Annotated in this window: 90 protein-coding genes, 2 tRNA genes, 5 pseudogenes and 1 riboswitch; of the genes and pseudogenes, 55 read left to right on the forward strand and 42 right to left on the reverse strand. The window is 70.4% G+C overall.

Annotated elements, in window-relative coordinates; all coding sequences use genetic code 11:
- From ACFVWD_RS25960 to ACFVWD_RS25990, 7 genes are all read right to left on the reverse strand, one after another.
- Positions 1-548: flavin reductase family protein (locus ACFVWD_RS25960; RefSeq protein WP_389599392.1), on the reverse strand; the 548-nt coding region annotated here is incomplete at its 3' end.
- Entirely contained in the window at positions 541-1,023 is a 483-nt protein-coding gene (locus ACFVWD_RS25965; protein WP_389599394.1) for a type II toxin-antitoxin system RatA family toxin, read from the reverse strand. The genes ACFVWD_RS25965 and ACFVWD_RS25960, both read right to left, overlap by 8 nt.
- Before the next feature lie 50 nt (positions 1,024-1,073).
- Positions 1,074-2,387, reverse strand: a complete 1,314-nt coding sequence (locus tag ACFVWD_RS25970; protein ID WP_389599396.1) for an aspartate aminotransferase family protein — start codon at positions 2,385-2,387, stop codon at positions 1,074-1,076.
- Positions 2,384-3,538, reverse strand: a complete 1,155-nt coding sequence (locus tag ACFVWD_RS25975) for an SDR family oxidoreductase (protein WP_389599397.1) — start codon at positions 3,536-3,538, stop codon at positions 2,384-2,386. Before ACFVWD_RS25975 ends, ACFVWD_RS25970 begins: the two co-directional genes overlap by 4 nt.
- A gap of 206 nt (positions 3,539-3,744) precedes the next feature.
- A complete protein-coding gene (locus ACFVWD_RS25980; protein WP_389599399.1) occupies positions 3,745-4,878 on the reverse strand; it encodes an acyl-CoA dehydrogenase in 1,134 nt (377 codons plus the stop codon).
- A gap of 108 nt (positions 4,879-4,986) precedes the next feature.
- Entirely contained in the window at positions 4,987-5,718 is a 732-nt protein-coding gene (locus tag ACFVWD_RS25985) for a hypothetical protein (RefSeq protein ID WP_389599401.1), read from the reverse strand.
- Between the two features lie 227 nt (positions 5,719-5,945).
- On the reverse strand, positions 5,946-6,767 hold the full coding sequence (locus ACFVWD_RS25990; RefSeq protein WP_389599403.1) for an SAM-dependent methyltransferase: 822 nt from the start codon (positions 6,765-6,767) through the stop codon (positions 5,946-5,948).
- A gap of 174 nt (positions 6,768-6,941) precedes the next feature.
- Between ACFVWD_RS25990 and ACFVWD_RS25995 the strand changes: the two genes are divergently transcribed.
- Positions 6,942-7,715 carry a sulfite exporter TauE/SafE family protein gene (locus ACFVWD_RS25995; protein WP_389599405.1) on the forward strand — a complete coding sequence of 258 codons (774 nt, stop codon included), beginning with the start codon at positions 6,942-6,944 and terminating at the stop codon, positions 7,713-7,715.
- Positions 7,716-7,736: 21 nt separating this feature from the next.
- The gene (locus ACFVWD_RS26000) at positions 7,737-8,483 is read left to right on the forward strand and encodes a cobalt-precorrin-6A reductase (RefSeq protein ID WP_389599407.1); all 747 of its coding nucleotides are present in this window, start codon (positions 7,737-7,739) and stop codon (positions 8,481-8,483) included.
- A 76-nt stretch (positions 8,484-8,559) separates the two neighbouring features.
- Here the strand turns inward: ACFVWD_RS26000 and cobF are convergent, their stop codons facing one another.
- Both cobF and ACFVWD_RS26010 read right to left on the reverse strand, forming a co-directional pair.
- Positions 8,560-9,330 carry a precorrin-6A synthase (deacetylating) gene (cobF, locus tag ACFVWD_RS26005; protein WP_389599409.1) on the reverse strand — a complete coding sequence of 257 codons (771 nt, stop codon included), beginning with the start codon at positions 9,328-9,330 and terminating at the stop codon, positions 8,560-8,562.
- A 91-nt stretch (positions 9,331-9,421) separates the two neighbouring features.
- Complete coding sequence (locus ACFVWD_RS26010) at positions 9,422-9,949, reverse strand: DUF309 domain-containing protein (protein WP_389599410.1); 528 nt, start codon at positions 9,947-9,949, stop codon at positions 9,422-9,424.
- A gap of 100 nt (positions 9,950-10,049) precedes the next feature.
- Between ACFVWD_RS26010 and ACFVWD_RS26015 the strand changes: the two genes are divergently transcribed.
- A tRNA-Pro gene (locus ACFVWD_RS26015) sits at positions 10,050-10,123 on the forward strand.
- Positions 10,124-10,200: 77 nt separating this feature from the next.
- Here ACFVWD_RS26015 and ACFVWD_RS26020 read toward each other — a convergent pair.
- Positions 10,201-10,893 carry a class I SAM-dependent methyltransferase gene (locus tag ACFVWD_RS26020; protein ID WP_389599412.1) on the reverse strand — a complete coding sequence of 231 codons (693 nt, stop codon included), beginning with the start codon at positions 10,891-10,893 and terminating at the stop codon, positions 10,201-10,203.
- Between the two features lie 239 nt (positions 10,894-11,132).
- On the opposite strand from ACFVWD_RS26020, the gene ACFVWD_RS26025 reads away from it, so the two are divergent.
- From ACFVWD_RS26025 to thiD, 6 genes are all read left to right on the forward strand, one after another.
- Positions 11,133-11,480 carry an SH3 domain-containing protein gene (locus ACFVWD_RS26025; protein WP_389599414.1) on the forward strand — a complete coding sequence of 116 codons (348 nt, stop codon included), beginning with the start codon at positions 11,133-11,135 and terminating at the stop codon, positions 11,478-11,480.
- Between the two features lie 550 nt (positions 11,481-12,030).
- Positions 12,031-13,257 carry an alanine racemase gene (locus ACFVWD_RS26030; protein ID WP_389599415.1) on the forward strand — a complete coding sequence of 409 codons (1,227 nt, stop codon included), beginning with the start codon at positions 12,031-12,033 and terminating at the stop codon, positions 13,255-13,257.
- A gap of 16 nt (positions 13,258-13,273) precedes the next feature.
- The gene (locus ACFVWD_RS26035) at positions 13,274-14,173 is read left to right on the forward strand and encodes an intradiol ring-cleavage dioxygenase (protein WP_389599417.1); all 900 of its coding nucleotides are present in this window, start codon (positions 13,274-13,276) and stop codon (positions 14,171-14,173) included.
- A gap of 14 nt (positions 14,174-14,187) precedes the next feature.
- The gene (locus ACFVWD_RS26040; RefSeq protein ID WP_389599526.1) at positions 14,188-15,270 is read left to right on the forward strand and encodes a maleylacetate reductase; all 1,083 of its coding nucleotides are present in this window, start codon (positions 14,188-14,190) and stop codon (positions 15,268-15,270) included.
- Between the two features lie 65 nt (positions 15,271-15,335).
- A riboswitch (TPP riboswitch) is annotated at positions 15,336-15,430 on the forward strand.
- On the forward strand, positions 15,420-16,823 hold the full coding sequence (locus tag ACFVWD_RS26045; RefSeq protein ID WP_389599419.1) for a purine-cytosine permease family protein: 1,404 nt from the start codon (positions 15,420-15,422) through the stop codon (positions 16,821-16,823). (Overlaps the previous riboswitch by 11 nt.)
- Before the next feature lie 43 nt (positions 16,824-16,866).
- Positions 16,867-17,673: a bifunctional hydroxymethylpyrimidine kinase/phosphomethylpyrimidine kinase gene (gene thiD / locus ACFVWD_RS26050; RefSeq protein ID WP_389599421.1), complete on the forward strand. Its 807-nt coding sequence runs from the start codon at positions 16,867-16,869 to the stop codon at positions 17,671-17,673.
- 67 nt (positions 17,674-17,740) lie between these two features.
- Here thiD and ACFVWD_RS26055 read toward each other — a convergent pair whose 3' ends face one another.
- The gene (locus ACFVWD_RS26055; protein ID WP_389599422.1) at positions 17,741-18,604 is read right to left on the reverse strand and encodes an NAD(P)H-binding protein; all 864 of its coding nucleotides are present in this window, start codon (positions 18,602-18,604) and stop codon (positions 17,741-17,743) included.
- Between the two features lie 89 nt (positions 18,605-18,693).
- On the opposite strand from ACFVWD_RS26055, the gene ACFVWD_RS26060 reads away from it, so the two are divergent.
- Positions 18,694-19,401 carry a TetR/AcrR family transcriptional regulator gene (locus ACFVWD_RS26060; RefSeq protein ID WP_389599424.1) on the forward strand — a complete coding sequence of 236 codons (708 nt, stop codon included), beginning with the start codon at positions 18,694-18,696 and terminating at the stop codon, positions 19,399-19,401.
- A gap of 151 nt (positions 19,402-19,552) precedes the next feature.
- Positions 19,553-19,885, forward strand: a complete 333-nt coding sequence (locus ACFVWD_RS26065; RefSeq protein ID WP_389599426.1) for an SCO0607 family lipoprotein — start codon at positions 19,553-19,555, stop codon at positions 19,883-19,885.
- 34 nt (positions 19,886-19,919) lie between these two features.
- Here ACFVWD_RS26065 and ACFVWD_RS26070 read toward each other — a convergent pair whose 3' ends face one another.
- Entirely contained in the window at positions 19,920-20,246 is a 327-nt protein-coding gene (locus tag ACFVWD_RS26070; RefSeq protein WP_389599427.1) for a hypothetical protein, read from the reverse strand.
- 180 nt (positions 20,247-20,426) lie between these two features.
- Between ACFVWD_RS26070 and ACFVWD_RS26075 the strand changes: the two genes are divergently transcribed.
- The 7 genes from ACFVWD_RS26075 (at position 20,427) to ACFVWD_RS26105 (ending at position 26,327) form a co-directional block, all read left to right on the forward strand.
- Complete coding sequence (locus ACFVWD_RS26075; protein WP_180362196.1) at positions 20,427-20,651, forward strand: hypothetical protein; 225 nt, start codon at positions 20,427-20,429, stop codon at positions 20,649-20,651.
- Positions 20,652-20,813: 162 nt separating this feature from the next.
- Positions 20,814-21,086, forward strand: coding sequence for a hypothetical protein (locus ACFVWD_RS26080; RefSeq protein ID WP_384912671.1), 273 nt, complete (start codon positions 20,814-20,816; stop codon positions 21,084-21,086).
- Between the two features lie 434 nt (positions 21,087-21,520).
- Positions 21,521-22,288 (forward strand): NPP1 family protein, encoded by a 768-nt coding sequence (locus ACFVWD_RS26085; RefSeq protein ID WP_389599429.1) that lies wholly within the window; start codon positions 21,521-21,523, stop codon positions 22,286-22,288.
- 195 nt (positions 22,289-22,483) lie between these two features.
- Complete coding sequence (locus tag ACFVWD_RS26090; protein WP_389599528.1) at positions 22,484-23,950, forward strand: hypothetical protein; 1,467 nt, start codon at positions 22,484-22,486, stop codon at positions 23,948-23,950.
- 136 nt (positions 23,951-24,086) lie between these two features.
- A tRNA-Pro gene (locus ACFVWD_RS26095) sits at positions 24,087-24,160 on the forward strand.
- Between the two features lie 287 nt (positions 24,161-24,447).
- Positions 24,448-25,803 carry an NAD(P)/FAD-dependent oxidoreductase gene (locus tag ACFVWD_RS26100; protein WP_389599431.1) on the forward strand — a complete coding sequence of 452 codons (1,356 nt, stop codon included), beginning with the start codon at positions 24,448-24,450 and terminating at the stop codon, positions 25,801-25,803.
- A 179-nt stretch (positions 25,804-25,982) separates the two neighbouring features.
- A complete protein-coding gene (locus tag ACFVWD_RS26105; RefSeq protein ID WP_389599432.1) occupies positions 25,983-26,327 on the forward strand; it encodes a hypothetical protein in 345 nt (114 codons plus the stop codon).
- Positions 26,328-26,410: 83 nt separating this feature from the next.
- Here the strand turns inward: ACFVWD_RS26105 and ACFVWD_RS26110 are convergent, their stop codons facing one another.
- Positions 26,411-27,010, reverse strand: coding sequence for a hypothetical protein (locus tag ACFVWD_RS26110; RefSeq protein WP_389599434.1), 600 nt, complete (start codon positions 27,008-27,010; stop codon positions 26,411-26,413).
- A gap of 402 nt (positions 27,011-27,412) precedes the next feature.
- Between ACFVWD_RS26110 and ACFVWD_RS26115 the strand changes: the two genes are divergently transcribed.
- Positions 27,413-28,348: an RNA polymerase sigma-70 factor gene (locus ACFVWD_RS26115; protein WP_389599436.1), complete on the forward strand. Its 936-nt coding sequence runs from the start codon at positions 27,413-27,415 to the stop codon at positions 28,346-28,348.
- Between the two features lie 18 nt (positions 28,349-28,366).
- Here ACFVWD_RS26115 and ACFVWD_RS26120 read toward each other — a convergent pair whose 3' ends face one another.
- Positions 28,367-29,119, reverse strand: coding sequence for an RNA polymerase subunit sigma (locus ACFVWD_RS26120; RefSeq protein WP_389599437.1), 753 nt, complete (start codon positions 29,117-29,119; stop codon positions 28,367-28,369).
- Between the two features lie 311 nt (positions 29,120-29,430).
- Here ACFVWD_RS26120 and ACFVWD_RS26125 point away from each other — a divergent pair, with 311 nt between their 5' ends.
- The 3 genes and pseudogenes from ACFVWD_RS26125 to ACFVWD_RS26135 all read left to right on the forward strand — a co-directional run bounded on the left by ACFVWD_RS26125 (position 29,431) and on the right by ACFVWD_RS26135 (position 32,174).
- Entirely contained in the window at positions 29,431-31,056 is a 1,626-nt protein-coding gene (locus ACFVWD_RS26125; protein ID WP_389599530.1) for a cytochrome bc complex cytochrome b subunit, read from the forward strand.
- Positions 31,057-31,145: 89 nt separating this feature from the next.
- Positions 31,146-31,909: pseudogene (locus ACFVWD_RS26130) on the forward strand (alpha/beta hydrolase); the annotation flags it as partial.
- A 61-nt stretch (positions 31,910-31,970) separates the two neighbouring features.
- A complete protein-coding gene (locus ACFVWD_RS26135; protein WP_389599540.1) occupies positions 31,971-32,174 on the forward strand; it encodes a hypothetical protein in 204 nt (67 codons plus the stop codon).
- 76 nt (positions 32,175-32,250) lie between these two features.
- Here ACFVWD_RS26135 and ACFVWD_RS26140 read toward each other — a convergent pair.
- Positions 32,251-32,439, reverse strand: a pseudogene (locus ACFVWD_RS26140) (hypothetical protein); the annotation flags it as partial.
- A 221-nt stretch (positions 32,440-32,660) separates the two neighbouring features.
- Between ACFVWD_RS26140 and ACFVWD_RS26145 the strand changes: the two are divergent.
- Complete coding sequence (locus tag ACFVWD_RS26145) at positions 32,661-32,912, forward strand: sigma factor (protein WP_389599439.1); 252 nt, start codon at positions 32,661-32,663, stop codon at positions 32,910-32,912.
- A 204-nt stretch (positions 32,913-33,116) separates the two neighbouring features.
- Here the strand turns inward: ACFVWD_RS26145 and ACFVWD_RS26150 are convergent, their stop codons facing one another.
- From ACFVWD_RS26150 to ACFVWD_RS26175, 6 genes are all read right to left on the reverse strand, one after another.
- Positions 33,117-33,287 (reverse strand): hypothetical protein, encoded by a 171-nt coding sequence (locus ACFVWD_RS26150; RefSeq protein ID WP_389599441.1) that lies wholly within the window; start codon positions 33,285-33,287, stop codon positions 33,117-33,119.
- A complete protein-coding gene (locus ACFVWD_RS26155; RefSeq protein ID WP_389599443.1) occupies positions 33,284-33,787 on the reverse strand; it encodes a YceI family protein in 504 nt (167 codons plus the stop codon). The genes ACFVWD_RS26150 and ACFVWD_RS26155 overlap by 4 nt, the downstream gene beginning before the upstream one ends.
- A 127-nt stretch (positions 33,788-33,914) precedes the next feature.
- Positions 33,915-34,661 (reverse strand): SDR family oxidoreductase, encoded by a 747-nt coding sequence (locus tag ACFVWD_RS26160; RefSeq protein WP_389599445.1) that lies wholly within the window; start codon positions 34,659-34,661, stop codon positions 33,915-33,917.
- Positions 34,662-34,846: 185 nt separating this feature from the next.
- Positions 34,847-36,547: an FAD-dependent oxidoreductase gene (locus ACFVWD_RS26165; RefSeq protein ID WP_389599532.1), complete on the reverse strand. Its 1,701-nt coding sequence runs from the start codon at positions 36,545-36,547 to the stop codon at positions 34,847-34,849.
- Positions 36,548-36,806: 259 nt separating this feature from the next.
- Positions 36,807-37,304, reverse strand: a complete 498-nt coding sequence (locus tag ACFVWD_RS26170) for an Ohr family peroxiredoxin (RefSeq protein WP_389599447.1) — start codon at positions 37,302-37,304, stop codon at positions 36,807-36,809.
- Positions 37,305-37,490: 186 nt separating this feature from the next.
- Complete coding sequence (locus tag ACFVWD_RS26175; protein ID WP_389599534.1) at positions 37,491-38,387, reverse strand: RNA polymerase sigma-70 factor; 897 nt, start codon at positions 38,385-38,387, stop codon at positions 37,491-37,493.
- An 875-nt stretch (positions 38,388-39,262) separates the two neighbouring features.
- On the opposite strand from ACFVWD_RS26175, the gene ACFVWD_RS26180 reads away from it, so the two are divergent.
- Together ACFVWD_RS26180 and ACFVWD_RS26185 are read left to right on the forward strand one after the other, a co-directional pair.
- Positions 39,263-39,634, forward strand: coding sequence for a cupin domain-containing protein (locus ACFVWD_RS26180; protein WP_389599535.1), 372 nt, complete (start codon positions 39,263-39,265; stop codon positions 39,632-39,634).
- A 224-nt stretch (positions 39,635-39,858) separates the two neighbouring features.
- Entirely contained in the window at positions 39,859-40,254 is a 396-nt protein-coding gene (locus ACFVWD_RS26185; protein WP_389599449.1) for a DUF5134 domain-containing protein, read from the forward strand.
- A 162-nt stretch (positions 40,255-40,416) separates the two neighbouring features.
- On the opposite strand, the gene ACFVWD_RS26190 is transcribed toward ACFVWD_RS26185, so the two are convergent.
- The 5 genes from ACFVWD_RS26190 to ACFVWD_RS26210 form a co-directional block, all read right to left on the reverse strand.
- A complete protein-coding gene (locus ACFVWD_RS26190; RefSeq protein ID WP_389599451.1) occupies positions 40,417-40,572 on the reverse strand; it encodes a hypothetical protein in 156 nt (51 codons plus the stop codon).
- Between the two features lie 2 nt (positions 40,573-40,574).
- Positions 40,575-41,285: a PIG-L deacetylase family protein gene (locus ACFVWD_RS26195; RefSeq protein ID WP_389599537.1), complete on the reverse strand. Its 711-nt coding sequence runs from the start codon at positions 41,283-41,285 to the stop codon at positions 40,575-40,577.
- 466 nt (positions 41,286-41,751) lie between these two features.
- Positions 41,752-42,225, reverse strand: a complete 474-nt coding sequence (locus ACFVWD_RS26200; protein WP_389599453.1) for a carboxymuconolactone decarboxylase family protein — start codon at positions 42,223-42,225, stop codon at positions 41,752-41,754.
- Between the two features lie 230 nt (positions 42,226-42,455).
- Positions 42,456-42,980, reverse strand: coding sequence for an XRE family transcriptional regulator (locus tag ACFVWD_RS26205; RefSeq protein ID WP_389599455.1), 525 nt, complete (start codon positions 42,978-42,980; stop codon positions 42,456-42,458).
- Positions 42,914-43,618: a hypothetical protein gene (locus ACFVWD_RS26210; RefSeq protein WP_389599457.1), complete on the reverse strand. Its 705-nt coding sequence runs from the start codon at positions 43,616-43,618 to the stop codon at positions 42,914-42,916. Before ACFVWD_RS26210 ends, ACFVWD_RS26205 begins: the two co-directional genes overlap by 67 nt.
- Before the next feature lie 225 nt (positions 43,619-43,843).
- Here ACFVWD_RS26210 and ACFVWD_RS26215 point away from each other — a divergent pair, with 225 nt between their 5' ends.
- On the forward strand, positions 43,844-44,344 hold the full coding sequence (locus ACFVWD_RS26215) for an SRPBCC family protein (RefSeq protein ID WP_389599459.1): 501 nt from the start codon (positions 43,844-43,846) through the stop codon (positions 44,342-44,344).
- 77 nt (positions 44,345-44,421) lie between these two features.
- Here ACFVWD_RS26215 and ACFVWD_RS26220 read toward each other — a convergent pair whose 3' ends face one another.
- Positions 44,422-46,071: an FAD-dependent oxidoreductase gene (locus ACFVWD_RS26220; RefSeq protein WP_389599461.1), complete on the reverse strand. Its 1,650-nt coding sequence runs from the start codon at positions 46,069-46,071 to the stop codon at positions 44,422-44,424.
- Between the two features lie 253 nt (positions 46,072-46,324).
- On the opposite strand from ACFVWD_RS26220, the gene ACFVWD_RS26225 reads away from it, so the two are divergent.
- From ACFVWD_RS26225 to ACFVWD_RS26255, 7 genes are all read left to right on the forward strand, one after another.
- Entirely contained in the window at positions 46,325-47,446 is a 1,122-nt protein-coding gene (locus ACFVWD_RS26225) for a SchA/CurD-like domain-containing protein (protein WP_389599463.1), read from the forward strand.
- 69 nt (positions 47,447-47,515) lie between these two features.
- Positions 47,516-47,998: a cupin domain-containing protein gene (locus ACFVWD_RS26230; protein ID WP_389599465.1), complete on the forward strand. Its 483-nt coding sequence runs from the start codon at positions 47,516-47,518 to the stop codon at positions 47,996-47,998.
- Positions 47,995-49,263, forward strand: a complete 1,269-nt coding sequence (locus tag ACFVWD_RS26235; RefSeq protein WP_075030274.1) for a beta-ketoacyl synthase — start codon at positions 47,995-47,997, stop codon at positions 49,261-49,263. The genes ACFVWD_RS26230 and ACFVWD_RS26235 overlap by 4 nt, the downstream gene beginning before the upstream one ends.
- On the forward strand, positions 49,260-50,516 hold the full coding sequence (locus ACFVWD_RS26240) for a ketosynthase chain-length factor (protein ID WP_389599467.1): 1,257 nt from the start codon (positions 49,260-49,262) through the stop codon (positions 50,514-50,516). Before ACFVWD_RS26235 ends, ACFVWD_RS26240 begins: the two co-directional genes overlap by 4 nt.
- 26 nt (positions 50,517-50,542) lie before the next feature.
- The gene (locus ACFVWD_RS26245) at positions 50,543-50,803 is read left to right on the forward strand and encodes a phosphopantetheine-binding protein (RefSeq protein WP_060895970.1); all 261 of its coding nucleotides are present in this window, start codon (positions 50,543-50,545) and stop codon (positions 50,801-50,803) included.
- Between the two features lie 2 nt (positions 50,804-50,805).
- Entirely contained in the window at positions 50,806-51,282 is a 477-nt protein-coding gene (locus ACFVWD_RS26250) for an SRPBCC family protein (RefSeq protein WP_389599469.1), read from the forward strand.
- A 26-nt stretch (positions 51,283-51,308) separates the two neighbouring features.
- Complete coding sequence (locus ACFVWD_RS26255) at positions 51,309-51,641, forward strand: TcmI family type II polyketide cyclase (RefSeq protein WP_054232638.1); 333 nt, start codon at positions 51,309-51,311, stop codon at positions 51,639-51,641.
- A gap of 95 nt (positions 51,642-51,736) precedes the next feature.
- On the opposite strand, the gene ACFVWD_RS26260 is transcribed toward ACFVWD_RS26255, so the two are convergent.
- The 3 genes from ACFVWD_RS26260 to ACFVWD_RS26270 all read right to left on the reverse strand — a co-directional run bounded on the left by ACFVWD_RS26260 (position 51,737) and on the right by ACFVWD_RS26270 (position 56,303).
- The gene (locus ACFVWD_RS26260; RefSeq protein ID WP_389599471.1) at positions 51,737-52,792 is read right to left on the reverse strand and encodes a methyltransferase; all 1,056 of its coding nucleotides are present in this window, start codon (positions 52,790-52,792) and stop codon (positions 51,737-51,739) included.
- 42 nt (positions 52,793-52,834) lie between these two features.
- On the reverse strand, positions 52,835-53,896 hold the full coding sequence (locus ACFVWD_RS26265) for a nitrous oxide reductase family maturation protein NosD (RefSeq protein ID WP_389599473.1): 1,062 nt from the start codon (positions 53,894-53,896) through the stop codon (positions 52,835-52,837).
- Positions 53,897-54,083: 187 nt separating this feature from the next.
- Positions 54,084-56,303: an NADP-dependent isocitrate dehydrogenase gene (locus ACFVWD_RS26270; RefSeq protein ID WP_389599474.1), complete on the reverse strand. Its 2,220-nt coding sequence runs from the start codon at positions 56,301-56,303 to the stop codon at positions 54,084-54,086.
- Between the two features lie 195 nt (positions 56,304-56,498).
- Here ACFVWD_RS26270 and ACFVWD_RS26275 point away from each other — a divergent pair.
- A pseudogene (locus ACFVWD_RS26275) lies at positions 56,499-57,029 on the forward strand (hypothetical protein); the annotation flags it as partial.
- Positions 57,030-57,227: 198 nt separating this feature from the next.
- On the opposite strand, the gene ACFVWD_RS26280 reads toward ACFVWD_RS26275, so the two are convergent.
- The 3 genes from ACFVWD_RS26280 to ACFVWD_RS26290 all read right to left on the reverse strand — a co-directional run bounded on the left by ACFVWD_RS26280 (position 57,228) and on the right by ACFVWD_RS26290 (position 60,495).
- Entirely contained in the window at positions 57,228-58,313 is a 1,086-nt protein-coding gene (locus ACFVWD_RS26280) for a mechanosensitive ion channel family protein (RefSeq protein ID WP_389599476.1), read from the reverse strand.
- Between the two features lie 339 nt (positions 58,314-58,652).
- A complete protein-coding gene (locus ACFVWD_RS26285; protein WP_389599478.1) occupies positions 58,653-59,417 on the reverse strand; it encodes a crotonase/enoyl-CoA hydratase family protein in 765 nt (254 codons plus the stop codon).
- 94 nt (positions 59,418-59,511) lie between these two features.
- On the reverse strand, positions 59,512-60,495 hold the full coding sequence (locus ACFVWD_RS26290) for a YbhN family protein (RefSeq protein ID WP_389599480.1): 984 nt from the start codon (positions 60,493-60,495) through the stop codon (positions 59,512-59,514).
- 264 nt (positions 60,496-60,759) lie between these two features.
- Here ACFVWD_RS26290 and ACFVWD_RS26295 point away from each other — a divergent pair, with 264 nt between their 5' ends.
- Positions 60,760-62,751 (forward strand): ABC transporter ATP-binding protein, encoded by a 1,992-nt coding sequence (locus ACFVWD_RS26295; RefSeq protein WP_389599538.1) that lies wholly within the window; start codon positions 60,760-60,762, stop codon positions 62,749-62,751.
- Positions 62,752-62,815: 64 nt separating this feature from the next.
- On the opposite strand, the gene ACFVWD_RS26300 is transcribed toward ACFVWD_RS26295, so the two are convergent.
- The gene (locus ACFVWD_RS26300) at positions 62,816-65,266 is read right to left on the reverse strand and encodes an MMPL family transporter (RefSeq protein ID WP_389599482.1); all 2,451 of its coding nucleotides are present in this window, start codon (positions 65,264-65,266) and stop codon (positions 62,816-62,818) included.
- Positions 65,267-65,367: 101 nt separating this feature from the next.
- On the opposite strand from ACFVWD_RS26300, the gene ACFVWD_RS26305 reads away from it, so the two are divergent.
- Positions 65,368-66,003 carry a TetR/AcrR family transcriptional regulator gene (locus ACFVWD_RS26305; protein WP_389599484.1) on the forward strand — a complete coding sequence of 212 codons (636 nt, stop codon included), beginning with the start codon at positions 65,368-65,370 and terminating at the stop codon, positions 66,001-66,003.
- A 152-nt stretch (positions 66,004-66,155) separates the two neighbouring features.
- Here ACFVWD_RS26305 and ACFVWD_RS26310 read toward each other — a convergent pair whose 3' ends face one another.
- On the reverse strand, positions 66,156-67,112 hold the full coding sequence (locus ACFVWD_RS26310; RefSeq protein ID WP_389599486.1) for a LysR family transcriptional regulator: 957 nt from the start codon (positions 67,110-67,112) through the stop codon (positions 66,156-66,158).
- A 116-nt stretch (positions 67,113-67,228) separates the two neighbouring features.
- On the opposite strand from ACFVWD_RS26310, the gene ACFVWD_RS26315 reads away from it, so the two are divergent.
- From ACFVWD_RS26315 to ACFVWD_RS26355, 9 genes are all read left to right on the forward strand, one after another.
- On the forward strand, positions 67,229-68,101 hold the full coding sequence (locus ACFVWD_RS26315) for a xanthine dehydrogenase family protein subunit M (protein WP_060897855.1): 873 nt from the start codon (positions 67,229-67,231) through the stop codon (positions 68,099-68,101).
- A 1-nt stretch (position 68,102) separates the two neighbouring features.
- On the forward strand, positions 68,103-68,630 hold the full coding sequence (locus ACFVWD_RS26320) for a (2Fe-2S)-binding protein (protein ID WP_389599488.1): 528 nt from the start codon (positions 68,103-68,105) through the stop codon (positions 68,628-68,630).
- Positions 68,627-70,999, forward strand: a complete 2,373-nt coding sequence (locus ACFVWD_RS26325) for an aerobic carbon-monoxide dehydrogenase large subunit (RefSeq protein ID WP_389599490.1) — start codon at positions 68,627-68,629, stop codon at positions 70,997-70,999. The genes ACFVWD_RS26320 and ACFVWD_RS26325 overlap by 4 nt, the downstream gene beginning before the upstream one ends.
- A 10-nt stretch (positions 71,000-71,009) precedes the next feature.
- Positions 71,010-71,936 (forward strand): XdhC family protein, encoded by a 927-nt coding sequence (locus ACFVWD_RS26330; RefSeq protein ID WP_389599492.1) that lies wholly within the window; start codon positions 71,010-71,012, stop codon positions 71,934-71,936.
- Entirely contained in the window at positions 71,929-72,837 is a 909-nt protein-coding gene (locus ACFVWD_RS26335; protein WP_389599494.1) for an AAA family ATPase, read from the forward strand. Before ACFVWD_RS26330 ends, ACFVWD_RS26335 begins: the two co-directional genes overlap by 8 nt.
- Positions 72,830-73,978 (forward strand): VWA domain-containing protein, encoded by a 1,149-nt coding sequence (locus ACFVWD_RS26340; protein WP_389599495.1) that lies wholly within the window; start codon positions 72,830-72,832, stop codon positions 73,976-73,978. The genes ACFVWD_RS26335 and ACFVWD_RS26340 overlap by 8 nt, the downstream gene beginning before the upstream one ends.
- 244 nt (positions 73,979-74,222) lie before the next feature.
- Entirely contained in the window at positions 74,223-74,642 is a 420-nt protein-coding gene (gene panD, locus ACFVWD_RS26345) for an aspartate 1-decarboxylase (protein WP_067360967.1), read from the forward strand.
- A 60-nt stretch (positions 74,643-74,702) separates the two neighbouring features.
- A complete protein-coding gene (locus ACFVWD_RS26350; protein WP_389599497.1) occupies positions 74,703-75,047 on the forward strand; it encodes a GNAT family N-acetyltransferase in 345 nt (114 codons plus the stop codon).
- A complete protein-coding gene (locus ACFVWD_RS26355; RefSeq protein WP_389599499.1) occupies positions 75,047-75,694 on the forward strand; it encodes an aspartate/glutamate racemase family protein in 648 nt (215 codons plus the stop codon). The genes ACFVWD_RS26350 and ACFVWD_RS26355 overlap by 1 nt, the downstream gene beginning before the upstream one ends.
- A 619-nt stretch (positions 75,695-76,313) precedes the next feature.
- On the opposite strand, the gene gndA is transcribed toward ACFVWD_RS26355, so the two are convergent.
- Complete coding sequence (gndA, locus tag ACFVWD_RS26360; protein WP_389599501.1) at positions 76,314-77,753, reverse strand: NADP-dependent phosphogluconate dehydrogenase; 1,440 nt, start codon at positions 77,751-77,753, stop codon at positions 76,314-76,316.
- Between the two features lie 376 nt (positions 77,754-78,129).
- On the opposite strand from gndA, the pseudogene ACFVWD_RS26365 reads away from it, so the two are divergent.
- Together ACFVWD_RS26365 and ACFVWD_RS26370 are read left to right on the forward strand one after the other, a co-directional pair.
- Positions 78,130-78,336 (forward strand): annotated as a pseudogene (locus tag ACFVWD_RS26365) (transglycosylase family protein); the annotation flags it as partial.
- 174 nt (positions 78,337-78,510) lie between these two features.
- A pseudogene (locus tag ACFVWD_RS26370) lies at positions 78,511-79,260 on the forward strand (peptidoglycan DD-metalloendopeptidase family protein); the annotation flags it as partial.
- On the opposite strand, the gene ACFVWD_RS26375 reads toward ACFVWD_RS26370, so the two are convergent.
- Complete coding sequence (locus ACFVWD_RS26375) at positions 79,250-80,650, reverse strand: DMT family transporter (protein WP_389599503.1); 1,401 nt, start codon at positions 80,648-80,650, stop codon at positions 79,250-79,252. The pseudogene ACFVWD_RS26370 and the gene ACFVWD_RS26375 overlap by 11 nt on opposite strands.
- Before the next feature lie 228 nt (positions 80,651-80,878).
- Between ACFVWD_RS26375 and ACFVWD_RS26380 the strand changes: the two genes are divergently transcribed.
- The 6 genes from ACFVWD_RS26380 to ACFVWD_RS26405 all read left to right on the forward strand — a co-directional run bounded on the left by ACFVWD_RS26380 (position 80,879) and on the right by ACFVWD_RS26405 (position 90,257).
- A complete protein-coding gene (locus ACFVWD_RS26380; RefSeq protein ID WP_389599504.1) occupies positions 80,879-81,622 on the forward strand; it encodes a (2Fe-2S)-binding protein in 744 nt (247 codons plus the stop codon).
- An 81-nt stretch (positions 81,623-81,703) separates the two neighbouring features.
- On the forward strand, positions 81,704-82,855 hold the full coding sequence (gene glgA / locus ACFVWD_RS26385) for a glycogen synthase (RefSeq protein ID WP_389599506.1): 1,152 nt from the start codon (positions 81,704-81,706) through the stop codon (positions 82,853-82,855).
- Positions 82,856-82,936: 81 nt separating this feature from the next.
- Positions 82,937-84,157: a glucose-1-phosphate adenylyltransferase gene (gene glgC / locus ACFVWD_RS26390; protein ID WP_389599508.1), complete on the forward strand. Its 1,221-nt coding sequence runs from the start codon at positions 82,937-82,939 to the stop codon at positions 84,155-84,157.
- Positions 84,158-84,408: 251 nt separating this feature from the next.
- The gene (locus ACFVWD_RS26395) at positions 84,409-87,015 is read left to right on the forward strand and encodes a PA14 domain-containing protein (RefSeq protein WP_389599510.1); all 2,607 of its coding nucleotides are present in this window, start codon (positions 84,409-84,411) and stop codon (positions 87,013-87,015) included.
- 262 nt (positions 87,016-87,277) lie between these two features.
- Positions 87,278-88,609, forward strand: coding sequence for a wax ester/triacylglycerol synthase family O-acyltransferase (locus tag ACFVWD_RS26400; protein ID WP_389599512.1), 1,332 nt, complete (start codon positions 87,278-87,280; stop codon positions 88,607-88,609).
- 124 nt (positions 88,610-88,733) lie between these two features.
- Complete coding sequence (locus ACFVWD_RS26405) at positions 88,734-90,257, forward strand: SDR family NAD(P)-dependent oxidoreductase (protein WP_389599514.1); 1,524 nt, start codon at positions 88,734-88,736, stop codon at positions 90,255-90,257.
- A gap of 8 nt (positions 90,258-90,265) precedes the next feature.
- Here ACFVWD_RS26405 and ACFVWD_RS26410 read toward each other — a convergent pair whose 3' ends face one another.
- The 4 genes from ACFVWD_RS26410 to ACFVWD_RS26425 form a co-directional block, all read right to left on the reverse strand.
- The gene (locus ACFVWD_RS26410; protein WP_389599516.1) at positions 90,266-91,879 is read right to left on the reverse strand and encodes a serine hydrolase; all 1,614 of its coding nucleotides are present in this window, start codon (positions 91,877-91,879) and stop codon (positions 90,266-90,268) included.
- Between the two features lie 118 nt (positions 91,880-91,997).
- Entirely contained in the window at positions 91,998-92,798 is an 801-nt protein-coding gene (locus tag ACFVWD_RS26415) for an SDR family oxidoreductase (protein ID WP_389599518.1), read from the reverse strand.
- 25 nt (positions 92,799-92,823) lie between these two features.
- Positions 92,824-93,279: an HD domain-containing protein gene (locus tag ACFVWD_RS26420; RefSeq protein WP_168498482.1), complete on the reverse strand. Its 456-nt coding sequence runs from the start codon at positions 93,277-93,279 to the stop codon at positions 92,824-92,826.
- Positions 93,280-93,384: 105 nt separating this feature from the next.
- Complete coding sequence (locus ACFVWD_RS26425; RefSeq protein ID WP_389599520.1) at positions 93,385-94,629, reverse strand: permease; 1,245 nt, start codon at positions 94,627-94,629, stop codon at positions 93,385-93,387.
- Positions 94,630-95,196: 567 nt separating this feature from the next.
- On the opposite strand from ACFVWD_RS26425, the gene ACFVWD_RS26430 reads away from it, so the two are divergent.
- Complete coding sequence (locus ACFVWD_RS26430; RefSeq protein WP_165853954.1) at positions 95,197-95,370, forward strand: hypothetical protein; 174 nt, start codon at positions 95,197-95,199, stop codon at positions 95,368-95,370.
- 58 nt (positions 95,371-95,428) lie between these two features.
- A complete protein-coding gene (locus tag ACFVWD_RS26435; protein WP_389599522.1) occupies positions 95,429-95,911 on the forward strand; it encodes a GNAT family N-acetyltransferase in 483 nt (160 codons plus the stop codon).
- Between the two features lie 37 nt (positions 95,912-95,948).
- Here ACFVWD_RS26435 and ACFVWD_RS26440 read toward each other — a convergent pair.
- Positions 95,949-96,424 (reverse strand): integrase core domain-containing protein (locus tag ACFVWD_RS26440; protein ID WP_389599524.1); only part of this gene is annotated, 476 nt, incomplete at its 5' end.

A 96,424-nucleotide genomic window follows, 5' to 3' on the forward strand; every position in this document is an offset into this window, starting at 1 on the left:
GCGTGGAACGCTCGGTCGTGCCAGAGCAGCGGCCGTCCGCCGTTCACCTCCACCGCCATCACCCGTCCGACGACGGCGTGGTGATCTCCGTACGGTCGTACGTCCTCGACCAGGCACACCGACCACGCGAGCGCGTCGACGAGCACCGGCAGGCCGAGCACCCGGCGCACCGGGCTGCCGTCGAACCGCCTGGCGGGCGGCACGGAGGAGTCGGCGAAGAGTTCGGCGACCGATCTCTGATGATCCGTCAACACGTTTACGGCGAAGGCACCTTGCTCCCGCAGGGCGGTCAGTGTGCGGGAACTGCCGCGCAGACACGCGAGGACCAGTGGCGGCCGCGCCGACAGGGAGGTCAGCGCGGAGACCGTCATCCCGGTCGGGCCCGCCCCGTCCAGCGCGGTGACGACCGTGACGCCGGCCGTCAGCTTGGCGTAGAGACCGAGACAGCGGACCGTGTCGGGACCGGGCTCGTCCCGCAGGGTGTCCCAGCCCGCGGCGGACGGGCCGTCGGGACGGGGCTGGCGGGGGACGAGGGTGAGGTCAGCCATGCGCGGGGGCGACGCTGTCGGCGAGTTGGGCCGGGGTGGGCGTGACCCTGCCGAGCAGCCCGCGCAGGATGCGCTCGATGTTGCTGCGCAGTGTCGAGTCGGCGACCGGGTCGAGGAGTTCCGCCAGCGTGGGGATACCCAGGTCGAAGACGGCGTCGAAGGTCACCGCCGTACCGTCCTCGCCGGACGCGCACCGCCAGGTGCCCTCGAACAGCTCGAAGTCGCCTGTGATCTGGGTGAAACCGATGGTCCGCGTCTTCGGGAAGAACGCGTCCCGTTCCGACCAGCGCATCAGACCGTTCCTGAAGCGCACGGTCCAGTCCGACACCACCGTGCCGTCGTCATGGGGCGGATGGACCACGACCTCGCGGACGGTCTCGGTGACTTCGGGATACCGGCGGAAATCACGGATCCGCTGGTAGGCGGTCTCGGGGTCGACGTCGTGGGCGGTCAGCCGTACGGTCACGTGACGCATGGGAGGTGGTGCCTTTCCACGGTAGGGACGGGTCGGCGGTAGCGGACGGGTCAGCCGATGTGGGTCGCGACGACGCGCAGCGCCTCGGTCAGGGCGCTGAGGAACAGCCGTACCTCCTCCTCGCCGACGATCGCGGGCGGTGTCAGCCGCAGCACCCGGGTGGCGTTGAGGGAGTGGTTCACCAGGACGCCGCGCCCGACCAGTTCGAGGATCAGTTCACCCACGGCCTGTTCCTCGGTGAACTCCAGGCCGATCAGCAGACCCCGGCCGCGGACCTCGCGCACCAGGCCGCCGGTGTACGGGGCACAGGCGGCCCGGACGCCCGCGAGCAGTCGCTCGCCCAGGGCCTTGGCACGCGGGACGACGTCCTCCCGGTCCAGGGCCTCGACCGCGGCGAGCGCGGCGGCGCAGGCGATCGGGGAGGCCGCGAAGGTGGAGGTGTGCAGATAGGGGTCGCGGGAGAACGGCCCGTAGGCCGCCGCGGTCGCGACCATCGCCGCGACGGGCACGACACCGCCGCTGAGTCCCTTGCCGACGAGCAGTACGTCGGGCTGTGGGGGCAGGCCACCCTCGGCGTCCATGCCCCACCACGAGCCCAGCCGGCCCAGGCCCGTCTGGATCTCGTCGATGATCAGGAAGGCCCCGTACGTCCGGCACAGCCGGCTCACCTCCGCCAGATGGCCCGGCGGTGGAATGCGTACGCCGCCCTCGCCCTGCACCGGCTCGACGATCACGCAGGCCCGGCGGCCGAGTTCGGCGAGCGTGGCTTCCAGCGCGGCCGTGTCCCCGTACGGGATCGCCGTGCTGTCCGGCAGCAGCGGCTGGAACGGCTGCTGGTACTTCGGGTTGGCGGTGGCGGTCAGCGCGCCCAGGGTCTTGCCGTGGTAGCCGCCGACGGTGGAGACAAGGGCGGTGTGGCCGTGCGCCCGGGCCAGTTTCAGACCGGCCTCGGTGGCCTCCGCGCCGGAGTTCACGAAGTGGACGTGGTCGAGGCCCGGTGGGGTCCGTGCGGCCAGTGCCTCGGCGGCGAGGGCCGCGACGGGCTCCAGGAAGACCCGCCCGGCCAGTGGATGGGTGTCCACCTGGCGGTGCACGGCCGCGGTCACGTGGGGGTGCCGGTGCCCGAGGATGAAGACCCCGTACCCGCCGAAGTCGAGGTAGCGGCGGCCGTCCTCGGTGAACACCCACGCGCCGTCGGACGCCGTCTCCAGCATGCCGCCGAGCACCGTGCCGAGGACCGAGCGGCCGGAGGAGAGATGCTCGCGGTAGAGCCGGGCGATGTGCGCGCGGTCCGTGGCGGGGTCGGCGGCCGGTGCCACGGATCCGGCGGCGGGCGCCACGACGGGGGCGGGGGCCGCCGTCATGACGCCAGTTCCTGCGTGTGGGTGGCCTGCGAGGGCTGGGACCTCGCCGCCGTGTCCTGGGCGGGCCCCGGACGCAGGCGGGTGCGCATGCCGCCGCGCCCGGTGGACCAGGCGGCCAGGTTGCGGACCAGCGCCCGCCGGAGGTCGTCCTTCGACAGGGCCGTGCCGCAGTGCGGCGACCCGAGGGACGATTCGAAGGGGAGGGCCCGCTGGAAGACGAGCAGCAGTTCCGCGTACGTCTGGAAGCGGCGGCGCAGCGACTCCGGGAACGTGGGGCCCTCGATCAGCGGCAGGAGCAGCCGGTGCACCGACTCCAGCGGAATGAGCCGGGGCGGATGCGGACGCGGTCCCCACTGGTCGGCGAACTCCAGGCAGGTGTCCACCACTTCACGCTGGAGCAGCGCCTCGGTGCCGGCCGTCAGCCAGTACTCGCCGCCCGTGACACCGGCCCTCACCAGGTCACCCACCGCGCGCGCGACGATGTCCTGGGGCACCATGTCGATGCGCGCGTCCGGTGCTCCCGGCAGCACCGGCACTTGCCCCTTCACGATGGCGCCCAGTGCCCGCGTCAGCCCCTGCATCCCGGCGATCCGGCCGGTGACGGAGTCACCCATCACCACCGACGGGCGCATGATCACGCCCGGCACCGGGGCGTCGCGCACGACCTGTTCGGCCGCCGTCTTGGAGGCGAGGTACGCGGCGGCACCCGGGAAGCGCTCCTGCTCCTCCGGCGCCAGCGGGTTGGCGACGAAGGCGGTGCTCATGTGGAAGAACGGGGCCTCGGCGCGGGCGGCGAGGTCGAGCATCGCGATCGTGCCGTCGAGGTTGGCCCGCCGGATCTGGTCCGGCTCCGCCTTCCAGTTGGTGGCGGCGGCGGAGTGCACCACCAGGTCCACGTCGGCGATGAGCTGGGTGAAGTCCGCCTGGGCCAGGCCGAGTCCGGGTGCCAGCAGGTCGGCGCGGACCTCACGGACCCGGTGGTCGTTCACCGGCGTGCGATGGCGCAGGCAGACGATTCCGAAGTCCGGCGACAGCTCCTCGATCAGGGCTCTGCCGAGTACCCCGGCGCCACCGGTGAGCAGAATTGTGGGGCGTTTCGCGGGCGGTTGCGGACTGGTCGGAGCGCTGGGCCGGGGCCGGGACAGAGGCATGGCGGTGATCCCCTCGGTCGAGTGAGCGTAGGTCCTGCCGGACGGACGGGCGGGTGTCCGGGCGGGTGGGTGTTCGGGTGCTGGGGTTTTGCGCGCGCCGGGCGCCTATGAGCTCGGTTCTTGTTGTTCGGCGGCGACTGCGGGCTGTTCGTGGCTGATCGCGCCGTTCTCCGCGCCCCTGTGGGGAGCTCCTGGCGGGGCCGGGATCAGGCGATGGTCAGCGGCTCGTCGGCGAGGTACGCGGACAGCGGGCCGGTCATCCGCGAGCGCGACGGCGGGTGCAGGGCGAGGCCGTTGGAGCAGGCGGCGAGGTATCCGACCTCGTCCGAGGTCATGAAGTTGAGCCCGCCGAGCAGTTCGACGGACCGGGGCACGATCCGGGCGAGGGCGTCCTGCACGGTGTAGCGCGCGTAGAGCGAGTCGGCGAGCGCGGACTCGTCGGGCGTGCCCTCGTCCACCCGGCGGGCGAGGCCCTCGACCGTCGCCGTCGCGCCCTCGATCTCCACCAGCAGCCGGACCCGTTCGGCGTCGGGCACCCGGTCGTTGAGCAGCACCCGCTCGACGAGGGCGCTCGCGGCGCCGAGGTAGCTGCCGGTCATCAGCAGCTCGAACCAGACCAGGCCGGCGGTCTGCACCTCGTCGAGACGGGCCCCGGCCGGCGAGGCCGTGCGCACCAGGAGTTCCTTCGGGACCAGTACGTTGTCCAACGTCACCTGGTCGCTCTCGGCGCCCGCCAGGAAGGTGCTCGACCAGAAGCCGCTGACGCTCAGCCCCTCGCTCTCGGCGGGAACCAGCGCCACGGCCAGCTCCTCTCCTTCGCCCTCCTCGCACGGCACCATCACGCTGGCGGTGAGCAGATCCATGGAACGGGCGAGGCTGCACGGGCGCTTCACGCCGGTGATGCGCACCCCTTCGGGCATCACGGTGGCGGACATGGAGGGCGACAGGATGCCGGTGCCGCTGCGTCCTTCGGCGAAGCCGGACGCCATCAGCCGGTTCTCGGACGCGACGCCCTGCACGAGCATCCACTCCAGCCCCTCGCCGGAGTCGCTCAGCCCGACCAGCGTGGCCATCGAGAAGTGGTGCATCGTCGTCGCCACCGCGAGCGAGGGCGAACGGCTGCCCAGCGCGCGCTGCACCCGCAGGGTCTCCAACGCGGTGGCACCCCGGCCCTGGAAGGCGGTCGGGGCCAGCAGACCCGGCCCGCCCGCCTCCCTGAACAACCCGATGCCGGGGCTCTTGGGCCCCTCCAGTGTCATCAGCGGTACGGCCCTCAGACTCTCGTCGAGGCCGGGCAGCAGTTTGGCGAGGGCCGCGCGCTCACGCTCCAGGAATCTCATGTCGTCCCCTGCTCCTTGATCCTCAGGTGTCGCCGGCAGCGTCGTTTCTGTTTACGCGCGAACCGGCGGAACCCCTCGGGGCAAAAAGGATGTTGGGGCGTTCCAGGGTCAGTGGTTCGGCTGCCGGGCCGGGTCCCGTACCACGACGAGGCGGGTGGGTCTGGCCTGGGTCAGTTCCACCCAGCGGGCGAGTTCCTGCTCGTGCGAACCGCTGCGCGTCGCCCGCGCCACGACGGTCGCCGCCGCGTCGTCGGGGTGGCCGTCGCGGGTCAGGAGACTGAGCGGCCAGGCGGGTTCGGAGGGCTCCAGACCGTCGAACGGGTGCCAGTCCCAAGGCGCGTCGAACCGCCAGGCGCGCCCCGCGGCGTCCGCGACCTCGTCACCCGCCACGAGGCAGGCGTACGGGCGCAGCAGCAGGTCGAGGGCGATCGGGATCCCGTCGTCGGGGGCGATCCCGTAGCCCTGCCACTCCAGGTCGGGATCGTGCGACTGTCCCGCGCGCAGCACCATCACCTGCGTTCCGGGACGGGGGAGACGTCCTGTCTCCAGCGGTGGATCCATCCGTTCGACGCTCATCACATGCACCACCGTGGGAGGGATGCCGACCTTGCACACCGCGCCGACCTTGAGGTGCCGGGGCGGCGGCTCGGTGCGGAACAGCTCCAAGTCCCAGTCGTACGAGGCCGGATCGCCTGCCAGGGCCACCTGGCCGTTCCACTCGATCCAGTCGCACTCCGGGTCCACCTCCCACCACGGCCACTCGACGACCACTTCCCGTCGGGTGAGACGGGTGACCCGTGCGTCGGTGTACGGGCACGAGACCAACAGGACATCCCCCACACGGTGATCCGCTCCCACAGCCCGCCTCCCGCTTCCCCGGTCGCCACCGCCCGCACGGTACAAGCTCAAGGTCATCGCCGGTCCACCGGGATCCGTGATCCTCGTCGAACTGTCCGTTCACCAGGGAGGCTTGCACGATGGCCGGCCTTGTTCAGGGGGCAGTCGTCGACATCGGGCGCGGCGGTGGGAGCGCTCTGGGCCGGGAGCGGGGCGGGTGTGCGGGTTCCTCAGGAACGGGGGGACTTGAAACCGACCGCGCCGTACAGCGGGACGGGCGCGTCGTCGATCTCGTCCTCGTCCAGCGCGAGCTCGGGATGCCACTTCGACACCGACACCACCCCGGGGTCGGCGAGGTCGAGTCCCCGGAAGAAGCGGCCGACCTCGGTGTGCGAGCGGGCCACGAGGGTCACGCCGCCCGCCGCGTACGCCGCGATACCGGTCGCGACCGTCACGGGGTCGTAGTCGCCGGTCAACGCGGACAGGACCAGACAACTGCCCGGCGCCAGCGCGTCGACCAGGGTGTCCACCAGGTCGTACGCGCCGTCCTCCTCGGCGATGAAGTGCATCAGAGCGATCAGCGACAGCGCGACGGGCCGGTCGAAGTCGAGGACCTGGGCGGCCTGTTCGAGTATCTTCCCCGGTTCCCGGGCATCGGCCTGGATGTACTCCGTCACACCCTCGGGGGTACCGCGCAGCAGGGCCTCGGCGTGGGCGAGGACGATCGGGTCGTTGTCGACGTAGACGACCCGCGCGTCCGGGACGGCGGCCTGGGCGATCTGGTGGAGATTCGGCTCCGTGGGGATGCCGGTGCCGATGTCGAGGAACTGGCGGATGCCGGTCTCCCGGACCAGCCAGCGGGTGGCGCGCTGCATGAACCAGCGGTTGCCGCGGGCCGAGCGGGGAGCGCTCGGGTCCGTGGAAATGATCCGCCGCCCGAGCTCCTCGTCGACCGGGTAGTTGTCCTTGCCGCCGAGAAACCAGTCGTACATCCGTGCCGGGTGCGGCCTGCTGGTGTCGATCCGCTGGGCGGAAGGCCCGGTCGCGGTCATGCGGCACTCCTCTGCTCACGGTCGTGTTGATGTTCGAGCAGTCTGCCACGGGAGTTGGACCGGGCGAGGGCATTCTCCGAGGCCCCGACCCACGGGTCCACCCGCCGCCGCAGGGGTCACCTGGCGAGACGGTCCTTACGTCAGGACATGCGTGCGCCTAGCATCGGTTCCCGCATGAACACGATGACGCTCTGGCACATATCCATCTGGGAGTTCGCCGCGCTCGCCGCCGCGGCCCTGCTCGTCGGCTTCTCGAAGACCGCCGTGAGCGGCGCCAACACGGTCAGCCTGGCGATCTTCGCCGCCGTGCTGCCCGCCCGCGCCTCGACCGGCGTACTCCTGCCGCTCCTCATCGTCGGGGACGTGCTCGCCGTGCTCACCTACCGGCGGCACGCCCACTGGCCCACGCTGTGGCGGCTGTTCCCGGCGGTCGCCGCGGGCGTCGTGTTCGGCACGCTGTTCCTGGTGTGGGCCGACGACGGGATGGTACGGACCTCGATCGGCGCGATCCTGCTGCTGATGGCGGCGGTGACGATGTGGCGCCGCCGGGCCGCCGCCCAGGCCGAGGAACCCGACCCGGTCTCGACCCGGGCCGGCCGGGTCAAGGCCCGCTCGTACGGCGTCCTCGGCGGCTTCACCACGATGGTCGCCAACGCGGGCGGCCCGGTGATGTCGATGTACCTCCTGTCGGCCGGCTTCCGCAAACTCGGCTTCCTGGGCACCTCGGCCTTCTTCTTCCTGATCGTGAACGTCTCCAAGGTGCCCTTCAGCGTGGGCCTCGGGCTCATCGACTGGCATTCGCTGCTCCTGGACGCGGCACTCGCGATCTTCGTCGTGCCGGGGGCGTGCCTCGGTAAATGGGCCGTGCACCGCATCAACCAGATCCTGTTCGAGCGGCTGGTCATCGCGGCGACGGTGGTGGGCGGGGTGCAGCTCCTGCTGCGCTGACCACCTCGTAGGCTCGACGCCATGGCCCCCCATGTTTTGGTCCTCGGCGGCACCACCGAGGCACGCCGACTCGCCGCCGAACTGGCGGCGCGCCCCGGTGTCCGAGTGACGACGTCCCTGGCGGGGCGCGTCTCCCGGCCGGGGACGCTCGACGGGGACGTCCGCGTCGGGGGCTTCGGAGGGGCGGACGGGCTGGCGCGGTGGCTGCGCGAGCACCGCGTGGACGCGGTGGTCGACGCCACCCACCCCTTCGCCGCCGGCATCACGGCGAACGCGGCGCGTGCCGCCGCGGCCACGGGAATCCCGGCCGTGGTGCTGCGCCGCCCCGGCTGGACCCCCGGCCCCGGCGACCGCTGGCACTGGGCCGGCTCCCTCCCCGAAGCCGCCGCACTCCTCCCGTCCCTGGGCCGCCGTGTCTTCCTCACCACGGGCCGCCTGGGACTGGCGGCCTTCGCCCACCTCTGCGAGCTCCACTTCCTCGTCCGTACGGTGGAGCCCCCCGAGCCGCCGATGCCCCAGGACATGGAAGTGCTGCTCACCCGGGGACCCTTCACACCGGACGACGAGAAGACCCTGCTGCGCGCACACCGCGTCGACGTGCTGGTGACCAAGGACAGCGGAGGTGAGGCGACAGCCGCCAAACTGACCGCCGCACGCGACCTCGCCCTCCCCGTGGTCGTCGTACGCCGCCCCCCGCTCCCTGCGGACGTGACCGCCGTGCCGGACGTGCCGTCGGCCCTGGCCCGGCTGGATCTCGGCCCTCGATGACGGAGGGGCCGGTCAGCTCGCCCCGCTGGACTCCAGTTCCCGGGTTCGGGTGGGGCGCACCGCTCGGCCGATCCCGCTACCCGCGCGGATGTCTGCGCAGCAGATACGTGTCCATGATCCAGCCCTTGCGCTCCCGAGCCTCGGCCCGCAGCCGCTCGATGCGCGGGGCCGTCTCGGCTATCGGACCGGAGGCCAGGATCTCGTCGGGTGTACCGATGTAGGCGCCCCAGTAGATGTCGATGTCCTCGTCGGCGTACTGCCGGAAGGTCTGATGGGCGTCGAGCATCACGACCACGTCGTCGACACCCTCGGGGAAGCCCTCCGCGAGCCGCCGCCCCGTGGTGATCTGGACGGGACGGGCCACCCGGTTCAGCCCGGTGCGATGACGGGCGACCAGCGCGGAGACGCTGCTGATGCCGGGCACGACCTCGTACGTGAACGCCACCGCGCCCCGCTCCAGGATCTCCTCCAGGATCCCGAGCGTGCTGTCGTACAGCGCGGGATCCCCCCACACCAGGAACGCGCCGCTCTCGCCCTCGCCCAGCTGCTCCGCGATCAGCCGCTGGTAGATGTCGGCGCGGGCACTGCGCCAGTCCCCGACGGCGGGGGAGTAGGCGGAGCCCCCGGCGGCCCGGTCACGGTCCGGGTCGCGCGCCTCGACCAGGCGGTAGGACCCCTCCGGTATGTGTGCGTCGAGGATGTCACGGCGCAGCTGGACGAGGTCCGACTTCACCTCGCCCTTGTCCAGGATGAAGAACACGTCCGTGCTCCTCAGCGCCTTGACCGCCTGCAAGGTGAGCTGGTCGGGGTCGCCCGCGCCGATGCCGATGACATGAATCTTTCGCACACCCCGAGTCTGCCGCACGCCACTGACAGCGGACGCACCGCACCCGGGTGACGCCGCACGCACCGCGCGCCTGTCGGCGCCACCGCACCCGTCAGTCCCGGCGCCCCCGCAGCCGGGGCGCCCACGCCACCGCGCTGATCGCGGCACCCTCACGCTCCACGACCGCCGCCAGCTCCCGTGCCCAGGAGGCCAGTTCGGCGAGGTCCAGCTCATGCGGACGGTCCCGGCCGTCCGCCCCCGCCGCCCACTCCTCGACCGCCCCGGCCCCACGCCGCAGCAGCCGGGCACCGCCCGTCGTGTTCCCACGGGCCGCGTGCGTGAGCCCCACCGCGAGCTGTGCCAGCCCCCGCCAGAGCGCGCGCTCACCCTCAGGGCCCGACTTCCAGGCGTCCTCGAAGACCTCGTGCGCGTGGAACGGCTTCCCCGCGTCCAGCAGTGCCTGCGCCTCGGCGACCGTCTCCTCGGGGCCGCGGACGACTCCCTCCGGCTGCCGCTCCACGCCGTCGGCGCCGTACGGCAGCGGCCGTCCCAGTCCGTCCCGCGGCCGGGCGTTGCGCGCCCGCCCCGTCGTGTCCCGATCCCGCCCGTCGCCCCGCCGACCTCCGGATGTTGCGTTCATGCCCCGATTGTCGCGCGCCCCGCGCCCCCTTCGGAGCAGCCCCCGACGTGGGGTAAAGTTCTGTTCGCACGATCACGCGGAACACCGCGGGTGAACGCACCGGGACGTGGCGCAGCTTGGTAGCGCACTTGACTGGGGGTCAAGGGGTCGCAGGTTCAAATCCTGTCGTCCCGACTTTTGAAGTCGCGGGTAAGAGGCTGTATCGGACATTTCGATACAGCCTCTTCCTCGTTTCCGGGGCCGGCCGGGGCTCAGCGGTAGTACGAGGCGACGGCCGGCTGACCGGTGTAGTTCGGGCCGGCGTGCGGGTCGGCGCCGAGGTAGGCGAAGGGCAGGGTGACGGGGCGGCCGCCCCGCAGGCTGAGGCGGTGGTGGCGGGCCGAGTACTGGAAGCCGGCGGCCCGCAGTGCCGCCAGGACCGGGCGGGACGCGTCGCTGCCGTCCGGGCGCCGCAGCGTCGAGGGATCGAGATGGGCGACCAGCAGACCCGTGCCGGTGAGCCAGGAGGCGGCCCGCTCCAGCAGGGCGAGCCGGTCGCCGATGTAGTGCAGTCCGTGGACGCAGGTGATGAGGTCGTAGCGGCGGCCCGGTGACCACCGGCCGAGATCCGCGGTGACGAGTTCGAGGCCGTCGGGCAGCGCCGTCCGCAGCAGCGGGCCGACCAGGTCCACGCCCGTGATGACGGCCTGGGGCAGTCGCCGCGCCGCCTCGCGGAGGGCGAGTCCCTCTCCGCTGCACAGGTCCAGCCAGGACGGGGCGGGTCCGTGGTCGTTCAGGAACTCGGCGGGGGAGAAGCCGAGTTCGCGGGCGTAGCTGTTGACGCCCGCCAGGACGCGTTCGCGGTTCATGGTGCTGTTGGCCACCACGGCATGGCCGGTCAGCTCGTCGTCCTTGACCAGCCCGGGTGGCCGTTGGGTTGTTGTCGGCGAAGTACCGTCGATCATCGCCCCATTGTGCGACAGGGCCGACGCGCCGCGGGGCCGCGCGGACGGACACACCGGCTTCGAACCGCGGGCCACCCTCGCGTACCGGCCTGTCGTGGCCGGACGTTTCGAGCGTCGTCGAAAGAAGTTCCGCCCCCGGGCGTCGACCCGGCAGGGTGGGCCCGGGTGTGACCGGGCGGGCCGCACGGCCCGGCCCGGGAACACGCCCGGACTCCACCAGGGGGAAGGACCACATGACCATGAGGATGAGGACCAAGGCGTTCGCCACGGCGGGCGTCGGCGCGCTGGCCACCGGACTGCTGCTGACCGGCGCGGCCGGGGCGCAGGCCGCGGCGGCTGGGCTGCCGTACGCCGTCACGCCGTATGTGAACGTCAACGTCCGCTCCGGACCCACGACCACCACCGACATCACCGGGCACGTCGCCGCCGGGCAGCCGCGCGGCGCCTCCTGCTGGACCCACGGCGAGACCATCCGCGACAACGGCTACGTCAACGACGTCTGGGTGCGACTGGCCGAGGGCTATGTGAGCGCCGTCTACCTCAAGGGCGACCAGTACGGCGGCCTCCCGGCCTCCGCCACCTGCTGACCGACCCACACGCGGTGCCCGACCCCGACCCGGGGTCGGGCACCGCGCCGCGTTCAGGAACCATCAGCCGGCCCCCGCACCGCCGGCCAGGTTCAGGATCCGCCGGGTCCGGGTGACGGGCCGCCACACCGCCGACCGCTCGAGGTGCCGAAGGATCTCCCACCGGGTAGAGATCGTGAGGGGCCTCGGGTATGGAGTCGCGGATCAGCATGATGGTGGGATGCCACAGGGCGCGGGCCCTGCGAGCGGAGGCGTCGGCGTGCCGGAGCACGGCGCCGCCGGTCTCCCGGTTCCCCGCCGCCGCGCCGAACCGGACGCTCGGTCGGTACCCCCACGGTGCCCCGCCGGAGCCGACCGACCCCGCACGGAGAGCGCGTCGATCCGGCCCGGCACGGGGAGCGCGTCGATCCGGCCCGGTCGATTTCGGCGGCTGCCGTGGCACGTGTCATGTCCCCGACCGTCCGCGTCCCCTGGGCCGCTGCTCCGGTCCCCGTCCGCCGCCCTCGTCGCGTGCCGACGGTATCCTGCGCCATACGACCCGGAGTGCCCCATGAACACACCCTCACTCGCGGTGCGCGACCGCATCCTGACCCTGCCGCCCACGGAACTTCCCGCCTACGTATACGACTTGGCGGCACTGCGCGCACACGCCGCGTCGGTGCGGGCCGCGCTGCCCGAGCGCGTCGAGCTGTACTACGCGACCCAGGCCAACCGGGAACCGGAGATCCTGACCGCGCTCGCCCCGTATGTCGACGGCTACAAGGTCTCCACCGACAGCGAACTGGCCCACGTCACCCGGGCGGCGCCGGACCACCCACTGGCCTTCGGCGGCCAGGACAAGACCCCGACGGAGCTCCTGGACGCGCTGGAGCAGGGCGTGACACGCTTCCTCGTGGAGAGCGAGTACGAGCTGTACATGCTGGCCGGGCTGGCCCAGCGGCACGCTCCGGACGGCCGGGTGGCGGTCCTGCCGCGCTTCAACCTCCCGGTGGCCGACCACCTGTTCGCCGACGGCGGCCGCAGGGCCTCCGGCCTCGACCCGGAACAGGCGGACACGATCGTCGGCCTGCTCACCGACGGCAGCTACCCGAACCTCGAACTGCGCGGCGTCTACGCCCACTTGGCCAACGGCCTGCACGCCCCCGAACACCTCGCGGTGGCCGAGAGCGTCGTCGCCTGGACCGGTGAACTCGCCGCGCGGCACGGATTGCGCCTCCCCGAGGTGAACGTCGGGGGCGGCATGGCGGTGGACTACGAGCACCCCGAACGCCGTTTCGACTGGCAGTCGTACGGCGAGGGACTCGCCCGACTCGTCGCCGCGCACCCGGAACTGACCCTGAGTATCGAGCCCGGTCGCGCGCTGACCGCGTACTGCGGCTGGTACGCGAGCGAGGTGCTGGACGTCGAGCACGGCGCACACGAGGACTTCGCCGTCGTCCGCGGTGGCGCGGTGAACCTGCGCACGTCGGCGTCCAGGAGGCCCGACCAGCCGTGGCCCGACCAGCCCTGGTCCGTACTCGAAGTGGACGGGTGGCCCTACTCCTGGCCGCGGCCCGTCGTGCGCCGTGAACGGGTCACGCTCACCGGCCAGTTGAGCACCTCCAGGGACGTCCTGGTCCGGGACGTCCGGGCGCCTGGGCTGCGGGCCGGCGACCGTGTGGTGTTCTCCCTCGCGGGCGCCTACACCTCGTCCGTGCCCCACCGGGCGTTCGCCAGGTTTCCCGAGCCCGGCTTTCACTTCGTGGACCCGGGCACCGACGGCGATCAGTCCCGATAACACCACGAGGAGCGGCATGACAGACGAACCGAACCGTTCGACGACGGCCGATGCCACGACCGACTTCACGCACGGCATCACCGACGCCGTCGTCGACAGCCTGCGGGGCACGGCCGATCCGCGTCTGCGTGAACTGCTCGGCGCGCTCACCCGTCATCTGCACGACTTCGTGCGCGAGACGGAGCCGACGATGGCGGAATGGGAACGCGCGATCGGATTCCTGACCGCGACCGGGCAGCAGTGCACCGACACCCGCCAGGAGTTCATCCTGCTGTCGGACGTGCTCGGCGTCTCGATGCTCGTGGAGACGCTGGACGGCCGCCGCGACCCGGGTGCCACCGAGTCGACGGTCCTCGGCCCGTTCCACCTGACCAGATCGCCGATCCGCGCACTCGGCGCGAACCTCGACCTGGTGGGCAGGGGCGAACCGTGCGTGGTCAGCGGCCGGGTACTGGGCAAGGGCGGCACCCCGCTGCCGGGCGCGGTCCTCGACGTGTGGCAGGCCGACTCCGAGGGCTACTACGACGTACAGCAGCCGGACGTCCAGCCGGCCGGCAACGGGCGGGGCCTGTTCACGGCCGACGCCGAGGGCCGCTTCTGGTTCCGCACCTGTGTACCGAGCCCGTACCCGATCCCCACCGACGGCCCGGTCGGTGAACTGCTGCGCGCCACGGCCCGGCACCCCTACCGCCCCGCCCACATCCACTTCATCGCCTCGGCCGAGGGCCACGCCCCGGTCACCACGCACATCTTCGTCGCGGGCAGCGACTACCTCGACTCCGACGCGGTGTTCGCGGTCAAGAAGAGCCTGGTCCAGGACTTCACGGAGACCGACGACCCGTCCCTGGCGGGGGAGTTCGGCGTCCCGAACCCCTTCCGCAACGCCCGCTTCGACCTCGTACTGGAACCGGAATGAGCACCATGACCGACATGAACACCCCGCTCGACTTCTCGTACGAGACCCAGCCGGCGCGGATCGTCTTCCGGCCCGGCGCCGCCGTCTCCGCCACCCCCGACGAGGCCGCCCGGCTCGGGCTGCGCAGGGTGCTGGTGGTCTGCGGCGGCAGGGGCGAGGACACGGCACGCGCGGTCGCGGACGCCCTGGGCGACGCCTGTGCGGGGCTGCACGCCGAGGCCCGGATGCACGTACCCGTCGAGGTCGCCGACCGGGCCGTCGAGGCGGCGCGCGCGGCCGGCGCCGACGGGTGTGTCGCGGTCGGCGGCGGTTCGGCGATCGGCCTCGGCAAGGCGATCGCGCTGCGCACCGGCCTGCCCCTGATCGCCGTGCCCTCCACCTACTCCGGCTCCGAGATGACCCCGGTCTGGGGACTCACCGAGCACGGCGCCAAGCGCACCGGACGCGACCCCGCCGTCCAGCCCCGCAGCGTCGTCTACGACCCCGAACTCACCCTCTCGCTCCCCGTCCCCCTCACCGTCACCAGCGGCGTCAACGCGCTCGCCCACGCCGTCGAGGCCCTCTACGCGCCCGACGCCTCGCCCCTCGTCTCGCTCATGGCCGAGGAGGGCGTACGGGCGATGACACAGGCCCTGCCGCTGGTGGCCGCCGCCCCCGGCGACCTCGACGCGCGCGGCCGGGCCCTGTACGGCGCCTGGCTCTGCGGCGCCTGTCTCGGCGCCACCACCATGGGCCTGCACCACAAGCTGTGCCACGTCCTCGGCGGCACCTTCGGCCTGCCGCACGCCGAGACGCACACGGTGGTCCTCCCGTACGCCCTCGCCTACAACGCGCCCGCCACGCCCCGGGCGATCACCGCGCTCTCCAGCGCCCTGGGCGGCACCGACGATGTCCCCCATGCCCTGCGGGCGCTGGCCGGGGACCTCGGCGCTCCCCGCAGCCTCGCCGAACTCGGCCTCAAGAAGACCGACCTGGCGGTGGCCGCCGAACAGGCCGTCGCACAGACGTATCCGAACCCGCGCGAGGTCACCGTGGACGGTGTGCTGGCGCTGCTGACGGCGGCGTACGAGGGCGGGGAGCCGAGCGTCGGCGAGTAGGCCGCGGTGCCGTGCGGACCCCTCCCCCTGGGGCATACCGTGCCCGCCGGGCTATCCTGACCGCCGAACCGGACACGGGGTGCCCCGCACGAGGGCTGAGATCACACCCGTCGAACCTGAACCAGTTAGGACTGGCGGAGGGATGTCTCATGTCGTTGCCGTATGCCCGTAACGCTCGCGGCGAGGTGGCCGTCGGAGGCCCGCAGGGCGTTTTCGACGGGCGGATGCCCTCCGCCCCGGGGGACCTGCACGTCGAGGCGCGTGGAATCGCCCCGGTCCCGGAGGACCACCGCTACGGCGGCCCCGGCCGTCTGTTCACCGTGTGGTTCGCCCCCAACCTGACCATGACCGGCGTGTTCACCGGCACCGTCGGCATCGCTCTCGGCCTGGACTTCTCCACCGCGCTCGCCGCCGTCGTGCTGGGCACCCTCCTGGGGGCGGTACCGACCGCGTACCTCGGCACCTGGGGGAGCCAGACCGGCGCCGGACAGCTGCCGCTCGCCCGCCTCGCGTTCGGCCGGGCCGTGGTCGTCCCCGGCGCCCTGCAGTGGCTGTCGTCCATCGCCTGGGACGCGCTGATCGGCCTCTTCGGCGGGGACGCGCTGGCCCAGCTGTGCGGCTGGCCGTTCTGGCTGGGTGTGCTCGTCATGATGGCGGCGCAGGGGGCGCTCGGCGTCCTCGGCTACGAGGCGATCCACCGGCTCCAGACCGTGATGACCTTCGCCCTCGCCGCCGCGTTCGTCGCCCTGACCGTGAAGCTCCTGAGCGGCGCCCACACCACCCCCGCCGCAACCGCCCACGGCGCCGACCGGGCCGGGGCCTTCGTTCTGACCTGCACCATCGCGCTCAGCCTTGCGCTGTCGTGGGCCCCGTACGCGAGCGACTTCAGCCGCTATCTGCCGCGCACGGCGTCCCGCCCGCGCATGTTCTGGTACACCCTGGCCGGCGTCAGCGTGTCCTTCGTGGCCGTCCAGGCGCTCGGACTGTGGGGCGCGGCCGTCTTCAACGACCAGACCGCCCGCGGCGTCGACACCCTGCTCGGCGGGGGCGCCCTCGGCGCGTTCGGGCTGCTCGCCGTGGCGCTCGCCGCGCTGAGCAGCAACGCCATGAACGACTACAGCGGCTCGCTCGCCCTGCAGACCATGGGCGTACGGCTGCCGCGTCCGGCCGCCGCCGCGCTGGCCGCCGTCCTGGGCTTCCCGCTCGTGCTGTGGATGCACGCCGCCGACACCACGGCCCGCTTCCAGAACGTCCTGCTGTTCGTCGGCTACTGGATTCCCGGGTTCGTCGCGATCGTCGTCGTCGACTGGCTCGCCCGGGCCAGGGCCCGCGGCGGCGCACCCGTCGACCTGGCCGCCGAGAGCGCCCGCCCGCGTCCGTGGTGGCCCGCGCTCGTGGCGTTCGGCGCCGCCTTCGCCGCCGCGGTGCCGTTCATGAGCACCAGCCTGTACGTCGGCCCCGTCGCGCATGCCCTGCACGGCGCCGACACCGCCTACGGGGTGGCGTTCGTCGCGGCCCTGCTCGTCTACGCCCCGCTGCGCCTGCGCCGCTGACCCCGCCCCCCTCTCACCCCCTTCGTACGGAGTGACACCCACCATGCCCGCGAACAAGCCGACCGCCCCGCCCCGCGTCCTGACCATCGCCGGATCGGACTCCGGGGGCGGTGCCGGCATCCAGGCCGACCTGAAGACCATGCTCGCGCTGGGCGCGCACGGGATGAGCGTGCTCACCGCCGTCACCGCGCAGAACTCCCTCGGCGTACAGGGAGCCTGGGAGCTTCCCGCCGAGGCGGTGCGCGCGCAGTACCGCAGCGTCGTGGACGACATCGGTGTGCAGGCCGTGAAGACCGGCATGCTCGCCTCGCCCTTGCTCGTCGAGACCGTCGCCGAACTGCTCTCGGACGTCGGCGCGCCCGTGGTGGTGGACCCGGTGAGCGTCTCCAAGCACGGCGACCGGCTGCTGGCGGACGACGCGCTGGACGCCGTACGGACCGCCCTGCTGCCGCTGGCGACGGTGGCCACCCCGAATCTCGACGAGACCGCCGAGCTGACCGGGATCAAGGCCACCGGTGAGCGGGACATGTCCCGGGCCGCGGAACAACTGCTGTCGTACGGGCCCCGCTGGGTCCTGGTGAAGGGCGGCCACCTGCCCGGCGAGGCCGTCGACCTGCTGACCGACGGCACCGAACAGCACTGGTTCCGGGCCCCGCGCCACGACAACCGCCATACGCACGGCACCGGTTGCACCCTGGCCTCGGCCATCGCGGTGGGGCTGGCGCAGGGGCGGGCGGTGCCGGAGGCGGTGCGGCTGGCGAAGGAGTACGTCACCGGCGCGATCGCCGCGGGATTCGCCCTGGGCTCGGGCCTCGGACCGGTCGACCACGGCTGGCGGACGCGCGCCTGAACGCCGCGGGTCCGTCCGCACGGCGGACGAGGCCGTCGTCCGCTGCGACCGACGGGGAACCCGGACGTCAGCCGGTCGGCGTGATCGTTGTCTTCAGGACGTCCGCCAAGGCCGTCGTGGGGCGGCCGAGCAGGCGGCCCAGCGTGGGGTCGGCCGGAGCGAACTGTCCCTGCCGGCTCGCGGCGAACAGGCCGAGGAGCAGGTCGGCGCCGGCCTCGGGCAGACCGCGGGCGAGCAGGCTCGCGCGGTAGTCGGCGTCGGAGACGACCACCCGGCGGACTTCGCGGCCCGTGAGCCGCGTGGCGATCGCCGCGATATCCGCCAGGTCGAGCGACTCGGGGCCGGTGAGCGCGGGTGTCGTCCCGTCGAGGCCCTCGCCGGTGAGCGCGAGTGCCGCCGCCTCGGCGAGGTCGGCGTGGGTGGTCCAGGCGACCGGTCCGTCCTCCGGCGCGGCCAGCTCGCCCGTCTCGAGCGCGTGGCCCAGCAGCATCACGGCTGAGGAGGCGTAGAAGCCGTTGCGCAGCGAGGCGAAGGGGACCCCGGACTCCCGGAGCGCCGCCTCGGTGGCGGCGTGGTCGCGCATCGGAGCGAAGGGGGAGGACGGGTCCGAGCCCATGTGGCTGGTGTAGAGGATGCGCTTGGCTCCGGCTGCCGCCGCGGCCTCGATGGCGGTGCGGTGGTGGTGGACGGCATCCACGCCGGTGCTGTCCGTCGACACGACGAGAACCTGCTGGGCGCCCTCGAAGGCGTCCGCGAGGCTCGCGGGGTCGCCGAAGTCGCCCTGGCGGACGCGCACGCCCTGGTCTTCGAGCTCTCGTGCCTTCTCCGGGGCGCGCACACTGACGCCGATCCGCTCGGAGGGGACGCGCTCCAGCAGCCGCTCGGTGATCAGCCGGCCGAGTCCGCCGTTGGCGCCGGTGATGATGATCATGACAACCTCTTCCCTGTTTCCATCGATAACGTAATGACGGTACCACTGGAAATTCTCATCGGTAACGGGATTCTGTTATCGTCGGAATCATGGAGAGTGAGGACGTCACCGCGGCGGACGGGCACCGTGAACGCATCGTCGCGGCCGCCGCCCGGCTGCTGGCCGAAGGCGGGCCGGACGCGGTCTCGACCCGGGCGGTGAGCGCCGCGGCGGGCGTGCAGCCGCCGACCATCTACCGGCTCTTCGGCGACAAAGAGGGCCTGCTCGACGCGGTCGTCGCCCACGGCTTCACCGCGTACCTGACCAGCAAGACCGCGCGGAAACCCACCGATGACCCGGTCGAGGACCTCCGCGCCGGCTGGGATCTGCACGTCGGCCTCGGTCTGGCCAACCCGGCGCTGTACACCCTGATGTACGGCCGGTACCGCCCCGGCACGCCCTCGCCTGCGGCGCTCGCCGCCTTCGGGGTCCTCGCCGAGCACATACGGCGCGTCGCCGAGGCGGGCCGACTGCGCGTCCCCGAGGTCCGCGCCGCGGACCTCGTCCACGCGGCCGGCTGCGGTACGACGCTCACGCTCATCGCCACCCCCGAAGACCGCCGCGACCCGGAGCTGTCCCGCACCGCCCGCGAGGCGGTCATCGCGGCGATCGCCACGGACGCCCCTGCCGCGCCCGCACCCGGGCCCGTCGCGGCCGCCGTCACCCTCCGGGCCGTACTCCCGCAGACCGACGCCCTGACGGCGCCGGAACGCGGCCTCATGGAGGAGTGGCTCAACCGAATCGCCGACCCGGACTGAGGGTGGCTCGGTCGGGCGGGGTCGGCCGCCCTCGTGCCTACGCGGAATCGGGTAGGACGGCCCACTGCATCCGAGTACGCGTACTCATGATCGATTTCCTTGCCTCGCGCAGGCTGGTCCCACAAGCCGTCCAAAGGGAGCCATCGTGCGTATGACAAGCCGCGTTCACCGCCCGTCGTCCGTGATCAGCAGTGGCCCGGCGCGGTCCGCCCTGGGCCTCGCGCTGGCCTGCGTGACCCTCGCGATGCTGACCGGCTGCTCCGCCGAGGACGCGAGTTGCGGTGGTGGTGAGTACCCGGTCATGGCGGTGGGCAGCACCGGCAGCACCTGCGTGTCCAACGGTGACGAGCCGCCGAAGGGGTACGTCCGCTATCCCGAAGGGAAAGTCCCCCAGCACGTCGGCGACAAGTGGGACACCTACTGGAGCACCCACACCATCGACGAGAACGGCAAGACCATCAAGGCTCCCGACGCCGGGGTGTGACCACCGGCTGCTCGGCGACGCCGGGCCGTTTCGGTCAGGACTTGGCCGTCCGGCGGTGCATGGGCGGTCGATCAATGACCTCGATGTACATGATCCGGCCGTCCACGACGTCCAGGATCAGCATGCCTTTCGAGGGCATGAGCGGTACACACCGATGGCCCGGGCCGAACGGCTGCCCCTGCCGATGTTCTGCCGTGCGGATGCTCTGGCAGAAGTCGTCACCGCAGTCGCACTCACCCACCAGGCGGACATCCCGCACGCAGATGGCCAGGTCCCGTTCCCCCTCCTCCTCCAGGAGGGTGGCCAGTTCGGCGACGAGGTCCGGGAAGACATCGCGAACGAGGGGGTGCTCCTGCTCCATGCGGGGAGGGTAGCCGCAGCGGTCAACCGGGCGCCGATCGGGGCCGTCCATCGCCGGACGTCACACGAGTGGCGGGTGGCCGTGCGCTGGAAATCGAACACGTGCTTGAATTCGGGTATGACGTACCCACACTTCCAGGGCCGGGATGCAGGCCGGGACCGGAGAGGCGAGGCTGGATCCATGTCCGAACCGTTGCCTGTCATCGTGGCCCCGCCGAGTGACACCGGTGGCCGCCGAGTCCGAGTGCACGGCGAGAACCTCGGGTTGGCCTACAACCTGGAGGACCTGTCCGAATTCCTGCGACGCGCGGGTCTTGACGTGGACCCCGTGACCGCGGCGGTGTCCCCCCTCATCGACTGGCGCGGTGTCGGCCCGGAGTACTGGGGGCCCGAGACCCGCAGATGAGGGCGCCCCTGTGGCCGCCCCGTGTGGCCGTTCCGTGTGGCCGCCCCGCGCGGACGGCCACACGTGCAGCCGTCGTACGTACGTCCGTCCGTCCGACGGTGCTGAGTGGTGCCGTCGATCGTGCGTCTTGTCGTGCCGATCGGTGACCGGTACAACGGGAGCGTGACCGACCCATTCGCGCCACCCCCCGAGGCGGGGTCCGCAATCGCTACGTCGGAGGGGCGGCGGTGGACCAAGGAGTCGGCCGGGGGCTTCTTCGCGGCCATCGCCGCCTTCGTGGTCGTGCAGGCGCTGGTCTTCGAACCCGTCAGCCGGTTGCTCCCCGACTACGCGCACCGTGTCACCGCTCTGGCGGGGATCCTGGCCGCGACGCTCGCCTACCCACTCGCCACCCGGTGGCTCAAACGCCTGCCCTCGTCGGCTCCGCCGAAGTGACGTCCGGGGCGTAGCCGTACCCTCGGGGCGCCATTGAGGAAGACCCGCCGGGCGGGGTGAAGACCCGCTGGGCGGGGTCGCTCACCGGGCCCAGGTCCCGTGCGGCAATCGCCGTGCGGTCGTCGCGCTGCCGTCGGTTAGCCTCGCCGTGCTCGCCGTGCTCGCCGTGCTCGCCGCACTCGCCGCACTCGCCGCACTCGCGAGACACCGCTTCCTCGCGCGCCCCTGCGCCGTGCGCCCTGTGCCCCGCGCCCCGGCGGCGGGGCGGGGCGCCGCCGCCAACTCCGCCTCCTTGTCAGTTGGTTGGCCTTTCATCACTCAGACACCCCCTGACGCTTGCGTTGTCGACGAGAGGGGGAATGGTGATCTGGGCATGCCAATCCGGCCGGGTGTGCCCGACCCACCCCCACATCGCGGTCGATCAGGAGGACGCAGTGCAGAGAAGCTCGCGCATCCGCAAGGTCTCGCTCATCCTCGGCAGTGCGGTCGCCCTGGTCGTCGCCTTCCCCGGCAGCGCCCTCGCCGCCCCGCCCCAGGCCCTGCCCGCCAACGCGGACGGACTGGAGCGGACGTTCCAGCCGGCCTTCGACTACGACACGGACGGCTGCTACCCCACCCCCGCCATCGGTCCCGACGGGACGATCAACCCCGGCCTCAATCCGTCCGGCGCCCTCAACGGCCAGTGCCACGACGCCTCGGACCTCGACAACACCAACGGCTACTCGCGCGAGAAGTGCAACAACGGCTGGTGCGCCATCATGTACGGCCTCTACTTCGAGAAGGACCAGGCCGTGCTCGGCAGCGGCCTCGGCGGGCACCGCAACGACTGGGAACACGTCGTGGTGTGGGTGCAGAACAACGAGGCCCAGTACGTCTCCACCTCCGCCCACGGCAACTTCAACATCTACGGCCGTGACCAGATCCGTTGGGACGGGACCCACCCCAAGGTCGTCTATCACAAGGACGGTCTGAGCACCCACTGCTTCCGCCCCGCGAACTCGAACGACGAACCGCCGGAGAACCACTACCACGCCTGGCAGTTCCCCGACCTGGTCGGCTGGAACGGCTACCCCGCCGGTCTGCGCGACAAGCTGAGCGCCTACGACTTCGGCAGTGCCGTCTTCGGCCTCAAGGACGGCAACTTCAACTACCACCTGGCGAAGGCGAAGCCGGCCGGTATCCCGTTCGACCCCAATGCATGATGCCTCGTCAATTGACGTGACACTCGGGTGAGTTGGTGAGGCTATTGGCCACTCTCGACGCGTGATCGTGGCGTACATCACCCTGGAGGGGGTGGAAACGTGAAGCAGGGCTCGACGTCTTCATGGCATGCTCACATCTAGTTACTCGCTGGTAATTCCATGCCACCCCCACCCCCCTCAGGACTGATCTTGCGCATCCGCAAGCGGCCCTTGCGCGCCCTCGTGCCCGCGCTCGCCGCCTCCGCCCTCTTCCTCGCCGCCGGCTGCTCCGCAGACCCCGGCCAGAGCTCCGCCGCCGAACGGACCCCGGACTCCGGCACATCCGCGACCGCGAACAGCGACCAACCGCTCGCCGTCGCCGCCGCCGCGGCGGCCACCTCGACCGCCGTCGCGCGCCCCGGTACGGCCGGCGGGAAGGCCCGCAAGACCTCGCTCAAGGTGAAGTCGTACGACAAGCACACCCGACGAGCCGTCATATCCACGGTCGGCAAGGGCACTTCGTCGCCGTCCCAGACCGGGACCCCGACCCCCACGGGCACCGCGACGCCGGGCCGCACCGCCGTCGGCGACGTCATCGCCAGTGCCCCCGCGCCCGGCGCCCCGGACGGACTCCTCGCCAAGGTCACCAAGGTGATCGGTGAGACGGCCGACGGCACCGAGGTCCAGACCGCGCCGACGACCCTGGACACGCTGCTGGGCGACGACGACGCGAAGGGCACCGTCCCGGTCGACCCGGCCTCCTTCGACGTCGAGCGGCTGCTGCCCGACGTGAAGGTCTCCTGGGCGAAGACGGGAGACATCCACTCCGGCCCCGAGGGGACGAAGGTCCCGCTCGGCAGCCTGCGGGTCGATGTCGCGACGAAGGTCGCCACGGCCGAGGGGGCACCGGCCTCGGCGGCCGCATCCGTCTCCGGCTTCGTCCAGGTCAAGCCCGAGGTGGACTTCTCCTACGGAGGCGGCAGCTCCACCGCGTCCACCGCGTCCACCGCCTCCACCGGTTCCTCCGGCTCCGCCGCTTCCGGACCGGGGGCGGCCTACCTCGGCGTCTCCGGCGACTGGACCTCGCAGTGGGCGCTCAAGGGGCGCGCTGCCGCCTCCGCCAAGCCCGTCCGGCTGCCGTTCGCGAAGCTGCACGCCGATCCCGTCCTCCAGGTCGGCCCCATTCCCGTCGTCGTGAACCTTGACCTGACCTGCTACTTCGAGATCAGCGGCGACGGCAACGTCACCGTCGACGTCGAACAGGACCTCAAGGGCGACTTCAAGGCGGGCGGCACCTTCGGCACGGCGGCGGGCTGGACACCGGTCAACGAGTCCCACATGGACAGCTCTCCGGTCCGTACGTCCGTCACGACCGCCGGAAGCGTGAAGGGGGCCCTCGGTGCACAGGCCACTGTCGGCCTGTACGGCACCGTGGGCGTCACCGCCGACCTGGCCCCCTACCTGCGCGGTGAGGCCGCGGGCACGGTCACCGCGACCACCCCGGTCGGCTCCGAGGCCAAGTCCGACGTCGCGGCGAGTGGTTCCTGGGCCCTCTACGGCGGCCTCGACCTGAGCGGCACCCTCCAGATCCAGCTGGCCATCTTCGGCACCCCCGTCATCCAGCACGCCATCCCCCTGGGCACACTGCACCGGGAGTGGAAGCTCGCCGACGGCAAGATGTAGGTCCGGCGAACGCGGCTCGCGCCGCGCCGTGACCAGCGCCCCCGCAGCCGCCGTACCTTCACGTGTGCGGGGGCGCCCCCTCACGTGCGGTAGGGTTTACCTGCACGATCACGCGGAACATCGCGGGTGAACGCACCGGGACGTGGCGCAGCTTGGTAGCGCACTTGACTGGGGGTCAAGGGGTCGCAGGTTCAAATCCTGTCGTCCCGACGGTGCGAAGGGTCTTCGCAGGCGAGAGTCTGCGGGGGCCCTTTTCGCGTGGAACTTTCCGGCTCCGGGGTTGAGCATGGGTAGCGGAGCCTGTCGACAGCGAGGCCCGTCCCGGCAAGGGACCCGCCGAGGACGCTGTGTCGCCTCAGGTGCGACCCTTCGGCGGACGGCCGGCACGCCCGTTTCGTCCTCGAATCAGATCCACGCGGGCTTTTCGCCACCGGCGTCTGTCACACGAGCCTGCCCCGCCCTGTCTATGTGGTGTCGACCAACAGGCAGAGGGAATCATGCGTGAGATTGTGATCATCGGTGGCGGCTACGCAGGCTTCTACACGGCATGGGGCCTGGAGAAGAGGTTGCGTGCGGGTGAGGCGCGGGTGACGGTTGTCGATCCCCGTCCCTACATGACCTATCAGCCCTTTCTGCCGGAGGTGGCGGCCGGATCGGTCGAAGCGCGTCATGCCGCAGTGTCATTGCGGCGGCATCTGCGCCACACCCGGCTGATCGCGGGGAGTGCGATCGAGATCCGTGACGCAGCCCGGAGGGTCGTCGTGCGACCGGTGAACGGAGTCGACCACGAACTGAGTTACGACATCCTCGTCGTCACCGCCGGCGCCGTGACCCGCACCTTCCCCATCCCCGGGATTGCACAGCAGGCGATCGGCCTGAAGCACGTGGAGGAGGCGGTGGCCATCCGTGATCGCCTCATCTCGGCATTCGATCAAGCAGCGTCACTGCAGCCCGGCGACGAGCGACGGAGGCTGCTCACCGTCACGTTCGTGGGCGGCGGGTTCTCCGGCGTCGAAGGCTTCGGTGAACTGCTGTCCCTGGCGACCGCGATGCTCAGGTCATATCCGGAGCTGAGCATGGACGACCTGTCCTTCCACCTGGTCGAGGCTCGCGGCCGCATCCTCCCCGAGGTGGGCGACAAGCCCGGCGCTTGGGTGGTGCGCTCCTTGGAAGGCCGTGGCGCGCACGTCCACCTGAACACACAACTCCTCTCCGCCACAGACGGGCACGTCGTGCTCTCCAACGGAGAGGAGTTCGACTCGGCGCTGATCGTCTGGGCTGCGGGCAACGCCTCGAACCCCATCGTGCACAACCACACCGATCTCCCGGTCGACGAGCGGGGCCTGCTCGTGGTCCGGCCCGACCTTCGAGTCGGCACCGACAGCGAGCCTGTGCCGGATGTGTGGGCGGCCGGTGACGACGCGGCCGTTCCCGATCTGGCTTCGCCCGTGCCGGAGGCTCGCACGGTACCGAACGCCCAGCATGCCGTGCGGCAGGGCAGGCTCCTTGCCAAGAACATCGCGGCCGACCTGCACGGGGGAAAAATCCGAAACTACCGCCACAGCAGTCTCGGAGTAGTGGCGACACTGGGGCTGGGGCAGGGCGTCTTCCAGTACAAGAGCTTTGTCATCAAGGGACTTCCGGCCTGGCTGATGCACCGGGGCTATCACGTCCTCGCCGTGCCTTCCTGGGAGCGCAAGATCCGGGTTCTCACGGTCTGGCTCACCGCTGCCGTGTTCGGCCGTGATCTTGTCTCTCTCGCCTCCGTGCAGCACCCCCGGGACGCGTTCGTCACGAGCGCGAATCCGGAGCGTTCCGGCGAGAGCCGGGCGAGTGACAACGCGGCTGCATGAGCGACGACAGGCCGGCGGCTTCACCGAACGCCGTCGGCTCCCGACGGCGGATGTCACAGACGGACGAGCTGTCCCGTCCATGGGAGGGGCCGCCGCCACAGAGGACCAGATCATCCGGGCTACCTGCCCGACTCGGTATCGCGGTGACTGGTCCTCTCAACCCTCTCTGGAGGTACACCATGGACGCGAGCAAGGAGGCCGTACGCGGCCTGAACGACATCGAAGACTTCCTGTACCGGGAGGCGCATCTCGAAGCGGCACATCGCCGCGTGGCGGATTTCACCGCGCGGACGGCGGGGCTGACCGATGGGCAGAAGCGGGATATCGAGCGGTGGTATCTCGAAGAGCAGAACTACGTTGCCGGCATGGTGACTGATCACATCGCCGCTCGCATCAGTGTGGTGGAAGGGCAACACCACCTCCGCTTCGGCCGATGGCTGCGGGGAACGCTGACAGCGATGGTCCTGATCACCGCGGCAATGATCACGGTGTGCGTCGCCGTGATCTTGGGGACGCCGGGCTGACCCACCGTGTGCTCAACTTGCTCGGCATGCGACACGACTCGACCAGCCACCGTCACCCTGCGCTCTGACCCGCGGGACACCGCTCAGGAACGCGGAGCGCGGTAGAGGCCTCGGCCGGTTCGCTGGACGCGGTGCGTGCCGACAAGGCGGTCGAGTGTGCTGCGGACCGCGTTGATGCTCCCGCTGTCGGCGTCACGGCCGAGAGCCGCGGCGACATCGCGGGCCCGCACGTCGCGGTCGCCGACTTCGGCGAAGTACTCCATGATCTGTTCGGTGAGCTTGCCGTACTGCTTCGGCCCCTCCGTGTCCGTGCCGGTATCGGCGGAAACGGGACGTTCCGCGGTCTTGCCGCTCCCGGCCTTCCGAGCTGTGGGTGCTGCGGAGGGGGTTGCGGCGTCCGCGGATTCGGGGGAGGCGGCGGCCGCCCGCGGGGCGGCCAGGGGCGCGGCCTGACCGTGCTCCGCGACCGCGGATCCGGTCGACCCCGCCGACGCTGCGGCAGCCGGGGAACGCAACAGCGACTCAAAGGCGCTGAGGGTCCGCCGCACCGAGCCGAGATGCGCCACGACCGCGGCCAACTCCCTTTCCAGCGCCTCCTTCTGAAGCTCCAGGCGGCCCAGTTCCGCTTGAAGGCCCTCAGCGGTGATCTCGATGTTGTGCGCCGCGTGGGTTACGGAGACCATGTGTTCCTCTCATCCTCAACCTTCGACATCATAGGCAGGCCCACAGGGCAAGCTCATCAGGCGTGTCCTGCCTTCCGCCGCACTGCGGCCGCGCTCTTCCCGTGGGAGTGATTCCAGTTCGTGGGCTTGATCACACGGTTGTGTCATGGGCCGCGAAAACACCGTGTGACCGCCCGAGACCAGCTCCTCCGGCATGAGCCGGCCGGTAATTCTCTGCCCATTCCTGTCACAGGGACGGGCTCACCCCGGTCTAAGAAGGAGATGTGATTGGAGCAGTCGTGACCTTCAGCGACCACATGACCCGCGGCGTCCGAACAAGCGGTGGAGCCGAGAGAGACCACGCGACAGCCACGTGGCCCCGAGGCTCGACAGCCGCAATCGGAGGAACGGAGACCGAGGATCATGCATGACGAGCCGTCCCCCACGGCAAGTGACCTTGACGAGGCTGTTTCGGTCTTTGTGCAGCACAGGGCACGTCTCTTCGGTATCGCCTACCGCGTACTCGGCAGCGCGGCCGAGGCGGAGGACGTGGTCCAGGAAGTGTGGCTGCGTTGGCAGAGGACCGAGCGCTCCGTGGTGGTCAGCCCGGTGGCCTTCCTGTCGAGCACCGCGACCCGACTGGCGATCAACGTCGCGCAATCGGCACGTGTGCGGCGGGAAACCTACATCGGACCGTGGCTGCCGGAGCCCATCGACACGAGCTCGGACCCGGAGGTGGGCGCGCAGCGCGCCGAGGCACTGGAACTGGCTTTGCTGCTGGTGTTGGAGAAGCTGAGCCCCACCGAGCGTGCCGCATACGTTCTGCGCGAGGCGTTCGACTACAGCTATCCCGAGATCGCTCACATGCTTCAGCTCAGCCTCGTCAATGCACGGAAGATCGTGAGCCGTGCTCGCAGGCATCTGTCGGACGAGCAGCGCGAGAGCGTGGACACGGTCGAGCACCGACGCCTTCTGAACGCCTTCGTCTCAGCGGCTCGAACGGGGGACGTGGCGTCACTGGAAGCCCTGCTCACCCCAGATGCCGTCAGTCTGTCGGACGGCAACGGTGTCCGGGGCGCCGCTCGTATTCCTGTGCTGGGCCGTACCCGCGTGGCCAATCTGTCGACCGCGTATCCGCGGTTCTGGGGGAGTGTGGACGTCGAGTTCGTCGCTGCCAACGGCCGTATGGGCGCGATGATCTACCGAGATGGCGAGCCCTCCACGTTCATGACCATAGCGGCCGAGAGGGAGGGCATCTACAGGGTGATGTGGGTGTTCAACCCGAAAAAGATCGCCGCGTACCTCAATTCACGGTCCCGCTCCACAACTGCCCTCAGGCCTGCGCCGGGTGGCGTGTGAGTGCGACAACCGCATGGCTCAAGGTTGGTTCCAGGAGCGTAGTTTGTCGGGGTTGAGGATGACCCACACCTGTATGACACGGTGGTCGGTGACGTCGAGGCTGATGACCGCGGCGACCTGACGGCCGTAACGGGCGACCAGACCGGTACGACCGTTGACGGACTGAGCCGTCAAAGCAGTACGCGGCCGGCGGGCCAGCAACGTCAGCAGACTGTGCGCCACCTGCCGGCTCCCCTGCACCGGCCTGCTCAACGCCCGCACCTTGCCCCCGCCGTCGAAGAACGCCGTGACGTCCTGACACAACAGCGACAACAAATGCCCGGCATCCCCGCCCAGGCAGGCCCGACCCACCGCGCGAACCAGGGCATCGTGCTCCCACGGCGCCACGGGATCCGAACGTCGCACCCGAAGACTGGCACGGGCCCGCTCGTCCGGCGACAGGCAACCCGGCGCATCCAGCGGAGCCCGGCTCACCTCCACTCCCACTCCCGCCTCAACCCCCTCGGGCCTCGCCTCGAAAGTGGTCGCACCAGACCGCTCGACCAGAGCGAGCCGGGTCAGGCAACTCCTGCCCGCACTCCGCGTAAGCCAGGACCGAGGCCGCGCGATCTCCCGGCGCGCCGCACCCGACAACCCGTACCACCGGCGGTAGACCTCATCGACCACACACTCCGCCTCATCGGCACTGCCCAACATCCAGCGAGCCACATCCAGCAGATACCGACGCTCGTCCAGCAACTCCACGATCGACACCACGTCAGCCTCGTCCATACGGCACCCTCCTCCCACACAGCCCCAGCCAAGCGAGCAACGATCCAGGCGACGTTCAGGAGGGCTTCAGCGACCGGCTGAGTCCTCGCGCGCGACACACTCCTTTCGTCGTCTCGACTCATTCCGATTGACCAGGCACACACGGGTCTTGTGACATGGCGCCCCTGCGGATCACGACCTGCGGTGACGCGCTGAACTCGGCGGCGTGTCACACACGCGCCGGTTGTCCGGTCTTATGTGACGGCGTCCGGTACCTCATCGACGAGGCCAAGGCCATCTGTGCGGACAGTTCAAGGAATGGTGGTGGGGGTGTGGGTGGCGCGAGTCAGGAAAACGAAGTACGACCACGGCATAAAGGCGAGCGGACAGCGGAATGGGCTGATGGGCGGCTGGGCCTCTACAGCCTGGTGAGGGCGAAGGCGCGAAGAGCGTTTCCGGACCACTGGTCGTTCATGCTGGGAGAGATCAGCCTCTACAGCTTCGTCATCATCATCGTCACTGGTGTATATCTGACGCTGTTCTTCCATCCGTCCATGAACGCGGTGGAGTACAACGGCAGCTACTCACCGCTGCGCGGTCAGATGGTGTCGGAGGCGTTCGATTCGACGATGCGCATCTCCTTCGATGTCCGTGGCGGCCTCCTGATTCGGCAGGCCCACCACTGGGCCGCGCTGGTCTTTGTCGCCGCCATGCTCGTCCACATGATGCGCGTGTTCTTCACAGGGGCCTTCCGTAAGCCTCGTGAACTCAACTGGATCTTCGGATTCCTGCTGTTGATCCTCGGGATGTTCGGTGGTCTGACGGGGTACGACCTTCCGGACGACCTGTTGTCAGGGACCGGACTCGCGGTCGTGAACGGAACGATCCTTTCCATCCCGATCGTCGGAACCTACCTTTCCCTGTTCCTCTTCGGAGGCGAGTTCCCGGGGGAGGATCTGGTGGCGCGCTTCAACACGATCCACGTTCTGCTCATACCCGCCCTCGTGGTGGGACTGCTTGCCGCTCACCTGATCCTGGCCCTCCACCACAGGCACACGCAGTATCCAGGTCCGGGGCGGAGCAACAAGAACGTCGTGGGTCTGCCGCTCAAGGTGCGTGCCGTGAAGTCCGCAGGATTCTTCTTCGTGGTCGCCGGCGTCATCTTCGCCATCGCAGCGGTCGCGCAGATCAACCCCGTCTGGCGGTACGGCCCCTACCGGGCCGACCAGGTTTCGGCCGGATCGCAGCCCGACTGGTACATGGGCGTTGCGGACGGACTGCTGAGGGTCATGCCCGGCTGGGAAATCACCTTCTGGGGCCACACCCTGGCTCTGGACAACCTGATCCCGCTGTCGGCGGGCGTTGGTCTCTTCCTCGCCATGGGCGTGTACCCGTTCGTCGAGGCCTGGGTGACCGGTGACGGCCGCGAGCAGCACCTTCTCGACAGACCGCGCAACCGCCCGGTGCGCACGGCACTTGGTGTCTCGTGGATCAGTTTCTATCTGGTGGCTTTGATCGGCGCCGCGAACGACATTATCGCCATCCGCTTCCATGTCTCGGTCGAATCAGTGACGTGGGCCGTGCGCGTCAGCCTTTTCATCGTGCCTCCCACGGTCTATGGCCTAACGAAGCGGTGGGCACTCGGCCTGCAGCGGCAAGACCGGGAGGAAGTGCTGCACGGCCGCGAGACCGGCATCATCAAGCGCTTGCCGAACGGCGCATTCATTGAAGTGCACGAGCCGCTCGGCCAAGACCGACTCCACGTTCTCACACAGCACCAGCAATACCAGGCGATCGGTCCCGATTCCGCGGCCAACGGGGAGGGCCCGGACGGCGGATTCCGCTTTGCGCGCCGCCTGCGTGCCGTGCTCAGCCGGAACTTCTACGGCGAGGGCACGCAGATCACCAAGCCGACCGGGCGTGAGTACCAGGAGATCACCAGCAGATACCGGCGCTGATGTGCGTACAGGTGTTGTCGTGGCCTCGCATCGCGACGAATACCACCGTGTGTGTCACAACCACGAAAGGTGTCTTGTCGTACAGGTGAAAGCAGGCAATGGACGAGAAGTGGATCACGGTGACTGCCGAGGTCGGCGATGTGCGGGTACGCATCGTCAAGCCCGTCGGCAGCCAGGGCACGCTGCCGGTCGTCCTCTACGTGCACGGCGGCGGTTGGGTCATCGGCGATGCAGGCACGCACGACCGCCTGGTGCGCGAGCCGGCCGTCGGGGCGAATGCCGCTGTGGTGTTCGTCGAGTACGACCGTTCGTCCGAGGCCCGGTACCCGGTCGCCATCGAGCAGGCGTACGCGACCGCTCGCTGGATCACCGCGAAGGTGCGGAGGAAGGTCTGGACGCCTCCCGTCCGGCCGTCGCGGGTGATTCCGTCGGTGGCAACATGACCGCGGCGCTGACCCTCATGGCCAAGCAGCGCGGTGACGTGACCTTCGTGCACCAGTCGCTGTACTACCCGGTCACGGACGCGGCCCAGGACACCGAGAGCTACCGGGAATTCGCGAATGGGCCCCGCTTCACGGCCAAGGCGATGGCCTGGTTCTGGGACTGCTGCACCACCGACCCCGTCCAGCGGGCGGAGGTCACCGCCTCGCCGCTGCGGGCGAGCCTGGAGGAGCTGCGGGGGCTGCCGCCCGCGCTCGTCATCGTCGACGAGAACGACGTGCTGCGGGACGAGGGTGAGGCGTATGCCCGCAAGCTGACCCAGGCCGGCGTTCCCACCACGAGTATCCGCATCAACGGCACCCTGCACGACTTCATGATGCTCAACCCCCTCCGGCCCGCGCGGTCCGAGTCCCGGTCTGAGCTGGAACGGCGTCGTCAAGAAGCTCGAGCGGGACGGCTGTCCCGTGGTGGCCGTGGCCAATCCGCTGCGTGGACTGAGCGGCGACGCCGCACACCTCAAGGACGGCGCCGACAACGTCAAGCCGCGGGCACAGAGGTTCATGGCCGAGCGAGCCAAGGCGCACACGGTGGAGGCCCGGGCCTCGCACGCCGTGAGCGTGTCCCGTCCCGACGACGTCGCCGACGTCATCGAGAAGACGGCACGGGCGGTCCGCTGACCGGCGTACCCATGGGCGGGGCGGACACCTGTGCCGCCCGACCTTCGCGGTCAGCGGCAACCGGACCTCGGCCCTGAGGCGCCTCGCCTCCGGCGTCCGCGAGCAGGCTCAAAGTGGCCAGGCCCACGAGGAACCGATCAGGCGCATCGCCGCTTTGCAGCCCGAACGCCGTGCGGAGGGCGCCGCGTTGAGGCTCGGGAAGACTGTCGACGTAGGCCGGCAAGGGCGCGCAGAGCTGATGGAGGCCCGCGTAGGAGAGCTCCATCGGCCAAGAGGTCGTCAAGGGTTCGGCACTCGTTTCGCCGCCCTGGCAATCTGGCCCTTGAACCGCTGCTTGCCATGCAGCCTCCCACTGTCAGGTACCCCCGAGCGGCGTGCCAGTCGATACGCGTCCGGATCGCTGCGGCCATGGGGGAGACCGAAACGAACCGGACCCATCGTGGTTCGCTTTCAAGACGACCGAAGCCACGCAGCGGAGGAGCCATCGTGAACACGCATCTGGTCGAAGCCGAGCGAGGTCGCGGGACGGCGGGCACGACAGCCACGTCGACGATGGGACTACAGGACGAGGCGACGTCGGTATTCATCCGTGCAGAGCCCGGACTGCTCAAGATCGCGTACCAGATACTCGGAAACGCGAGCGACGCCGAAGACGTCATCCAGGAGACATGGCTGCGGTGGCAGGGCACGGACCGCACGGTCGTGCTGCGCCCGTTGGCGCTGCTCAGGAACACATGAGCGTCGCCCATACGAGGCAGCAGGTGTCACGGGCCCATCGGCGTCTCGCCGGCAGCCGCCGCAGGCAGCCGGTGGACTCGGTCGCGTACCGGCGGCTCGTTCGGGCGTGCTGCGCGGCAGCCCGGTCCGGCGACCTCGGGCACTTGGAAAGGGTCCTGGCCACGGACGGCGGTCAGCCGTTGCCGTGCAGCGCGGCTCGGCAGCTCACGTAGGGGGATCCTGATACAGAGCGGTGGAGACGGCCTTCATCCGCTCCTTGAGAATCGCGAGTTCTTGGCGCAGCTCGTTGACACGAGTCTCCAGCTCTGTGGCTTCCGCGGCCAGCGACACGACAGCGGCCGCGATGTCGGTTCGGTTCTCGGTGGTGTGAGTCATCGGGTGTCCCTCTGCGGCTCTGGGCGGTGTCTGCCTGCTCCAGTCGGACAGCGGAGCCGTGGAGAGTCAGCTGCACCTTGTCGCTGATCAGGACCCCGCCTCCGGCCAGTGCCGTGCTCCGGTCCAGTCCCCAGTCGGAACGTCGCAACGGGGCGGAACTGGTCGTCGTCGGCGTCGCGGACTTCGGTGGAGCGGAAGCTCATGAGGGGGAAGGACGCCGAGTCGAGGAAATCCGGGCCGGTGACGTGGGCGTCCCGCTCCGGAGATCCCGTCTCGAGACTGCCGGCCTGGACGCTGAGGTAGGCCTCGGACCGGGTGGGACGGCGCCCATCGAGCTTGAGGAGCCCCTCGAAGGCAGTGAATTTGGCCCGCACGTCGGTAATCATGGCGTGCCGGACGGAGAAACCGATCGTGCTGTGGACCGGGGCGATGGTGTAGAGACCGGTCGGCTTTTCGTGGTGCGTGAGATCGGGAGCGGTGATTTCCCCGCGACTCAACATGGCGAGTCGGCTCCTTCATGTATGAGTCTCGGACCGGGGTTGATTCCGGCATACTGCGACCCGGCAATGGAATCCAGCCGGAGAAAAGAGATGGCCCCCGCCTGCTGACAGGGGCCACCTGCGGGACTTACTGCTGCTGTGCGAGCCAGTCCGTGAAATGGGTTTCGGCGATGTGCGCGTCAGGGCCCGGCAGAAGCGTGGTCTCCTTCAGCTCGACACCCCAGTACGTCGCGTGCGCGTCGGTGACCACCGCGCGGGGGTCGTTCTTGGCGGCGAGCCCTGTGCGGATGAACTCGTCGAGCTGGAACGCGTCAGGGCCCGCGACCTCCACCACGCCGTTGACCGGAGTGCCGACGGCGGTGCGGCCGACGGCAGCGGCCACGTCGCCGGAGTAGATGGGCTGGATCTTGCCGGGGGCAAGACGCACGGTGTCGCCGTCGGTGGCCGCGTCGGCGATCCCCTTCGCGAACTCGAAGAACTGGGTGGCGTGGACGATGGAGTAGGGGGTGCCGGACGCCTTGATCAGCTCCTCCTGGGCCTGCTTGGCGCGGAAGTAGCCGCTGTCCTGGAGACGCTCGGTGCCGACCACGGACAGCGCCACGTGGTGCTGTACGCCGGCGTCGGCCTCCGCCTTCAGGAGGTTGGTCGTGGAGGTGCGGAAGAAGTCCATGACGGCCTCGTCCTCGAAGGAGGGGGAGTTGGACACGTCGACGACGACCGAGGCGCCCTCCAAAACCTCGGCCAGACCCTCGCCCGTCAGGGTGTTGACACCGGTGTTGGGCGCGGCCGCGACCGCGTCGTGCCCGTGCTCGTCGAGTTTGCCGACCAGCTGCGAGCCGATGAGCCCGGTTCCACCGATCACTACGACCTTCATGACGGATCCTCTCGGAAGTTTCCCTGGTACGGCTCACACCCTGTGATGAGCTGCTCACCGGCACCCGAACAAATTTCGTCTGCACCAGAAGAGACAGGGCAGTGGCTCTGTTTGTGACAGCTGGTTCGGCGGAATCGAGAAGATTCCTCCCATCGGCCCTCAGCGGCCTGATGGGACGTGGCAGGTCATTCGGCAAGCTTTCCGTCGGTCGAGACCTCCTCCATCAGCGTGGAAATCTCGTCCGGAATGGCCGGAATGCTTTCGCGAGTGATGCCCGTTGTCGGGGACCACACGAGATTGACCTGCAGGGCGGGATCCAGTTCGGGGTAGTCGCTGCGGTTGTGACAGCCACGCGTCTCACGACGTTCCAGCGCCGCCTCGAGAGTGGCCCGGGCCGCCAGGGCGGCGGATTTGAGATCAAAGGTGTGCGCGAGGTCCTGATAGCCGGCGATGTCCGGGTGGACGCCGATGTCGTCCATCCTCTTCTCGATCGCCGAGAGCTCCGCCAGCCCCGCGCGCAGGCCCTCTTCGTCGCGTACGACTCCTGCGTGCTCGGTCATGGTGTTGCGGATGGCGCGCTGCAGAGCACGGACGTTCTCCGGCCCGTCGGCGGCGAGAAGGTCGTCGATCTCCGCGCGGGCCTCCGCGATGGCGGACGCCGACCGCGTCTGCGCGGTCAGCGACTGAGAGTAGGCGGCCGCCGCCCGGCCTGTGACGCGGCCGAAGACCAGCAGCTCGATGAGACTGTTCCCGCCGAGGCGGTTGGCGCCGTGCAGCCCGCTCGACGCCTCACCGATGGCGTACAGGCCACGCACATCGGTGCTGTGGTCCTCGGGACGCACCCATACCCCGCCCATCGAGTAGTGCGCGGTGGGTGCGATCTCGATCGGTTCGCGGGTGATGTCCAGCATCTGTAGATCCAGAAGCGTCTGGTAGACCCGGGGCAGCCGCGTCATGATCGTCTGCCGTGGCAGGTGAGAGACGTCGAGCCACACGCCTCCCTTGGGCGTGCCGCGCCCTTCCTTGATCTCCGTGTAGGAGGCCAGCGCCACGCGGTCGCGAGTGGACAGCTCCATCCGGACGGGGTCGTAACGGTTCATGAACCGTTCCCCGAGCGCGTTGCGCAGGATCCCGCCCTCACCCCGGGCAGCTTCGCTGACCAGGGTTCCGGCCGCGTTCTCCGGCTCGATGATCCCTGAAGGATGGAACTGCACCAGCTCGGCGTCGCGCAGGCGGGCCCCGGCCTCCACCGCCAGGCGGAAGGAGTCGCCCGTGTTCTCGTCACGCCGCGAGGAGGTACGCCGCCAGATACGCGTGTGGCCGCCCGCGGCAAGAATGACCGCGTCCGCGTGGATCAGGTAGCGCTTCCCGTTCGTGAGGTCGAACCCGTAGGCGCCGAAGACAGCGCCGTCGTGTACCAGGAGCCGGGTGATGTAGACGCCGTCGAGCACCGGAATGTCGAGCTGGTCCGCCCGCCTGATCAGCGTGCGCTGGATCTCCAGACCGGTGTAGTCACCGGCGAAGGCGGTCCGCCGGAACTTGTGCGCGCCGAAGAAGCGCTGGGAGATCCGGCCGTCCTCTTCCCGGGCGAAGGCCATGCCGTAGCGGTCCAGGTCGTCGATGCCTCGGGCGGCGCCCTGGGTGACGATCTCGACGGTGCGGGGGTCGGCCAGCAGATAGCTCTCCTTGAGAGTGTCGGCGGCGTGCTGCTGCCAGCTGTCCTCGGGATCCATGGTGGCCAGGGCCGCATTGATTCCCCCGGCGGCGAGCGCGGTATGGGCGTCCTCCTTGGGACGCTTGCCGACCGCCAGGACGTCGACGCCGGCCTCGGCCAGTTCGATCGCCGCTCGCAGCCCGGCTCCTCCGGTGCCGATCACCAGCACCATGGTGGCAAGACGTTGTTCGGTGATACCCACGGTTTACTCCGATCGCCAAGGTTGTCATTCACTAGGACCGGGCCGTCGAGGTATCTGTGACACGCGAAGATGACGTACGTCATTGCGGAGCCCACCGTCTGATCGTTCAGCCGCCACCGCAGCGTTCGCACAAGAAGGACATCGCCCTCTTCGGTGTTCGCAAAGAAGAGGCCGCCGACGTCGACCTGTGGTTTCCCTCCTGAGTCGCTCCACGCGGGCCGGCTCCAGGCTAGGAAGCCAGTGTGATGGTGGTCGGCGTTCCCTGCCGTGCCATCCTCGCGTAGGGGCACAGCGAATCCGCCTTCTCGAGAACTGGAGCGGCGACCTCGGGATCGACGTCCGGCCATGTGACCACCAGGTCGACATGCAGCACGTAGCCGCCGTCTTCCGGATCGCGCCCGAACGCCACGGTCGTCTCGACGGAGATCGGGGTGGGGTCGAGCGCGGCCTGTCGTGCCACGAGACCGATGGCGCCATGGAAGCAGGCCGCGAAGCCGGCGGCGAACAACTGCTCGGGATTCGTTCCTTGGCCGTCTCCGCCCAGTTCGGCAGGCATGCGCAGGTCGAGATCCAGGACTCCGTCGTCCGAGCGGGCCCTCCCGGAGGCTCGGCCATGAGCCACTGTCCCACCGCTCACCGTCACCGTCGTGGTGTAGATGGGCGCGAAGGAATCGCCCTCGAAGTCCTTGTCGGTGGACAGACCGGTCAACCGGAACTGGTCGTTCACCGCGCGACTCCGTCAGTGCTCCAGGGCACGGACGGGCGGGGAGAAACAACTGCGGCAAGCGTCATGTCTGTGATCCACCTTCGCGTCTCAGAGAATCCGAGATTCCGGACAACGAGTTGACCGACAAGCGACTCCTCTTGTGACGCCGGCGGGCAGCCCCGGCGCAGCACCGATCGCCGAGCTGCCTCAGCTGTCCAGCGAGGCCACGTAGGGTGCCAGTTTCGCCGGATTCAGGACCCACATGATGCGTTCGATGCCGCGCTCCGACACATCGACGCACAGCAGAGCCACGCTGTTTCCATCGGCCGAGACAAGGACGGCCGGCCTGCCGTTGGCCTCCACCCAGCGAACGTCCGTCCGAGGCCAGAAGCGAGGGGCGAAGGCGGCGAGATACCTGGAGACATGAGAGCGTCCTACGACCGGAATCCTGGATGCTCCGCGCATCCCTCCGCCGTCGCTGTAGCTGACCACGTCCTCGGTAAGAACGTCTTCGAGGACCGACAGGTTGCCGGTCTGCGCTGCGGTGAGGAACACCTCCAGCAGCCGCCGGTGAGCGGCAGGACTCACAGGCTCCCTGCGTTCCGCCGCCAGACGTTTCCGGGCACGGCTCACCAACTGGCGCGTATTGGCTTCGCTCGTCTCCAACATGTCCGCGATCCGCCTGTACGGGTAGTCGAAGGCTTCCCGCAGAACGTAGGCAGCCCGTTCCACAGGGTTCAATCTCTCCATGAGGTGAAGAACCGCCAGGTCGAGGGCCTCCGCTCGTTCCGCACCCAACTGCGGATCCACGCGTGTGTCGACCGGCTCCGGCAGCCACGGCCCGATGTACGCCTCACGTCGCTTCGGTGCCGACTGGGCCAGGTTGATCGCCAGACGGGAAGTGACCGTGGCCAGAAACGCGGTCGGCTCCACGATGTCGGCACGGTTGGTGTTCTGCCAGCGCAGCCACGCATCCTGGACGATGTCCTCGGCTTCCACGACACTCCCCAGCACGCGGTAGGCGATACCGAAGAGGTGGGGACGCGCCGCCATGAATTCCCTCGTTGCCTGGTCGAGAGAGTCTGCGTCATCCCCGGCGCGCATAGGTGTCCTCCAGAAGTGCAGCACCATGCTACAAGCTGCCGGAGCGGTGCGCGCTTCCTCTGGACGATCTTGAGGGTGGGGGAGGGGAGGGTGCCGACTGCGGACACGGGCGTGTCTCCGGTGCCGGCCGGCGAGAGGTGTGCGGGGCAGATGCCGGGCATCATGCGGAGGGGCGCACCGCCGGGCGAGCCACTCGGCGAAGGTTCCATGCCCCAGGTGGGCGTTCGAGTCCGGCAGCAGCGTCCGCTCCCCGAGCTCCGTCGCGAGGGAGCGTGCGCATGGGCGATCACCTCACGCATGTCTCCCCGCGCAGCCAGCAGCTTCGCGGTCAGCTCGTGTAGGTGGTACTCCTCCGGGCCGGCGACCTCGAGCACGCCGAACAGCGGTACTCCCACGGCGACATGAGCGAGCGCGGCGGCGACGTCGTCCGTCGACACAGGTCGCATCAGCACGGGCGCAACACGCACGCTCTCGCCGTACGTCGCCGATCGCGACATGTCCTCCACCGACTCGAAGAACGGTGTGGCCCGCACGATGGAGAAGGGGGTCGGCGAGGCCCTCCCCGGTCGTGACAGCGACTCACAACACCTGGGACAGCGTTGGTGCCGATGTTGTGACACCGCTCAGCGACCTCCGTCCGCCGAGCGGGCCTTCTGAGGGTCGGATACGGGCTCTCATGTCACAGATCCACCGTGCGTCTGGTCATCAGTGGGAAACGGCCATGGGACCTGGATGCGCGAACACGCGTCGGGCCGACGGTATGCCGATCCCATGGCGTGATGGATGCATGGAGGTGCAACACAGTGTCGAACCAGGACTCAGTGCACGGGACCGGCCGGCAGACACGGTCGGAGGGGTGGAAGACGGCGGTGACGATGCTCCAGGACGCCGCACCGATCTCCATCCCGGAGGGTGCCTCGGCGATGACCATTCACGTCGAGTGGGAGCCCGGAGACCCGGGAACTCCGCCGCACCGTCACTCGGGGCCGGCGTTCGGGTACGTCATCGAGGGCGCGGTCCGTTTCGAGCTCGAGGGCGAGCCCGAGCGTGTGGTCGAGGCCGGCGGGACGTTCTGGGAACCGGGTGGTGACGCGATCCATTACCAGGACGGCAACGCGCTGGCCGATGCGCGGACCCGGTTCGTCGTGACCATGATGTGCGCGCCGGGCAAGCCCATGCTCGAACTGGTCGATGAGGAGGAACTGGAGAAACGGGCCCACCTGCGGGCCCCGCGACCCGCCGACTGACCTGCCGCCTGCTCGCACAGGCCGGTTTGGAACGGAGCCCGTGCGCTCCTTGGGAGGGCGCGATCCGGCATGAGCGCCACTGATGTCGTGTGCTGCATGCTGACAGCGCTGTTCGCGGCCGGGGCCGTCCACGCGCTGAGGTGTGGCCTCCTTTCGCGGAGTTCCGGATGGCGCAGCCGAGGCGACCACGTTCTGTACACCGTCATGGCCCTGGCCAGGCGGTGATGCCGTGGAACGGGGGCGGCATGCTGCCGGAGGCGCAGACGACCTTCTTCGCAGCCGCCGCGCTGTGGTTCCCGCTGACCGCCGTCAGCCGTCACCGGCAGTTCGAACTGACTGATGTGGCACGGAGGTTGCCGTACGCGGCCGGCATGGCCGCAATGGCTTGGATGACGAACCTCGGTCACTCCACGGGGTCGATGGCCGGGGACGTGGTCACCGGATTACTCGCGCTGTACCTCCTCGCGTGCGCGCTGCGGTCGTTGACCCGGGACATCCCCATGCTGCGCAGAGCTTCGGGCACCGCGGACAGCACCACCGATATCAGGGCGCCTTACACCCACTTCTGGCACGGATCGATGGCCCTGGGCATGGTCATCATGCTGCTCATGCACCACTGACGGCGGTGTGACCGTCTGACAGCAACGTGTGCCACGGCGGGCACTCCGAACGGGGCAGCGATGTGTCTCGACGGAAGGGGCGGGCTGACTCCGATCAGCCCGCCCCTGTTCGTGTTGGACAGGATTGGTCACGGGACCGGGACCACCCACGACGACTTCCGGTTACTCGACGAAGTAGGAGTCGTGTTTGTCGAAGAACTTGGCACGCTCTTCATCGGTGGCATGGGCCATCTGCGACACCTCGTCCCTACCGGCTTCGCCGACATCGGGTGCGGTGTTCACACTCTCTTGGAGGCGCGGCAGGAGCCGTTCCGCCACGCTCAGCGGCTGAACAGTTCGAAGACGACGGCCGGCTTCCCGCCGAACCGCTCACTGTGCGCGCCGGTGCTGTCCATCAGGAAGCGGCGCGCGTACGTCTTGGGATCCTCGTCGCTCAATGCCTCGATGTACGTACGATGCTGAAGCAGCGACAGCACTGCCTGTTCGAGGCCTCGGTCCGCACGTACCGCGTGGGTGGGGTTCGGGGAGTTGGCGACGGCGACCCATCGCACGCCGTTCCAGGGCCGAAGCTCCTGCTCGGCCGGCTCCGGGAAGATCCAGCGGTTGCCCGCGTCCGCAGCCGCGTCGAGGACCGCGCGCCCGACGGCCACGTGATCCGGGGTGTTCCAGATACCCGAACCCCAGGTCGCATGATGGTTCAGAGTGATCAGCAACTCCGGCCGGTGACGGCGGATGGCGGCGGCTATGTCGCGGCGCAGGGAGACGCCGTACTCGATTGTGCCGTCCCGGTGGTCGAGGAACTCCACCGCGGAGACCCCGACGGCGGCGGCACCGGAACGCTGCTCCCCTTCCCTCAGCGGTCCGGCTTCGGCCGGTGCCAGCGTGTCGATGCCCGCTTCGCCGCGGGTGGCGAGGACAGAGGCGATCTCACGGCCGTCCTGGATCCAGGACGCGACAGCGGCCGAGCACCCGTACTCGAGATCATCAGGATGGGCCACCACGGCCAGTGCACGTTGCCAGTCGGCCGGCATCGGCTGCAGTTGCGCGAGAGGCGAATCGGTCACAGCGCCTGCTTTCATGCATTGTTCCCGTGGTCGTGCGAAACCGCGGCGCAATAGGTGGTTCCATCAGCCACCCATGGGCTCGCCAATGAGCCCGGTGACGGACCGTAGATGTTCCTCGCAGAGTCGCGAACGCCGGCGCCGCCCCGATCCCCGTCACGGCCGCGCACATCACCATGGCCCGGCTGAGTGAGGCGTCGAAGGCCGCACCTGAGCGATATGGGTCCGGCCCCGTGCCGACCAGCAGCGGTGGTGACGCCACGGCGATGAGCCCGGAGGCTCGGGCCGCCGCGTTGTAAAGTTCGGGTCCGCCGATGGCGTCCCGGGCTGCGGGGCGGTGAAGTCCTCCACCGGGCCTGCCATCGTGGGCGATGGCGGTCCGTCTCCGTGCCATGGGCCGGGGGCGCGGAGGCGGACCGCGCGGGCCGGGCGTCGGTCAGCCGAACTGTCCGGGCTGGTAGTCGCCGGCCGGCTGCTGGACGATGACATTCACACGGTTGTAGGCGTTGATGACGGCGATGAGTGACACCAGCGCGGCGAGCTGGTCCTCGTCGAAGTGCTTGGCGGCGTTCTCCCACGCCTCGTCCGTGACCCCACCGGACGCATCCGCGATGCGGGTGCCCTGTTCCGTCAGCTCCAGGGCGGCGCGCTCGGCGTCGGTGAACACCTTGGCCTCCCGCCAGGCCGCGACCAGGTTGAGGCGCTGCGGGGTCTCCCCGGCGTGCGTGGCGTCCTTGGTGTGCATGTCGGTGCAGAAACCACAGCCGTTGATCTGACTGGCGCGGATCTTCACCAGCTCCTGCGTCGCGGTCGGCAGTGTCGAGTCCGAAACCACCTTGTTGGCAGAGTTGAGGTGCTTGAGCACCTTCCCCGCGAGAGGGTGGCCGAAGAAGTTGAGACGCGATTCCACGGTGATCTCCTTGCAGTGTTGTGGATACACAACTATTGACCGGGGTGACCGACGACGTGTGACAGCGTCCCTGTGTGACCTGTGTCTCATCCGTTCGGTCGTGGATACCCTTCGTGCCAGGTGAAGCCAGGGAAATGGGTGTCAGTGGCCGCTCCGCCGCAGTGCACATGCCACTCTTGCGGGCGGCAGCACACCATTGTTGTGGCGCGGTGTGCAGGGGCGACGCAACCTCAGTGGCTCCGGTCGTCCCAACTCCCCACGACGGAGAGCAGTTGCAGGCGTGCATGGCTCTCCGAGCCCGGCGCCGCGGTGAACACCAGAAGCCGCTGTGACTGGTCGGGGTCGACGAGCGTCTGGCAGTGCAACTCCAAGGTGCCCAACTGCGGATGCTGGAGGCGTTTGGGCGCGCAGGAGGGCCCGAGAACCGGGTGCTCACGCCAGAGCGCCGCGAATTCTGGGCTGGCTGCCTGCAGCGCGTCGACGAGGTCGGCGGTGCGGGAGGCATGGCCGTCCCGTGCGTACGCGCCATGGAGATCTGCCACCAGCAGGCGGCTCTGCGAGGCGTGGTCGCTCTCGGGACGGAGCAGCCGGGAGGCGGGGTCGGTGAACCACCGGTAGTGCAGACTGCGGGTCCGTCCGGCGAAAGCACTCTCGTCGCCCAACAGCGCGACTGCCATGCTCGTCTGCTTCAGGGTCTCGCCCAGATGGTTGACCACCTGGGCGGGAGTGTCCTCAAGCCGGTCGAGGATGCGCATCGTTCCCGGGTTGATGTGATCGCCGCGCAGCACCCTTCGGGGAACGGCGTGGCCGGCCAGTTGGAAGAGATGATCCCGTTCCTCAGGGACAGACGCAGGCCGCGGGCGAGGGCGGCCAGCATCTGCTCCGACGCAACTCCCGTCAGCCCCGCGGACATCCGCCAGAGCCGGGCTGCGTCCGCCTCGCTCCGGGCCGACTTGTAGATCGCCAGCTCGATGGGACCGCCGGTGAACTGCCCCAGGCCGTCAGGGCCGTAGAGGAGCCCGCCTCGGGCCTGGGGGCTCGTGGCTGCGTACAGCGGCGGAAGCACCCCTGCGTCGGCGGAATGTAAGACCTTGCGCAGGTGGTACTCGGCGGTGTGCGCGCTGATGAACAGCCGTGCGCCGATGCCCCAGTTGGTGAAGCCGTTCAGGCCGCAGCCGTCCCGGTAGAGGGTCTGGGCCTCGTCGCCTTCGCGCACCTGCGCCTGTGCCAGAGCCGGCACGGCCAGCGCCCAGTTGGTCCCCACCGGCCGTGTGACGCCCGCCAGTTGCTCGAATGCCTGCTCGGCGAGTGCGCGCTCGCCGGTGTGCGTGGCCGCCTCGATCGCTTCGCGCTGAGGGGCGGGCAGGTGGGCGAGCCCATCATGTGCCCGCACAACTGCTGCAGGCCGGCACAGGCCAGCTCCCATCTCGGACTCCGAGGCAACGATGCGCTCTGCTGGATATATCGATGCCGAGTGCCTCATGCCATGCCTTTGGCCTCAGATCCTATCCAAGTTGCGGGGAGCGGCGCCGGGTGAGGGTGTGCGCTTCCGCGCGCCGTATGCCGTGGGTCTCCGCGCTCTCACGCCACCGCCGGGGGCGCCCGCACACTGCTGTTCATGGAACTGCACCGTTATCGGTTCAGAAGCGTGTGGGACTTCGCACGACCGCCGGACGAGGTGTTCGCGGTGCTGCGCGTGGTCGACGACTGGCCCCTGTGGTGGCCCGGAGTGCGGCGGGCGCGCCGTATCGATGAGCAGTCGGGGGCGTTCCTGTTGCGCTCGCTGCTGCCGTTCGACCTCCACCTCACCATCACCGGCGCGTTCGAGGACGCGGAGTCGAGGGTGCTGCGCGGAGTGGTCGGCGGGGACCTGGAGGGTGTGTCGGGGTGGAGTGTGCGCCCGCACCTGACCGGCAGCCGGGCCGTCCTCGAACAGGACATGGTGGCGCGCAAGGCACTCATCCGCCGACTGGAGGTGCCGTTTCGCCCGCTGTTCCGCGCCAACCACTATCTCCTGACGTACCGGGGACACCGTGGTCTGAAGGCATGGCTGGACGGCGGTCAGGAGGCTCGGCGGATACGCCAGGAGGACCGGCGGCCGGGTACCCGTTCCGAGTGAGACCCTCGGCTCACCCGGAAGGGGTACCGGCGCGCGCTGCGGACGCGGACGTCGGGATCACGGTGTGACCGGAGCCGTCAGCCCCGGTCCAGGATCGCCGCGAGGGCCTCCCGCAGTGCCGTTTCCGGGTTCGCCGACGGGCCCTCGGAGCGCCAGGCGACGAATCCGTCGGGGCGGACCAGCACCGCCCCGTCCTCGGTGACGCCGTGCACCTCCGCCCAGTCCGTGTCGCTCGCGGGGGAGAGCTCAGCGTCGGGGCCGCTGCCGATCCGGTACGCGTCGAGCGGGACGGACAGCCGCTGGGCGACGTCCTTCGCCGCGCTGTGCCACTTGTCCGACGAGGTCAGGAGCGCCATGGACCGCTCGTACAGGTCGAGGGTGGAGACCCGGGTGCCGGCGCGGTGCAGCCACATGTGCGGTGCCCGGCTGCCGGGCTCGCCCGTCAGGCGCAGGCCGTCGGGGACGATCGGCACCGACTGGTCGGCGCCCAGGACCGCGCCACGCGGATAGCGGTAGGCCAGCGCCACGTTGAGGATGCCGCCCTTCTTGCCGCCGGGGCCGGCGGCTCCCGGGGCGGGGATGTATCCGGGGTGGCTGTGCTCGACCGAACGGGACGAGGCGCGGGCGCTGGTCGCCTCCGCGACCGGGCGGCGCTCGGCGTCGTAGGACTTCAGCAGTCCGGGACCGGCCCAGCCGCCCAGCACGGCGGCCAGTTTCCAGGCGAGGTTGTGCGCGTCCTGGATACCGGTGTTGGAGCCGAACGCACCGGTGGGGGACATCTCGTGGGCCGAGTCGCCGGCCAGGAACACCCTGCCGTCCGAGTAGCGCTCGGCGACCCGCTCGGCGGCGTGCCAGGCGGCCCTGCCGGTGATCCGCACATCGAGATCGGGTACGCCCACGGCGCGTCGGATGTGGTCCGCGCACCGCTCGTCGGTGAACTCCTCCAGGGTCTCGCCGTGTTCGGGGTGCCAGGGCGCGTGGAAGACCCAGTGCTCCTTGTTGTCGACCGGCAGGAGCGCCCCGTCGGCCTCCGGGTTGGTCAGGTAGCAGACGATGAAGCGCCGGTCGCCGACGACGTCCGCGAGGCCCCGGGAGGTGAACGTGACGCTCACGTTGTGGAACAGGTCGCCCGGTCCGCCCTGCCCGATGGCGAGCCGCTCGCGGATCGGGCTGCGCGGGCCGTCCGCCGCGACCAGGTAGTCCGCGCGGACGGTGCTGTGCTCGCCCGTCTCCCGGCTCTTGAGCTGCGCGGTGATCCCTTGCGCGTCCTGCTCGAACGACAGCATCTCGGTGGAGAAGCGCAGGTCTCCGCCCAGCTCCCGGGCGCTCTTCAGGAGCACCGGCTCCAGGTCGTTCTGGCTGCACAGGCACCACGCGCCGGGGCTGAAGCGGGCGAGCCCGCCGCCCGGGTCGATCTCCTTGAACAGCCATTCACCGGCGTCGCCCACCAGCGTCGGGGTCTGCATGATGCCGTGGTTCTCCGCCAGGACCGAAGCGGCCTCCTCGATGCGCCGCTGCACTCCGGCCACCCGGAACAGCTCCATCGTGCGCACGTTGTTGCCGCGCCCACGCGGATGGATCGAGGTGCCCGAATGGCGTTCGACCAGCAGGTGCGGCACACCGAGCCGGCCCAGGAACAGCGAGGTGGACAGGCCCACCAGGGAGCCGCCGACGATGAGGACCGGCGTGTGCTGACCGACCTCGCCGGCCTCTTCCAATCGGTTCATTGATTGCCTCCAGCGTCACCCGCGAGGTGAGTCAGGGATGGGATGCCGGCCGCTTTGAACGGCCATCAGTTTCCATGCCCTGTGCGGAGAGGATCGCGCGCTCCGGGCACCCGGATGGCACACAGTTCACTCGTCCGCACCGGCGGGCTCGCGCGCCTCGGGGGTCGCGTCAACGATCGGCACATGGCGACCCCGGTCTTTGGGCACGGCGGTCGTTCCTGACCTTCCGTGAAGAAGAGAAGAGGTGTGCCGGATGACTACTTCGGGACGTATATCGCAATCGGCGTTCGACGGTTCCAGGCTTCGGGTGATCCTGCTGCTGGACCTGTACGAAGGCGCCCAGGAGCAGTTCCTCGACGCGTACGAGCACATGCGCAATCAGGTCGCGTCCGTCCCCGGACACCTCAGCGACCAGCTCTGCCAGTCGATCGAGAACCCCTCGCAGTGGCTCATCACCAGCGAATGGGAGAGCGCCCCGCCCTTCCTCGCCTGGGTGAACAGCGAGGAGCACGTCGAGACGGTCCGGCCGATGCACAACTGCGTCCGGGACACCCGCTCGATGCGCTACAGCATCCTTCGGGAGACCAGCCCCGCCCAGCCGCACGGCCAGAAGTCGGCCAAGGCGGATATGCAGGTCGAGGCCCGGGTGGGCGAAGGTGTGGCACGCCATGCACTCACCTTCACCGTCAAGCCGGGCACCGAGTCGAAGGTCGCGGAGATCCTCGCCGGATACGAGTCCCCCCAGGCCCAGGTCGACGACACCACGCGGCTGCGGCGCACCTCCCTCTTCATGCACGGCAACCGTGTCGTGCGTGCGGTGGAGGTGGAGGGCGACCTCATGGCGGCACTGCGTCACGTCGCCCGTCAGCCCGAGGTACGGGCGGTCGAGGAGGCCATCAACCCGTACCTGGAGCAGGACCGGGACCTGAGGGACCCCGACTCGGCGCGGGTCTTCTTCACCCGGGCCGCGCTGCCGTCCGTGCACCACGTGACGTCCGGCCGCAAGGCACCCGAGGACGTGCGCCGTCACGCGCTCTACTACCCGGCCAAGCCAGGCTGCGGGATGGAGCTTGCCAGGTTGCTCGCCCACCAGGACGAGGCCGCGGCGGAGGACCCGAAGAGCCCGGTGTACCGGAGCACGGTCTTCCAGCGCGACGACATCGTGGTGCGTCTCATCGACGTGACGGGCGAGCTGGACGTGGACCCCGTCGCCGCACTCGGAGTCAAGGGCGCGAAGAAGGCCGCGGAGCTGGAGCGTCTCCTCGACGGTGCCGCGATCGGCGTCGAGGGCTCCCTGGAGACGGAACGCAACATCAACCGCCTCCTGTCGCACGTCGACATGATGCCCGTCACCGACCGCTCGGCGGATTCCTGACAGAGGGCCGCGGCTCCGTCCGCGGCCCTCCCTCCCCGGACGTCACTGCCCCACCCGGAGGTATCAAGCATGTTCAAGAAGCATCCACGCATCGTGGACCTGAGCGAGACGGAACCCAACCGCAGGCGCGGAGGCGACATCCGGGCCATGCTCACGCCCGCCACCGCGGGGTCCACCAGCGGCTTCATGGGCCTGGCCCTCATCCAGCCCGGCGAGCGCATCGGTGAGCACTACCACCCGTACTCCGAGGAGTTCGTGTACGTCGTCAACGGCGCCCTCGAAGTGGACCTGGACGGCGACGCCTTCGCCCTGCGGCCCGATCAGGGTCTGCTGATCCCGATCAACATGCGGCACCGCTTCCGCAATGTCGGCGACACGGAAGCCCGCATGGTCTTCCACCTGGGCCCGCTCGCTCCGCGTCCGAGCCTCGGCCACGTCGACACGGAGGTGACCGACGACACCGCGCCCGGCCCCGAGTTCGCCACCGCCGGGGCGGACCTGTCCGCGCCGGACCACGGACAGCCGTCCGAGCGAAGTGGGGCCATAAAGTGACCCGGCGGGTGGCCGTCACCGGTATCGGTGTGGTCGCTCCGGGCGGCACCGGGGCGACGGCGTTCTGGGACCTCCTGTCCAACGGCCGCACCGCGACCCGTGGCATCTCGCTGTTCGACCCGGCGGGCCTGCGTTCCCGCATAGCCGCCGAATGCGACTTCGACCCGCTCGCGCACGGCCTCGACCCGGAGCTGAGCGAACACGCCGACCGGTACATCCAGTTCGCGGTGGTCGCGGCCGGGGAAGCCGTCCGTGACTCCGGACTCGACACCGGCAAGGAGGACCCCTGGAGGGTCGCGGTCTCCCTGGGCAGCGCTGTCGGCGGCACCACCCGCCTGGAACACGACTATGTCCAGGTCAGCGAAAGGGGCCGGCGGTGGGACGTGGACCACCGCGCGGCCGACCCGCAGCTGCACCTGGCGTTCTCGCCCAGCACGCTGGCCTCGGTCGTCGCCGAGGAGTTCGGTGCCCAGGGACCGGTGCAGACCGTCTCCACCGGCTGCACCTCCGGACTCGACGCGGTCGGCTACGCCTTCCACACCATTGAGGAGGGCCGGGCGGACGTCTGCATAGCCGGGGCGTCGGATTCTCCGATATCCCCGATCACCATGGCCTGCTTCGACGCCATCAAGGCCACCTCACCCGACAACGACGACCCCGAGCACGCCTCCCGGCCCTTCGACGCCCACCGCAACGGCTTCGTCATGGGCGAGGGCGGCGCGGTACTGGTCCTGGAGGAGTACGAGCACGCCCGAGCCCGCGGCGCGCACATCTACTGCGAGATAAGCGGCTACGCCACCTACGGCAACGCCTACCACATGACCGGTCTGACCAGTGAGGGGCTGGAGATGGCCCGGGCGATCGACACCACGCTCGACCAGGCCCGCCTCGACCCCACCCTGATCGACTACGTCAACGCGCACGGCTCGGGCACCCGACAGAACGACCGGCACGAGACCGCCGCGGTCAAGCGGTCCCTGGGCGAGCACGCCTACAAGACGCCCATGAGCTCCATCAAGTCCATGGTGGGCCACTCGCTGGGCGCGATCGGCGCGATAGAGGTCGTCGCATGCGTCCTCGCCCTGAAGCACCAAGTGGTGCCGCCCACGGCGAACTACGAAACTCCCGACCCCGAGTGCGACCTGGACTACGTGCCGCGCACCGCACGCCCGCGGAAGCTGAACAACGTGCTCTCCGTGGGCAGCGGATTCGGCGGATTCCAGTCCGCGGTGCTCCTGACCGGGCCGGGTGGGAGGAACCGATGACCACTCAGCGCACTCAGCGCCCCCGGCGCGCGGCCATCACCGGCATCGGTGTGATCGCGCCCAACGGACTGCGCGCCGACGCGTACTGGAAGTCCGTCAGAGAAGGCCTCGTCGTCCTGGGCCGGATATCCCGCGAGGGATGCGAGCACCTGCCGCTCCGTATCGCGGGCGAGGTCCGGGCCTTCGACGCCGCGGCCCTCATCGAGGAGCGGTTCCTCGTCCAGACGGACCGCTTCAGCCACTTCGCGATGGCAGCGACCGTGCTCGCCCTCGACGACGCCGGCCTCGGCCACGGTGACCCCGCGGACCCGTACGACATCGGCGTGATCACCGCCGCCGGATCAGGTGGCGGCGAGTTCGGACAGCGCGAGCTCCAGAAGCTGTGGGGCCAGGGATCCCGGTACGTGGGCCCGTACCAGTCCATCGCCTGGTTCTACGCCGCCAGCACCGGCCAGATCTCCATCCGGGGCGGCTTCAAGGGACCGTGTGGAGTGGTCGCGAGCGACGAGGCGGGTGGCCTGGACTCCATCGCGCTCGCCGCCCGGGGTGTACGGCGCGGCACCGGGGCGGTGGTCGTCGGATCCGCGGAGGCCCCCCTCGCCCCGTACTCGATGGTGTGCCAGCTCGGATATCCCGAGATCAGCACCGCCGAGGATCCCGGTCGGGCCTATCGGCCCTTCACCGCGGGAGCGTGCGGCTTCGCTCCCGCGGAGGGGGGAGCCATGCTCGTCGTGGAGGACGAGACCCGCGCCCGTGAGCGCGGGGCGGCCGTCCGGGCCATCGTGGCCGGCCATGGGGCCACGTTCACCGGAGCCTCCCGATGGGAGCGGTCCAGAGAGGGTCTCGCCCACGCGATCCGCGGCGCCCTCGACGAGGCCGGCTGCGCTCCCGAGGAGATCGACGTCGTGTTCGCCGACGCCCTGGGCGTTCCGGAGGCGGACCGCGCCGAAGCCCTGGCCATCGCCGACGCCCTCGGCAAGCACGGCACCCGGGTCCCCGTCACGGCGCCCAAGACGGGCATCGGGCGGGCCTACTGCGGGGCACCCGTACTGGACACCGCGGCCGCGGTGCTCGCCATGGAGAACGGCCAGGTACCCCCCACCCCCAACGTGTTCGACATCTGCCACGACCTCGACCTGGTGATGTCGAGCGCTCGTCCCACCGAGCTGCACACGGCCCTGGTCCTCAGCAGGGGACTGATGGGCTCCAACGCGGCGCTGGTAGTGCGCCGCGGCGGCGACTCCGCCCGATAGGACCGGGCGGGAAGGAGAACAGACCCATGATCACCACCGAAGTGACCCTCATCGAACTGGCCTCGCTGATGAAGAAGGCGGCCGGAGTCTCCGTCGACCCCAAGGACCTCGAGAAGTCGTCGGACTCCCCGTTCGGCACCCTCGGCCTCGACTCCCTCGGCCTGCTCGGCATCGTCGGTGAGCTGGAGAACCGGTACAGCCAGCCGCTGCCCCCCGACGCCGAGCGCTGCAAGACCCCCCGTGAGTTCCTCGACCTCGTCAACAACACCCTCAAGGCTGGAGCCTGAAAGTGGCAGGACACACCGAGAACAGCATCACCATCGACGCCCCTCTCGACCTCGTCTGGGACGTCACCAACGACATCGAGAACTGGCCGCAGCTCTTCAGCGAGTACGCGTCACTGGAGGTGCTCTCCCGCGACGGCGACACGACGAAGTTCCGCCTGACCATGCACCCGGACGAGAACGGCAAGGTCTGGAGCTGGGTCTCGGAGCGGACCGTGGACCGTGTCAGGCGGACGGTCCGAGCCCGCCGCGTCGAGACGGGCCCCTTCGACCACATGAACATCCGGTGGGAGTACGAGGAGACCCCCGAGGGCACCCACATGCACTGGGTGCAGGACTTCGCGATGAAGCCCGAGGCCCCGGTCGACGACGCCTGGATGACCGACAACATCAACCGCAACTCCCGCGTCCAGATGGAGCTCATCCGGGACCGGATCGAGAAGGTCGCCCGCGACCGTCAGAACGCGCCGCTGCCCGGCTGACAGCCGAAGCCCAGGAAGGACATCCGATGCACCACGCCCTCATCGTCGCGCGCATGGCGCCCGACTCGGCCCCGGCGATCGCCGATGTGTTCGCCGCCTCCGACCGCGGTGAACTCCCGCACCTGATCGGCGTCAAGCGGCGCAGCCTCTTCCAGTTCGGTGATGTGTACATGCACCTCATCGAAGCCGACAAGGACCCGGCGCCCGCCATCGCGAAGGTGGTCGGGCACCCCGAGTTCCGGAGCGTCAGCGAGCAGCTGTCGGCGTACGTCAGCGCGTACGACCCGCAGACGTGGCGCAGCCCCAAGGACGCCATGGCCCAGTGCTTCTACCGCTGGGAGCGGGACGCCGTCTCCTGAGGCGAACGCCCGGACACAACCCGAGGCCGCCGACCCCGCGATGAACGCGGAGCCGGCGGCCTCGGGTTTTTCCCGGTGCGCCGGGAAGGGCCGGATCAGCTGGGGATCGTGCACTCGAAGGCGTGCAGATACGCGTTGACCGGACGGAACTCGTCGATGACGAGCCCCGCGTCCGTCAGCCGGTCGACCATGCTCTGCCGGGTGTGCTTCGCACCGCCGACGTTGAGGAGCAGCAGCAGGTCCATGGCCGTGGTGAACCGCATCGACGGGGTGTCGTCGACGAGGTTCTCGATGACGACGACGCGGGCACCGGGCCGCGCCGCCTTGCGGACGTTGGCCAGCGCCCTGCGGGTGCTGTCGTCGTCCCACTCCAGGATGTTCTTGATGATGTACAGGTCCGCCTGGACCGGGATGTCCTCACGGCAGTCCCCGGCCACGACGCGCACCCGCTCGGCCAGCGAACCGCCGCCTCGCAGCCGGGGATCGGCGTTCTCCACCACTCCCGGCAGGTCGAGCAGTGTGCCGTGCATCCCGGGGTGCTTCTCCAGCAGGCTGACCAGGACCTGGCCCTGACCGCCGCCGATGTCCGCGACCGAGGACACGCCTCGCAGATCGAGAAGGTTCGCCACGTCCCGCGCCGACTGCTCGCTGGACGTCGTCATGGCCCGGTTGAACACATACGCCGACTCCGGGGCCTCTTCGTTGAGGTAGTCGAAGAACTCCCGCTCGTACACGTCCTCGAAGACGTTCCGGCCGGAGCGCACCGCCTCGTCGAGCTTCGGCCAGACGTTCCACGTCCACGGCTCGGTGCACCACAGGGCGATGTAGCGGAGGCTGTGCGGGTCGTCCTCGCGCAGCAGCCGGGACATCTCCGTGTGTGCGAAGGTGCCGTCCGGGAGCTCGGTGAAGACCCCCTGGCAGGACAGCGCGCGCAGCAGCCGCCGCAGGGTCTTCGGCTGGGCCTTCACCGTCGCCGCCAGGTCCTCCACGCGCAGGGGCGTGTCGCCCAGGGCGTCCGCCACGCCGAGGCGCGCGGCCGCGCGTACGGCGGCGGCGCACGCCGCTCCGAAGGCGAGTTCCCGCAGCCGCATGGACGGCGGCGGGGGAGCCGGATCGACCGTGGTCGGTGGAGCCGGATCAACAGTGGTCATGGTCGTGCCTCGCTTCTGGGGTCGTGCTGGTGGAGGGAGGGGTCAGCACAGTCCGGCGGGCTCGGAGTGTGCGCAGGTGTTGCCGTGGAAGGTGTTGCCCTTGCCCTTGACGCGGTCGCGGTTGGCGAGGTCGGCCTTGCCGTTGCGCTGCGCCACGTTGTCGCGGATCTCGTTGCGCTCGTTGACGGCGCCCACGAAGCTCTTGTAGAGCACGATGCCGCCGGACAGCGGGGAGGTGCCCACGTTGTCCTCGACCCTGTTCTCCGCCACCAGTGTCTTCTCGGCGCCGGTGAGGACGATCCCGGAGCCCTGCAGGAAGGGCAGACGGGGGGTCTTGGGGCAGTACTTGTTGTTGGCGTGGACGTAGTTGCGGACCACGCTCAGCGCCCCGACGCGCGGCTTGTTCTCGTCGCCCACGACGAACACCGCGGCGCAGTTGCCGGTCGCCTCGTTGTGATCGACGGTCAGGTTCCGCAGCCGTCGGACTGTGACGCCGATCCGGTTGCCGGTCAGAAGGTTGTGACTGACGACCGTCCCCAGGGTGTCCCGGGCGCCCTCCTCGGTTCTGACCGTGTTGGACAGGAACAGTCCGGCGTCGCCGTTGTTCCGGGCGAGGTTGTAGCGGAACACCCCGCGCACGGAGCGCTCCTGGGCGATGCCCCACTGGCCGTTCTTCTCGGCGACCACTCCCTGGACCGTCAGCCGGTCGGTGCCCGACGCCCACAGGCCCTGCTTGGCGAAGCCTCTGAGGGTCAGTGAGCTGACGGTGACGCCCTTGACGCGCTTTTTGTCCGTTCCGGTGACACAGATCCCGTTGCCGGCCTTGGCGCAGCTGTCGGAGGCCTTGCCCGGCACGATGATGGTGGAGCGCGCACCGTTGCCGCGCAGCGTCAGGTTCGACACCGTGACGCGGACGCTCTCGTGGTAGGTGCCGGGGGAGAGGACGACGGTGTCCCCCGGGTGTGCGGAATTCACGGCCGTCTGGATCGACCCGCCGGGTTTGACCAAGTGCACCGTCCGGTGCTCGGCCGAAGGGGCGGCACCCAGCACCGACGCCGTGACGGCTGCGGTGCAGGCGAGGTAGGCCATCTGTCGTTTCGTCATAGGCCGAAGCTAAGAGCGGGTGTTCCGGCCCGCCACCGCTGATCACCCAGGTGGACCGCCGATGTCACCTGCCTGCGCGCATAAGGGTGAGCCGTCGGAGGCAGCGGCGTCGGCGGACACGCGACCGCCCCGGCCGGAGAACCCGGCCGGGGCGGTGCGGTGGTGACGCGTGGGCGCCGACGGTGTGTCAGGCGAGGGTCGCGAGCGTCGCGTTCCAGGTGGCCGAGGGGCGCATGACGGTCGCGGCCTTGGCCGGGTCGGGCTGGTAGTAGCCGCCGATGTCGGCGGGCTTGCCCTGGACCGCGAGCAGCTCGTCGACGATCGTCCGCTCCTGCGCGCTCAGCGTCTCGGCGAGCGGGGCGAACGCCTTGGCGAGGTCCGCGTCGTCGGTCTGCTTGGCCAACTCCTGCGCCCAGTAAAGGCCCAGGTAGAAGTGGCTGCCGCGGTTGTCGATGCCGCCGACGCGACGGGTCGGCGACTTGTCCTCGTTGAGGAAGGTCGCCGTCGCGCGGTCGAGGGTGTCGGCGAGCACCTGGGCGCGCGCGTTGCCCGTGCTCTGCGCGAGGTGCTCGAAGCTGGCCGCGAGGGCGAAGAACTCGCCCAGGCTGTCCCAGCGCAGGTAGTTCTCCTTGACCAGCTGCTGGACGTGCTTCGGGGCGGAGCCGCCGGCACCCGTCTCGAAGAGGCCGCCGCCCGCCATCAGCGGAACCACCGAGAGCATCTTGGCGCTGGTGCCCAGCTCCAGGATCGGGAACAGGTCGGTCAGGTAGTCACGCAGGACGTTGCCGGTGACCGAGATGGTGTTCAGGCCCTTGCGGATGCGCTCCAGGGAGAACTTCGTCGCCTCGACCGGGGACAGGATCTTGATCTCCAGGCCCTCGGTGTCGTGCTCCGGCAGGTACGCGTTGACCTTCTCGATCAGCTGCGCGTCGTGGGCGCGGGTCTCGTCCAGCCAGAACACCGCCGGGTCGCCGGTGGCGCGGGCGCGGGTGACGGCCAGCTTCACCCAGTCCCTGATCGGGTCGTCCTTGGTCTGGCAGGCGCGGAAGATGTCGCCCGCGCCGACGACCTGCTCCAGGACCACGTTGCCGGCCTGGTCGACGAGGCGGACCGTGCCGGTGGTGGGGATCTCGAAGGTCTTGTCGTGGCTGCCGTACTCCTCGGCCTTCTGCGCCATCAGACCGACGTTCGGCACCGAGCCCATGGTGGACGGGTCGAAGGCGCCGTGGGCGCGGCAGTCGTCGAGGACGACCTGGTAGACGCCGGAGTAGCTGCTGTCCGGGAGGACGGCGAGGGTGTCGGCCTCCTGGCCGTCCGGGCCCCACATGTGGCCGGAGGTACGGATCATCGCCGGCATGGAGGCGTCGACGATCACGTCGGAGGGGACGTGCAGGTTGGTGATGCCCTTGTCCGAGTCGACCATCGCGAGGGCCGGGCCCTCGGCGAGCTCGGCGTCGAAGGACGCCTTGATCTCGGCGCCCTCGGGCAGCGCCTCGAGGCCCTTGAAGATGCCGCCCAGACCGTCGTTCGGGGTCAGACCGGCGGCGGCGAACGTCTCGCCGTACTTCGCGAACGTCTTGGGGAAGAAGGCGCGTACGACGTGGCCGAAGACGATCGGGTCGGAGACCTTCATCATCGTGGCCTTGAGGTGCACGGAGAACAGCACGTCCTCGGCCTTGGCCCGGGCGATCTGCGCCGTGAGGAACTCGCGCAGCGGCGCGACGTGCATGACGGACGCGTCGACGACCTCGCCCGCGAGGACGGGTACGGACTCGCGCAGCACCGTGGTGGAGCCGTCGTCGCCCGCCAGCTCGATGCGGAGCGAGCCCGCCTCGGAGATCACCGCGGACTTCTCGGTGGAGCGGAAGTCGTCGGCGCCCATGGTGGCGACGTTGGTCTTGGACTCGGGGGTCCAGGCGCCCATGCGGTGCGGGTGGGTCTTGGCGTAGTTCTTGACCGACGCGGGGGCGCGGCGGTCGGAGTTGCCCTCGCGCAGCACCGGGTTGACGGCGGAGCCCTTGACCTTGTCGTAACGGGCGCGGATGTCGCGCTCCTCGTCCGACTTCGGGTCGTCCGGGTAGGCCGGAAGCGCGTAGCCCTGCTCCTGGAGCTCGGCGACCGCGGCCTTCAGCTGCGGGATCGAGGCCGAGACGTTCGGCAGCTTGATGATGTTGGCCTCGGGCGTCTTGGCCAGGTCACCGAGCTCGGCGAGGGCGTCGGGAACGCGCTGGCCCTCCTCGAGGAACTCGGGGAAGAGCGCGAGGATGCGCCCGGCCAGCGAGATGTCACGGGTCTCCACAGTGACACCCGCCTGCGAGGCGTACGCCTGGACGACCGGCAGGAACGAATACGTCGCCAGGGCCGGGGCCTCGTCAGTGTGCGTGTAAATGATGGTCGAGTCAGTCACCGGGTGCTCCGCTCCACGTCTGCAACATTGCTCGACATCAAGATATCTCGTGAACGACCCCGGCTCGACAGGGGTCCGCCCGCCATCGCCGTGAACAAGAAATGGCGCGCCGCAGGCAACCGCCCTCGACGCTCTCGCACTCCTGCTGGACGCACGCCCACCTGACCACCTCGCCCTTGCGAACAAAAGCGAACCATGAGATATCGCACGAGAGTGACGGCCGCCGCGGCCGCGCTGATCGGCACGGCCGCGGCGCTCACCTGGGGGACCTCGGCGGCGAACGCCCAGACCCCCGGTCTTACGGGGTGGGGGCACCCCTGGTGCGGAGACCCTGCCCGCACGGCGATATTCGAACAGATAGACGAAAAACTGCACACCGGCTGGGTCGTCACCCCCGACGGATTCGCGGTCCGCGCCCAGCCGAACTCGGCCCACACCGTCTTCCCCTGCGACGACCACCCCACGGACAAGGCGGCCTTCGGCTTCCGCGTCACCGTCCCCAGTGGTCTGCGCGGCGTCGCGAACGGCACCCTGGTCCGCACCGAGAACCCGGACGGCGACCGGACCGCGTACACCTACCGTTCCCGCCACCCCATGGCCACGGAGCTGGTGCAGATCACGGTCGGTGACTACATGGTCAAGGACCGGCGGGGGCCGCACGGCCTGCCGTTGCGGGACGTCGTCCCGACCGCGCGGGCCGCCGCCCTCGAACCCACGCTCGCCCTGGGGCGTACGGCACGAAGACGCCCCGTATGCCGAACCACCCCGACTGGACGGTCGCCCCGGTGCCCCCGGGCCTGCTCGCGCCGCGCAACCGTGAGCACGGCCACTCCCGCGACTCGACCGCCACCCTCTGACGGCACACGGACCGGCTCTGACGGCACACGGACCAGGGAGGCGGGCGGGGCTCGCCCCAGCCCGGCTTTACCTCCCCGACGTGGCCTCGCGCTGGTGCGGGATGCCCGCCTCCAGCAGCTCGGCCCCGCCCGGCTGCAGCGCAACCGTCCGCGTGGGTGCCGGGATCCGGATGCCCTCGTCCCGGTACCGCTTGTGCAGGCGCTTGATGAACTCGTGCTTGATCCGGTACTGGTCGCTGAACTCCCCGACGCCGAGGATGACGCTGAAGCTGATGCGGGAGTCACCGAAGGTGTGGAAGCGGACGGCGGGCTCGTGGTCCGGGACGGCGCCGGTGATCTCGGCCATCGTCTCGGTGACGACCTCGGTGGTCACGCGCTCGACGTGCTCCAGGTCGCTGTCGTAGCCGACGCCGACCTGGACGATGAGGGTCATCTGCTGTTCGGGGCGGTTGAAGTTGGTCATGTTGGTGCCCGCGAGCTGGGCGTTGGGGATGATGACCAGGTTGTTGGAGAGCTGACGGACCGTCGTGTTCCGCCAGTTGATGTCCACGACGTAGCCCTCCTCGCCGCTGCTGAGGCGGATGTAGTCGCCGGGCTGGACCGTCTTCGAGGCAAGGATGTGGACGCCGGCGAAGAGGTTGGCGAGGGTGTCCTGAAGTGCGAGCGCCACCGCGAGACCGCCCACACCCAGGGCCGTGAGCAGCGGGGCTATGGAGATGCCCAGCGTCTGCAGCATGACGAGGAAGCCCATCGCCAGCACCACGACCCGGGTGATGTTGACGAAGATGGTGGCCGAACCAGCGACACCCGAGCGGGACTGGGCCAGCGACCGGACGAGGCCGGTGATGACCCGGGCCGCGGTCAGGGTCGCGACGAAGATGAGGACGACGGTCAGGACCCTGTTGACGTTGCGTCCGACCGGAGCCGTCAGCGGAAGCACCGCGCCCGCCGCCGAGACACCCGCGGCGATCGCTCCCCAGGGGACGAGCGTGCGCAGCGCGTCGACGATGAAGTCGTCACCGCTCCACCGGGTGCGCGAGGCGTGCTTGCCGAGCCAGCGCAGCAGTATGCGCAGCAGGAACGCGGCCAGCAGACCCGCCACCACGGGGATCCCGGCCATCATCAGGTCGTCCAGTGTGAGGGAGTGTTTCACCGGCCGCCTCCCGCGCGACGGAGGGGAAGGCCCGCGGGCCGGATGTGCTGTGTCGTCACTTGCCACCTGCTCGAATCCGGGAATGCACGATCACGCCCGGACGTGTGTTCGTCATCCGGGGAGATCTCTCATCCTGCCGTACTCGCGGGTGCGTCCGTTACCGGGCCCAAACGTCTCCGGCACACCTGCCGACCACACCTGCCGGCCTGTCACCAGGGTCTCGGCCGGGGCCGATTCGGTCGAGACGGACCCGGTCGAGACGGACCTGATCGAGACGGACCTGATCGAGACCGATCCGATCGAGCCGACGGGCCGCGACACAGCACAGGCCCCGGCCCGCTACCTCGCTGTGAACGAGCCGTGCCGCCCGGCTCCCGACGCGAAGCGGGCGGCGCCCTCCATGCCCTCGGCCAACACATCCATGCCGTAACGGAGTTCGACGCGCATGGCCGCCTCCTCGACCAGGCCCTCCTGGTCGAGGACCGACGCGCGGTCGCTGCGCAGACAGGACTGGGGGAAGTCGGCGATGGCCGCGGCGAGTTCCTCGGCCTCGGCCCGGGCGCGGCCGGTCGGGACGAGCCGGTTGGCGAGGCCCATCTCGTACGCCTCGGCGGCCGGGACCGCGCGGCCGGTGAGGATCATGTCCATCGCACGGCTGGCGCCGATGAGGCGGGGGAGCCGCACGGTGCCGCCGTCGATGAGCGGGACGCCCCAGCGGCGACAGAAGACGCCGAATACGGCGTCCTGCTCGGCGACCCGTAGATCGCACCAGAGCGCCAGTTCCAGGCCGCCCGCCACGGCATGCCCCGCGACCGCCGCGATGACCGGTTTGGACAGCCGCAGCCGGGTGGGACCCATCGGCCCGTCACCGTCCTGCGCGACCCTGTTGCCGTGCTCGGTGCCGATCGCCTTGAGGTCCGCGCCGGCGCAGAACGTGCCGCCCTCGCCCCAGAGCACCGCCACCCGGGCCGTCTCGTCCGCCTCGAACTCCCGGAAGGCGTCGGCGAGTTCGGCGGCGGTCGGCCCGTCCACGGCGTTGCGGGCGGCGGGGCGGGAGAGGACGACCGTGGTGACGTACCCCTGGCGTTCGATCCGGACCGACATCGTGCTGTCCCCTTCTCGCGGCCGTGTACGCCTTTTCCTGAGCGGCGTACGGGGAGGTTACTCCGGAGCTGCCGGCGGCGCGGATCCGTGCCGCTCAGATCACCTTCAGACGGACCAGCGCCCCCAGCGTCAGCGCCCCGGGCAGCAGCGGCACCCACACCGTGATGATCCGGTACGCCAGCACGACCGCCGTCGCCACGGCCACCGGGCCGCCCGCCGCCACCAGCGCGACGATCAGCGCGGCCTCCACCGAACCGATGCCGCCCGGCGTGGGCACCATCGCGACGGCCGCCGTCGCCGCCAGATACGCGAGCGCCATGTGCAGGGGCGGCACCGCCAGGTTCATCGCCTGACCGACCGCGGTCAGCCCGGCGGCCTGCAGCAGCGGGAAGGCGAGCGATCCGCCCCACAGGGCGAGCGCGCGTGCCGGACGGGAGTGTACGGAGCGGGCCTCGCCGAGCGCGGTGCGCAGGAACGAGAACACGGCCCTGCGCAGCCGTCGTACGAGAAGAAGCGTGGCCACCGCGGCCAGGAGGACCGCTCCCGCGGCGAGCAGCAAGGGGCCGGTCGCGCCTGAGGGGAGAAGGGATCCGATGTGCAGGGCTCCGGGGAACGCGATGAGCAGGCCCACCAGGAGGGTGAGCCGTGCGATCGACTCCGCGAGCATGTAGAGCGCGAGCGCGGCGGAGGAGCGGGCGAGCGGGACGCCGCACACGGTCATGAAGCGCAGATTGACCGCGCTGGCGCCGAGACCGGTCGGCAGCAGGTGGTTGGCCGCACCCGCGGCGAACTGGGTGGCGAGCAGCCGGCGCGCGGGCAGGCGCTGCACGACCGCGCCCTGCCGGGCGGAGGCCGCGGCGACCCAGGTCAGGCAGGTCGCGACGGCGGCGGCCAGCAGCCACGGCCACTCGGCCGAGCGCAGATGACCGAAGCCCTCCATGAGGACGGACCGATGCCGCGCCGCGACGACCAGGACGAGGGCGAGCGGGATCAGGCACAGGACCGACCTGAGCGGGAAGCGTCGGGATCCTTGGGGGAACCCCTGGGGAAGCTTCTGGGGAAGTCGAACCGCTGTCACATCGGGAGAGGTTCTCCACGCCGCGCCAACGGGGGGTTGCGGGCGCGCGTCCGGCGGCTGACGTGCCGGGCAAGGTGCGGGAGGGGGCGTCGCCGTCGTGGGTGCCGTCATGGATTCCTTACTGTGTTCTTCGCCGTGTTCCGCGCCGTGTTCCTCGGTGTGTTCCCGGGTGTGTTCCCGCGCGCTTTCCGTCGTGTGCGTGGACTTCGTCCAGGAAACATTGACCTCAACGATGCTTGAGGTCCTACGGTCACTCCCATGAGCATGGAGAGCACAGCCTGGACCCAGCTGTACAGCGTCATGAACGCGCAGCAGGAGCGCCGCCCCTTCGCCCGCGCGACCCTGCGTCGCATCGCCGCCTTCGCCCGTCCGCATCGCCGCCGTATCGGCCAGTTCGTGGTCCTCAGCGTGCTGACCGCGCTGCTGGCCGTCGCGACGCCGGTGCTCGCGGGGCGCGTCGTGGACGCCATCGTGTCCGGCGGCGACGAAGCCACCGTCATCCGCCTTGCCGTGCTCATCGCACTCATCGCGCTCGCCGAGGCGGCGCTCGGGCTCCTCGGCCGCTGGCTGTCGGCGACGCTCGGCGAGGGACTCATCCTCGATCTGCGGACGGCTGTGTTCGATCATGTGCAGCGCATGCCGGTCGCGTTCTTCACACGTACCCGTACGGGCGCGCTGGTCAGTCGACTCAACAACGACGTGATCGGCGCCCAACGCGCCTTCAGCAACACACTGTCGGGAGTCGTCAGCAATCTCGTCACCCTGCTGCTCACCCTCGCCGTCATGCTCACCCTGTCCTGGCAGATCACCCTGCTCGCGCTGGTGCTGCTGCCGGTGTTCGTGGTGCCCGCGCGGCGGACGGGCAGCCGGATGGCACGTCTGCAACGGGAGGCGGCGAACCTGAACGCGTCGATGGGCACCCGGATGACGGAGCGGTTCTCCGCGCCCGGCGCCACGCTCATCAAGCTCTTCGGACGGCCCGAGGACGAGTCCGCGGAGTTCGCGGCACGGGCCCGGCGGGTGCGGGACATCGGGGTGCGCACGGCGATGGCGCAGTCGGCGTTCATCACGGCCCTCACGCTGGTCTCCGCCCTGGCCCTCGCGCTCGTGTACGGGCTCGGCGGCTGGTTCGCGCTGCGCGGCAGCCTGGAGCCGGGCGCCGTCGTCTCACTGGCGCTGCTGCTGACCCGCCTGTACGCGCCGCTCACCTCGCTCGCCGGGGCGCGCGTCGAGGTGATGAGCGCCCTGGTGAGTTTCGAGCGCGTCTTCGAGGTGCTCGACCTCAAGCCGCTCATCGAGGAGAAACCGGAAGCGCGTACGGTCCCGGAAGGCCCGGCGGCCGTGGAGTTCGAGGACGTCCGCTTCGCCTACCCCTCCGCCGACAAGGTCTCCCTCGCCTCCCTGGAGGAGGTCGCCGCCCTCGACACCCGGGGCGGCGCCGAGGTCCTGCACGGCGTGTCCTTCCGCGCCGAGCCAGGCCAGACCGTCGCCCTCGTCGGCTCCTCCGGCGCCGGCAAGTCGACCATCGCCCAACTGCTGCCGCGCCTGTACGACACCGACGAGGGCACCGTCCGCATCGGCGGCGTCGACGTCCGCGACCTGAGCGCCGAGTCGATGCGCGAGACCCTCGGCATGGTCACCCAGGACGGTCACCTCTTCCACGACTCGGTACGCGCCAACCTGCTCCTGGCCCGTCCCTCCGCGACGGAGGACGACCTGTGGGACGTACTGCGCAGGTCCCGCCTCGAAGACCTCGTACGCTCCCTGCCCGACGGCCTCGACACCGTGGTCGGCGAGCGCGGCTACCGTCTCTCCGGCGGCGAGCGCCAGCGCATGACCATCGCCCGGCTGCTGCTCGCCCGCCAGCGTGTCGTCATCCTCGACGAGGCCACCGCCCATCTGGACAACACCTCGGAGGCGGCCGTCCAGGAGGCGCTCACCGAGGCGCTGGAAGGGCGTACGGCCGTGGTGATCGCGCACCGGCTGTCCACCGTGCGGACCGCCGACGTGATCCTCGTCGTGGAGGCCGGGCGGATCGTGGAGCGGGGCACGCACGAGGAGTTGCTCACGGCGGAGGGCCGGTACGCGGAGCTGTACCGCACCCAGTTCAAGAAGGACCGGGAAATCACGAAGGACCGGGAGGTCAGCGAGGACCGGGAGGTCAGCGAGGACCAGGAAGTCAGCGAGGACCGGGAAGTCAGCGAGGACCAGGACGGCGTGGCGGAGATCGTCGTCGCGGGGGAGGCGATCCCGTAGGACCGTCGGCCGACGCTCCGCCCCGCCGGATCACCGGATCCGGCGGGGCGGAGGTGAGGTGTCGTCAGTCGGCCGTCGACGGGGTGGCCGACGCCCTCGCGCCTTCGGCGTCGTCCACCCCGGTACGGGGCACGGGCGCGGTTTCCGGTAGGGCCGCGGCGTGCGCGTGGTCGAGCCGGTCGCCCTCGATGTCGAGGTCGGGAAGGCGGCGCTCCAGCCACTTCGGCAGCCACCAGGCCGCGTGCCGGGTCAGTGCCAGGACGGCCGGGACGAAGGTCATCCGGATGACGAACGCGTCGAGCAGGACACCGGCGGCGAGTGCGAAGGCGATCTGTTTGAGCATCGTGCTGTCGGAGGTGAGGAAGGCGGCGAAGACCGAGGTCATGATCAGGGCCGCGGCTGTCACGACGCGCCCGCTGTGCCGCGCGCCGCTGTGCACCGCGCCCAGCGGATTCCCGGTGCGGAGGTAGGACTCCCGCATTCTCGACACGAGGAAGACCTCGTAGTCCATCGCGAGGCCGAACAGCACGGCCAGCAGGATGATCGGCAGGAAGCTGCTGACCGGTCCGGTGGTGTCCACACCGATCAGGTTGCCGAGATGGCCCAGTTGGAAGACGCCGACCGCCGCGCCGAGGGTCGCCGCGATCGAGAGGAGGAAGCCCGCCGCGGCCTTGAGGGGCACCACCAGTGAGCGGAAGACCAGGAGCAGCAGGAGCAGCGACAGCCCGATCACGACGGCGGCGAAGGGGATCAGCGCCGAGTTCAGCTTCGCGGCGACGTCGACGCTCACGGCCGTGCTGCCGGTGACCTGGACGGTGGCGCCGGTGTCCCGCAGGATCGCGGCCCGGTCGTCGCGGATGGTGTTCACCAGGGTCTTGGTGGCCGGGTCGCTGGGCGCGCTGTCCGGTATCACCTGGATGAGCGCGGTGTGGGTGGCCGGGTTGGCCACGGGCTTGCCGACGGTGGCCACGTCGGGCAGCGCGCCGATGGTGGCGGCGACCCGCTGGGCGGCCGTGGTGGGGTCGGAGCTGTGGCTGGTGTCGGCCAGCACGAGGAGCGGGCCGTTGAAACCAGGCCCGAGCTTCTCGCCGACCCTGTCGAAGGCGATGCGCTGTGAGGAGGTGCTGGGCGCGGTGCCGTTGTCGGGCAGGGCGAGGCGCATGTCGTGGGCGGGCCAGGCCAGCGCGCCGAGGGAGGCCACCACCGCGACCAGGGTCAGCAGGGGACGGCGGGTGACCAGCCGGAACCAGCGCTCGGCGGCGTTGGCGGCCGTGTCCACGACGTGCTCGCCGGTACGGCTCAAGACGCGCTCACCGGTACGGCTCACGACGTTCTCGGCAGTACGGCTCACGACATTCTCACCACTACGGCTCACGACGTTCGCGCCGGAACCGCTCACGACGTTCTCCCCGGAACTGCTCACGACGTTCGCGCCGGTGGCGTCGACGGCGTTCTCGCCCACACCGCCGACGGCGCGCTCGCGGCGCATCGCGCGGGAGCCCGGCCTGGGCGTCAGGCGCGTACCGGCGAAGCCGAGGATCGCGGGCAGCAGTGTGATCGCGACCAGTACGGCGATCAGCACCGCACCAGCGGCCGCCAGCCCCATGGCCGTCAGATAGGGGATGCCCACCACGGTGAGGCCGGTCATCGCGATGACCACGGTCAGTCCGGCGAACACCACGGCGCTGCCCGCCGTGCCCACCGCCAGCGCGGCCGACTCCTCCGGCTCCATGCCGTGGGCGAGGTGGAACCGGTGACGGCTGACGATGAACAGGGCGTAGTCGATGCCGACCGCGAGCCCGATCATCAGGGCCAGGCTCTGCGCGGTCGAGGAGATCGAGACGGTCCCGGTGAGCGACAGCGCGCCGAAGATGGCCGTGGCGACGCCGAAGAGGGCCGTGACGACGGGGATTCCGGCGGTCAGCAGGGAGCCGAAGGTCAGAGTGAGGATGACCAGGGCGACGCCGATGCCGATGATGTCGCTGCTGTGGGACTCCGACGGGGCGTTGCCGAACGCGGAGCCGCCGACGTCGACCCGCATGCCCTGCTGGTTCGCCCCGGCCACGGCGGACTTGAGCGCGTCCAGCGCGTGCGGCTCCAACGCGCTCTGCGGGACCTCGTAGCGCACCTGTGCGACGGCGGTGGTGCCGTCGGCGGAGATGGTGTGAGCGTCGAACGGGCTCACCACCTTGGCGACTTGGGGCGAGGACCCGGCCGCGTCCAGAGCGGCCCGGATACGGGCGCTGTCGGCCGGGTCGGTCACCTTCTGGCCGTCCGTCGCGGTGAACACGATCTGTGCGCTCGTGCCGGAGAAGGTGGGGAAGTCGGTCTTCATCCGGTCCAGGGCCCGCTGGGACTCGGAGTCGGGGATCGAGAAGGTGTTGTCGAGCTTGCCGGTGCCACCGAAGGCCGTCATGCAGACCACGGCGGCCGCGACCAGCGCCAACCACAGGGCCAGCATGCGTCGTCGGCGGCGGAAGGCGAGGCGCCCGAGGCGGTGAAGGAAGGCGGGCATGGCGCTCCATGGTGAGAATGCGGTCCCAAAAACTGGCAGTCCTGCCACAATAACAAAGTGGCAGGACTGCCAAGTTTTCGCGGGGCTGGGATACTCGGGGTGTGGAGAGCGCGACAGAACCGGGACGCAGGGAACAGAACAAGCGGCGCACGCATGAGGCGCTGATCCACGCGGCGGCGCGGCTGTTCCAGGAAAACGGCTACGAGGCGACGACCGTGCGGGACATCGCCGCCGCCGCGGGCGTCGGGGAGCGGACCTTCTTCCGCTACTTCCCCTCCAAGGAGAGCCTGATCCTGCAGCACGTCCGGGACTTCATCCCGCTGTTGGAGGAGGCGATCAGGGCCCGCCCGCAGGGCGAATCTCCCCTCGCGGCCCTGCGCAACGCCGTCCTGGGGCTCGCCGCTCGCGATGACTGGGCCGCCGGGATCCTCCTCGCCGGACCGCAGCCCCTGTCGACCGCTCCGTCCGGGCGCGGCGAGCGCTTCCTCCTGTTCGACCTGGAGGAAGCCGTCGCATCGGCGTTCCTGGACCGTATGACGGTGGACGGTGCCGACCCGGCCGCGCCGGAGAACGTGCTGCGGGCGTCCGTCCTGGCCCGCGCGGGAGTGGGCGTGCTGCGTGCCCTGCGGCTCACCTACGCCCGCCTGCCGGAGGCGGCGCGCGACGAGATCGGCGTCCTCGACTTCGCCCACGCGGCCTTCGCGACGCTGACGGATGCGCAGGGGCGCACCTCGTAGGGCACGCAAGCAGGTGTGCCATGGGCTGTTCAGCGGGTGGAAGAACCAGGAACGGTGCTCTGAAGGTTCCCTCCCCGGGTGACCGGGTGAACCTCAACGCTCACCAAACACAAGCCGTGCACGCCGCTACGGTGATGGGGGAGCCTGCTCTCTCACGTGCCCCAGAGCGTGACGTACACCGGGGGCCGGAACCGGGAGGGCGGGACGCCGGCGCCGGGCGCGCGCATGATGCGGGTCGCTGCGGGCGTGTGCAGGAAGTGCAGGAACGCGTCGGTGGCCGGGGAACGACGCTCGGGCTGCAGGACGGTGGCGTGCCACGTGGCGTCCGACGGTGTGGCGGGGGTCTCCAGTATGCGCAGCTCGTCACGCCGGATGCGGGGCGACACCAGATGGGTCAACGCCGGTGCCACCCCCGCGCCCTCGGCGGCGGCCGCCCAGGTCGCGGCCTGGTTGGGGAACACCCGCACGTGTCCCTCGGCCACTCCGAGCCGACGCAGCAGCCGCCCGGAGTCCGCGTCCGGATCGGTCCCGGAGGAATCGACCAGCCACGACCACTGCGGCGGCGGACCGGGCGGCCTCGGCGACCCGGCGCCGATCACCACGACCAACCGGGTGCGGAACAGCGGCTCGCTGACCAGTTCGCCCCTGCGGGCGGCGTTAAGACACGGCCCGAGCGCGACGTCGGCCAGCCGGTTCTCCACCAACACACGTATCTCGTTGCCGGCGGCCACCCCGAACGAGGTCTCGGTCCTGCGCCCCGAGCGACAGGCGAAGGCCTCCACGAGCGACGGGAGCACGAACTCGGCCAGCGTGCTCGTGGCGACGACCCGCAGTTCGTCGGGCGCACCCCGGGCCGCCCGCACCGCAGCCTCGGCTTCAGCGCTCAGCGCGACCATCCGCGACGCGACCGGCAGCAGCCGCGCCCCGGCGGGCGTCAGACGCATCCCACCACCGCCGGTGCGCCGGATGAGTGGATCGCCGAAGTGGGTGCGCAGCGCGGCGAGCGCCTGTGACACCGCGGACTCGCTCACGTTCAGAGTCCGCGCCGCGGCGCCCACCGAACCGAGCCGGGCAACCAGCACGAAGGTGCTGAGCTGCGTAACGGTCACTATCCGATTTTCTCGCATTTAGGGCGATAAGTGAATGCTTATACAGCCATTGCGCGACCAGTGTGGAAGAGCGCAGCATCAATGCAGCAACGGGCACAGCGTGTGAGGAGGGCCCGATGCAGGTTCCGGCTGCATTCCAGTACGAGAGAGCCACCAGCCTCGAGCAGGCGATCGAGCTGCTCACACGGTATGGCCCCGAGGCCCGGGTCGTGGCGGGCGGACACAGTCTGCTGCCGATGATGAAGCTGCGGCTGGCCCAGCCCGAAGCCCTGATCGACATCAACGGCCTCGGCGAGCTGGCGTTGATCCGGGTGGACGGGCACGACCTGGCCGTCGGAGCGATGGTCCGCCACGCGGAGCTGCTCGCCTCGCCGGTTGTCGGCGAACACTTCCCCATCCTGAGGGACGCGGAGCGGGTCATCGCCGATCCGCTCGTCCGCAACCGGGGCACCGTGGGCGGCTCGCTGTGCCAGGCCGATCCGTCGGAGGACCTGTCCGCGGCGTTCTCGGCACTGCGGGCGACCCTGGTCGCCCAGGGCCCGGGAGGCAGGCGCACCATCGGGATCAGGGAGTTCTTCCTCGGGCCGTACGAGACCGCGCTGAACGAAGCGGAGCTCTTGGTGGAGATCCGAGTGCCCATCCGTTCGCACGCCAGCGCCTACCGCAAGGTCGAGCGCAGGGTGGGCGACTGGGCGGTCGTCGCCGCGGGAGCGGTGCTGGAGATCTCCGACGGGGTCATCACCGAGGCAGGGATCGGACTGACCGCGGTGGGTGCCCGACGGTTCGTGGCCGAGCAGGCGGAGGACTTCCTGCGCGGCGGACGGCCGGACGACGAGGGCTTCGCCGAGGCGGGCCGGATCGCCGCACAGGAGTGCAGGCCGACGGCCGACCAGCGCGGCCCGGTCGACTACAAGCGGCATCTGGCCGGGGAGCTCACCACGCGGGCGCTGCGCGCCGCCGCCGCGCGTGCCCAGGGGCAGGAGGCGTGACATGCGGATCACGGTGACCGTGAACGGCGAGCAGTACACGAGGGACGTGGAACCCAGGCTGCTGCTCGTGCACTTCCTGCGCGACGAACTCGGACTCACCGGCACCCACTGGGGCTGCGACACCTCCAACTGCGGGGTGTGCGCCGTCTGGCTGGACGGGACGCCGGTCAAGTCCTGCACCGTACTCGCGGTGATGGCCGACGGCCACGAGGTGGGGACCGTCGAGGGCCTGGCGCACGGGGCCGAACTCGACCCGGTGCAACAGGGATTCATCGCCTGCCACGGGCTGCAGTGCGGCTTCTGCACGCCGGGGATGATGATGACGGCACGCTGGCTGCTCGACCACAACGCGGATCCGTCGGAGGAGGACATCCGCGAGGCCATCTCCGGACAGATGTGCCGCTGCACCGGTTACGAGAACATCGTGCGCTCCATCCGCTGGGCCGCCGAGCACGGCGGCGGGACGCAGACTGCGGACGTGGCCGCGGACACCGAGCCGGCGCCCGGCCGCGAGGAGGTGCGGGCATGACGACCACCGAGGAACGGCCGGTCGGCTTCGGACGGATGCCCCGCAAGGAGGACGCGCGGTTCGTCCGCGGCCACGGGACCTACGTCGACGACGTACGGCTGCCCGGGATGCTGTACGGCGCGATCCTGCGCAGCCCACTGGCACACGCCCGGATCGTGTCCGTCGACACCAGCGCCGCCGAGGCACACCCGAAGGTCAAGGCCGTGATCACCGGGGAGACCCTGGCCGGTCTCGGGCTGGCCTGGATGCCCACGCTCTCGTACGACACGCAGGCGGTGCTCGCCACCGACAAGGTGCGCTTCCAGGGCCAGGAGGTCGCCTTCGTCGTAGCCGAGGACCGGTACGCCGCCCGGGACGCCCTCGAGCTGATCGACGTGGAGTACGAACCGCTGCCGCCGGTCGTCGACGCCCGCCGGGCGCTCGACCCGGACGCGCCGGTGATCCGCGACGACAAGGAGCATCAGAGCGACAACCACATCTTCGACTGGTCGGCGGGCGACAAGGAGCGAACCGACGAGGTCTTCGCGGCCGCCGACGTCGTGGTGGAGCAGGACATGCTCTACCCGCGGGTGCACCCGGCGCCGCTGGAGACCTGCGGCACCGTGGCCGACATGGACGCCATCACCGGGAAGCTGACGGTGTGGTCCACCACCCAGGCCCCGCACGCCCACCGCACGATCTACGCGATGGTGGCCGGCATCCCGGAGCACAAGATCCGGATCATCTCCCCGGACATCGGGGGCGGCTTCGGCAACAAGGTCGGCATCTACCCCGGTTACGTGTGCGCGGTCGTCGGCTCGATCGTCACCGGCAAGCCGGTGAAGTGGGTGGAGGACCGCTCGGAGAACCTGATGAGCACCTCCTTCGCCCGCGACTACCACATGCACGGCGAGATCGCGGCGACGAAGGACGGGAAGATCCTGGGCCTGCGCGTCCATGTCATCGCCGATCACGGCGCGTTCAACGCCACCGCACAGCCGACCCAGTTCCCGGCCGGCTTCTTCGGCGTCTTCACCGGCTCGTACGACCTGGCTGCCGCCCACTGCACCGTGACCGGCGTCTACACCGACAAGGCCCCCGGCGGCGTCGCCTACGCCTGCTCGTTCCGCGTCACCGAGGCCGTGTACCTGGTCGAGCGGATGGTCGACGTGCTCGCGGACAGGCTCGGCACGGACCCGGCCGCGCTGCGGATGCGCAACCTGCTGCGGCCGGGGCAGTTCCCGTACAAGACACAGACGGGGTGGGAGTACGACTCCGGCGACTACCCGCGCGCCCTACGGCTGGCCATGGACATCGCGCACTACGAGGACCTGCGCCGGGAGCAGGCCGAAAAGCGCGAGCGCGGCGAGCTGATGGGCATCGGGGTCAGCTTCTTCACCGAGGCCGTCGGCGCCGGTCCGCGGAGGCACATGGACATCCTCGGTCTTGGCATGGCCGACGGCGCCGAGCTGCGCGTGCACCCGACCGGCAAGGCCGTCCTGCGGATCTCCGTGCAGACCCAGGGGCAGGGCCACGAGACGACGTTCGCGCAGATCGTCGCCGAGGAACTGGGCATCCCGCCCGAGGACGTCGAGGTGGTGCACGGGGACACCGACCAGACCCCGTTCGGGCTCGGCACCTACGGATCCCGCTCGACGCCGGTGTCCGGCGCCGCGGCCGCGATGGTCGCCCGCAAGGTGCGCGAACGCGCGAAGATCGTCGCCTCCGCGATGCTCGAAGTGAGCCCGGACGACCTGGAGTGGGAGAAGGGCCGCTGGTATGTCACCGGCGACCCCGACCAAGGACGGACCATGGCCGAGATCGCGCTCGCCGCACACTCCAACCTGGAGCTGCCCGAGGGCGTCGAGGGCCACCTGGACGCGACGTGCGTCTACAACCCGCCGAACCTCACCTTCCCCTTCGGCGCATACATTTGCGTCGCCGACGTGGACGCGGACACCGGCCAGGTGAAGGTCCGCAGGTTCATCGCCGTGGACGACTGCGGCAACCGGATCAACCCCATGATCGTCGAGGGTCAGGTGCATGGCGGACTCGCCGACGGCCTCGGCATGGCGCTCATGCAGGTGATCGCCTTCGACGAGGACGGCAACTGTCTCGGCGGGTCGTTCATGGACTACCTCCTGCCCACCTCGGTCGAATGCCCGTCCTGGGAGCTCGGCGAGACCGTCACCCCTTGCCCCCATCACCCCATCGGAGCCAAGGGCGTCGGCGAGTCCGCCACGGTGGGCTCACCTGCCGCGGTGGTCAACGCCGTGGTCGACGCGCTGAAGCCGCTCGGCGTACGCCATGTCAACATGCCGCTGACGCCCGCCGCGGTGTGGCGGGCCGCCCAGGGCCGGCCGCTGCGCACCGACCTGGCGATCACCTGAGGTGCCGGCGATGACGAACACCGAACTGCTGAACCGCGCGGACGTGCTCCGGCACGGCCGTACCCCGTTCGTCCTGGCCACCGTCGTCCACGCGGAACGGCCCACGAGCGCCAGGCCCGGGGACAGCGCGCTGGTGCTGCCCGACGGCACCCTCGAGGGCTTCGTGGGCGGCACATGCGCCGAGACGACGGTGCAACTGCAGGGCCTGCGGGTGCTGGAGACCGGGGAGTCGCTGCTGCTGAGGATCACGCCCGCCGCGGACACCGGCACCGAAGGCGCGCAGGATCGTGTCGAAGGTCTGGTCACGGTGGCCAACCCCTGCCTGTCGGGCGGCACGCTCGACATCTTCCTGGAGGCCAACCTCCCCCCGGCGTTGGCCTACGTATACGGTCACGCCCCCATCGCCCGCGCCCTGCTCGACGTCGGTCGTGCGCTCGGCCTCGAGGCCCGGGCGGCCTCGCCCGGGGAGCCGCTGCCGCCCGATCTGGACGTCGTCGTCGTCGCCACCCACGGCCGCGACGAGGAGAAGGTACTGATCGAGGCCGCACGAGCCGGGGTCCCGTACATCGGGCTGGTGGCCAGTCCCAAGCGTGGCGCGGCGGTGCTCGCCGGGCTGGACATCACCGAGGAACGACGCGCGCGCATCCACACCCCGGCCGGCCTGGACATCGGCGCGCGGACCCCGGCGGAGATCGCGCTGTCGGTGTACGCCGAGATCATCGCACTGCGGCCGCAGGTGGCCCGAGCCGCACGCCCCGCGGCCGGGTCCGCCGCGCCGCAGGCCGTGGCCGAGAACGTGGATCCCGTGTGCGGCATGACCGTGGCGATCACGCCCGCCACCCTCTCACTCGACCGGGCCGCCGGCAGGGTGTACTTCTGCGGGCCGGGGTGCCAGCACGCCTTCGCCGACGACCCCTCCCGGTACGCGCATGCCTGACCTCGACGCCCTCGTACCCGATGTCGCCGCCCTGCGCTCGCGTCTGGACGCCGTCGGCTACCTGGCCGACGACGCCCTGGCCACGGCGCTGCTGCTGGCCGTGCGCATGCGGCAGCCGATCCTGCTGGAGGGCGAGCCCGGAGTCGGCAAGACCGAGGCGGCCCGCGCGCTCGCCGCCGTGCTCGACACCCTGCTGATCCGGCTGCAGTGCTATGAAGGACTGTCCTCGGCCGAGGCGCTCTACGAGTGGAACTATCCACGGCAACTACTGGCCATCCGGCTGGCCGAGTCCCGCGGGGAGCCCCTGCGGGACGCCGACCTGTTCACCGAGGACTATCTGCTGCCACGGCCGCTGCTCGCCGCGATATGCCATCCGGGGCCGCGCCCGGCGGTGTTGCTCATCGACGAGGTGGATCGCGCCGACGACGAGTTCGAGGCGTTCCTCCTGGAACTGCTCGCCGATGCCGCGGTCACCATCCCCGAGCTCGGCACCCGGACGGCTGTGGTGCCGCCGGTGGCCGTACTGACCTCCAACCGCACCCGGGATCTGCACGACGCCCTCAAACGCCGCTGCCTCTACCACTGGATCGACTACCCGGACACCGCACGCGTCGCCGCGATCATCCGCAGACGGCTACCGGAGTCGGCCCAGTGGCTGGCCACGCATGTGGCGCGCGGAGTGGCGCGCCTGCGTGCCCGGCAGGAGCTCACCAAGCCGCCCGGCATCGCCGAGGCGATCGACTGGGCCGGCGCGCTGCACGCGCTGGGGCTCACCGTTCTCGACGCCGACGCCGCCGACCGCACCCTGGGGGCGGTCCTCAAGTACGCCGAGGACCTGGAGGCCGTGCGCCGGGCCGGACTGGAGGAGCTGGTCGACGCCGAGGCCGGTTCCGATGCCTGACCTGCCGGAACTCGCCGCCTCGTTCAGCGCCGCCCTGCACGACGCGGGGATCGCGGTGGGCCCCGACCGTACCCGGAGCTTCGCTCGGGCGCTCACCCTGCTGGCACCGTCGACGACGCGCGAGCTGCGGCACTGCGCGCTCGCCACCCTGGTGTCCGACCCCGAGCAGATCGAACCGTTCGACGCGGTCTTCCGCGAGGTCTTCGGCGGCCCGGCCGACCGCGAAGCACAACGCGGGCAACCCGGCGACCCGGCCCGATCGCTCGGGGACACCGTTCCCGGCCGCGTCCCCGGCACTCGGAAGGTCACCGGGGACGGACGCGGCCGGGAGGCCGACGCACAGCCGCGGGAGGCTCCCGTACCCCTCGCGGCCAGTCCGCTCGACCGTCTCGCCGGCCGCGACTTCGCGGAGCTGTCCGCCGAGGAACTGGCGCGGCTCTCCGAAGTGATGCGCACCATGGTGCTTCGCACCCCGACCCGGCCGTCCCGCCGGCGCCGCACCGCGCACCACGGTGCGCGCATCGACGTGCGCCGCACCCTCTCGGTCAGCCGGCGCACCGGCGGATACCCGCTGCGGCTATGCCGCTTCGTGCCTCGCACCCGCCCCCGCGACCTCATCGTGCTCTGCGACATCTCCGGATCGATGGAGCCCTATGCCCGCGCGATGCTCCAACTGCTCTACTGTGCCGCCCGCGCCACTCACGCCGAGGTCTTCACCTTCGCCACCCGCCTCACACGCCTCACGCCCGTCCTGCGGCGGGCCGGGCCGGACGACGCCCTGGCACGGGCGGGCCGGGCGGCCCCGGACTGGTCCGGGGGCACCCGGATAGCGGAGTGCCTGGCGGAGTTCAACGAGCGGTTCGGCCGGCGCGGCATGGCGCACGGCGCCGTGGTCGCCATCATCTCCGACGGCTGGGACACCGGAGCGCCCGCCGACCTCGCCACCCACATGGCACGGCTGTCCCGGGTCGCCTACCGCGTCGTATGGGTCAACCCGCGCACGGCGAGCCCGCGCTACCGTCCGCTCGTGGCCGGCATGGCTGCGGCACTGCCCTACTGCGACGCCGTCGTCAGCGCCCACAACCTCGAGGCCCTGGGCGACTTCACCGCTGTGCTGTCCGCCCCGCGCCGCCGCCGATGACCCAGGCACCACCCTCTGAACCTTCGTCAGTTCATGCTCAGTGACGGGGCTCTCAGTGCGGTCCGGAGTGCCGTTCCGTACCCTGGTTCCGCCTGTCGACCCCGAGGGCGGAGCGGAGCAGCAATCGGTCCGTGTCGATGCCTGAAGAGCAGGCGGGAAATCAGTGGGAAGCCAGCCGTTGTAGAGTGAAAACCGCCCTTGACCTGCACAAGCAGGCAGGGAGCCGAACAGCAGGAGCACCCAAATGCTGCGTACTCTATTCAAGTCCAAGATCCACCGTGCCACTGTCACCCAGGCCGACCTGCACTACGTCGGATCCGTCACGATCGACGCCGACCTGCTCGACGCCGCGGATCTGCTGCCGGGTGAGCTCGTGCACATCGTCGACATCACCAACGGCGCCCGGCTGGAGACGTACGTCATCGAGGGCGAGCGCGGTTCCGGGGTCGTCGGGATCAACGGGGCGGCGGCCCATCTCGTGCATCCCGGAGATCTGGTGATCATCATCAGTTACGCTCAGGTCTCCGACGCCGAGGCGCGGGCACTGCGGCCGAGGGTCGTGCACGTGGACCACGACAACCGGATCGTGGCCCTCGGCGCCGATCCGTCCGAACCGGTGCCGGGCTCGGACCAGGAGCGCAGCCCGCAGGCGGTCACCGTCTGAACCCCGGGCCCGGGGCAGCGGCTGGGCAAGCAGACGACCCGAGGACGCGAGGAGTTGCCCATGAGCGACACAGAGATCCGCGACGACCGTGCGGGCGGCCGCCTCGAAGCCTTCGCCGGGGACGAAGTCGTCGGCCACATCGAGTACTTCGTCCTCGAGGCCCCCGCGCGCGCCCTCGTCCCCGTGCACACCATCGTGGAACCCGAGCACGAGGGGAAGGGCATCGCGGGCTCCCTCGCCCGCGAGCTGTACGGCATCGCCGCGCGCGAGGACATCGTGGTCGCGCCCCTGTGCCCGTACGTCGTGAAGTGGGCGGCGCGCCACCCCGAGGAGGCTCCGGCGGCCGACCCGCAGCTGCTCGGGGCGGCGGTGGAGTGGCTCAAGACGCACCCCGGGCGCTTCTGATGAACCGATCGGGTCCCCTCGCCCTGCTGCACACCTCGCCCCTGCACATCCCCGTCTTCGAGGCGCTGCGCGACGAGGACCACCACGGGCTGGAACTGCGGCACCTGGTGGACGAGGAACTGTTGGCCCGGGCCCGGAGCGAGGGCCCGGCCGCGGTGGCCGGCGAGGTGCGGGCGGCGCTCGACCGGGCGGTCGCCGACGGGGCGCGTGCCGTGCTGTGCACCTGCTCGACCATCGGCGCCGTCGCCGAGGAGGCGGGCGCCGGGGTACCCGTGCTCCGGGTGGACCGTCCGATGGCCGCCGCCGCGGTCGCCAAGGGCCCTCGTGTGGTGGTCGTCGCGACGTCGGAGAGCACCTTGGGGCCGACGGTCGCCCTCGTCGAGCAGGAGGCCCGCGCCGCCGGACGCTCCGTACAGGTTCGTACGCTGCTGGTCGACGGGGCCTGGGCCCGTTTCGAGGCGGGCGACACCGACGGGTACGTCCGCAGCGTGGCGGCGGCCGCCGACTCGGTCACCGACGCCGACGCGATCGTCCTCGCCCAGGCGTCGATGACCCCGGCCCAGCGGCTGACCACGACCGCGGTCCCAGTACTGTCCAGCCCCCGCCCGGGGCTCGCGGCCGGCGCGGACGCGGTGCGCCACGGGTAGACGCGGCATGGGCGGACGTGTCATGGCCGGATGTGCCATGGCCGGACGTGCCATGGATGGACGCGCGACCGGTGGACCGGCCCGGTCGGTCTGGTCCAACTGGTCCGCACGCCTTGCGCGACGGGGTGACTGGGGGAGCGGTGGCCGGGTACGTGTGGGACAAGTCCAGGGCCGACGTATCGACTGGCTGGAGGACACCATGACGCATCCGAACCCCGATCCGGTGCAACCGGGTCCCACGCCCGGGCCGGGCCCCGACCGCCCGCAGCCCTTCCCGGACCCCCACCCCTTCCCGGACCCGACCCCGGATCCGGGCCCTCACCCCCCACCGAAGCCCACCCCTCCGCCGACCCCGGTGCCGCAGCCGCCGGGGCCCGAGCCGACCCCGCCGAGCCCCGGCCCCGTGCCGCCGAGCCCCGGCCCGGTGCCGCCGGGCCCCGAGCCGGTACCGAACCCCGAACCGGGACCCCCGCTCACGTGAACAGCCGAGCGAACGGGTGAACGACAGAGGCCGTCACACCCCGGGTTCCAGGGATGTGACGGCCTCGGTGGCGCGGAATACCCGTACGCCCGGTACCCGTACGCCCGGTACCTGTATGCCTGGTACCCGTGCGTCCGCCTACGCCTCGACCTCCGACCGGTCGCCGCCCCACAGCGTGTGGAACGAGCCCTCCCGGTCGACGCGCCGATAGGTGTGCGCCCCGAAGAAGTCCCGCTGCCCCTGCGTCAGGGCGGCGGGCAGCCGCTCGGCGCGCAGCGCGTCGTAGTAGGCGAGCGCCGCGGAGAAACCGGGTGCGGGCACGCCCTGGCGAGTGGCGGCCACCAGGACCTCCCGCCAGTCGTCCTGCGCCGCCGCGATCTCCTGCGCGAACGTCTTGTCGGACAGCAGGCTCGGCAGGTCGGGCCGGGCGTCGTACGCGGAGCGGATCCGGTCGAGGAACGCGGCCCGGATGATGCAGCCGCCGCGCCAGATCGCGGAGATGGCGCCGAGGTCGATGTCCCAGTCGTACTGGTCGCTGCCCGCGCTGATCTCGTGGAAGCCCTGCGTGTACGACACGATCTTCGAGGCGTACAGCGCCTGCTCCACCCGGTCCGCGAAGGCCGCCGCCTCCGACTCGCCGAGCGGCTTCGCCTTGGGGCCCGAGAGCTCCCGGGAGGCGGCGCGCAGATCGGCGTGCCCGGACAGCGAGCGGGCGAAGACCGCCTCCGCGATGCCGGACACCGGAACACCCAGGTCCAGCGCGATCTGCACGGTCCAGCGGCCCGTGCCCTTCTGCTCCGCGCGGTCCTGGACCACGTCCACGAAGGGTTTGCCCGTCGCCGCGTCCACGTGCGACAGGACCTCAGCCGTGATCTCGATCAGGTAGGAGTCGAGGCGGCCGGTGTTCCAGGTGCGGAAGATGTCGGCGATCTGCGCGGGGGAGTACCCGGCGACATCGCGCAGCAGCTGGTAGGCCTCGCCGATCAGCTGCATGTCGGCGTACTCGATGCCGTTGTGCACCATCTTCACGAAATGCCCGGCGCCGTCGGGACCGCAGTGGGTCACGCAGGGAGAGCCGTCCGGCGCCTTCGCGGAGATCTTCTCCAGCATCGGACCGAGCGACGCGTACGACTCCTTCGAGCCGCCCGGCATGATGCTCGGCCCGTTCAGCGCGCCCTCCTCGCCGCCGGACACGCCCGTGCCGACGAAGTGGATGCCCTGGCCCCGCAGGTCGCGCTCCCGGCGCCGGGTGTCCTCGAAGTGCGCGTTGCCACCGTCGATGATCATGTCACCGGGCTCGAGAAGCGGGGCGAACTCCTGGATCACCGCGTCGGTCGGCTCACCGGCCTTCACCATGATCATCAGACGTCGCGGCCGCTCCAGCGCCTCGACGAACTCCTTCGCGGTCTCCGTCGCCACGAAATCGCCCTCGTGGCCGAATTCCTCCACCAGCGCGTGCGTCCGGGCCGCGGTCCTGTTGTGCACGGCGACCGTGTAGCCGTTGCGGGCGAAGTTACGGGCGAGATTGCGCCCCATGACCGCGAGACCCGTGACACCGATCTGGGCTGAGTTGCTCATACGGTTGGCTCCTAAGAGATCCGGTAAGAGGTCTTTGTATTCTTTGGTATCTGTTGGTATCTGCCGGTATCAGTCGGTATCGGTACTGCCGGTGATCCTGCCGTTCCTGTTCGTCAGTATTCCTCCGGCCATCCTGACGCGTCGGCGACGGGTACGCAGAAGAACGACCCGCTGCCTTTCCGGGCGAGGGAGCGGCGCCCGGGGCGCACAGCACGGCCGATTGCGCTCTTGTCATGGCCTGTTCGCAGCGTTTACTTTTGCCGCTCCTGACGCATGTCGAGGGGGCTCCCACATGGCCGTACGCGGCCGGCACCGCCGGTATCAGCCGAACAGGATCAACCGCGCCTCACTCACCGTCACGGCGGGCGGCGCCGGAATGGCACTCCCGCTGATCGGCACCGGCGTCGCACACGCGGCCGACGTGGACACCTGGAACAAGGTCGCCGCCTGCGAGTCCACCGACAACTGGAGCATCAACACCGGCAACGGCTACTACGGCGGACTGCAGTTCACCCAGTCCACCTGGGAGGCGTACGGGGGGCAGGTCTACGCTCCGCGTGCGGATCAGGCCACCAAGGACCAGCAGATCGCCATCGCCGAGAAGGTGCTCAAGGGCCAGGGGCCCGGTGCCTGGCCGGTCTGCTCGGTGCGCGCCGGTCTCACCCGGGGTGGGGACACCCCCGACATCACCCCGGCCGCCGAGCGGACCGGCACCAAGTCCGGCACCTCGCCCCAGACCAGCAAGCGCTCCGTACGCGACGTCCAGCCGCAGACCACACCGCAGTCGCGGGCCGGCACCGCCGAGATGTACACGGTCGTCCACGGCGACACGCTCTCCGGCATCGCGGGATCCCGCCACGTCCAGGGCGGTTGGCAACGGCTGTACGACGCGAACCGGACCACCGTCGGCTCCGACCCGGACCTGATCCTCCCGGGCCAGCGGCTGAACCTGCGAGGCAAGGGCCAGACCCCGGCACACACCGAGAGCACTCCCTCGTCCGCGTCGAAGAAGCAGAAGACCTCCGCCAAGCCGTCCACGCACACGACGTCCCCGCACAAGACCTCCTCGCACATGACGTCCTCGGACACCGCCAAGAAGACCGACACGCTCGTCGCCCCCGTGCACGCCGCGACCGGCACGGCCTACCATGCCGCCGGTGCCTCCTGGTCGAAGGGCTACCACACGGGCGTCGACTTCCCGGTGCCCACCGGCACCTCCGTGAAGGCGGTCGCCGCGGGCCAGGTCGTCAGCGCGGGCTGGGGCGGCTCGTTCGGCTACCAGGTGGTGATCCGGCACGCCGACGGCCGCTACACCCAGTACGCCCATCTGTCGGCGATCTCGGTGAAGGACGGGCAGAGCGTGGTGGGCGGACAGCGCATCGGCCGCTCCGGCTCCACGGGCAACAGCACGGGCCCGCATCTGCACTTCGAGGTGCGGACGGGGCCCGGTTTCGGCACGGACGTCGACCCGGTCGCCTACCTGAGGGCGGGCGGCGTCAGGATTTGACGCGTGTGCGGTGGTGGTGGTCCAGCAGAGGTGTCGCCACTACGTAGGGCCCGCACAGGGGGCCGAAATAGGCCAGCGCGGGCGGCGCGTCCTCCTCGGACGACTCGGGTGAGTCGGCCGGGTCGGGCGCGCTCTCCGCGGCCCTCGCCATCGCCGGAGCCGGTACGAGGACGTCCTCGCCGCGATCCACGCCGAGTCCGCTCCCGAGCCCGGCGCCGAGTCCGTTCCCGAACTCGGCGTCGAACGCCTTCCCGAGCCCCGTGCCGAGTCCGTTCCCGAACTCGGCGTCGAACGCCTTCCCGAGCCCCGCGCCGAGTCCGCTTCCGAGCCCCGCGTCGAATGTGTCTGCGAGTTCGGCGTTGAACGTCCCCCCGAACCCCGCGCCGAAGGTTTCTCCGTGGCCCGTGGTCGGCTCGACCTCGTGGCCCGGTCCCGCGGACTGCTCGGGCAGGGCCGCGAGCAGCAGCGCCTCCAACGCGGAGTCCGGCGTGGCCGGTTCCGGCTCGGGCGCGGTCTCCGCGGCGGCGGGTGCGGGTGCGGCGACCTCGGCGGTGTCCCGGGCGCTGCCGATCTGCTCGGTCGTGAGCAGGATCAGACCGCCCGCCGCGACGACTCCGCAGGCCAGCGCGAGCACGGTGCCCGTCTCGCCGTAGCGGAAGGTCTCGCCGAACATCGTGATGCCGACAGCGGCCGCCACGACGGGGTTGACGACCGTCAGCGTGGCCAGCGGCGCCGCGAGACCGCCGCCCCGGTAGGAGGCCTGCGACAGCAGCATCCCGGCCGTCGCGAAGACACCTATGAGGGCGAGGCTCGGCAGGTCGGAGAGCGAGACCTGGTGCGACCAGTCCACCGCGACGGTCTTGGTGAACACCGAGGACATGCTGAAGGCTATGCCTGAGCCCACCGCGAGCATCACGCTGCGCACGGCCGGGTGCCGGTGCGCGGCGCGGCCCGCCACCATGAAGGCCGCCACCGCGCCGCCCGACACCACGGCCAGCACCGTGATCTGGGTGTCACTCAGGGACTGCGAATCCGCCGAGCCGACCAGGGCGAGCAGGACCGCGAGGCCGCCCGTGGCCATGATCGCGCCACGCCAGGCGGTCGCCCCGGCCTTGCGGCCGACGAAGACGGCCGCCATGGGGAGCGCGAACACGATGGTCAGCGCGCCCAGCGGCTGCACCAGGCTCAGCGGGCCGTAGGCGAGCGCCACCACGTGCAGCACCCCGCCGACGCCGCTCAGGGCGACCGCCGCCCACCAGCCGGGGCGGCGCAACGGCGCGTACGTCTGGTCGGGAGAGGTCAGCGCGACCTGCTCCTGGACGATCGCGCCGCCCGCGTACGCAACGGCGGAGACGAACGAGAGCAGGACGGACAGCGCGAGCGCGCTCATGAGTCCCTCCTCTGCGTGCGGCGGGGGCGCTGTGCCCGGCGCGGCGAACGATCGGCCTTCATATCCACTACGATGCCTCGCGCATCCGTTCACGTCGTCGTACCTGAGCAGGCAATGAGTAGTACTGCCGATGGAGTACGACTCGCCCCATGTCCTCCCCTGGGTGGGCGACATGAGGGGGAGACCCTCCGGTGAGAACCCCTAGGGGGCTTGGTACTACTGCTGTTCGTGGAACTCGACCCGGAACTCGTGGCGCTCGGCTCGCTCGGCGGCTTCTTCGTACTACGCACCGGCGTACCGCCTCGTGCCCCGCTGCCGACGCTCGCACAGGCGTACGCGTCTCCCCGAGACGATGATCCCAGAGATGTCTGGTCGGATCCTCTGAATTTTCGCGTCCGGAAGGTCGCGGCGAGTCTGCGGGCGCCCGAGGACCGGATCGCGGTCTCGGTGGCGCAGCTGGGCCTCGCGGCCCGTCTGTGGTCGGTCTCGCTCGGCGTCGCCGCGCTGTACGGGCGGCTGCCGGACCTCGATCCGGGGCTGCTGCGGTGGGATCCGGACGGCAGTGCTCCGGACGACCTGTGGCTGTCCGAGGTACGCGCACTGCCGGTGGCGGCCATCGGAGAGGTCGTACGGGACGGCCACCTCGCCCCGCTGGCGGCGGCTCTGCGCACCCGATACCGCATGTCGGAGGGCCTGTTGTGGGGGAACGCGGGCTCGGCGCTCGCGGGTGCCTGGCGCCAGCTGCACCGCTGGGCCGAGGCCAACGGCCGTACGGACGTGGCCGATCGGGCCCGCGCCCTCGCCGCCGACCTGTTCACGCATCCCGACCTGTCCGCGACCGTCGACTCCCGTACCCTCCGCCGCCGCAGCTGCTGCCTCTACTACCGGATCCCCGGCGGCGGCCTCTGCGGCGACTGCTGCTTCGACCGCCCGCCGGGCCGGACGAGGGGCGGGGCTCCGGGCCGCCGCTGAGATTCGCGGTCTTCCCCAAGCGTCCCTTCTGGGTGACCATGAAGGGCACCAGCCGGTATCCGGTACGACGGGGGGCTCTGCGTGCGAGTGGGACTGCTGACCCGGGAGTACCCGCCGGACGTGTACGGCGGCGCGGGCGTCCATGTCGAGTTCCTCGCCCGGGAGTTGCGGACCCTCACGGACCTGGATGTGCACTGCTGGGGCGAGGGCGCCGCGGGCGGTGTCGTGCGCCACCGGTCGTGGTCCTCGCTCGACGGCGCCAACGACGCGCTGCGCACCTTCTCCGTGGACCTCGCCATGGCCGCCGCCCTCGAAGGCCGTGAACTCGTCCACTCGCACACCTGGTACGCCAACCTCGCCGGTCATTTCGGCAAGCTCCTGTACGACATCCCGCACATCATGACCGCCCACTCCCTGGAGCCGTCGCGCCCCTGGAAGGCCGAGCAGCTCGGCGGTGGCTACGCCCTGTCCAGCTGGGCCGAGCGCACCGCCATCGAGGCAGCCGACGCCGTCATCGCCGTCTCCGGCGCCATGCGCGAGGACATTCTCACCTGCTACCCCGCCCTGGACCCGGCGACGGTGCGCGTCGTGCACAACGGCATCGACACCACCCTCTACCGGCCGGACCACGGCACGGACGTCCTGGAGCGCATCGGCATCGACACCGCGCGCCCCTATGTCCTGTTCGTCGGCCGCATCACCCGCCAGAAGGGCGTACCCCACCTGCTGCGCGCGGTACGCGGCATCGATCCGGCCGTGCAGGTGGTGCTGTGCGCGGGCGCCCCCGACACTCCCGAGATCGACCGGGAGTTCCGTGATCTCTTCCAGGAGTTGAGTGCCGTACGCCAGGGGCTGCACTGGATCCCGCAGATGCTGCCCCGCCCGGACGTCGTCCAACTCCTCACGCACGCCGCCGTCTTTGTCTGCCCCTCGGTGTACGAGCCGCTCGGCATCGTCAACCTGGAGGCGATGGCCTGCGGCACGGCCGTGGTGGCATCCCGGGTCGGTGGGATACCCGAGGTGGTCGAGGACGGCGTGACGGGTGTCCTGGTGCCGGTCGAGGAGGACTTCGAGGCGGGTCTGGCGCTCGCCCTCGACTCCGTGCTCGCCGACCCCCGGGCCGCCCGGCGGATGGGCGAGGCCGGACGGGAGCGCGCGGTGCGGGAGTTCGGATGGGACGCGGTGGCCCGGCGGACCGTCCAGCTTTACGAGGAAGTCCTCAAACCGGGGTAACCATCGGACAGGTGTAGTTCAAGCGACGGGGCCGGCCCGGCACAGCGGGCGCGGCTCGACCGGGCTTAGAGGGGCGGCGGCATGCGGCGCGGTGGACCTTCGGTGCTGGGAATCGTACTTGCGGGTGGAGAGGGCAAACGGCTCATGCCCCTCACCGCGGACCGCGCGAAACCCGCGGTCACCTTCGGCGGGACGTACCGCCTGGTGGACTTCGTACTCTCCAATCTCGTCAACGCCGACATCCTGCGCATCTGCGTCCTGACGCAGTACAAGTCGCACTCCCTGGACCGTCATGTGACCACGACCTGGCGGATGTCGAGCCTGCTCGGCAACTACGTCACACCGGTCCCGGCCCAGCAGCGGCTCGGCCCGCGCTGGTACCTGGGCAGCGCGGACGCGATCCTGCAGTCCCTCAACCTCGTGCACGACGAACGGCCCGACTACATCGCGGTGTTCGGCGCCGACCACGTCTACCGCATGGACCCGCGGCAGATGCTCGCCCAGCACATCGAGGGCGGCGCGGGTGTGACCGTCGCCGGGATACGGGTGCCGCGCGCCGAGTCGTCCTCCTTCGGGGTCATCAGCCCCGGCTCCGACGGGCAGACCGTGGACGGCTTCCTGGAGAAGCCCGCCGATCCGCCGGGCCTGCCCGACGACCCCGAGTGCGTCTTCGCCTCGATGGGCAACTACATCTTCACCACCAAGGCCTTGGTGGAGGCGCTCCAGCGGGACGCCGAGGACGTGCACTCGGTGCACGACATGGGCGGATCGATTCTGCCGATGCTCACCGACCGCGGCGAGGCGCAGCTCTACGACTTCAGCGACAACCACGTGCCCGGCGAGACCACCCGCGACCAGGGCTACTGGCGTGACGTGGGCACCCTCGACGCCTACTACGACGCCCACATGGACCTGATCGCCGAACGCCCCGCCTTCAACCTCTACAACCGCAGCTGGCCCATCTACACCAGTTCCGGACAGCTCTCCCCGGCACGATTCAACGCCGGCGGCATCGCGAGCGAGTCGATCGTCAGCGCGGGCTCTCTGATCCGGGGGCAGGTCACGCGGTCCGTGCTCTCGCCGGGTGTCGTGGTCGACCCGGGAGCCGTCGTCCAGGGCTCGATCCTGCACGACAACGTCCACATAGGGCGGGGTGCGGTGGTGCGCGGCGCGGTCCTCGACAAGAACGTCGAGGTGCCGCCGGGCGCGACGATCGGCGTCAACCCCGAGCGGGACGCGGATCTCTACACGGTCTCCAAGGGCGGGGTGATCGCGCTGGGGAAGGGCCGGATCGTGCCCTAGGTCCTGTCCGGCGGTGACCGACGACGGCCCCGGTGCGTCCGCACCCACCGGGGCCGTCGTCATGTCCCTGGACAGAAAGTGGAACCCCGTGTTGTCATGCCAACTGCCGTTGGTGACAACGTTGTTCCGTCTGAGCAAGAGCCGTACCACCCGCCCCACGCCCATCCCTGGCCCGCCCCACGCCCATCCCTGGCCCGTCCGGCAACCGTCCTCACCACCGTCCCCCCACCCGTCCTCAAAGAGGAGGATCCGTGCGTTTCGGACGACTCAGAGACCGACTCGCGTTACTGCTCGCCGCGGCCCTCGGTGCCGCGGGACTCGCCTCCGTGCCCGCCGCGGCCGACGATCCCGTCGCGGTCCACGGACTGAAGGGCGACTACTACACCCAGTCCGCCCCCGGCGCCTTCGACTTCCATGAACTCAAGGCCACCGGCTTCGACCCGCAACTCGACTTCGACGACCTGGAACCCCGGCTGCGCTTGGCCACGGGCCAGGACAACGATGTCAGCGTCCGCTGGACCGGCAAACTCGTACCGGAGAAGAGCGGACCCACCACCTTCTCGATCATCGGCGACAACGGTTTCCGTCTCTGGATCGACGGCAGGCCCGTCATCGACCACTGGGTGGACGACTGGGACCGCGAACAGACCTCCGAGCCCATCGAGCTGACGGCGGGCCACACCTATGACTTCAAACTCGAGTACTTCGAGCACTACGGCGGCTCCAACCTCCATCTGCGCTGGACCGAACCGGGAGGCGGCAAGGTGGCGATCCCGCAGTCGGCGTTCCTGCTGCCCGACGGCTACGACTACGACGGCGCCCTCGCGACCGTCGTCCAGCCGGACGGCCGCACCCTCAAACTCGACTTCGCAACGGAACTGTCTGCGCCCCCGGCCGCCGTCGTCGACCACCTCCAGGCCGTGATCGGCGGCGCCAAGTGGCCGTTGCGAGCAGCCGAGTTGGACCCCGCCGACCCCAGATCTCTCCTCGTCACGCTCAAGGAACCCGTCGTCGGCGACAAGACCGGCACTGCACGCGGCACCGCCGACCTGCGCTACGACGGCACGGGCGGCCTCGTCGCCGCCGGGGACGGCAAGGCGATCGGCGCCTTCTGGAGCAGCGGCCCCAACCGCTCCACGTACGAACTGCGCACGAAGTGGGCCGACGAGGTCGGGCCGGACAACGCCCTGCCGGAATACCCCCGCCCCCAGCTCACGCGTGACGCCTGGCGCAACCTCAACGGGCGCTGGCAGTTCGCCGCCGCCATCGCGGGGGAGCAGCCCCCGGTCGGGAGGACGCTCGGCGAGCACATCCTCGTCCCGTACCCCGCGGAGTCCCAGCTGTCCGGCGTCGAACGCCACGAGGACCGCATGTGGTACCGCCGCACCTTCACCGTCCCGGCCGACTGGCACATCGGCTCGGGCAAGCGGCTCCTGCTCAACTTCGGTGCCGTCGACTGGCAGTCCGAGGTGTACGTCAACGGGGTCAAGGTCGCCGAACACCGGGGCGGCTACGACAAGTTCGGCGCCGACGTCACCGACGCGCTGAAGCCCGGCCGCACCCAGGAACTGATCGTCGGCGTGTACGACCCGACCGACGCCGCGTCCGGCGAGAACCCGCCGCTCGGCAAGCAGCGCCTCGACCCCAGCGGGATCTGGTACACCCCGACCTCCGGCATCTGGCAGACGGTGTGGATGGAGCCGGTCGCCCCGGACCACGTCGACTCGCTCAAGCTCACTCCGGACGTCGACGGCGGCCGGCTCACCGTGGAACCGAAGGGCGTGCGCGACGGGCTGCCGGTCACGGCGACGGCGTACGAGGGAGGGCGGAAGGTCGCCACCGTCACCGGCCGCACCGGACAGCCGCTGACCCTGAAGATCGCCCACCCGCGCCTCTGGTCTCCGGACGACCCCTTCCTCTACGACCTCAGGGTGAGCGTTGGGCGTGACCGCGTCGGCAGCTATTTCGGGATGCGCTCGATCTCCGTCGAGAAGGTCGACGGCACCCCGCGCACCGTCCTCAACGGCAAGCCCGTCTTCATGATGGCCACGCTCGACCAGGGGTTCTGGCCCGACGGCCTGTACACCGCGCCGACGGACGAGGCCCTCGCGTACGACCTGCGCATGCACAAGGAGATGGGCTTCAACGCGGTGCGCAAGCACATCAAGGTGGAGCCCGACCGCTGGTTCTACTGGGCGGACCGGCTCGGCCTGCTGGTCTGGCAGGACATGCCCGCCATGACCGCCGGGGTGAACCCGAGCGCGGCGGCCCGCGCCGAGTACGAGCGCGAGATGAAACTGATGATCGACCAGCACATCAGCAGTCCGTCGGTCGTGATGTGGGTGACCTTCAACGAGGGCTGGGGCCAGTACGACGAGGGCCGCATCGCCGACCAGGCCAAGGCCTGGGATCCGACCCGGCTCGTCAACGGCATGTCGGGGCTGAACCTGGGGGCCGACGGCGGCACCGGCGACATCATGGACGAACACGGCTACCCGAGCCCCGCGCTGCCACCGGCCCCCGACGGCAGACGCGCGCTCGTCAGCGGCGAGTACGGGGGCCTGGGGCTCGCCGTACCCGGGCACGCCTGGTCGGTCCAGCAGTCGTACGTGGACGTTGACCCGTCGACGTACACCGACGACTACCTCGCCCGCCTCGCCGAGGTGCGGGCGCTCGCATGCCGGGGGAGCAACGGCGCCGTCTACACCCAGATCTCGGACGTGGAGGGCGAGCTGAACGGGCTCCTCACCTATGACCGCAGGGTCGTGAAGCCGGACGTGGGGAGGTTGAGGGCGGCGCACGAGGCGCTGATCGCCGACGCGTCCCGGGCGACCCCCACGGGCTGCCCGGCAACCTGACGCTTCCGGTCCTTCGAGGGCCTTCGCGGTCCTTCGAGCGACCCGGCGCTTCCGGTTGCTTCGCGCGGCCGCGCGTCGGCGCGCGTGCCGCGGTCGGGACGCCTATTCTGATCCGACCTCACGTGCCCCTTGTGTCCCGCCCCTTTCGCGGGGGCGGGACTTAATCTGCTGTTAACTGAGCGTAGCCTGATCATACTTGACCGTAATCGCCTGTCGGGGTTTGACTGCTTGCTCACCCTGTCGTCGACGCGAGAGCAAGCCTTTGACTCCTGATCTCCTCGCACCACTCGACCTGGCGTTCTGGAACATCGAGTCCGCCCAGCACCCGATGCACCTCGGCGCCCTCGGTGTCTTCTCCGCGCACTCGCCGACCGCGGGCGCGCACGCCGCCGAACTGCTCGCGGTCCGCGCGGCCGGGGTGCCCGGGCTGCGCATGCGGATCCGCGACGTCTGGCAGCCCCTCGCCTTCCCGCCCAACTTCGGGAGCGCGGCCCGGGAACCCTCGCCCGACTTCGAACCCCTCGACCACGTCCGGCTGCACGCGCCGACCGCGGACTTCCCCGCCGCCGCGGGCCGGCTCATGGAACGCCCGCTCCTGCGCGGCCGGCCCCCGTGGGAGGCGCACGTCCTGCCCGGTGAGGACGGCACCTCGTTCGCCGTGTTCTTCAAGTTCCACCACGCGCTGGCCGACGGCCTGCGGGCGCTGATGCTCGCCGCCGCCCTCATGGACCCGCTGGACCTGCCCGAGCCCCGCCCGCGCCCCGCGGAGCCGCCCCGCGGACTCCTCCCTGACGTCCGCAAACTGCCCGACCTGGTCCGCGGAACCCTCTCCGACCTGGGCCGCGCCCTCGACATCGGCAGCTCCGTCGCCCGTGCCACCCTCGGCGCCCGTTCCTCGCCCGCGCTCACCTCGCAGCCCACCGGAACCCGCCGGATCGCGGGCGTGGTCCTCGACCTGGACGATGTGCACCGCATCCGCAAGAGCGTCGGTGGCACCGTCAACGACGTCCTGATCGCCGTCGTCGCGGGCGCCCTGCGCAACTGGCTCGACGAACGCGGTGACGGCAGCGAGGGAGTCGTGCCCCGCGCCCTGATCCCCGTCTCCAGGCGCCGCCCGCGCACCGCGCACCCTCAGGGCAACCGGCTCTCCGGTTACCTGATACGGCTTCCCGTCGACGACCCGGACCCGCTCGGCCGGCTCCGTTCGGTGCGTATGGCGATGGACGCCAACAAGGACGCGGGACCCAACCGGGGAGCGGGCGCCGTCGCACTGCTCGCCGACCATGTGCCGCCGATCGGCCACCGCCTCGGCGGTCCCGTCGTCGGCCAGGCGGCCCGGCTGCTCTTCGACATCCTGGTCACCAGCGTGCCGCTGCCCAGCCTCGGCCTGAAACTCGGCGGCTGCCCGCTCACCGAGGTCTATCCGCTCGCCCCGCTGGCCCGCGGCCAAGCGCTGGCGGTGGCCGTGTCGACGTACCGCGGACGGGTCCACTACGGGCTCGTCGCCGACGCACAGGCCGTGCCGGACCTGAACCGGCTGGCCCGCGCGCTGTCCGAGGAGGTGGAGACGCTGATCATCGCCTGCGGCTCCTGAGACGGCCCGCGGGGACCGGTGATCATCTCGGGTTTGGCGCCTTGCCCTCTTGCTCCGTAAAATTCCGCCTTCGAAAGCGAGCGCGGTTCGAGCGCGGCGCGAGACCCGAGGAACGGCACACGCGATGACGGTGACAGAGGACGGCCAGGCGGCTCTCGCCGTGGACACGGCTGAGGACGACCGGACGGCTTCCGCCGTGGACGGGGAGGCGGTCTCCTACGGGCCGGGCATCGACCCGGAGCGGCTGGCCGTCTGCCTCGGCGTGCTCGACGAGCTCGACAAGATCGAGGTCGACCACCCGGACGCCATCGCCGTGCGCCGCGCCACCGCGGGCGTCTACCGCACGGTCAAGCAGCGCCGTCGCCAGGAGCGCAGGGCGGCCAAGACCGCCCACGACAAGGCCGTCACCGAGTCCACCGCGACCGGCTCCGCCCAGCGCATCGACGACGAGACGGAGGGCATCCTGCCCTCGTCCGTCACCGACGCCGGCGAGATCGCGGGGATACTCCAGCGCCCGCGCTCCTGCTACATCTGCAAGAAGCGGTACGTCGAGGTCGACTACTTCTACCACCAGCTCTGCCAGGACTGCGCCGCCGAGAACCGCGCCCGCCGCGACGCCCGCGCCGACCTCACCGGCAAGCGCGCGCTGCTCACCGGCGGCCGCGCCAAGATCGGCATGTACATCGCGCTGCGGCTGCTGCGTGACGGCGCGCACACCACCATCACCACGCGCTTCCCGAACGACGCGATCCGCCGCTTCAAGGCCATGCCCGACAGCGACGAGTGGATCGGCCGTCTGAAGATCGTCGGCATCGACCTGCGCGACCCGGCGCAGGTCGTGGCCCTGGCCGAGTCGGTCGCCGCCGAGGGCCCGCTCGACATCCTGATCAACAACGCGGCCCAGACCGTACGCCGTTCCCCGGGGGCCTACAGCGAGCTGCTCGCCGCCGAGTCCGGCCCGCTGCCCGCCGGTGAGCTGCCGCCCGCCGAGGTCATCGGCACCTTCGGCTCCGGCGCGGTGGCCGCGCTCCCGGTCGCCGGCGGTGGCGCGCTGACCGCGCAGGACGTCACCGACCTGGCCCTGGTGTCCGGCTCGGCCTCCCTGGAGCGGATCGCGGCCGGTACGGCCATCGACGCGGGCGGGCTCGTGCCCGACCTGCACGACACCAACAGCTGGATCCAGTCGGTCGAGGAGGTCACGCCGGTCGAGCTGCTGGAGGTCCAGCTCTGCAACTCGACGGCCCCCTTCATCCTGATCAGCCGGCTGCGCACGGCGATGGCGGCCTCCGGGGCCGACCGCACCTACATCGTGAACGTCTCCGCCATGGAGGGCGTCTTCAACCGCGGCTACAAGGGCGCGGGCCACCCGCACACCAACATGGCCAAGGCCGCCCTGAACATGCTCACGCGCACCAGCGCCCAGGAGATGTTCGAGAAGGACCGCATCCTGATGACCGCCGTCGACACCGGCTGGATCACCGACGAGCGCCCGCACCCCGACAAGATGCGTCTCGCCGACGCGGGCTTCCACGCCCCGCTCGACCTGATCGACGGCGCGGCCCGGGTGTACGACCCGATCGTGCGCGGCGAGCAGGGCGAGGACCTGTACGGCGTCTTCATGAAGGACTACGCGCCCGGCAAGTGGTGACCCCACCGTCATCCGCGGGTGAAGGTGCCCAGGCCGTCGTGGTCCCAGGCCTCGACGGTCACCCGCGACGCCTTCGAGCCGCCGGACCCCGGTGAACCCGAACCGACCTTGAACGTCACCCCCGAGAGCCCGGTCGCGTTCTCGCCGACGGTCCGGAAACTGAACCTGTCGCCGTCGTAGTGGGTGAGCCGGAACTTCGTGTGTTTCGGGCCCAGGCTCATGCCGAGTTCGCCGTTCGCGGCCGTGACGGTGAGCGGACCGTAGTAGGCGTTGCCGTACGTGCCCGTGTACGTGTCGAGGGCGCGGGCCGGGGACGCGTTCCGCGGGGGGCTGCCGTAGTCGGTGGGGGAGCGGCCCTGCTGCTCCTGCTGCCGGTAGACCCGGTCGATCAGGGGCAGCCAGTCCGTGGTGGGCTTCCCGTACTGGGCGGTGTCGAAGAAGTCCTGCGCGACCGAGTCGGCGAGGCCCACCGGCGCCGCGTTGGTCAGGACGGTGATGCCGAGCTGCTCGCCGGGCAGCATCGTCACATTGGTGTTGGCGCCGAGTTCGAAGGCGCCGGAGTGGCCGAGGCGCAGTCGGCCCTGGTCGTCGTATCCGACGTTCCAGCCGAGGCCGTAGAAGCCCGCGCGGCCCGCCGGGGCCTGCGGGGGCTGGGCGACGATCTCGGGCAGGTGCGTGCGCTCCAGCGGTGCGGCGGGGATGATCTGCCTGCCGTCCAGCTTCCCGTTCGCCAGTTGCAGCCGCATCCAGGTGGCCATGTCACGGGCCGTGGAGCTCGCGCCGCCCGCGGGCGACTGGGCGTCGGCGTCCCGGACGTACTTCGCCTGCCAGCCGCCGTCCGCGTTCTTCACATGGGTGACGGCCTTGTCCTTGGCCCGGTCGTAGTCGGAGAAGCGGGAGCTGGTGTTCTTCATGCCGGCGGGGCCGTACAGCGTGTCCTGGGAGAGCTTGTCCCAGGTCGTGTGCTTCGCGTTCGCGACCGCCTGACCCGCGGCGGTGACCCCGTAGTTGGTGTAGGCGTAGCTGGCGCGGAACGGGCTGAGCGGCTCGTATTTCAGGTGGTCCAGGATGTACGCCCGGTCGTAGCCGAGGTCTTCGAGGAGGTCACCGGAGTGGTCGGGCAGGCCGCTGCGGTGGGAGAAGAGGTCGGCGTACGTGACATGCGCCGTGACCCAGGGGTCCTTGAGCGAGAAGCCGGGCAGATGCGCGGTGACGGGGTCGTCCCAGGCGAGCGTCCTGCCGCCGACGACCCCCGCGACGACGGTCGAGGCCAGCGGCTTGGACAGCGACGCGAGCTGGAAGACGGTGTCCGGGTCGACGCCCCCGGACCGTCCCGCCCGACGCTCGCCGAAGCCTTTCAGATAGACCACGCGGTCCTTGTGGACGACGGCCACGGCGACGCCGGGAACGCCGGTCTTCTTCATGGCGTCCCGCACGATGCCGTCGAGCTTGCCGACGGCATCGTCCACCTTGGCCTGGGTGAGCCGCTGCGGCGGCTGGGGTGGCGGGGCGGCCGCGACGGCGGAGCCGGAGGCGGTGCACCCCGCGCTGAGCAGGGACGCCGCGGCGACCGCGATCAGCGCCGTGCTTCGGTGGTCTCCCGCCCGTCGCCGCACACTCATGGTCACCATTGAACGCGCGCTGTGAGGCGTTGTCCTGCGGAGTCGGGCGGGGGCCGTACGGAGTCCTGCGGGTGGCGGGCGGGAGCCGGGCCTGAGCCGGTGGGAGCCGGCGTGGCCCCTATGCGTCGGGCGCGCGGGTCCGCAGGCGTTCGTGGACGGGGTGGGCCGGGGAGTGTGCGAAGCGGACCCGGGTCCCTCCGTCGACGAGCAGATCGGCGCCCGTGATCCACCCGGCCGCGTCCGAGGCCAGCCAGACCACCGCCCGCGCGATGTCCTCGGGCCGGCCGATCCGGCCCAGCGGGAGCCCCGCGCCGAGCTCGTCCTCGGCGTTCTCCCAGACGAACCGGGCCATCTCGGTGCGGACGAGCCCCGGGGAGACGGAGTTCACCCGCACCTTCGGGGCGAGTTCGCCGGCGAGCTGCTGGGTGAGGTGCAGGAGGGCCGCCTTGCTGGTGCCGTACGCCCCCACGTTCGGCCCCACATGCCCGGCGCCCTCCGTGCACACGTTCACGACGGCGCCGCCGTGCTCGCTCATCCAGGCCGTCCAGGCACACTGCACCAACCGCAGCGGGGCCTCGACATTGACCGTGAACGCCTCGCGCCAGTGGTCCGGATCGGCGTCCATGAGCGGGCCGTACGGCTGGTTGGTCGCGGCGTTGTTCACCACGACGTCGATGCGCCCGAACTCCCGCAGCGCCAGCTCGGTCAGCTCCCGCAGATGCGCCGGATCGGCCACCGAGCCCGCGAGCCCGACGCCGCCGAGCCGTTCGGCGGCCCGGCCCACCGCGTCCGGGTCCCGGGCCGTCACACACACCCGCGCCCCCGCCCGGGAGAGCTCCTCGGCGACGGCGAGACCGATCCCGCGCGAGGCCCCGGTGACGATGGCACTCCTGCCCTCAAGCCCGTACGGCGTCGTCATCCGCGTACCGTCTCATGACGGACCGTCAGTCGACAGCCCCGAGCCGCGAGTGCTGCGCCGCCACCAGCTCCAGCACCGTGCGCCAGTCCTCCAGGACCCCGGCGTCGAGACCGGCGACCCTGCCCGACTCGTCCGCGTGGCGCAGGCTCAGCACGTCGTCGGTGTCCGTGTCGTCGGCCCATCCGCCGGTGTGCAGGCGGACGAGCCGGGAGACCCGCCCACCGAGCAGCGGCCGGACCAGGTCCGCCGCCAGGTCGGCGTGTCCGGCCGTGTCGCCGGGCCGCAGCAGGTGCCCTACGGCGTGGACCAGGCCCGCCACCTGGAGTTCCTTGTCCGCGGGACGACTTCGGCGCAGGAGCGCGGCGGTCTGCAGGGCGTGGTCGTGCAGATCGACTCGGCCGCCACAGCGGCCCGGGGTGTCCCGGGCGCCCCGGCAGGCGTGCAGCAGATCCATCAGCTCCTCGACGCTGCGCAGCTCCATGCGTCAGTCCTCCCGAGTCCTCCCGCGGGGAAAGCCGTTTCCGGGCGCCAGCAGATCATGGCTGCCTTGCGAATCGGCCAACGGGACCTGAACTGCGCGCCGTGTTCAGTGGTGCCCGTGGCCTTCGGCCCCCGGAGTCCCGTGCCCGTGGCCTTCCGGGGCAGGTGCGCCGTGGTGGTGGCCTTCCGCCCCGGCGGTCCCGTGCCCGTGGCTCTCCGGCTCCGGTGCCCCGCCCATCATCCGCAGCATCTCCCGGCCGCCCGTGCGCAGGAACCGCCACACCAGGGCCGCCGCCAGCAGCAGGAAGGCGATGTTGAGCCAGGTCGTGTAGTTCCAGGAGACGCCCTCCATGGGGATCTCCGCGTCGGCCTGGTCGGGGATGAGCCCGAGGCCGCCGAAGAGGAACTCCACGACGTATCCGGCGAGCACCATGGCGGCGTAGAAGGTGACCAGGAGGAAGCCCGTCATCCGCAGCCCGTAGTACTTCCGGTAGATGTTCAGGATCGGCAGGATCAGCAGGTCGGCGAAGATGAACGCGACCACACCGCCGAAGCTGATCCCGCCCTTCCACAGCACGACGGCCAGCGGCACGTTTCCGATCGAACAGACGAACGAGGCGATCGCCACGAGCGGGCCGACCAGGGGGCCGATCAGCTTCGCGGCGAGTGGATGGCCGTCGAGGAAAAGGGACTGCCAGAACGCGTCGGGCACCCAGGCCGCGATCGCGCCCGCGATCAGCAGGCCGATCACCAGATCGCGCAGGATCGCCGCCCACTCCATGACGAACACGTGTGCGACGGAGGTGTAGCCGTCGCGCGAGAGCAGCCGCCGTACGAACGAGCCCTCCGTCTGGATTGACATGTCCATCGCGGCATGCCCTTCCATCGACCCGGCGAGCCCGCGCTCCGCCTGCTCCCGGGCCTCGCGCAGCAGCCGTTCGCGCAGAAAGATCCGGAAGAGCACGGCCAGCACCACGATCATGATCGGGCCGCCGACGAATTCGGCGACCGTGAACTGCCAGCCCATCAACAGGGCCAGGATCACGCCGAGTTCGACGACCAGATTGGTGGAGGCGATCTCGAACGCCATCGCCGCGGTGAAGTTCGCGCCCTTGCGGAACAGCGAGCGGGCGAGCGCGACGGCCGCGTACGAGCAGGACGAGGACGCCGCACCGAGCCCCGCGGCCAGCGTGAGGGTCCGTGGCCGGTCGTCACCGAGGAGCCGCACGATCGTCGCGCGGCGCACCACGGCCTGGACGACGGCGGAGAGGCCGAACCCCAGGATCAGCGCCCAGGTGATCTCCCAGGTCATCGACCCGGTGATGGACAGTGCGTGCAGGATCGCGTGCATCGGCCTCACTCTTTCCCGTCCGGCTTCCCCGATTCACGCGGGACTATACCCCCTAGGGGTATTGGATGCCGTGCGGTGACCGAGCGGGTCCCGCCGGTTCAAGGTTCCGCAAAGACTTCGGAGGGCCGCCCCAAGGGGAGGGCCGGGCTCCGCGGGTCGGCCCATCGCCCCTGTCCGGGCGCAGGGTTGAGTCTTCCAGCCCTGGTCGCGGGGGGTCTTGGGCTACGCCGAACGGGTGGTGCGCGAGAGGGGATACATCATCAAATAGGCCCAGATCGGGGTCCGGTGGACGCTGATCGACGCAAGACGGTTACCTCGTGTTTTCAGCCCCATCGAGCGGGGGCCCGCTCATTTGGTTACCCTGTATCGGACGGACAGCCTGAAGGGTTCCACCCACACCCAAGGTCCGTCCCGGGACAGCCGGTCACCACGGCCTGCTCTCGCACGAGTTACCGGCGCCACCGCGTCCTTAACTGCCTTCGACTCAGACCCGAGGGGATGTCAGGCGACCGGAAGCAGACTGGCCCTGTACGTCCCGAGGGTGACCCGACACATAAGGAGTGCGCGGTGACACCGGAGAAGACGAATCGCGATCAGCGCCCCAAGGAACGCACGGAGCGCGGAGGCCGGCCCGAGAAGAAGCTCGGCAGCCTCGACGTGTGGGCCAGGTCCGCCCCGATCCGCCTCGCGGGGTACGAGGACGACCTCGCCGAGCCCCACATCCTGCCCAGCGTGGACTGACCGCCCCCTCGGGACTGATCGCGATCGTCGATGGCATGGGCGTGCCAGACTCACGCCCATGCTGATCAGAGAAGCCGCGGCCGACGACTGGCCGCGGATCTGGCCTTTCTGGCACCGGATCGTCGCTGCGGGTGAGACCTACACCTGGGACCCGGGCACCTCCGAGGAGGCGGCCCGGGCTCTGTGGATGGCACCGGGCAAGCGTGTGTACGTCGCCGAGGACGCCACCGGAGCGGTCGTCGGCTCGGCCTACGTCACCGCCAACTACGGCGGCCCCGCGGCCCGCGTCGCCAATGCCGGATTCATGGTCGACCCCGACCATGCCGGGCTCGGCGTCGGGCGCACGCTCGCCGAGCACATCCTCGCCGCGGCGAAGGCCGACGGCTACCGGGGCATGGTCTTCAACGCCGTCGTGGAGACCAATCCCGCCGTCAAGCTGTGGACCGCGCTCGGCTTCACGATCCTCGGCACCGTGCCGGACGCCTATGAGCATCCCCGGCACGGGCGGGTGGGACTGCACATCATGTACAAGCCGCTGTGAAGCCCCCACGCCCCAGGCCTGATCCAAACGGCAGGCCCTAGGTGTATTGACCCGCAGCGTTGTTCACGCGGCTGATGGGTGGTTGGCCGCCGAGCGCGGTGTGGCAGCGGTGGTGGTTGTAGGTGTGGAGGAAGTCTTTCAGGGCTGCGGTGCGCTCGTCGTTTGAGGTGTAGGGCCGCAGATAGGCCCATTCGTCGAGCAGGGTGCGGTTGAAGCGTTCGACCTTGCCGTTGGTCTGTGGCCGGTAGGCGCGGGTGAGCTTGCCGGTCGCGTCCAGGTCGGCGAGCGCCTGCTGCCAGGCGAAGCTTTTCCTGTAGGGCCAGGCGTTGTCGGTCAGGATCCGCTCGATGCGGTCGATGCCCGCGGCGTGGAAGAAGGCCGCGGCGCGGCGCAGGAAGCCGGCGCAGGTGGCGGCCTTCTCGTCCGCGTGGACTTCGCTGTAGGCGAGGCGGCTGTGGTCGTCGACGGCGGAGTGGACGTAGTCGAAGCCCATCTTGCTGCGGGTGGCCCGGC

It is taken from the genome of Streptomyces sp. NPDC058086 (assembly GCF_042885015.1).
Taxonomy (GTDB): domain Bacteria; phylum Actinomycetota; class Actinomycetes; order Streptomycetales; family Streptomycetaceae; genus Streptomyces.

Bases quoted from the DNA above. Each gene is read 5' to 3' on its own strand.
- ACFVWD_RS25965 (WP_389599394.1), bottom strand. From the start codon at position 1,023: ATGCGTCACGTGACCGTACGGCTGACCGCCCACGACGTCGACCCCGAG.
- ACFVWD_RS25970 (WP_389599396.1), bottom strand. From the start codon at position 2,387: ATGACGGCGGCCCCCGCCCCCGTCGTGGCGCCCGCCGCCGGATCCGTG.
- ACFVWD_RS25975 (WP_389599397.1), bottom strand. From the start codon at position 3,538: ATGCCTCTGTCCCGGCCCCGGCCCAGCGCTCCGACCAGTCCGCAACCG.
- ACFVWD_RS25980 (WP_389599399.1), bottom strand. From the start codon at position 4,878: ATGAGATTCCTGGAGCGTGAGCGCGCGGCCCTCGCCAAACTGCTGCCC.
- ACFVWD_RS25990 (WP_389599403.1), bottom strand. From the start codon at position 6,767: ATGACCGCGACCGGGCCTTCCGCCCAGCGGATCGACACCAGCAGGCCG.
- ACFVWD_RS25995 (WP_389599405.1), top strand. From the start codon at position 6,942: ATGAACACGATGACGCTCTGGCACATATCCATCTGGGAGTTCGCCGCG.
- ACFVWD_RS26000 (WP_389599407.1), top strand. From the start codon at position 7,737: ATGGCCCCCCATGTTTTGGTCCTCGGCGGCACCACCGAGGCACGCCGA.
- ACFVWD_RS26010 (WP_389599410.1), bottom strand. From the start codon at position 9,949: ATGAACGCAACATCCGGAGGTCGGCGGGGCGACGGGCGGGATCGGGAC.
- ACFVWD_RS26020 (WP_389599412.1), bottom strand. From the start codon at position 10,893: ATGATCGACGGTACTTCGCCGACAACAACCCAACGGCCACCCGGGCTG.
- ACFVWD_RS26025 (WP_389599414.1), top strand. From the start codon at position 11,133: ATGAGGATGAGGACCAAGGCGTTCGCCACGGCGGGCGTCGGCGCGCTG.
- ACFVWD_RS26030 (WP_389599415.1), top strand. From the start codon at position 12,031: ATGAACACACCCTCACTCGCGGTGCGCGACCGCATCCTGACCCTGCCG.
- ACFVWD_RS26035 (WP_389599417.1), top strand. From the start codon at position 13,274: ATGACAGACGAACCGAACCGTTCGACGACGGCCGATGCCACGACCGAC.
- ACFVWD_RS26040 (WP_389599526.1), top strand. From the start codon at position 14,188: ATGAACACCCCGCTCGACTTCTCGTACGAGACCCAGCCGGCGCGGATC.
- ACFVWD_RS26045 (WP_389599419.1), top strand. From the start codon at position 15,420: ATGTCGTTGCCGTATGCCCGTAACGCTCGCGGCGAGGTGGCCGTCGGA.
- thiD (WP_389599421.1), top strand. From the start codon at position 16,867: ATGCCCGCGAACAAGCCGACCGCCCCGCCCCGCGTCCTGACCATCGCC.
- ACFVWD_RS26055 (WP_389599422.1), bottom strand. From the start codon at position 18,604: ATGATCATCATCACCGGCGCCAACGGCGGACTCGGCCGGCTGATCACC.
- ACFVWD_RS26060 (WP_389599424.1), top strand. From the start codon at position 18,694: ATGGAGAGTGAGGACGTCACCGCGGCGGACGGGCACCGTGAACGCATC.
- ACFVWD_RS26065 (WP_389599426.1), top strand. From the start codon at position 19,553: ATGACAAGCCGCGTTCACCGCCCGTCGTCCGTGATCAGCAGTGGCCCG.
- ACFVWD_RS26070 (WP_389599427.1), bottom strand. From the start codon at position 20,246: ATGGAGCAGGAGCACCCCCTCGTTCGCGATGTCTTCCCGGACCTCGTC.
- ACFVWD_RS26075 (WP_180362196.1), top strand. From the start codon at position 20,427: ATGTCCGAACCGTTGCCTGTCATCGTGGCCCCGCCGAGTGACACCGGT.
- ACFVWD_RS26100 (WP_389599431.1), top strand. From the start codon at position 24,448: ATGCGTGAGATTGTGATCATCGGTGGCGGCTACGCAGGCTTCTACACG.
- ACFVWD_RS26105 (WP_389599432.1), top strand. From the start codon at position 25,983: ATGGACGCGAGCAAGGAGGCCGTACGCGGCCTGAACGACATCGAAGAC.
- ACFVWD_RS26110 (WP_389599434.1), bottom strand. From the start codon at position 27,010: ATGGTCTCCGTAACCCACGCGGCGCACAACATCGAGATCACCGCTGAG.
- ACFVWD_RS26115 (WP_389599436.1), top strand. From the start codon at position 27,413: ATGCATGACGAGCCGTCCCCCACGGCAAGTGACCTTGACGAGGCTGTT.
- ACFVWD_RS26120 (WP_389599437.1), bottom strand. From the start codon at position 29,119: ATGGACGAGGCTGACGTGGTGTCGATCGTGGAGTTGCTGGACGAGCGT.
- ACFVWD_RS26150 (WP_389599441.1), bottom strand. From the start codon at position 33,287: ATGACTCACACCACCGAGAACCGAACCGACATCGCGGCCGCTGTCGTG.
- ACFVWD_RS26155 (WP_389599443.1), bottom strand. From the start codon at position 33,787: ATGTTGAGTCGCGGGGAAATCACCGCTCCCGATCTCACGCACCACGAA.
- ACFVWD_RS26160 (WP_389599445.1), bottom strand. From the start codon at position 34,661: ATGAAGGTCGTAGTGATCGGTGGAACCGGGCTCATCGGCTCGCAGCTG.
- ACFVWD_RS26165 (WP_389599532.1), bottom strand. From the start codon at position 36,547: ATGGTGCTGGTGATCGGCACCGGAGGAGCCGGGCTGCGAGCGGCGATC.
- ACFVWD_RS26175 (WP_389599534.1), bottom strand. From the start codon at position 38,387: ATGCGCGCCGGGGATGACGCAGACTCTCTCGACCAGGCAACGAGGGAA.
- ACFVWD_RS26180 (WP_389599535.1), top strand. From the start codon at position 39,263: ATGCTCCAGGACGCCGCACCGATCTCCATCCCGGAGGGTGCCTCGGCG.
- ACFVWD_RS26185 (WP_389599449.1), top strand. From the start codon at position 39,859: ATGCCGTGGAACGGGGGCGGCATGCTGCCGGAGGCGCAGACGACCTTC.
- ACFVWD_RS26195 (WP_389599537.1), bottom strand. From the start codon at position 41,285: ATGCCGGCCGACTGGCAACGTGCACTGGCCGTGGTGGCCCATCCTGAT.
- ACFVWD_RS26205 (WP_389599455.1), bottom strand. From the start codon at position 42,980: ATGCGCATCCTCGACCGGCTTGAGGACACTCCCGCCCAGGTGGTCAAC.
- ACFVWD_RS26215 (WP_389599459.1), top strand. From the start codon at position 43,844: ATGGAACTGCACCGTTATCGGTTCAGAAGCGTGTGGGACTTCGCACGA.
- ACFVWD_RS26220 (WP_389599461.1), bottom strand. From the start codon at position 46,071: ATGAACCGATTGGAAGAGGCCGGCGAGGTCGGTCAGCACACGCCGGTC.
- ACFVWD_RS26225 (WP_389599463.1), top strand. From the start codon at position 46,325: ATGACTACTTCGGGACGTATATCGCAATCGGCGTTCGACGGTTCCAGG.
- ACFVWD_RS26230 (WP_389599465.1), top strand. From the start codon at position 47,516: ATGTTCAAGAAGCATCCACGCATCGTGGACCTGAGCGAGACGGAACCC.
- ACFVWD_RS26240 (WP_389599467.1), top strand. From the start codon at position 49,260: ATGACCACTCAGCGCACTCAGCGCCCCCGGCGCGCGGCCATCACCGGC.
- ACFVWD_RS26245 (WP_060895970.1), top strand. From the start codon at position 50,543: ATGATCACCACCGAAGTGACCCTCATCGAACTGGCCTCGCTGATGAAG.
- ACFVWD_RS26255 (WP_054232638.1), top strand. From the start codon at position 51,309: ATGCACCACGCCCTCATCGTCGCGCGCATGGCGCCCGACTCGGCCCCG.
- ACFVWD_RS26260 (WP_389599471.1), bottom strand. From the start codon at position 52,792: ATGACCACTGTTGATCCGGCTCCACCGACCACGGTCGATCCGGCTCCC.
- ACFVWD_RS26265 (WP_389599473.1), bottom strand. From the start codon at position 53,896: ATGACGAAACGACAGATGGCCTACCTCGCCTGCACCGCAGCCGTCACG.
- ACFVWD_RS26285 (WP_389599478.1), bottom strand. From the start codon at position 59,417: ATGTCGGTCCGGATCGAACGCCAGGGGTACGTCACCACGGTCGTCCTC.
- ACFVWD_RS26295 (WP_389599538.1), top strand. From the start codon at position 60,760: ATGGAGAGCACAGCCTGGACCCAGCTGTACAGCGTCATGAACGCGCAG.
- ACFVWD_RS26300 (WP_389599482.1), bottom strand. From the start codon at position 65,266: ATGCCCGCCTTCCTTCACCGCCTCGGGCGCCTCGCCTTCCGCCGCCGA.
- ACFVWD_RS26315 (WP_060897855.1), top strand. From the start codon at position 67,229: ATGCAGGTTCCGGCTGCATTCCAGTACGAGAGAGCCACCAGCCTCGAG.
- ACFVWD_RS26320 (WP_389599488.1), top strand. From the start codon at position 68,103: ATGCGGATCACGGTGACCGTGAACGGCGAGCAGTACACGAGGGACGTG.
- ACFVWD_RS26325 (WP_389599490.1), top strand. From the start codon at position 68,627: ATGACGACCACCGAGGAACGGCCGGTCGGCTTCGGACGGATGCCCCGC.
- ACFVWD_RS26330 (WP_389599492.1), top strand. From the start codon at position 71,010: ATGACGAACACCGAACTGCTGAACCGCGCGGACGTGCTCCGGCACGGC.
- ACFVWD_RS26335 (WP_389599494.1), top strand. From the start codon at position 71,929: ATGCCTGACCTCGACGCCCTCGTACCCGATGTCGCCGCCCTGCGCTCG.
- ACFVWD_RS26340 (WP_389599495.1), top strand. From the start codon at position 72,830: ATGCCTGACCTGCCGGAACTCGCCGCCTCGTTCAGCGCCGCCCTGCAC.
- panD (WP_067360967.1), top strand. From the start codon at position 74,223: ATGCTGCGTACTCTATTCAAGTCCAAGATCCACCGTGCCACTGTCACC.
- ACFVWD_RS26350 (WP_389599497.1), top strand. From the start codon at position 74,703: ATGAGCGACACAGAGATCCGCGACGACCGTGCGGGCGGCCGCCTCGAA.
- ACFVWD_RS26355 (WP_389599499.1), top strand. From the start codon at position 75,047: ATGAACCGATCGGGTCCCCTCGCCCTGCTGCACACCTCGCCCCTGCAC.
- gndA (WP_389599501.1), bottom strand. From the start codon at position 77,753: ATGAGCAACTCAGCCCAGATCGGTGTCACGGGTCTCGCGGTCATGGGG.
- ACFVWD_RS26375 (WP_389599503.1), bottom strand. From the start codon at position 80,650: ATGAGCGCGCTCGCGCTGTCCGTCCTGCTCTCGTTCGTCTCCGCCGTT.
- glgC (WP_389599508.1), top strand. From the start codon at position 82,937: ATGCGGCGCGGTGGACCTTCGGTGCTGGGAATCGTACTTGCGGGTGGA.
- ACFVWD_RS26405 (WP_389599514.1), top strand. From the start codon at position 88,734: ATGACGGTGACAGAGGACGGCCAGGCGGCTCTCGCCGTGGACACGGCT.
- ACFVWD_RS26410 (WP_389599516.1), bottom strand. From the start codon at position 91,879: ATGAGTGTGCGGCGACGGGCGGGAGACCACCGAAGCACGGCGCTGATC.
- ACFVWD_RS26415 (WP_389599518.1), bottom strand. From the start codon at position 92,798: ATGACGACGCCGTACGGGCTTGAGGGCAGGAGTGCCATCGTCACCGGG.
- ACFVWD_RS26420 (WP_168498482.1), bottom strand. From the start codon at position 93,279: ATGGAGCTGCGCAGCGTCGAGGAGCTGATGGATCTGCTGCACGCCTGC.
- ACFVWD_RS26425 (WP_389599520.1), bottom strand. From the start codon at position 94,629: ATGCACGCGATCCTGCACGCACTGTCCATCACCGGGTCGATGACCTGG.
- ACFVWD_RS26435 (WP_389599522.1), top strand. From the start codon at position 95,429: ATGCTGATCAGAGAAGCCGCGGCCGACGACTGGCCGCGGATCTGGCCT.